The 115,343-nt window shown below is 49.6% G+C and carries 91 protein-coding genes, 1 tRNA gene and 1 pseudogene (1 of these 93 running past the window's edge); 54 read left to right on the plus strand and 39 right to left on the minus strand.

Translation table 11 applies throughout. From position 1 onward, the window contains the following. The coding region (locus DZC79_RS15570; protein WP_118952536.1) for a lmo0937 family membrane protein at window positions 1–170 on the plus strand (170 nt) is incomplete at its 5' end. A gap of 9 nt (window positions 171–179) precedes the next feature. Here the strand turns inward: DZC79_RS15570 and DZC79_RS15575 are convergent. After that, window positions 180–743 (minus strand): hypothetical protein, encoded by a 564-nt coding sequence (locus tag DZC79_RS15575; protein ID WP_118952537.1) that lies wholly within the window; start codon window positions 741–743, stop codon window positions 180–182. A gap of 500 nt (window positions 744–1,243) precedes the next feature. Here DZC79_RS15575 and DZC79_RS15580 point away from each other — a divergent pair, with 500 nt between their 5' ends. The 5 genes from DZC79_RS15580 to DZC79_RS15600 all read left to right on the plus strand — a co-directional run bounded on the left by DZC79_RS15580 (window position 1,244) and on the right by DZC79_RS15600 (window position 9,319). Beyond that, window positions 1,244–1,927 carry a hypothetical protein gene (locus tag DZC79_RS15580; RefSeq protein WP_118952538.1) on the plus strand — a complete coding sequence of 228 codons (684 nt, stop codon included), beginning with the start codon at window positions 1,244–1,246 and terminating at the stop codon, window positions 1,925–1,927. A 55-nt stretch (window positions 1,928–1,982) separates the two neighbouring features. Then, on the plus strand, window positions 1,983–3,170 hold the full coding sequence (locus DZC79_RS15585) for a T9SS type A sorting domain-containing protein (protein ID WP_118952539.1): 1,188 nt from the start codon (window positions 1,983–1,985) through the stop codon (window positions 3,168–3,170). Between the two features lie 899 nt (window positions 3,171–4,069). Continuing rightward, the gene (locus DZC79_RS15590; RefSeq protein WP_157977186.1) at window positions 4,070–6,235 is read left to right on the plus strand and encodes an immunoglobulin domain-containing protein; all 2,166 of its coding nucleotides are present in this window, start codon (window positions 4,070–4,072) and stop codon (window positions 6,233–6,235) included. Window positions 6,236–6,273: 38 nt separating this feature from the next. After that, entirely contained in the window at window positions 6,274–7,314 is a 1,041-nt protein-coding gene (locus DZC79_RS15595; RefSeq protein WP_118952541.1) for a T9SS type A sorting domain-containing protein, read from the plus strand. A 367-nt stretch (window positions 7,315–7,681) separates the two neighbouring features. Continuing rightward, on the plus strand, window positions 7,682–9,319 hold the full coding sequence (locus DZC79_RS15600; RefSeq protein WP_157977187.1) for a T9SS type B sorting domain-containing protein: 1,638 nt from the start codon (window positions 7,682–7,684) through the stop codon (window positions 9,317–9,319). 849 nt (window positions 9,320–10,168) lie between these two features. Here the strand turns inward: DZC79_RS15600 and DZC79_RS15605 are convergent. The 6 genes from DZC79_RS15605 to DZC79_RS15630 form a co-directional block, all read right to left on the minus strand. Next, window positions 10,169–12,139, minus strand: coding sequence for a M4 family metallopeptidase (locus DZC79_RS15605; protein ID WP_198666911.1), 1,971 nt, complete (start codon window positions 12,137–12,139; stop codon window positions 10,169–10,171). A 762-nt stretch (window positions 12,140–12,901) separates the two neighbouring features. Continuing rightward, window positions 12,902–15,445, minus strand: a complete 2,544-nt coding sequence (locus DZC79_RS15610) for a phosphocholine-specific phospholipase C (RefSeq protein WP_118952544.1) — start codon at window positions 15,443–15,445, stop codon at window positions 12,902–12,904. 44 nt (window positions 15,446–15,489) lie between these two features. After that, window positions 15,490–16,995: an FG-GAP-like repeat-containing protein gene (locus tag DZC79_RS15615; protein ID WP_118952545.1), complete on the minus strand. Its 1,506-nt coding sequence runs from the start codon at window positions 16,993–16,995 to the stop codon at window positions 15,490–15,492. 638 nt (window positions 16,996–17,633) lie between these two features. After that, the gene (locus DZC79_RS15620) at window positions 17,634–18,539 is read right to left on the minus strand and encodes a T9SS type A sorting domain-containing protein (RefSeq protein WP_118952546.1); all 906 of its coding nucleotides are present in this window, start codon (window positions 18,537–18,539) and stop codon (window positions 17,634–17,636) included. 243 nt (window positions 18,540–18,782) lie between these two features. After that, on the minus strand, window positions 18,783–19,310 hold the full coding sequence (locus DZC79_RS15625) for a helix-turn-helix transcriptional regulator (RefSeq protein WP_157977188.1): 528 nt from the start codon (window positions 19,308–19,310) through the stop codon (window positions 18,783–18,785). 333 nt (window positions 19,311–19,643) lie between these two features. Beyond that, window positions 19,644–20,084, minus strand: coding sequence for a hypothetical protein (locus DZC79_RS15630; RefSeq protein ID WP_118952548.1), 441 nt, complete (start codon window positions 20,082–20,084; stop codon window positions 19,644–19,646). Window positions 20,085–20,640: 556 nt separating this feature from the next. Here DZC79_RS15630 and DZC79_RS15635 point away from each other — a divergent pair. Genes DZC79_RS15635 through DZC79_RS15645 form a run of 3 tightly spaced genes read left to right on the plus strand, consistent with a single transcriptional unit; the run spans window position 20,641 to window position 24,930 of the window. Beyond that, window positions 20,641–21,228, plus strand: coding sequence for an RNA polymerase sigma factor (locus tag DZC79_RS15635; RefSeq protein ID WP_157977189.1), 588 nt, complete (start codon window positions 20,641–20,643; stop codon window positions 21,226–21,228). A gap of 34 nt (window positions 21,229–21,262) precedes the next feature. Continuing rightward, window positions 21,263–22,267 (plus strand): FecR family protein, encoded by a 1,005-nt coding sequence (locus DZC79_RS15640; RefSeq protein ID WP_118952550.1) that lies wholly within the window; start codon window positions 21,263–21,265, stop codon window positions 22,265–22,267. A 17-nt stretch (window positions 22,268–22,284) separates the two neighbouring features. Continuing rightward, window positions 22,285–24,930, plus strand: a complete 2,646-nt coding sequence (locus tag DZC79_RS15645) for a TonB-dependent receptor (RefSeq protein WP_118952551.1) — start codon at window positions 22,285–22,287, stop codon at window positions 24,928–24,930. 257 nt (window positions 24,931–25,187) lie between these two features. Here the strand turns inward: DZC79_RS15645 and DZC79_RS15650 are convergent, their stop codons facing one another. The 4 genes from DZC79_RS15650 to DZC79_RS15660 form a co-directional block, all read right to left on the minus strand. After that, entirely contained in the window at window positions 25,188–25,505 is a 318-nt protein-coding gene (locus DZC79_RS15650) for a hypothetical protein (RefSeq protein WP_157977190.1), read from the minus strand. A gap of 186 nt (window positions 25,506–25,691) precedes the next feature. Beyond that, window positions 25,692–25,913, minus strand: coding sequence for a hypothetical protein (locus DZC79_RS21315; protein ID WP_157977191.1), 222 nt, complete (start codon window positions 25,911–25,913; stop codon window positions 25,692–25,694). A gap of 17 nt (window positions 25,914–25,930) precedes the next feature. Further along, the gene (locus DZC79_RS15655; RefSeq protein ID WP_118952553.1) at window positions 25,931–27,388 is read right to left on the minus strand and encodes a RagB/SusD family nutrient uptake outer membrane protein; all 1,458 of its coding nucleotides are present in this window, start codon (window positions 27,386–27,388) and stop codon (window positions 25,931–25,933) included. Between the two features lie 17 nt (window positions 27,389–27,405). Beyond that, complete coding sequence (locus DZC79_RS15660) at window positions 27,406–30,435, minus strand: SusC/RagA family TonB-linked outer membrane protein (RefSeq protein ID WP_118952554.1); 3,030 nt, start codon at window positions 30,433–30,435, stop codon at window positions 27,406–27,408. Between the two features lie 1,673 nt (window positions 30,436–32,108). Between DZC79_RS15660 and DZC79_RS15670 the strand changes: the two genes are divergently transcribed. Continuing rightward, window positions 32,109–32,624, plus strand: coding sequence for a GNAT family N-acetyltransferase (locus DZC79_RS15670; RefSeq protein ID WP_118952556.1), 516 nt, complete (start codon window positions 32,109–32,111; stop codon window positions 32,622–32,624). A gap of 378 nt (window positions 32,625–33,002) precedes the next feature. Here the strand turns inward: DZC79_RS15670 and DZC79_RS21895 are convergent, their stop codons facing one another. Continuing rightward, entirely contained in the window at window positions 33,003–33,539 is a 537-nt protein-coding gene (locus DZC79_RS21895) for an anthrone oxygenase family protein (protein WP_118952557.1), read from the minus strand. 390 nt (window positions 33,540–33,929) lie between these two features. Beyond that, a complete protein-coding gene (locus DZC79_RS21320) occupies window positions 33,930–34,091 on the minus strand; it encodes a hypothetical protein (protein ID WP_157977192.1) in 162 nt (53 codons plus the stop codon). A gap of 134 nt (window positions 34,092–34,225) precedes the next feature. Between DZC79_RS21320 and DZC79_RS15680 the strand changes: the two genes are divergently transcribed. Next, window positions 34,226–35,434: a retropepsin-like aspartic protease gene (locus DZC79_RS15680; protein ID WP_157977193.1), complete on the plus strand. Its 1,209-nt coding sequence runs from the start codon at window positions 34,226–34,228 to the stop codon at window positions 35,432–35,434. Between the two features lie 207 nt (window positions 35,435–35,641). Here the strand turns inward: DZC79_RS15680 and DZC79_RS15685 are convergent, their stop codons facing one another. Both DZC79_RS15685 and DZC79_RS15690 read right to left on the minus strand, forming a co-directional pair. Further along, window positions 35,642–36,463 (minus strand): DUF4249 domain-containing protein, encoded by an 822-nt coding sequence (locus DZC79_RS15685; RefSeq protein WP_118952559.1) that lies wholly within the window; start codon window positions 36,461–36,463, stop codon window positions 35,642–35,644. A gap of 11 nt (window positions 36,464–36,474) precedes the next feature. Further along, entirely contained in the window at window positions 36,475–38,814 is a 2,340-nt protein-coding gene (locus DZC79_RS15690; RefSeq protein WP_232831849.1) for a TonB-dependent receptor, read from the minus strand. Between the two features lie 274 nt (window positions 38,815–39,088). Between DZC79_RS15690 and DZC79_RS15695 the strand changes: the two genes are divergently transcribed. The 3 genes from DZC79_RS15695 (at window position 39,089) to DZC79_RS15705 (ending at window position 41,831) form a co-directional block, all read left to right on the plus strand. Next, a complete protein-coding gene (locus DZC79_RS15695; protein WP_232831850.1) occupies window positions 39,089–40,096 on the plus strand; it encodes a sensor histidine kinase in 1,008 nt (335 codons plus the stop codon). Then, complete coding sequence (locus tag DZC79_RS15700; RefSeq protein WP_118952562.1) at window positions 40,093–40,815, plus strand: LytR/AlgR family response regulator transcription factor; 723 nt, start codon at window positions 40,093–40,095, stop codon at window positions 40,813–40,815. The genes DZC79_RS15695 and DZC79_RS15700 overlap by 4 nt, the downstream gene beginning before the upstream one ends. A 302-nt stretch (window positions 40,816–41,117) precedes the next feature. After that, a complete protein-coding gene (locus DZC79_RS15705; protein WP_198666912.1) occupies window positions 41,118–41,831 on the plus strand; it encodes a hypothetical protein in 714 nt (237 codons plus the stop codon). 94 nt (window positions 41,832–41,925) lie between these two features. Here the strand turns inward: DZC79_RS15705 and DZC79_RS15710 are convergent, their stop codons facing one another. Beyond that, a complete protein-coding gene (locus DZC79_RS15710) occupies window positions 41,926–42,567 on the minus strand; it encodes a GNAT family N-acetyltransferase (protein WP_118952665.1) in 642 nt (213 codons plus the stop codon). A 175-nt stretch (window positions 42,568–42,742) separates the two neighbouring features. Here DZC79_RS15710 and DZC79_RS15715 point away from each other — a divergent pair, with 175 nt between their 5' ends. The 3 genes from DZC79_RS15715 (at window position 42,743) to DZC79_RS15725 (ending at window position 48,327) form a co-directional block, all read left to right on the plus strand. After that, window positions 42,743–43,210 (plus strand): MarR family winged helix-turn-helix transcriptional regulator, encoded by a 468-nt coding sequence (locus tag DZC79_RS15715; protein WP_118952563.1) that lies wholly within the window; start codon window positions 42,743–42,745, stop codon window positions 43,208–43,210. Continuing rightward, a complete protein-coding gene (gene rph / locus DZC79_RS15720; RefSeq protein ID WP_198666913.1) occupies window positions 43,207–45,822 on the plus strand; it encodes a rifamycin-inactivating phosphotransferase in 2,616 nt (871 codons plus the stop codon). Before DZC79_RS15715 ends, rph begins: the two co-directional genes overlap by 4 nt. Before the next feature lie 249 nt (window positions 45,823–46,071). Then, entirely contained in the window at window positions 46,072–48,327 is a 2,256-nt protein-coding gene (locus DZC79_RS15725) for an ATP-binding cassette domain-containing protein (protein WP_118952564.1), read from the plus strand. Window positions 48,328–48,409: 82 nt separating this feature from the next. Here DZC79_RS15725 and DZC79_RS15730 read toward each other — a convergent pair whose 3' ends face one another. The 3 genes from DZC79_RS15730 to DZC79_RS15740 form a co-directional block, all read right to left on the minus strand. Continuing rightward, window positions 48,410–48,955: a dihydrofolate reductase family protein gene (locus DZC79_RS15730; RefSeq protein WP_198666914.1), complete on the minus strand. Its 546-nt coding sequence runs from the start codon at window positions 48,953–48,955 to the stop codon at window positions 48,410–48,412. Window positions 48,956–49,124: 169 nt separating this feature from the next. After that, complete coding sequence (locus DZC79_RS15735) at window positions 49,125–50,735, minus strand: hypothetical protein (RefSeq protein WP_157977194.1); 1,611 nt, start codon at window positions 50,733–50,735, stop codon at window positions 49,125–49,127. Window positions 50,736–50,911: 176 nt separating this feature from the next. Then, on the minus strand, window positions 50,912–51,922 hold the full coding sequence (locus tag DZC79_RS15740) for a zinc-binding alcohol dehydrogenase family protein (protein WP_118952567.1): 1,011 nt from the start codon (window positions 51,920–51,922) through the stop codon (window positions 50,912–50,914). A 134-nt stretch (window positions 51,923–52,056) separates the two neighbouring features. On the opposite strand from DZC79_RS15740, the gene DZC79_RS15745 reads away from it, so the two are divergent. Further along, window positions 52,057–52,893 carry an AraC family transcriptional regulator gene (locus DZC79_RS15745; RefSeq protein ID WP_118952568.1) on the plus strand — a complete coding sequence of 279 codons (837 nt, stop codon included), beginning with the start codon at window positions 52,057–52,059 and terminating at the stop codon, window positions 52,891–52,893. 209 nt (window positions 52,894–53,102) lie between these two features. Here DZC79_RS15745 and DZC79_RS21675 read toward each other — a convergent pair whose 3' ends face one another. From DZC79_RS21675 to DZC79_RS15770, 5 genes and pseudogenes are all read right to left on the minus strand, one after another. Further along, window positions 53,103–53,300 (minus strand): hypothetical protein, encoded by a 198-nt coding sequence (locus DZC79_RS21675; protein WP_232831851.1) that lies wholly within the window; start codon window positions 53,298–53,300, stop codon window positions 53,103–53,105. 62 nt (window positions 53,301–53,362) lie between these two features. After that, window positions 53,363–53,518 (minus strand): annotated as a pseudogene (locus tag DZC79_RS21900) (two-component regulator propeller domain-containing protein); the annotation flags it as partial. A 250-nt stretch (window positions 53,519–53,768) separates the two neighbouring features. Beyond that, window positions 53,769–56,363, minus strand: a complete 2,595-nt coding sequence (locus DZC79_RS15760; RefSeq protein WP_118952571.1) for a PKD domain-containing protein — start codon at window positions 56,361–56,363, stop codon at window positions 53,769–53,771. 18 nt (window positions 56,364–56,381) lie between these two features. Continuing rightward, on the minus strand, window positions 56,382–56,957 hold the full coding sequence (locus DZC79_RS15765; protein ID WP_118952572.1) for a YceI family protein: 576 nt from the start codon (window positions 56,955–56,957) through the stop codon (window positions 56,382–56,384). Window positions 56,958–57,003: 46 nt separating this feature from the next. Further along, entirely contained in the window at window positions 57,004–59,169 is a 2,166-nt protein-coding gene (locus DZC79_RS15770) for a gliding motility-associated C-terminal domain-containing protein (RefSeq protein ID WP_157977196.1), read from the minus strand. A gap of 257 nt (window positions 59,170–59,426) precedes the next feature. Between DZC79_RS15770 and DZC79_RS15775 the strand changes: the two genes are divergently transcribed. Together DZC79_RS15775 and DZC79_RS15780 are read left to right on the plus strand one after the other, a co-directional pair. Then, window positions 59,427–61,430, plus strand: a complete 2,004-nt coding sequence (locus DZC79_RS15775) for a tetratricopeptide repeat-containing sensor histidine kinase (RefSeq protein WP_198666915.1) — start codon at window positions 59,427–59,429, stop codon at window positions 61,428–61,430. A gap of 27 nt (window positions 61,431–61,457) precedes the next feature. Next, window positions 61,458–62,099 (plus strand): response regulator, encoded by a 642-nt coding sequence (locus DZC79_RS15780; RefSeq protein ID WP_118952575.1) that lies wholly within the window; start codon window positions 61,458–61,460, stop codon window positions 62,097–62,099. A 32-nt stretch (window positions 62,100–62,131) separates the two neighbouring features. Here DZC79_RS15780 and DZC79_RS15785 read toward each other — a convergent pair whose 3' ends face one another. Continuing rightward, window positions 62,132–62,794, minus strand: coding sequence for a response regulator transcription factor (locus DZC79_RS15785; RefSeq protein ID WP_198666916.1), 663 nt, complete (start codon window positions 62,792–62,794; stop codon window positions 62,132–62,134). Between the two features lie 482 nt (window positions 62,795–63,276). Here DZC79_RS15785 and DZC79_RS15790 point away from each other — a divergent pair, with 482 nt between their 5' ends. Then, window positions 63,277–63,930 (plus strand): response regulator transcription factor, encoded by a 654-nt coding sequence (locus tag DZC79_RS15790; RefSeq protein ID WP_118952576.1) that lies wholly within the window; start codon window positions 63,277–63,279, stop codon window positions 63,928–63,930. Window positions 63,931–63,974: 44 nt separating this feature from the next. Beyond that, complete coding sequence (locus DZC79_RS15795) at window positions 63,975–64,181, plus strand: hypothetical protein (protein ID WP_157977197.1); 207 nt, start codon at window positions 63,975–63,977, stop codon at window positions 64,179–64,181. A gap of 344 nt (window positions 64,182–64,525) precedes the next feature. Here DZC79_RS15795 and DZC79_RS15800 read toward each other — a convergent pair whose 3' ends face one another. Both DZC79_RS15800 and purB read right to left on the minus strand, forming a co-directional pair. Beyond that, complete coding sequence (locus tag DZC79_RS15800) at window positions 64,526–65,413, minus strand: hypothetical protein (protein ID WP_118952578.1); 888 nt, start codon at window positions 65,411–65,413, stop codon at window positions 64,526–64,528. A 102-nt stretch (window positions 65,414–65,515) separates the two neighbouring features. Then, the gene (gene purB / locus DZC79_RS15805; RefSeq protein ID WP_118952579.1) at window positions 65,516–66,865 is read right to left on the minus strand and encodes an adenylosuccinate lyase; all 1,350 of its coding nucleotides are present in this window, start codon (window positions 66,863–66,865) and stop codon (window positions 65,516–65,518) included. 333 nt (window positions 66,866–67,198) lie between these two features. Between purB and DZC79_RS15815 the strand changes: the two genes are divergently transcribed. Further along, the gene (locus DZC79_RS15815) at window positions 67,199–69,730 is read left to right on the plus strand and encodes a DUF5686 and carboxypeptidase regulatory-like domain-containing protein (protein WP_118952581.1); all 2,532 of its coding nucleotides are present in this window, start codon (window positions 67,199–67,201) and stop codon (window positions 69,728–69,730) included. A 74-nt stretch (window positions 69,731–69,804) separates the two neighbouring features. Here the strand turns inward: DZC79_RS15815 and DZC79_RS15820 are convergent, their stop codons facing one another. Beyond that, window positions 69,805–70,074, minus strand: a complete 270-nt coding sequence (locus tag DZC79_RS15820) for a hypothetical protein (protein ID WP_118952582.1) — start codon at window positions 70,072–70,074, stop codon at window positions 69,805–69,807. A 226-nt stretch (window positions 70,075–70,300) separates the two neighbouring features. On the opposite strand from DZC79_RS15820, the gene DZC79_RS15825 reads away from it, so the two are divergent. The 3 genes from DZC79_RS15825 (at window position 70,301) to DZC79_RS15835 (ending at window position 72,707) form a co-directional block, all read left to right on the plus strand. Next, entirely contained in the window at window positions 70,301–70,483 is a 183-nt protein-coding gene (locus DZC79_RS15825; protein WP_118952583.1) for a hypothetical protein, read from the plus strand. An 11-nt stretch (window positions 70,484–70,494) separates the two neighbouring features. Next, the gene (locus DZC79_RS15830) at window positions 70,495–71,247 is read left to right on the plus strand and encodes an SDR family NAD(P)-dependent oxidoreductase (protein ID WP_118952584.1); all 753 of its coding nucleotides are present in this window, start codon (window positions 70,495–70,497) and stop codon (window positions 71,245–71,247) included. A gap of 107 nt (window positions 71,248–71,354) precedes the next feature. Beyond that, window positions 71,355–72,707, plus strand: coding sequence for an acyl-CoA dehydrogenase family protein (locus DZC79_RS15835; protein WP_118952585.1), 1,353 nt, complete (start codon window positions 71,355–71,357; stop codon window positions 72,705–72,707). 9 nt (window positions 72,708–72,716) lie between these two features. On the opposite strand, the gene DZC79_RS15840 is transcribed toward DZC79_RS15835, so the two are convergent. The 7 genes from DZC79_RS15840 to DZC79_RS15870 form a co-directional block, all read right to left on the minus strand. Continuing rightward, the gene (locus tag DZC79_RS15840; RefSeq protein ID WP_118952586.1) at window positions 72,717–73,301 is read right to left on the minus strand and encodes a chemotaxis protein CheB; all 585 of its coding nucleotides are present in this window, start codon (window positions 73,299–73,301) and stop codon (window positions 72,717–72,719) included. After that, a complete protein-coding gene (locus DZC79_RS15845; protein ID WP_118952587.1) occupies window positions 73,283–74,101 on the minus strand; it encodes a CheR family methyltransferase in 819 nt (272 codons plus the stop codon). The genes DZC79_RS15840 and DZC79_RS15845 overlap by 19 nt, the downstream gene beginning before the upstream one ends. Then, a complete protein-coding gene (locus DZC79_RS15850; RefSeq protein ID WP_118952588.1) occupies window positions 74,098–74,484 on the minus strand; it encodes a response regulator in 387 nt (128 codons plus the stop codon). Before DZC79_RS15850 ends, DZC79_RS15845 begins: the two co-directional genes overlap by 4 nt. A 3-nt stretch (window positions 74,485–74,487) precedes the next feature. Then, the gene (locus DZC79_RS15855) at window positions 74,488–78,060 is read right to left on the minus strand and encodes a response regulator (protein ID WP_118952668.1); all 3,573 of its coding nucleotides are present in this window, start codon (window positions 78,058–78,060) and stop codon (window positions 74,488–74,490) included. 26 nt (window positions 78,061–78,086) lie between these two features. Then, on the minus strand, window positions 78,087–79,202 hold the full coding sequence (locus DZC79_RS15860; RefSeq protein WP_118952589.1) for an ATP-binding response regulator: 1,116 nt from the start codon (window positions 79,200–79,202) through the stop codon (window positions 78,087–78,089). Window positions 79,203–79,317: 115 nt separating this feature from the next. Further along, window positions 79,318–79,581, minus strand: coding sequence for a hypothetical protein (locus DZC79_RS15865; protein ID WP_157977198.1), 264 nt, complete (start codon window positions 79,579–79,581; stop codon window positions 79,318–79,320). A 176-nt stretch (window positions 79,582–79,757) separates the two neighbouring features. Then, window positions 79,758–79,979, minus strand: a complete 222-nt coding sequence (locus tag DZC79_RS15870; protein WP_118952591.1) for a hypothetical protein — start codon at window positions 79,977–79,979, stop codon at window positions 79,758–79,760. Window positions 79,980–80,276: 297 nt separating this feature from the next. On the opposite strand from DZC79_RS15870, the gene DZC79_RS15875 reads away from it, so the two are divergent. The 18 genes from DZC79_RS15875 (at window position 80,277) to DZC79_RS15960 (ending at window position 101,405) form a co-directional block, all read left to right on the plus strand. After that, on the plus strand, window positions 80,277–81,032 hold the full coding sequence (locus DZC79_RS15875) for a tyrosine-protein phosphatase (protein ID WP_118952592.1): 756 nt from the start codon (window positions 80,277–80,279) through the stop codon (window positions 81,030–81,032). 470 nt (window positions 81,033–81,502) lie between these two features. Then, window positions 81,503–82,912, plus strand: coding sequence for an undecaprenyl-phosphate glucose phosphotransferase (locus DZC79_RS15880; RefSeq protein ID WP_118952593.1), 1,410 nt, complete (start codon window positions 81,503–81,505; stop codon window positions 82,910–82,912). A gap of 26 nt (window positions 82,913–82,938) precedes the next feature. After that, the gene (locus DZC79_RS15885) at window positions 82,939–83,730 is read left to right on the plus strand and encodes a hypothetical protein (RefSeq protein WP_118952594.1); all 792 of its coding nucleotides are present in this window, start codon (window positions 82,939–82,941) and stop codon (window positions 83,728–83,730) included. 37 nt (window positions 83,731–83,767) lie between these two features. Next, window positions 83,768–85,363: a hypothetical protein gene (locus DZC79_RS15890; RefSeq protein ID WP_118952595.1), complete on the plus strand. Its 1,596-nt coding sequence runs from the start codon at window positions 83,768–83,770 to the stop codon at window positions 85,361–85,363. 112 nt (window positions 85,364–85,475) lie between these two features. Continuing rightward, entirely contained in the window at window positions 85,476–86,351 is an 876-nt protein-coding gene (locus tag DZC79_RS15895) for a polysaccharide biosynthesis/export family protein (RefSeq protein WP_118952596.1), read from the plus strand. 32 nt (window positions 86,352–86,383) lie between these two features. After that, on the plus strand, window positions 86,384–88,798 hold the full coding sequence (locus DZC79_RS15900) for a GumC family protein (protein WP_118952597.1): 2,415 nt from the start codon (window positions 86,384–86,386) through the stop codon (window positions 88,796–88,798). Window positions 88,799–88,877: 79 nt separating this feature from the next. Further along, window positions 88,878–90,242, plus strand: a complete 1,365-nt coding sequence (locus DZC79_RS15905; RefSeq protein ID WP_118952598.1) for a lipopolysaccharide biosynthesis protein — start codon at window positions 88,878–88,880, stop codon at window positions 90,240–90,242. A 6-nt stretch (window positions 90,243–90,248) separates the two neighbouring features. Further along, window positions 90,249–90,848: an acyltransferase gene (locus tag DZC79_RS15910; RefSeq protein WP_118952599.1), complete on the plus strand. Its 600-nt coding sequence runs from the start codon at window positions 90,249–90,251 to the stop codon at window positions 90,846–90,848. Then, window positions 90,848–92,212: a hypothetical protein gene (locus tag DZC79_RS15915; RefSeq protein WP_157977199.1), complete on the plus strand. Its 1,365-nt coding sequence runs from the start codon at window positions 90,848–90,850 to the stop codon at window positions 92,210–92,212. Before DZC79_RS15910 ends, DZC79_RS15915 begins: the two co-directional genes overlap by 1 nt. After that, a complete protein-coding gene (locus DZC79_RS15920; protein WP_118952601.1) occupies window positions 92,202–92,966 on the plus strand; it encodes a glycosyltransferase family 2 protein in 765 nt (254 codons plus the stop codon). Before DZC79_RS15915 ends, DZC79_RS15920 begins: the two co-directional genes overlap by 11 nt. 4 nt (window positions 92,967–92,970) lie before the next feature. After that, window positions 92,971–94,008: a glycosyltransferase gene (locus DZC79_RS15925; RefSeq protein WP_118952602.1), complete on the plus strand. Its 1,038-nt coding sequence runs from the start codon at window positions 92,971–92,973 to the stop codon at window positions 94,006–94,008. Further along, the gene (locus DZC79_RS15930; RefSeq protein WP_118952603.1) at window positions 94,005–95,084 is read left to right on the plus strand and encodes a glycosyltransferase family 4 protein; all 1,080 of its coding nucleotides are present in this window, start codon (window positions 94,005–94,007) and stop codon (window positions 95,082–95,084) included. Before DZC79_RS15925 ends, DZC79_RS15930 begins: the two co-directional genes overlap by 4 nt. Before the next feature lie 39 nt (window positions 95,085–95,123). Then, complete coding sequence (locus tag DZC79_RS15935) at window positions 95,124–96,296, plus strand: glycoside hydrolase family protein (protein ID WP_118952604.1); 1,173 nt, start codon at window positions 95,124–95,126, stop codon at window positions 96,294–96,296. A gap of 54 nt (window positions 96,297–96,350) precedes the next feature. Then, entirely contained in the window at window positions 96,351–97,511 is a 1,161-nt protein-coding gene (gene wecB / locus DZC79_RS15940; RefSeq protein WP_118952605.1) for a non-hydrolyzing UDP-N-acetylglucosamine 2-epimerase, read from the plus strand. Beyond that, on the plus strand, window positions 97,495–98,712 hold the full coding sequence (gene wecC / locus DZC79_RS15945; protein ID WP_118952606.1) for a UDP-N-acetyl-D-mannosamine dehydrogenase: 1,218 nt from the start codon (window positions 97,495–97,497) through the stop codon (window positions 98,710–98,712). Before wecB ends, wecC begins: the two co-directional genes overlap by 17 nt. Then, window positions 98,709–99,482, plus strand: a complete 774-nt coding sequence (locus DZC79_RS15950) for a WecB/TagA/CpsF family glycosyltransferase (protein WP_118952607.1) — start codon at window positions 98,709–98,711, stop codon at window positions 99,480–99,482. The genes wecC and DZC79_RS15950 overlap by 4 nt, the downstream gene beginning before the upstream one ends. A gap of 18 nt (window positions 99,483–99,500) precedes the next feature. Then, window positions 99,501–100,982, plus strand: a complete 1,482-nt coding sequence (locus tag DZC79_RS15955; RefSeq protein ID WP_118952608.1) for a capsule assembly Wzi family protein — start codon at window positions 99,501–99,503, stop codon at window positions 100,980–100,982. A 171-nt stretch (window positions 100,983–101,153) separates the two neighbouring features. Further along, window positions 101,154–101,405, plus strand: coding sequence for a hypothetical protein (locus DZC79_RS15960; protein ID WP_118952609.1), 252 nt, complete (start codon window positions 101,154–101,156; stop codon window positions 101,403–101,405). 158 nt (window positions 101,406–101,563) lie between these two features. On the opposite strand, the gene DZC79_RS15965 is transcribed toward DZC79_RS15960, so the two are convergent. After that, the gene (locus DZC79_RS15965) at window positions 101,564–103,522 is read right to left on the minus strand and encodes a zinc-dependent metalloprotease (protein WP_198666917.1); all 1,959 of its coding nucleotides are present in this window, start codon (window positions 103,520–103,522) and stop codon (window positions 101,564–101,566) included. A 476-nt stretch (window positions 103,523–103,998) separates the two neighbouring features. After that, on the minus strand, window positions 103,999–106,356 hold the full coding sequence (gene pbpC, locus DZC79_RS15970) for a penicillin-binding protein 1C (RefSeq protein ID WP_118952611.1): 2,358 nt from the start codon (window positions 106,354–106,356) through the stop codon (window positions 103,999–104,001). A 263-nt stretch (window positions 106,357–106,619) separates the two neighbouring features. Between pbpC and DZC79_RS15975 the strand changes: the two genes are divergently transcribed. Both DZC79_RS15975 and DZC79_RS15980 read left to right on the plus strand, forming a co-directional pair. Further along, a complete protein-coding gene (locus DZC79_RS15975) occupies window positions 106,620–107,693 on the plus strand; it encodes an Omp28-related outer membrane protein (protein ID WP_118952612.1) in 1,074 nt (357 codons plus the stop codon). A 299-nt stretch (window positions 107,694–107,992) separates the two neighbouring features. Then, window positions 107,993–108,994, plus strand: coding sequence for a T9SS type A sorting domain-containing protein (locus tag DZC79_RS15980; RefSeq protein WP_118952613.1), 1,002 nt, complete (start codon window positions 107,993–107,995; stop codon window positions 108,992–108,994). Between the two features lie 81 nt (window positions 108,995–109,075). Here the strand turns inward: DZC79_RS15980 and DZC79_RS15985 are convergent, their stop codons facing one another. Beyond that, entirely contained in the window at window positions 109,076–109,948 is an 873-nt protein-coding gene (locus DZC79_RS15985; RefSeq protein WP_118952614.1) for a nucleoside phosphorylase, read from the minus strand. 178 nt (window positions 109,949–110,126) lie between these two features. Here DZC79_RS15985 and DZC79_RS15990 point away from each other — a divergent pair. From DZC79_RS15990 to DZC79_RS16000, 3 genes are all read left to right on the plus strand, one after another. Beyond that, window positions 110,127–110,197: transfer RNA gene (locus DZC79_RS15990), tRNA-Cys, on the plus strand. Window positions 110,198–110,345: 148 nt separating this feature from the next. Next, on the plus strand, window positions 110,346–110,813 hold the full coding sequence (gene smpB, locus DZC79_RS15995) for an SsrA-binding protein SmpB (RefSeq protein ID WP_118952615.1): 468 nt from the start codon (window positions 110,346–110,348) through the stop codon (window positions 110,811–110,813). A 320-nt stretch (window positions 110,814–111,133) separates the two neighbouring features. Further along, entirely contained in the window at window positions 111,134–111,586 is a 453-nt protein-coding gene (locus tag DZC79_RS16000; protein ID WP_118952616.1) for a hypothetical protein, read from the plus strand. A gap of 319 nt (window positions 111,587–111,905) precedes the next feature. On the opposite strand, the gene DZC79_RS16005 is transcribed toward DZC79_RS16000, so the two are convergent. Beyond that, window positions 111,906–112,370 (minus strand): hypothetical protein, encoded by a 465-nt coding sequence (locus tag DZC79_RS16005; protein ID WP_118952617.1) that lies wholly within the window; start codon window positions 112,368–112,370, stop codon window positions 111,906–111,908. Between the two features lie 193 nt (window positions 112,371–112,563). Between DZC79_RS16005 and DZC79_RS16010 the strand changes: the two genes are divergently transcribed. The 5 genes from DZC79_RS16010 to DZC79_RS16030 all read left to right on the plus strand — a co-directional run. Next, window positions 112,564–113,127, plus strand: coding sequence for a hypothetical protein (locus DZC79_RS16010; RefSeq protein WP_118952618.1), 564 nt, complete (start codon window positions 112,564–112,566; stop codon window positions 113,125–113,127). Window positions 113,128–113,271: 144 nt separating this feature from the next. Next, window positions 113,272–113,688 carry a hypothetical protein gene (locus DZC79_RS16015; protein WP_118952619.1) on the plus strand — a complete coding sequence of 139 codons (417 nt, stop codon included), beginning with the start codon at window positions 113,272–113,274 and terminating at the stop codon, window positions 113,686–113,688. Window positions 113,689–113,728: 40 nt separating this feature from the next. Further along, window positions 113,729–114,136 (plus strand): hypothetical protein, encoded by a 408-nt coding sequence (locus tag DZC79_RS16020; RefSeq protein ID WP_157977200.1) that lies wholly within the window; start codon window positions 113,729–113,731, stop codon window positions 114,134–114,136. Between the two features lie 26 nt (window positions 114,137–114,162). After that, window positions 114,163–114,603, plus strand: a complete 441-nt coding sequence (locus tag DZC79_RS16025) for a hypothetical protein (RefSeq protein ID WP_118952621.1) — start codon at window positions 114,163–114,165, stop codon at window positions 114,601–114,603. Window positions 114,604–114,660: 57 nt separating this feature from the next. Next, window positions 114,661–115,343, plus strand: the 5' portion of a protein-coding gene (locus DZC79_RS16030; RefSeq protein ID WP_157977201.1) for a hypothetical protein. It continues 403 nt past the right edge of the window; only the first 683 of its 1,086 coding nucleotides appear in the window; it begins with the start codon at window positions 114,661–114,663; its stop codon lies off the right edge, out of view.

Genomic DNA, 115,343 nt, shown 5'->3' on the forward strand with positions numbered 1-115,343 from the left:
TGAACAATCTACTTTATACTCTTGCTGTAGCACTTATTATTGTCTGGGGCATTATTTTTTTCGGATACCATGCCGGAAGTATCATACATATACTTCTTTTAATAGCCGCTATAATTGTTTTGCTGAGTATTATCAGGGAGGGCAGAAAGCCCCCTGCGCAAAAAGCATGACAGCTATGTCTAGAGACCCATGAAGTTTTCTGTTTTTAAAAAATCGTTGATAGCCAGTAAGTTGTCAGCGAAAAAGTTCGACAATTCCCCGCCCGCCTCCACTCGACCGGGAACATTCAGATCAAAATGAATGTTCCCGGTTTTATTTTTTGCCTTAACCATCGCCAGGTCTGCAATGTAGCTAAAGACTTCATTTACTTTTGGGGTTCGACACTCCTCTGTTTTTCGGTTGTAATAGATTCCGTCAGGAAATAGTAAAAATTGCAGCTCGTGTTTGCCCTTATAATCACTCAAATCCCATACTGTAGCAAGTTTCGAGGATAGCTCTATGGCGTTTTGTATGCATTGATCCAGGTTCGACACCCGTTTGCCTGCTTTTGCGATTGCAGCCTCTAATTCCCGCTGTTCCGCCTTGAATTTTCCTGCGTATTTATCGAACATATCCCCTGTGATCTCCTCCATTACAAATCTTTCTTCAAGGCGCTCCAGCTTCTTACTGACTTCACTCAGCTCTTTGTCCAGGTTACAGCGTTGCTGTTCTCCTAATTCGGTAAGTTGGTTATACTGAATCACCGTTTTGATTTTCGGAATTCAAACGCAAAAAATTGTATCACGATTATTCTAAAAAAATGCGATTTATGGCCTGTGCAAAGTCAAAAAAGTATTCAAAGAATTTCCCGGCCTCTTTACTGAAACACCATTTGGGCACTAATCCGTTTTAATACACAGGGTTTTGTTTTAATATGCTATTGCTAGTTTATCATTATAGATTTACAAAATTTCAAAAAGGCTATCTCTTTAAGATAGCCTTTTGTATGTAATCTTGATCTTTAATCAAGGTGCAAATTACACGGTTATGCGTCAGGTTTCTCGGTTATGAACTGGGATCGTCATACTTATGAAATTCGATTTAATCATGACTTTAGAGTTCCGAACTTTAGGTAGAAAATTTGTCCTGTGGTTAGCCAAGTGTAGCTATCTTTTTGCTGAGCCAAACAACAATACACGAAGTGAGTCATCACAGCGTAGCAAAATTCAATTTCAACTTTTACAATCACTCAAATTCATTTTCAATGAGAAAAATCAGTTTAGTTTTAATCGTGTCGCTCCTGGGTTCCATTGTCAGAGCGCAAAATGTTTGGACAGGAACGACAACTCCGACAACTACAAACGGTAAAGTTGGTATTGGAACGACTAGTCCAAGTTCTAAGCTTTCAATCGCCTCTACACTTACTCTCTCCGGAACCGATATTACAGGTCAGGCACTTAAAATTGAGAATAAAAGTGGTATAGGTGGAAGTGAAGCGAACATATTTGAAATCTTTAATCAAGATATTGTTTTTCCCGGACCTGCACCTCAAAGACTAATATTTTGGACAACAAATAAAGGGAACGTCGGGATTCTAAATTCACTAAGGATCGGAACTGCAGCAGCTAACGGAGATTATGCAAATTATAAACTCAGCGTCGACGGAGATATTATTGCAAAACGATGTGTGATCCAAGTTACAAACTGGGCAGATTATGTATTCGACGATAATTATCATCTACGTCCCTTAAAGGAAGTAGAGGAATTCATAAATGCCAATAAACACTTGCCCGATGTGCCGAATGAAAATGAAGTAAAAAACAAAGGTGTTGAGATTGGTGAAATGAATCGTATATTAATGCAGAAGGTTGAAGAATTGACGTTGTACATTATTAATCAAAATAAGAAAATTGAAACGCTTGAAAGCCGGATAAACAACGATTATTAAACAGCATCGATGTTGTGTTCTGAACAAACATCATAACATTTAAATTTATTTAAGTATGTTTAATAAAATATTTTTTTTCATAGGTACATTTGTATTTCCAATTGTATCTTTTGGTCAAGGTTCCGGCATTTACAATGGCGAGTTCACGGAATTTTACACGCCCAATACCATTAGTAACGACGATGGCTGTACCACATTCTATAATGTTCCCAATTGGAGTTCAGCCTATGGTGCGCCAACACATAGTGGTGGTATGATGCACATGCAAGCTGGCATGTATTCAAGCACCTACGACCAATTTGATAAGAGCAGCAACATTTTTGGCGGATACAATTGGCAAGTTGGAAAGACTTATTATGTCCAGTTTCGCTTTCAATTTGGTGATTTTATAGACCCTTCTGCGGTATCAGGGTTTAGAGCGTATGCAACCAGTGGAATTGAACAAAAACTAGCTATGACCAACCCCGGATCAGGATGCTTAGGAGGCAATTATATGCCCAATCCGTCGGAACTCATAGCCGAATATGCACAAACTGGAAATATATTGTTAGATTCATTCTATGCGCACGGCTACTTTATATATGAGGTAAAATATACCTGCATGACATCAGATCTAAATCAAATATTTATTTATCCATTTACAAATAAATACAGCTACCCAAGTTTTCATCTTGATTATGTCAGAATACGTCAATGTGGTAGTGGTTCGTTAACGCTCACGAATCGTACACTATCGGGGAAATATTTAAGAGAGAATATTATTGCAGGAGTAAACACGCCTACGAGCTTAACCAATCCTACGCAAATGGTTGGACAGTACATCATTCTGAATCCCGGGTTCAGTTCCAGTCCAACCAATGCAAATGGAACTTTTACTGCAACAGCTGTAACTTCTTGCGATATGCCTATTGAACCCAAAGTGCTCTCCAAACCGACTTCAATCAGAGAAACACAAACTGTTACAATTGATAATCTGACTGACGATGTTGGGATCAATATATATCCTAATCCGGCGAGAGATTATTTGAATATAGAATTCTTCGGCCACTATCAAGAAGAAATCTCTTTTACTATTGTGGATGTAGCTGGACGAATAGTTATGGTATTACGGAAAAAGTATGGTGGGGAAATTTCGAATATTAAGGAACAAATAAAAATTTCCGCACTACAGCCAGGAACCTATATCTTGAATATCAAATCTAAAGCTTTTAGCAAGAGAGGTAGGTTTTCCGTACTTAAATAATATTGGTAAAAATCTTATTTCTTAGTACACATCAATTCTTAGAAAGTTTAATTATGAATTTTGCCTTGTATTGAAATTTACGTATCTTTAAACACATAAATAAGTTCTTTAAAACGATCCAAACGAGTTTAAAAAATATGGTTACCCAATCGGTTACCATTTTTGAAAACCTTTGAAATTTCGCTAAAAATGCGGATTTCAGTAGATAAAAATGATCCCAGCGGAATCACTGGAAAAAGCACCAATTTGGTGCTTTTTTGCATTAAATGACACTTTTGCAAGCCTCTTGGGTTAAAATTGCATTGCAAAGCATGCTAAAATATATCCAATTACTAGCGGTTTAGCATGGCCACACAACGGACATTTTACAGGCCGCCAGACACATCATGGGATATGGGTTGATATCCATTTAGACTAAATTTGACACTACATAATCGCCCCCTGTTTTTCTTGACAATGTTTTTGCCTTACGCTATTTAACATTTTATTAGAAAATGCGTATAGTTAGAGATTAGCGTTTTTATGTCTTTGTTTTAGAAGCCGATGCATCGGGCTACAAAGATGGTACTAACACGAATCAAAATGGACGCTGTTTAATCGTAAAAGATAATGCCCATAGTGAAGCAATCGCATTTTTATATTCTGATCCCCGAGGCCATAAGGGCCATTAAGTTTTGCAGGTATGATCGAACTTGCTGTATCAGGGACTACCGCTTACTATCTTTTGCGCTAAGATTCTGATTACCCTAAAAACATAAAAATTCAAATGAAAAGGAACGCTACTCACGGTGGAGCATGTCGAATCATAATGCATGTGAAAAAATAGAATTATTCTTTAAACAGGTTTGAATTAAAATTATTATAATTTTTATCCATTTTATAACAAAAAACACAACACAATGTACAGTCTGTTTTTACGAAAGAGAGGTTTTAAATTCCTCGATGGCTTGTTGCCAGGAATAAAATTGAGCGTTTTTGCGCTCTGCCTGTTGCTGCACTTTACCGCTGGTGCACAGCTGACGCGGCATTATGCCAACCAGGTAACACAACAGAGCGCTTCGAATGCTGCCAATGCGGCGGATGGCGATCTGTCCACCCAGGCCACCTTATACACGAACCCGGGATATGTTTTCAGTATCGGGAGCCGTGCTGATTATGTCGAAGTCAAGTTCCCTTCGATGGTTCCCGCCCATACCCCGACCTATGTTGCGCTATCGGGCGTTGACGGGAACAGGATATTGGATTATATTCTGGGTGGCTCCTTAGGTGGAGTGCTCAAGGGTATTGTCGGCGCTCTTTTTACCGGAAATCCGAACCTTGACATAGTAGCAAAGAATGGCAATAATGACGTTCAGTCTATATCGATCAGACCGGGGGGTTCTACGGGCAGCTACGGCATCGAAATAGGACCCGACGGTTTTTTTTACCTGAAAATAATACCCAATGGCAATTTCGACAGGATCTTTATCAAGTTATGGACGGACTTTACCGCGATTGGAATTTTCTCTGGTCTTAATGGTAATCCGTCAATAGGCGTACGCGATGTATTTTACAATACCGGGGTGCCCTTCGACTGTGGGGAAGAATTCCTGACGACGAGCTATGATGCAACCGGTCTCAATGCCAACATCCTGAACCTTGGAGGGAAGCCCGTAACAGATCCTCAATTTGCCATAGACGACGACCCAAACAGCTATTCCAAAATAGGCTACAACAGCATCCTGAACGCTCAAATTGCTACGACCATCAGCCAGAGCATCAATTTCAACAGGCTTTCCAACCCGGGGGAAGAAGCCGTAATGGTATTTAACCAAACCGCTTCGATACTCTCCGCGGCCATTTTGCAGAATATCACAGTGAAAGCTTATAATGGCGATACGAAGGTGTACGAGAGCAATTTGAATTTACTCCTCAATGGCGATCTCCTTGGTATTATCTCCAATATATTCGGGACGACAAGGCCTAATCGCATTTCCATCCCTGTAGGCGCACGGTTCGATCGTATAGAGTTGTCCTATTATCAACTTATCGGTGCAGGAGGCGTATTGACGAATCCTCAATTAAATCTGTATGGTATTTACAGGGTGCCGGTTAAGCCTGTATTGGCGCATAATTCCGTGCTGGAGGCCTGTGGGGGAACAAATGTTATATTAGGTGTCAACGCTCCGGTATCCGACGTTACCTATACCTGGTTCAATTCCGGTCTGCAGCCGGTTTATACCGGTTCATCCTACAGCGTTGTGGCACCTGCAACCGGCCGATCCGATACTTTCTTTGTAGCCTCCAGCCGTTGTGCGGGCAAGTATTCAGAATATGTCCCTGTAGTCGTAAAGGGTAACGATGCCCTCTGTAGCCCTTCGGCCATAAACGGTACTGTAGATCTTTCGGCTTACTATTCCGATTCCGCGATCCACGCCGTACTGCTGAATGATAGCGGTAAAGTGGTGGCTGCCGCTACAGTAGATAGCACCACCGGAAACTATAAATTTGGAAATACAGGCAAAGGAAGCTATAGAATCGTTCTGGTCGCGGGCTCTGTACCGCCGGCAGTAGGAAGCCCTGTTTCCGGCAGTAATATTGGGACAGATTATGGATTGAACCCGGGTTCAAGAACAGTAAACGTATCGGGGAACGGCGATCCGATTACCACCGATGGTTTTGTCATCACGTTTATCGGGCCGGACCTGGTAACCGGCCTGAGCACGGACCGAAGCTCAGTATCGGCAGGTAAGAACGCCAATATAACCTATGCCGTATCCAATAAAGGAAAGTCGGGCACTACAGGATTGATATACGTGGTCATTTCCGTTCCCACCGCAGGCACTTTGACTTTAGGTTCCTTGCCTGGCGGGGTAAGCCGGTTATCTTCTAATCAGGGTCGTATTGTGTTGCAGGTTACCGCCCCCATAGGGCCTAACGATATCCTCCGCATACCTGCTGTTTATACCGCCCCAAGTTCGGTTGGCCTGGAAAACCTTACGGCTATCATTCCCGAAGGATATGGAGGAGGAGAACGGAACAGCGCCAACAACAGATCGTCCATTCAATTGCTGCTGAATCAATAATCGAACACCATTTTTAATCAACCATTAAATCAGAAGTTATGAAAAAAGTTTTAGGGTTCATACTGGGGCTATCCTTCGTGCTGTCTATGCAGACCTACGCCCAAATAGGGATATCAAGCGTGACCGTTCCTACGAATGTATTGGCAACGGGAGATACCGTTACCGTATCCCTGGTGATCCAGAATGACAATTTTAGCAGCGCGTATCTTCCCGCGGATTATCCCGCACGGGTCAGCGTCGGTCTTCCGACAACCAGCCAGATCTTAAGATTGGCCGGGCCTGAGCTCTATGGTCAGAATGCGACTTCCTTTTCTACTGTAACGTCTACCGATGCCTTCAACTTTCAGTTCAGTATAACAGATTCCATTCCGGCCGGGGATATACTACGGGTCTCTTTTAAACTGCTTGCTATAGCGCCGACTTCAGGAACGGCACCAGAGGTTATCGTTCAATTGCAATATCCTGACGCAACACCTCCCGGTACAGACTTTAATCGTCAAGCAGCCCGGATTCCATTCACAATTACGGGAAATATCCTCCCCGTTTCATTGCTGGACTTCAATGCCAGGAAAGAGGGAAATAAAGCCGTGGCGCTGAGCTGGAAAACAGTTTCGGAAACGAACAACAGCGGGTTCGCTGTCGAAAGGAGCAGCGATAGCCGTAGCTGGAATGAGATCGGGTTCGTTGCCAGCCAATCGAAAAGCGGTAACAGCGATGGCGCGTTAAGCTACAGCTTCTCCGACCAGGCGCCACTGATGGGACAGAACCTGTATCGCCTGAAGCAGGTTGACCTGGATGGTCAATATGTCTATAGCTCCGTGCAGGCAGTCAGCTTTGACAGCGAGCGCACTTTTAGCGTCTATCCGAACCCGGCAAGGGATATGATCACTGTCGCGGGGCTGACGGGTAACGAGATGATCTATATCTACGACATCGCCGGCAGGCCGGTAGTACAGCAAAAGGCAAACGCAGCGATGGAAAGGCTCCTGATTGACCGCTTGCCTGAAGGCGTTTACAATGTCCATATTTCAGGTCCTGATGGTGTTCGTTTCACACAAAAATTCATCAAAGCGAAATAATACCAGGAAGCAGGTGGAGTCCCAATTGAGCCGTTGGTGTTTTATTTAGGCTCTTCAATGACAAACGATCCTCTCCGGGCTGTTTCAGGCTCCGCGGGAGGATCTGCTTTTTGTAAAAAGCTGCTGTTACAAGTGCAAGTGTTCTGAAAATAGTTTGCGATTGAGGAACTACAGCAACAAGATCCTGATGGACACTGTTTAACATTAATGGGCATGCCTATAGTTAAATATCAGTGTTTTGCCGTCTTGTAAGAGATATCAGGCCACATCGAATTTGCCCGGGTATACCGGATGCGGAATAGCCGAAACAGCACTACCAAAACCGGCCGAGGAACTACATTCTTTTACACTTTTTATCATGCCCATTATGCAATTAGTTAGATTAAGTTTCCTGTTGTTTTTATTGTTGCTTGCGGTTACCTTGCCGGCGCAGCTACCACAAAAAGGCAAAGTTTATCTAGATCACAACCCTCCATTTGGCAGCAGTTCGAAAATTTTTGAATACGACCCTGCGCAACCCATTTCGGCGACCAATCCCAGGCTCAATAGCATTGCGCTGCCCGAAGGTCACGCCGGATTGGCTGTGTCTTCTGTATTGGGCTCTCCCGATACGACTTTGACTTTCTATACATCGGTATATTCAGCTGAAGTTGGTCGCCAGGTATACGTTTATTACGATCCCGCAACCGCTTCCTGGGTCAATACAGGCCATAAATCCCATGCAATTAGTTTCGGGGCTGGCGGCGGCTTTATTTATGGCCTTGACATTGGTGACGGCGGCGATGTATATAAGTATGATGGAACCGGTGACGCAACGCGCATATTAAAAGATACCAATGTTTATTCCAATCTACAACCCTATGACCTGGCAGCCGATTGCGACGGTAATGTTTATCGTTTCAAATTTTCCAATTCAAATTCTTATGCCCAATACGGTCCCCCGGTGCTGTACAAATATGATAAGGATGGGAATTTAATCCAGACCTGGACGATGCCTCTGAACAGCACCTATTTCGGAGGAGGCGGCTTTGTCCTGGTCGGATCAGAATTTTACTTTGACAATTTATACCGTGTTCCACTGACTGAGGTGGATTCTTTAAGCATCGTATCGGGGCTGATCACACCCTCCAATGTAACTATTGCAAGAAATACCCCGAAGCTCCCCCAATATGGTCCTGGCGAAATAATAGGCGATATGGCTAGCTATAGCGGGGAAGTAAAATTACCTGCTGTAAGTATTGCAGCTTCACAAATCAGGCTATGCGTAGGCGCTCTGGCCCATTTAACGGCTTCGGTATCCAACGCCGGTGAGGTGCTATATGAATGGTATGTTAATGGCCAAGTCATTGCTGGCGCCGGTGATTCCACGCTAAGCTTTACCCCTTCGGATGGCGACGTGGTTACCTGTAAAATAGCCACCTGGAGACTTTGTGGCGGCAACTTGGTAACAGAAAGTAATCCTATTCAATTTGAAGTGGTGCCGCCTCCCCAAGCTAAAATTGAGCTGCAAACGCCCGGGCCTCAGCTGTGCTATAAGGATACCGTCCTGTTAAGTGTTGAAGATGTTCCGGGAAATACTTATTCATGGGGCCCGGAAAAATACCTTTACACCTCAAAAACAGCTCCTGCAGCGGCATTCGCAGCCTTTAAAGGAGAGATAAATGTAAGGGTTTATGACTCCATGGGATGCACCGCTGCTGATGCGGTCGCTATTTCGCCCCGGCATTGCTGCTTAGTGTTTATCCCAACCGCTTTCAGCCCAAACGGGGACGGGCTTAATGATATCTTTAATGTTCATATCGAGCCGGGACAGCATTTGAATATTTTTGAAGTATACAACAGGTTCGGGCAAAGATTATTTTCTACTTCCGACCCTGCCAAAGGTTGGGACGGAAAGTTCAATGGTCAACCGGTAGATATGGGAAGCTATTTCTATTACGGCTCCTTCTTATGTAGTGATGGCAACAGCCTCGTTAGAAAAGGGGATATTACTGTGGTAAGATAAGGTAGGATACTGCATTTGCTGATAAGTCCGGTGCATACCGTAAACGCATCGAGGATACTGTTTTGATGTCTCAATATACTTTTAGCATAGGTTCCTAAGCATTCTATAACTAATCCGCAAACTTCAGACTTCATATCTCAGGCGGGTAGTGGTTGTCTTCAATTATCTTCCGATATAGACAGAAAAGGTGTGTATTCGAATGTTGTTCGATTAACCAATAAGGGAACAACCAGCATAATCGTTTCATCCAATCCCGTCGCAACAAATCTGAAAATTTCAATGCCACTCCTTCAAAGTGAGTCTAACTTGGCTACTTATCGACATGGTTGGCGTGTGATGTATAAGATGATCATAACGAAATGGATAGGGAAATAGATATCACCTCCTCATGCAACGGAGTTTATTTGCTCAAATTCAGTAATGGCTTCATCGCTGAGATGGCTAAAATGTCGAGAGATAAGGTGGTGGTGACGTTAATTGCGCACAGCCAATTTTTAAGTAGAAAGCGCCCATAATATACTTAACGTGGTGCATGATACAAATATCACCGCCTGGGGTTACCCTCAGGCGGTGATAAACAGTAAGTGCTAACCACCACGCAATCGCCGGCAGACTGGAGGGCTAAACATGCTACTATTATTTACTACTCTAAAAGACTGTGAACTTTGGCCGTTACTTTTAATTGGATTGTAAAAATTCTCCCACACTTGGTTCTTACCATCCATTATACATTGACATTTGATATATTGGTAAACTCTTTGATCTTGCATTGCCATTATATACTGGCCATTTCTTCAATGCAGTTAATGATAGTATAGAGAAAGACTTTCTTAAGGAATGCAACCAAGTCTAATTCTTAATCAGCTTCTCGCTAAACATCTGTCCGGAAGTAATAAGCCGAAGCATATACCAGCCATGACTCAGGGCTGCGGTGCTCAGGTCAAGCGTATAGTCGCCTTTACCGGAGGGCAGCCGGGGGGAGGCCTTATACACCACACGTCCCGAAGCATCTATAAGACGGATGTCCGCGACATCTGGCAGTCCGATATTGTAGCGTATCGTTATACGGCTTTGGAAAGGATTATTAAGTACTTTGAAGCCTTCCTCCACACTTTGTAAATTGGCTACCGAAGTAGGGGTAATGTCACAGCTGGTATCATTCCCGCCTACACCTACTGCATACCAGGCACGCACTACATTTTTAAATTCAGCGCTGCAGTTGCCGTATAATGTTTTTGCTGCACTGATGCTGGCTGTACGGCAGTTGCCATAGTTAGCATTGCTGCTCAGCGACAGCTCAGTCAGATAAGCAATCTTCGCTGCTTTTTCCATACCAATTCCTGTCAGGGTATATTGCTTAAAATTATCGTTGGTACCGCTTCCTCCCTCCGTCAGCAGGTAGAACCAATGGCTCAATACGCCACTGTTGTAATGTACGCCGCATTGATCATTGGTATAAAGATCTGGTACAGGGCAATCGCTCGTTGATGCGGGGATCCAGAACTCCTTAAGATAGGTATCCGGCCGACGATATTCTTTCGGGTTTTGCATACTTCGCATTGGCCGGGTGGCGAGCTCTTCACCAATCAGCCAGCGGTTTTTCGGCCTATTGTCCTGCTCGTGTGGATCGGCCCAAGCTTCCACCACGGCCCCCCAAATATCGCTGAATCCTTCATTCAGTGCACCCGACTCGCGTTCGTAAACAAGATTGGCCGTATTCTGGCAAATACCGTGCCCGATTTCATGAGCGCATACATCCAGCGCAACAAGCGGTTTTTTCCCACCTTGGTTTTCGCCTGTCCCATCGCCGTAAACCATATACGATCCTGTCCAGGCCGCATTGTTCCATGGTTCATTAGGATCCTGCCGGAAGTGGACTAAGTTGATCAACGGTGAATCCAGGTCGTTATAGCTGCTTCTGTTGTGTTGTGTCTTCCAGTAATCGTAGATCTTGCCTGAGGCCCAATGTACATCCACCTGGGGACCGGCCCAGGCAGAATTCGAAGTGCTGGTAAAGAGGGTATTACTGTCGTTGGCGTTGTAAGTGAAAATACCGCCGCCCCGTGAATCATCGACCAGGATGAAGGAGTTTGCTACCGCTTTAGTTTCTAGCGGTACTTGTCCGCTGTAGAGACTGGTACCTGTGCCCAGCACATGGTGCATCATTGTAGTACGGAACAGGGTATTGCCGTTAACCGCGTCGATGTAAATCACCTGCATGTTTAAAGGCTCTATGGTCTGAACGATAAACTTATATGCGAGATAAAGCCTTCCGTTATTGAGATCCGAAACCCGATCTTCGATCCATACTTTTGTCCCTTCCGGCTTCTTGCTTGTTAGAGGCTTTACTACGGACAGATCGGACGCATTTTGTTCCCAGGCATATTTTTTTGCACCGATTACGCGCAAAGCATAGTTCAGCGCCTGGGCTTCCGACAACGCCGGCTGTATATCAGTATTAACCTGACTAGTATTATAAAAATCGCCTGTAGCCGAGGCGATCAGTCCCTGTCTGGCCGTTACTGTATAACCTCCGTGTTCCACCTTAATCCCTTGCAGCCATTGTTCGTACCGCTGAACAGTAATGCCGCTGTAGGGCGAAGTCGATTTTACCAGGCGAAGCTCATCCTTTCCTGGTATCAGGCTTAATTGTGTTGCGAGGAATGTCGATGCGTCTTCGATCGGTACCTTTGCGCCTTCCCCGATAAAGATTCCCGCAGGGTTGTTGTCCCTTCTGTTCCATTCTGTAATGGTTCCTTTGCTTTTGCCTTCTTCTTGTCCGTGGCTATCGGAAGGGCAGGCAAATAAACATGCACCCATAAGGGTTATAAACAGCCTGTTCAATTGAAACCATGTCAACAAACCAGCAATACGCTGGCGGCTTCCCTTTTGTGAAAACAGATAATACATTTGGTTGGATTTTTTGTTATAAAAAATGTTTCAAAAACAGATACACAACTTCAGATTTAATTTCAATTGAAATATCAGACCATGAGCAGAATTCAATAGCAGATCGACTTTGACTTCCCGTAACATCCGTAATCAAAGAATTCATTGCCCGTAATGTATCACAAGACGCAAAAACATTATTGTTTAACCATAGGCATACCAACTTTAATGTTAAATACTCCGGCTTGCTAAATGAAACAATAGATTTTTCAAACGTATAGTCGATCATAAAGGGGAGCGATTTCACGGACGCAATTGTCCGTAAAAGTTATCTATCGACGGGACAATCCTGTCCGGCACGCAGTAACGATTCTGCTGAAGAAAGGTTATTTATTGGCACTCCCATTCCCATAGAATGTATCAAGGGGGTGTATCTCTGTTACAGAGCTACATAAAAATACCCGGGCAGTGACCGGGTATTTTGGAATATTTATCGCCAACCTTGTATTTCCTATTCCTGGTTTTCGATGTGTTAGGTGGTATAAATGATTTTCGGATTTCCGGCGGAAAATCAAAACAACTGGTAAGACAGTCCCCTATCGTTGCCAGGACCCAATGGCATGGCAGTATGCCTCCATTTATTCAGGTAATTTTTCAATTTTCTGCTTCCTCCCGATTGGCAGCCTTGCCTCGTCACATTAAAGGCGGTTTTGTCGAGCCATCCCAACGACCCATATATGGGTCTGTGTAACCAGGCAACCCTGTTTCTACATGGCCGGTATAGCGTCTGTAATATTTTTCGTTCCCTGGAATCCTGACCGTGAAATCATACCAATTCAACGATTTCTCAAGATTAATGAGTTGTGTGATAGCCTGAATGCCTCTGCCACCATTGGCCGGAAGAGGTACGGTTATGTCAGGTTGCCCGTAAGCATTATCTATAATAATGAGCTGAACGTTGGGGATTTTATCGTTAATATTAACGAGTATTTCAACGTTACCGGTTAAAGCCCGGGCGTCCTGTAAGGCGTATTGGTATAAACAGAAAATATCAATGTCCGGATCATTATTGTCTCCGGAGAATTCCCTGGAAAAACCATTGGGGCCATATACAGTAATGTGATATTCGTTACCCGACATTAAATTCATAGGGAGGGATTCTTTAAGCTTGTCGCCAGCTTTAACTACATAGGATCTTGGTCTGTTAATATCGGGAATCTTATACCCATTGGGGTCGTTGGTCAAATCAAGGTCGCCAAAGCCCCAATAAAGGTTGAAAGCAGCACCCCAGCAGGTATAACCATATATTTCATTCCCCGCTTCAAAACTTATATCCACACTATTTAAGCTTTTATTGAATTTTGCTTCGCAGAATAATTGGTATAATAACCCATTGCCTGGCCGTATTCCCTCTTCCTGTTTTGGCAATAATTGACTATTCCGAACATCCTTCTTAACTGCCGCAACCTGATCCGGGCTCAGTAAATTAGTGCCTGGAGCCGCGTTGTGCTTTGCGCTCTTTATTTGTGTAAAAAAATCCAGCTTGGCAACAAGTGGAGGAAGTGTTATCTTTTCATTACTATAAGGCCTGAAGGCGGAAGTCAGATCCCCACAAACAGTTCGTCTGAATTGACTAATATTGTCACATGTAATCTTGTTATTCCCGGTTTTTTTCTGTAGAAATTTCTCCAGGAACATCAGGGTGGAAGTGTGATCAAACACTTGTGAATTCACCCAGCCGCCACGACTCCATGGCGACACTACGAGCATAGGCACCCGGTATCCAAGACCTATAGGGCTGTCATAGTCATCCGCAAGCTCATCAGAAAGATCTATTCCGGACGAACATTTTCCCATCAGATCAGCAGGAGCTACAAAGGGCGGCATATGATCAAAAAAACCATCATTTTCATCGAAGTTTATTATAAAGATTGTCTTTTTCCAGACTTCGGGTTTTGAGGTTAAAATATCTAAAACTTCAGAAACGTACCAGGGACCATATTGAGGGGAAACCGGATGATCCGAAAAAACTTCAGGTGCACACAACCAGGATACTGTTGGCAATTCTCCATTAGTAACATCCTGCCTGAATTGATAAAGAATATCACCGGCAGGAACCTTCATGCTTGTTCCATCACTAAGTGTAACCTCCGTAAGCGTATTGTACAATGGATCTTTGATATTTGTTGTAAATGCCCTGTTATGAATGTCCTTGTTATACTGTGGCAAAGCCTCCCATATTGCGTTGGCTTCAGCTCCGATAATTGCCCTGTTTTCTGCATTAAGCAAAGGATAGTATTGTTTAAACGATTCCAATACGTTGTCACCAAAATTTGATAACCATTTTACCTTAAGGTCATCTGTTTCGGTATAGACCTTCGAGGCAATATCTCCCATCTGCTTTAAGGGAGCCATAAGTATTTCGAAGAAATTTTGTATATCCGCTTTATAAGATTCCAATGATTCTCCCGATTTAATCCGCTTATCGATATTAGGAATTTGATCTAAAACGTCGTCTATTCGAAGAAGATTTACAAAAGTCTGGTTCTGATAGACTTTCCATGAGATCCCGTTATTCTGTAATACTTCCGGGAATGTCTGCCATTCGCTGGCCCCCGGTATCAAAAACGGGGTATTATCCATGTGATCCCTTATATCCGGGAATAAACCATTGCTGCCTGTAAGTTGGCCTGTCCAGAACATCGATCTGTTAGGGCTTGTACCAGTTAATGACGAACAGAAATAATGATCGCATACCGTAAAGGCATCAGCAAGCGCATGGTAAAATGGATGATCTTTACGGGTGAAGTATTGCATCGTATTCGGCGTCTTCACATCTATCCACTTATCCATATACCCTAAATTCCTTGCATTTATCTGATCCTGCACCGAATGTGGACATCCTCCACCCCATGTAACATTCGTGTTTTTGATATCGCATCTTACCGGTGCATATGTCTTTCCCGTAGCATCACTCTGCAACCAGATCGGGTTGCCATTTTCTTGTCGCAAGAAACGGGGATCATTGAACCCCCTCACGCCCTGAAGCGTTCCCAATAAATGATCAAACGACCGGTTCTCCTGCATTAAAAAAACGATATGTTCGGCATCCATAAAGGTGGTGCCAGGGTCGGGGTTTATGGCAAATGCTCTTTGAACAGCGCCGGGGAGACTGCTTATTGCCAGGCCTCCGGATAAGGCTGTCAATTTCTTAATAAAATCGCGTCTGGATTCCATTTAGTTTAATTTTTTGCTATGAACGTTCAATTTAATTTCGATGATTATTCTACAACCAGTCCTGAGGTTTTAAAATTGTACCCTGGCGAGCTTAAGCGGACCCAATAAAAACCTGCCGTGAGCTTACTGATATCCATCGTTATTAAATTAGTGACGCTATGACGTTCACATACGATCTCTTTTCCAAGCGCATCAATAATGCTCACCAATATATCTGCGGATATTTTTACTGAGGAAGAAAATGCAATCTGTACTTTCGACCTTGCCGGATTAGGATATATAACTACCTTTCCCGTTTTGTGCTCGTCCTGTTTGGATATTGAAACAGTATCAACTAACGACAGGCTTTCTTTCTGCAGAAGGTGCTTTAAAACAAGAAAATTGTCGCTGTAAGAATTGGATACTAATAAATCCAGTCGCTTGCTTTTACCAATCTCCTTCATGTAAACGTGTTGCGGAGCGCTACCGACGGGTATTTCCCTTACCTTTTCAAATGATACATTATGTAGGGTAGAATGGTTTTTCAGAATAACGGTATGATTATCCTGCTCACTATTTATGGCTATCTCCGGCATGCCGTCGTTGTCCAGGTCGCCTGAAGCCAATGAGTTCGGTCTTTTAACTGATATGGCCACCTTAGCATCTTCAAAGTGAGCCTGACTGTTTGGCGATGAGGCATTCATGTAAATTGAAAGCGAGTTGGCAAACAAATTTACTACAGCAATATCCGGCATTTTGTCGCCATCCAAATCATCTACAATACAATCTACAGGCCCGCTTCCTGTGTTTAATTGGTCAACCTGCGTAAAAGAAATCCGTCCCTGAGATGTAGTAGCATTCTGCAAAACAAACAGGATATTTTTATCATAGCCGGAAACAATCAAATCCGGTTTTTTATCCCCATTAATATCTTTTACAATAAAATAATTAGGACGTATTCCCAGATCATGGGTAGATTTTGAAAAATTTACCCTGCCCTTATCGATGGCGTTAATCAAAAATGTTAAAGATTTTTTCTCAAAATCAACTACAATAAGATCAGTCTTCTTATCACCGTCGAGATCATCCGCGGCGACATAATAGGCCAATCCGCTTGTTTCGATGCTATACTCTTTTTCAAATTTTATCGATCCCGGAGCCGACCTGTTCAGAAATATGCCAAGAATACTATTGTAGCCCTTTCTATTTGATAAAGTAATAATGTCATTCTTTGAATCACCATCAATATCGCCAATACAAAAAGAAAGCATCCTGCTTTCCAGTGAAATACTATCTTTCATTCTCCAGGATTGTTCTTCGTTTCCCGGAATTCCCTCCCATATGTAAATCTTCTTTTGCTTAGGGCTGGAAACAATTATTTCATCCTTTGAATCATTGTCCAGATCAGCCGTAAGGAGTTTTCCCGGCGAGCTATTGGGCCATCTGTAAGTAGTAGCGTTAAAAGAAAAGCGATTGGCTTGTCCATGCAAAGCGTGTGGCGTGTTTAAAAGAAAAGTAACAAATGCACCCGCAAGTATATCGCGTCTAAAGAAACGTACATTTTTATTCATAGATTTTTATTTTTAACAGGGCGTGGCGTTTCATTGCAGAGGCGTTTTTACGCCTCCGGCAAAGGCATCTTACTGTTTTCAGTTCATCAGGAGTTCAGTACACAAGAGACGCAATTAGTGATGGTATTATACCAGCAGAGAAGAAGGAGTTTACACTAACTTAATATTGCTCGGGTACGGAATACTTCGATTCTTTTTTCTCTTTTGAAAAGCAACCGTACTTACACCGGTATTTATGCTCATCTTTTGCCCGCACCTCTTGAATACTACCAGGCTTAGCAGGAAAACCTGTCTACCGATTAATGATCTAATAGATTATATGCTTGATCTGCACATCGATTGATTTTTTTCTGGAGCTTGCGCCTGGAAATTTCTAAAGTATGCAAAGCCTATTACACGGCCAGTCTGTTATCCGGATATTCCAAAAATGACGCCCATTGGCATAAATAGATTCATTAGCTACTTGCGTAAATCAGTGGATTGTTTTTTGAAAAGCACAGGAACTGCAGTGTTCCATTCGGGCAGGACGAACAGGCAATAAAAAAGTAGCAAGCCTGGGGCTTGCTACTTTTAATCTAATTTATACTTGTGTCCGGAACTGCCTGCTCATAACAGCGATTACCATGAACATCGAAGCTTTATTTTGCCACGGTAAATTTGCCCGTTGCCCTTTGGTGACCGGCATTGAGCTCAATGAGGTACATGCCTGCTCTTAAAGAAGAGACATCGACAGAGACTTTGTGCACACCGCTTGGCATTGCGCCCAATTCTTTAAGCGCTACGGTTCGGCCGGAAATATCGGTTATCCGTACGACAGCTTTATTACTGGCTTTGTCGGAGGAGAAATCAAGATTGATATTGCCGGTTGCCGGATTCGGATATACGGTCATGGCCGCATGGTTACCGTTCAGTTCCAGGATACCCGTTGGGTTGTTGGTTACACTGCATTTATCAGTAGCACCGGAGCCGAATTTTACATTATCTACCTTTGCGAAATTATTCCCCGACAATGCAGCAATTATACTTGCAAACATTTGATTCGGCGTAGTTCCGGTAGCTCCAAACGCAGCTTCAATAGCTTGCGCATCCACACCGGGGTCGTTGTAATACCGGGTTTCTCCGTCAGAGGTAGTCAGGGCAAAAAAGCCAACATAAGGACATACTTTCGCATCCTTTGGTATCGCTACTTTGGGATTTGATGGATTATTCCAGAATTGCTCGCCTGGCGCCAGGGCGAGGTTAAATGACAGCGAAGCCCCGGCAGCCAGAGTAGCTCCTATTTTCTCACTCACATAATACTGTGTAGGCAGTTCCACGCCGAACATTCTGACATCATAGAAAAGCATAATGGTGTCACCATCAGCCGCGCTTAGCGCCGTAGTGCTGTTATTGGTGATCTTAAATGAAAATCTGATTGAATCCAGTGTGTTGGGAAAGGATTGGCCGCTGGTCGGCGAGAGAATCGTTACGCCTAAGTCTACCTGGGCATAGCTGCTGGTTACCAAAGCGCCTGAGAGAACGAGTGTTGTTAAAATCCGTTTCATTGTTTAATTGTTTTTTTGTTTAAAAAATATATACGGTCAATATGGCTTTAGTACAAACGCCCGGGTTAGACAACGCAGGCGAAATCTTCGAAAGAAGACTATGAAAACAAGTTGATCTGTTCTGTAGGTACTGTATTAGCAAAGAAACAAGAGAACAGAAAAAAATGAGGAAAATTCAGAAGACAAAAAGGGGGACAATCTTATATCCTTAAAATCAAAAATTAGCCTGCAGATCCTTACAATTTACCGGACGATCAGAATTATTTCTTCATCTGTCCTGCCGGTTTTATGTTGTAGCCGGAGCCTGGTTTTACGTACTGATGCCGGAGATATACCCAGTATCTTTGCCTTTTCTGTGTTGGTGAACCCAATTTTGGTCAATGCCAATAACCGGATCTCTGCCTCTGTAAGTTTGGGGTATTGAAGGCGTAAGCGAGCAAAGAAACCTGGACAGATTTTGCCGAACTTCCTTTGAAAATCAAGCCAGTCCTTTTTCGTTAAAATTGCAAGGCTGTCAGCATCGAACAGTGATTCCTGCACCATATTCCTGCTCCCGCCCTTTAATGGCAACAGACTAATCCGGCTCTTTATGACAAGCCCTTGCTGCCTGATCTCCTCCGGGTTGAAATGAATATATTCCGTGATAACCGGGACCCTTTTCGAAAAATTAAACAGGATCAATTGCGGGCTTCTTACCGACCGTTTCATTTTACCCAGGGCTAACATTATCGACCGGGCCCATTTACTGTTGTACTTATTCCCTGCTTTCATACTGTATTTTTGATGTGTAATGTTCACCATGGAAGCCGTAGATAAGGATTGGGCTGAAATTCCAATCGGCATAGATAACCGCACTACGTTACGCCACGGGAGTAATCTATAGTTGTGGCTCACAATGAACTTCAATGTACACAAATAGTAATAGTTGGTTTGTGTTGCGATACACCTGCAGTTGCACTGATGCTCCGATTAAGTTTTGTGGAAATCCTTTCGTGTGGCAAATAATTTGCCCGCCGGCAACGCACATCTGGTAACAACGGTGCGAGCATCAAATTTGCTTTGTATCAGAAACAAAACAGAAGGTAGGTTTCCTGTCGCATACGCTCAGGTTGGCTTTAGCCCCATTCTTTGGGCCATCGTTTCGTCAAAAGCAGGTTGCCTGATAATATTTGCGACGATATGCGGTAGCTTGCTATGCAGGCTACCTTCGGGGCAAAATACCGGTGGACGGGGAATATCTATAAAACCCAATCTTTGCGGTGCAGATACTTTCATTGCCTTTTTAAGCTCCCTGATATGCTTCAGCTCTTTTTTCAGCAACCGCTCTGTCCGCATAAGCCAATCAAAGGCCAGGTATTGCCGGTAGATATACTCGACATCGGCCTGGGGAATACCAAGCTCCCCTTCAAAAACGGCTAATCCTTTAGCAAGCATGCTTAGCATGGCAATCAGATCTTCATCGGTGTAATGTCGAAGATCAAGATTCGATTCTGGTGTGTCAATAGCCATATTCTTCGCTCTTTTCATTGCAATAGTGCTGCTCATACATTTGCTGTTATAACGATAAATAGCATTGTTGGAAGTTTTACTATAAAAGCGTTACAAAGGATAATACAACCGTCTACTGTGGATTAGAATGTATAAACTAACCCGGCTGACAGATACCTTTACCGGCTTCTTTTTTATAGACGATTTTTTCTCCAAAATATACCATAGAGTTATGCAACTTATCCGCTTTGCCAAACAGATAAGGCGCAAAGTCGGGCAGCTACATTTAGAACAGCGACGACTATTTGCTAATAATTTTAAATTTCTAGATTTGCCAACGAATCCCGGCAACAACATACAATTCATTACACTTCAATTCATGCCAGGTTTCTCATGCTTAGCATCATCCAGGGATGTGCTTCCCAGACATGATCCTGTTTCTTTAATTTTATTATCAGCAGATAATTGTTAATTTTGAATGAAACATTTCTTAATGAATTCCACCGGCAGCGCAATGCGGCTGGAATGTTGACGGCGGGCCGAGCGGCTTAAGCAGTACATAACCCCAACCAGATTTCGTTGGCTCTTAATTATCACGTTTTAATTGAACAACTTGAATACACATTCAGATCTTGAACTTTGGCGCCTGGTAAAGGAAAAAAATCGTGCGGCTTTTGAGATCCTTTACAAAAAGTATTGGGAGTCGTCCTATACAACTGTCTATTGGCTGCTGCTGGATCAGGAAAGCGCAAAAGACATTGTTCAGGAATTATTCGTCGATTTATGGGTAAAAAGAGACCAGATCAACATTTCTGCCACTTTTGAAGGTTATCTGAAAATAGCACTTCGCAACCGGGTCTTTAGCTATATCAAATCTGCTGCCCGGCAAAAGGTACGTACCGAAGGCATGAAGAGAGACGCAGACGCAGTTGCTATCACGGCACAGGAAATATACAATGAAAAGGAGCTGCGAAAGCTATTCCGGGCTGAAGTAGAGAAGCTCCCGCCAAAAATGAAGGAGATTCTTGTCTTAAATATCGAAGACGGGCTGCCTGTACGGGAGATTGCGCAAAAATTAACCCTTTCGGAACAGACGGTAAGAAATCAATTGAGCAATTCGATCAAAAGAGTCAGGGCTGGCCTGGAATGTTATAGGCTGCTCTCGATCATAATGATGATTTATCTGTATTATATATCGTAGACGCTGCCGGCGCTGAACGAAAACGCAGTATTTTATGAAGATATCAAGTAAAGAACAACTGGTTTTGCTCCTGGAAAAACAAGAGTCAGGAACATCGACGCCACAAGAAGATGAAGCGCTCAACCAATGGTTTGAAGAAGCGCCTGTTGTTCGGGGGCTTACTTTTGCTTCGGAAGAGGAAAGGGAGCGGATCGATGCTGAGATACATGCCCGCATTGCAGACCAGATCGGTGAGGAGCCGGACTTTAGTCAGGTCAATTTCCAGAACCCCGGGCAGGAAAAATCAACTGTTCCATTCAGGAAAAAATGGCTGGTGGTAGCCGCAGCGGCAGCTATACTGTTTATTTCCGTTATCGGCCTTCGTTACTTTTTCGATAGCAACAGGAATGAAATGATCCTTGTCACCGTTCCTACAGGTATTTCCCAGCTCCCCGTTACCCTTCCCGACAGCTCGCTGGTATGGCTATATGAAGGCAGCAGCCTGAGGTATCCGAAAATATTCGGAAGCGGCAACCGCGAGATCACCCTGGACGGAATAGCCCGGCTTTCGGTCCACCATGACCGGCGGGTGCCTTTTATCGTTAATACACGCAAGAATATCTCGGTCAAAGTGCTGGGTACGGTGTTTTGGGTCAATGCTCCCGAGCTGGCTTCCGGTATTGAAGTCGGCGTAGCAGAGGGCCTCGTGCAGGTAAACACCGGGAAAACGATGCCAGCGGTATTAAAAGCCGGCGAAAAGATATTATACAGCTATGGCGATACCAGCTATGCAAGGCAGCATTTACTTCCTGAAGAAATCAACCAATGGAACGGTAACGGGATGATCTACCTGAACAGCATATCGTTAAACGAGCTGGCAGTTCTTTTCAAAAATATGTACCATGTTACCCTGAATTTTGACCAGGGCCTGGCGAAAGGCCAGCGGTTCAAAATGAGTATTTCCAGCACTGCATCTGTTGACAGCACCCTGGAAATGTTAAATTCTTTAAGCAGCCTCAGATTTAAACGAAACGGCAAGGAAATTCAGGTGAACAAATAAAGCAACACCCCGATCGCATGACCGTTAAAATGTACTGGCTTTTTTTGCTTCTGGCTGCCGTCGCTATTCCCCGGGATGCGCAAGGCCAGCTGGCAAATACCCGGGTTACCGTGCATATCGGGTCGGGCAGCCTGGACCAATGCCTGGTACAGCTGGAAAAAGCAACGGGGTTCTTTTTTGCTTATGAGGTTACAGGGATCAGGACCGCGAAGCCAGGAGTTAAAGAAAAGAATTTCAGAGACGAGCTGCTGGCGGATGTGCTTTACTATCTTTTAGAAGGCAGCGGCTACACCTTTTCAGAAAAGCAAGGGGGTATCGCAATTGTGCCTGGCCGGCTTCCGGCCAGGCCACGTCAACATTTGTTTACAGGAGTCATTGAAGATAAAGAAACAGGTGCGCTGCTGGAAGGTGTCTCTATCGTTGCGGAGAGCGATCCGTATTCAGGGACCATTACCGATAAAAACGGCTATTTTAAACTGCCGGCACAGACCGATACCCTCCGGGTGCTGTTGCGCTATATGAGCTATAAGCCTGCTAATATCATCCTTTTCGCAGATCGAAGCGTCAAGATAAAAATGGATATTGATCTTGAAGACATGGACTCCGTGCTCGTGGTTGCCCCATCTGATATCAGGCCTTACTCTGCGCTCAGCCCGCTGTCGGTGTACGAGCTGTCCTTCCTGCCCCGGCTGATGGGCAATGCCGACCTGATCAGTATGGTAAAGATTATACCAGGCATACAGGAAGCCAACAACGGATCGGGCAGCGTCCTGGTGCGGGGCGGAGCGCCCGATCAGAACCTTATTATACTGGATGGCATGACCTTGTACGATGCCATGCATCTCTTCGGACTGATGTCGTTCATCAATCCGAATATGGTAAAAAGCATTGACATCTATAAAGAAGCTTTTCCCGCCCGCTACGGAGGCCGTCTCTCTTCCGTATGGGATATTTCCCTTAAAAACGGGAATACCGAAAAGCTGCATGGCAACCTATGCCTGGGCAGCCTGGCCTCCGATATCATGCTTGAAGGGCCGCTTTTCAAACATAAAACAACGTTCGCGCTCTCTGCAAGAAGAACCTATCACGACTATTTTGCCCGGCTTTCCACGCCTGGCCTGACCTTTCATTTCCTGGACCTGAATGTCAAGCTCTGCCATCGCTTTTCGGATAAAAACCAGGTCTATTTCAGCGCTTATGCCTCCGGCGATAAATTCAACCTGGATAACCATGATACCTTGGTCACTGCTCAGGAAGTAAATTACTATTCCGTTGGAGGAAAGACCTATTCTATCTCCACCGAAGCCAGCTCTTCCTTTTTCAATAATAGTGCATTCAGATCGCGGAATCATGCGGCAACAGTGGGCTGGCAGCATTATTCCGACAGGTTTAAGGCCAATGTAGCCTTCCTGTATTCCGGATATAAGATCGATGCCAGTGATCGCAACAGCGGCTTTTTTTACGCCAATCCATCGTGGGATACAAGCTCTAGAAATAATTATTCACAAACGGCGCAGCAGGACTTTGCCGCCAGGAGCCAGGCAAGGTACAGGCTGGATGAGACCCATTGCCTGGAGGGTGGCTTTAGCTATACCCGCTATCATTTCAGCCCTTATCGCTATACCCAGGCCGATTCAGCCATAAGATCAGGAGTTGCTTTTCCCTCGCTCTTATTTCAGGATTTCATCGCAGGTCAGGATGCGAACGAGGTAAGTTTCTTTTTAGAGGACACCAAAGCCTTTTCTTCCCGCCTCAACATCTCGGCCGGCTTATTCACCAGTAAATATTTCCATGAAAAAGCCTCTTATTTTTCGCTTCAGCCCCGGTTCAGCTTTCGTTATCAATTAAAGCCCTCCTGGTTCCTGAGCGGCGCCTATAGCAGGATGCAGCAGCACCTGCATAGAATATATCCACTCACCACCACGTCGTTACCCTATGCCTATTGGATCCCTTCAACCGACTCGATCAAGCCGCAGCAATCCCACCAGCTCAGCCTCAGCCTTTCCGGGAAGTTGTGCAATGATATTTTTGAATTTTCCGCCGGCGCATATTACAAACATGCTCAAAACAAGCTTGAATACCTCGATTCCAGGGTAGATCCTCCTCCCTACGGACCTGCACTCCTGGGTAGTGACTCCTGGGTACGCAAAGTAGCAGCCGGCAGTCTTATGGCTTATGGCATGGAATACTCCGTACGTAAGGCGAAGGGCAATCTTCGCGGGTGGCTGAGCTATGCGCTGTCCTGGAGCTACCTGACAATGCCTGAGGTCAATGAGGGCAAACACTTTGAGTACAATAATAATCGCCGCCACAACCTTAACCTTGTCGGCATCTACCAGCTGGGCAAACACCTGGAGCTATCCGCTACCTTTACCTTTCAAAGCAAGCCCCCCGCCAGGATCTTCATTGAAAAAACTTTCGCCCCGAACACCTATACAACCCAGGGATTAATGGTTTCTAATTTTCAATTAGGGACCTATCACCGGCTGGATATAAGCGCAAGCTGGCGCATGCAATATAAAGGCGATATATACGCGGTATGGAACCTCAGCATTTTCAACGTCTATAACCGGCCCAACCCTTTATATTATGTGAATAATCCGGCTGCTAATACCGCATTATTTCCTATCCTGGTATCGGCATCCTATGCGCTGAATTTCTGATAAAGCCGGAAGTCCTATTCCCCTATAAGCCTTCCGGCGACGACAGGAAAAGACGCCACCGAAAGGTTCTTTAGCGGGCGATTATCACTTTCTGAGACCATCTCTTTCCATTGCCCAAGGTCGTTAACAGGTATATGCCGGGGGCAGATTGTTGCTCTTTACCTTATAATGGTCTACAGTAAGAGATAGGATTCAGAGAGCAGTTGATTTACCGCTTCCGGCTTTGAAGAAGCCTTCAGCATAGCGTTAAGACATCATCACGCCGGGTTGCAGCTGTCAGGAAATACCGGGCAGGATAAATGCCGGATCAACACTTCAAGATTCATTAAGAATTTATGGTCGATGGTATAAATGTCGAGCACACCTTTTGCATTCATGTGGCACGAAAGCTTCTCATGGTGTTCCAAGAGTATTGCTTCCCTGCGGTACATTAGCTCCGGGAGATAAACCGATACCCGCTCATGCATAATCTGAACAGCCCCGAACAGGGTACCGGCCTCCCGGTTGGATAAACCCCGGTCCGGGTATTCCATATAAAAGCTTTCCCATTGATCCACACGGACAATAAGTTCCATGCCATGCTTTAGAAAAAGTGCTTTCACCTGACTGAAAGCAAACAACTGTGCGGCTGTTGCCTTTATTTTTGTCTTTACGCTCATAATCCTGAATTCAACGCGCTGAAACATACTTCTCTCTAACCCGAGCAGCGCAACACCTTTGCCATTACCCCGATGCCATCTGCTACTCCTGCAGGATAGCCTCTAATCTTTGGTGAGCCGGCATTGTCCTTCGGTGTCGGCCCTTTTTGCCGCCGCATCTTGTGCGTTACAGGCGCCTTCAGCCTCGCTTTTCAACTGGCTGCTGTAGTCATAAATATATTTCTGATCATTCACCTCGCAGGTGCAGGTGTAATTTTTTTTGCAGGAGGGCGAGATCAATATGCCTATAGCACACAGGCAGCAAATAACCCATTTGTTTTTCATAACGTATTTTTTTAGGATCAATAACCTGGATTCTGGACTAAATTGGGATTGGCGTTGATGTATTCCAGCGGAATAGGGATCAGCCAGCGATTATCACCGGCGGGCAGGTCCCGTACGAAGTAGGGCGTACCCGTACCATCAGCAAAATCCCCAAACGCATCTCTGGCAACCGGCAGACCTTTTCTTTTCAGGGTAAACCAGCGGTCGCCCTCAAAAGCAAGCTCCAGCCGGCGCTCTTTATCAATCGCATCCTTTAATGCCTGCCCTGTTTCCGTTCCGGCCGAGAAGCCTGCATACCTGTTGCTGCGCAGGGCATCCAGGTCCCCGAGCGCCGATGCCTCGTTCCCTGTTATGGCATAAGCTTCTGCACGATTCAGGAGCACCTCTGCCACTCTCAGGTATTTGACATCTACAAGATTAGCAGCTTCGCCGCCCCCTCTTCCCCTATATTTGGCCACAGCAATATAGTCGGCGCCGCTGTATTTTGTTTTGAGCAGGTAGGCCGCAGTACGGATATCTGTGGTGTCATACAGCAATGCCAGGGAATGCGATACCACCCATTCTGATACGATCTCATTACCGCTCGACTGGCTATATCCATTTCCGATAAGGATCGGCTGACCGCCGAGCCTGTCCTGGGACATTATCTTTATTTTGAAGATCACTCCTGCTTCCGTAGCATCTTTCCAGATGTCTGGAAATACCGTCCGGGAACCCGGGTCGGCACTCACCGCCAGGCATGCCGTAGCGGCGTCAATACATTGCTGCCATGCGCCGCCGTATAAATAAACCCGGGACAACAAGCCATAAACTGCGGCCTTATTCAGGCGGCCTACGCCATTCTTTTCGTTGATCAATTCAGCAGCCTTGATCAGATCTGCTACAATGTTATCATAGGTTCCCTTTACTGTCCCTCTGTCCGGAGCATCTTTCAGGTCGGTTGTCATTACATAGGGAACTCCGGGCGCCCCCGGATCGGCCCGGGGACCACTAACCGGCTTCGCGTAGACACGCAGCAGATCGAAATGAACCATTGCCCTTGCGGCCAGCGCTTCACCCTCGTAATTGGCACGCTCAGGCGCCTGGCCCAGGTTGTCGATATGTTCCAGGATGCCATTAGCGGCCCTTATAATCGAATACGCATCGGCGAACATGCCGGAAGTATTCGATGCGCTATACTGCCAGTTGCCGAAAGTCCTTTGTGAACCGCGGCCGGTCTGCTGGGAAATAAGATTGTCTGCAAGCAGGTCCGGTGTCAGCATCCAGGCAATAGGGTCGTCCTGTGCGCCGAGATACTCACTGCTATGCACCATCTCAAAATAGACGCCGAGGGCCGCCATTTCAAAATCGTTGACGGTGCTGAATGCCTGTTCCACCGGGACTGCATTGGTCGGGTCCTGTACCAGGTCTTTTCTACAGGCAACCATACCTGCAAGCATAAGACACAGCGGAATGATGATCTTTATCTTTCTCATTTTTCTAAATCTTGAGGTTAAAAGGTAACGTTTAAGCCGAAAGTGATCACCTTGGATTGCGGATAACTATAGAGTGCAATAGCCCCCGAACGTAAGAAGCCGCCCTCCTGGGCGCCAGTACCCACTTCCGGGTCCCCTTTAAAGCCAGGAGCGGAATACCAGAGGTTCTGTCCCTGGACATATACGCGCAGCGCCTGCATCTTTACCCTGCTGATCAAGGATACCGGTAGGTTATAGGACAAGGTTACATTTCTTAAACGGATAAAATTGCCTTTCTGTAACCAGCGATCGCTGTTATAAGCAGGTTGATTATAGTCGGCTCGCGGGTTGCTGGCGCCGGTGTTGTCAGGCCTCCAGTAATCCAGCGCAGCCATAGCCATATTACTCGTCGTTACATTCTTTGGCGTATTGGCATTAGCCCACATCTGGTTATAGATATAGTTACCGCCCGCATAAGCGCAATCGATGCCCAGCTGGATACCTTTATAGGATAGATTGGTGTAAAAGCCTCCGAAAAAGCTGGGGTCTGGTGTCTTGTCCAGGTAGAACAGGTCGGCTTCATTATAATTATTGGTCGTAGTACCATCTTTTTTATACCACAACTCATCGCCATTCACAGGGTCTACACCGGCATATTGCTGCAGGTAATACACATCAATAGGTTTGCCAACAACATAGTAGGTATTTGCTGTTCCGGTATTGCGTATGGCTTCCCCGTCTGCCAGCTTAACGATCCTGTTTTTGTTCAGCGTTATGTTTCCGCCTATCGACCAAAGGAAATCTCTTTTACGAAGCACATCTAGATTAAGGCTCAGCTCCATACCCGAGTTGCGCATACTGCCGACATTGTCCATTTGTGCTGTATAGCCGGTAGTCGGGGAGATAGGCCTGTCCAGCAGCAATGCATAAGTATACCTGTTGTAATAATCGATCGTACCGCTTATCCTGTTCTGAAAAAATCCAAAGTCCAGGCCGAAGCTGTAGTTAGTATTTTTCTCCCAGGTCAATCCGGTGTTGCCGATATTGCCCGGGTAAAAAGACGTTTGCCCTCCATAGCCACCGGACTTGTATAAGGCCAGGGCATCGTAGTTTCCGATCTGGTTATTGCCCGAGGTTCCGAGCGAGGCCCAAAGCTTCATCGAAGTAATACTGCTTACACTTTTCAGGAAAGTTTCCTCGGTAAGGTTCCAGGCCAGCCCTCCTGCGATGAAGGTACCATAGCGGTTATCCTTTCCAAAACGGGAAGAGCCATCTCTGCGCACTGAAAAGTTGGCCAGGTACTTGCCAGCATAGCTATACTCCGCCCGTCCAAATAAAGAAAACAAAGTCCAGCTTTCCCTGGCCGTAGTCGTAGCCTCAGGGCTCGAACCATTGTTTTGTGTTGTCAAACCGGTATTATACGGATAACCTTTTGAGCTTAGACTATAGCTCTTGAATTGCTCTTTGGTAAACTCCGTACCGGCCAGCAGCTTTAGGTTATGCATCGCTGCGAAAGTTTTTTTATATTGAACCGTATTCGTCCATACATAGTTAAACCGGTAGTAGCCATCATCCGTTTTGCTACCGGTGGGTGTCCCGTTCAAAACCATATCAAGCATGGACCCGGGACGAGTAATGCTTTCCCCATTCGACGTTACATATTGAAGGCCTAGCTGGCTTCTCAGCGTAATGTCCTTAACCGGCGTCAGCTCCAGGTAGGTAGTGGATGCGCCATACAGAGTATTGCTGAAGGCAGGGTTTGTCCGGAGCGCCTCGACAATATTAAGAGGTTGCTGCGTGCGGTTGTACCCATTTACGCTACTTGTACCGAAATCATAAACGGCTTCGTAAGGGTTATATTGATATATGGCACGGAAAGGATTCTGAACGTTATTGGTTTCTCTCGTGTCTTTGGAGCTGGAGTTTGTTACCCGGATGCTCTGGCCGATCTTCAGCCAATCGTTAGCCCGGTAATCCACATTCAGCATGCCGGCCCTGCGTACAAAGTTCGAAGCAAGGCTGATGCCGTCCTCATTATAGCTTTGCAGGGAAAAATAGTAGTCAAACTTATCTGTAGCGCCGTTAATGGCAATGTCGTGTTGTGACAATCGGCCGGTACGCAGGATCTCTTTCTGCCAATCTGTTTCATAAGGCCTTAGCTGGTTCCAGTACACATTGGGATCAGGGGCCTCTGTGATGCTGCTCAGGCTGTCTTTCGCCAATAGCGGTTTCAGGTACTTATTCGTGTAACCCAGGTCCCTTTCATATTGCAGCTTTTCCGAGAAAGACATCATTTTGAATTTATCGGGCGTCTTGCTTTTAAAGCCATATTGGAAGCCGTAGGTAATTTGTGGTGGGCTGCCCTTGCGTCCTCCCTTCCGGGTGGTAACGACAATGACCCCATTGCTGCCCCTGGATCCGTAGATCGAGTTGGTGGAAGCATCTTTCAGTACGGTAACATCGGCAATATCGTTCGGGCTTAGCGCCGTATAGGCTTCTGAAGTAGAAGGCACCCCATCAATAACGATCAGCGGACCCTGGCCCGCATTAATCGAGCCCACACCCCTGATCCGGATAAAGGCCGGCGCACCGGGGGCGCCATTCTGACCCGTGATCATCACCCCGGGTGCTTTCCCCTGGAGCATATTGGTAAAATTGCCCATGGGTACATCCTTAAAAGCTTTCTCTTTAATTACCGAGCTCCCGCCGATCAGCGTTTTACGTGTTTCCGAACCATAGCCAACAACCACAGCTTCATCCAGGCTGTGTGATGATGAGCTGATCCGGATAGCCAGCGCCTGCGCGCCATCCCTGGCCTCGATCTCCTTATCGCCGAACCCTACGGATTGGATCAGCAGGAAACTATTTTCATTCGGTACGTCGAGGGTAAAATTGCCATCAGCATCGGTAATGGTTCCTGCTGTTGATCCCTTGACATGAATGCTCGCGCCAGGTACCCCTTCTCCTTTATCGTCTAAAACCCGGCCCCTGACCAGCCTGCTTTGCGCCATTACGTGATGCAGCCCCAACGATAAGAGCATAGCACACGTGAGTACGATCTTTTTCATCTCTATAAAAATTTAGTAAAAAAAGAAATAGCCTTGCGACATAGTATTGTGGCCTATTTACAGCATGAGCAAAGCAAACCTACCGGGCATTGAATCGCAATTTTTCAGCTGACTCCGGAGTGCATCGCCTGCTTTAGCAACCGCAAGACAAAAGCGTTCCTTCGTCCATGCTACCGATACCTTATTCCGCAAAAAATGCCTGCTGTGACAGCCGGGTAACCAACGAGCCTTTACCCTAAGACATAAAAACACTATTTCTTAACTATTGCATGAGCATTTTAATTGTAAATGATAGAGATCAACAGCATTGCATAGTATGTCCCTCCTTATCTGCTGACCGAAAAGAAGGCAGCGGTAAAGCTGTTGGGCAGGGATAGCGTAAAGCAACTGTAAGTAAAAATGGGTAAATCGCAGAGCAGGTCCAGGATAGCTCAGCATGGATCACCACAAGATCAATCAAGGAAAATCGAACTAAAAAGTACCGGGAGATATAGGATAAAGCCGGACATTCCCCGGACAAGCCGGTACATGCCATTTAAGGGAAATTGATACGGGTATGACATCTCAGCATGTTCAAGGCCTTACCGTAGCACCGACTTCTGGATTCACACCAGAGATTATCGTTCATTTGCAATATCCCGATAGCGGCACCTCCCGGTGCCGGCTTTAGTCGTCAAAATGCCCGGATCCTATTCACGATTATCCTTCCTGTTTCGCTGCTGGACTTCAATGCCAGGAAGAAGGCAAATAAAGTTGTAGCGCCAATGGTCACCTTTTTCGAGTATATTTGATTAAACTTGCAACGGTTTGAATTGCCCCGACAATTTGAGCAAAATGCTTTAGCTCTTTCAATTCTTTCAAATAAATCCAAATGGAATCGGTTACCTTTTGCGGTTACCTAGTTTTTGGAATGTCATAGAATCCGCTGTGGCAAACGCTTTTAGCATGTTTGTACTTAATTCCAGCGGAATCACAAAAGCGGCTTCAGGCCGCTTTTTTATGCATTGAATGCAAGGCCTTCCTGGTCCATACGATAGACAGGTTTGCATGATTCTATAGCTATCCGTGCTATAGGGCTCCGTAGGAGCCGAATGTTTGTAGCCAATATGAACAATCATAAACTTGCACCGTAGGAGCAAAACCAGGCTGCTAAGAAAAACACGTATCCAGCCGCCGTTCAGGCCGTTGCACGTCCCGACCGGTTTTAGTCGTGCAGGTGCGGTACAAGCTCACCCCTAAGTTGAGGCGTTCAATCCTCTGGATATTGAGTTGATGTACCGGATTTTATCAGGACATTCTTAAATTGCATTCCCTAACTTTTTCCCTTGACCTGGATGATTGAATGGCATTTCCATTTTTCACCAGCGCCTTCATGGTCGGGAACGAGCAACGGCCAGGGACCTGCTCCAGGAATTCCTGATCTTGTCAACCAGCAGGTTCTCTTTTGCTATATTTTCTTTTCAATAAAACTGTCTGCCTGCTGTGAAGGCTTATCACAGTTTTCTTTATCTTCGGGCGGAATTCCACTTCTCTTTAATTTGAGTGTATGAAGGATATTGTATTACAGTAATTTACCGTCAAGGTAATTACATCTTCAATTGATCATTTTATTCGCAGCTTCTGCGTCTCCAGCAGAAGGAGTATCCTTTATTTTTATTTAATTTCTATCCGTAATGCACAAATACAATTATACGATCAGGAGGGAAGAACCTTCTGATATCGAGGCTATCGATCAGGTAACAAAGGCTGCGTTTGCCTCCGCAGCATATAGCAGTGGAACGGAAACGTTCATTATAAAAGCCCTGCGTGCAAATAGTCAGCTGACCGTTTCCCTGGTAGCGGAGGAAGAGGGAGTATTGATAGGGCATATTGCTATATCGCCTGTAACCATTTCTTCAGGAAGCGAAGGCTGGTTTGGACTGGGGCCTGTATCTGTGATCCCTTCCAAACAGGGGGCCGGCGTGGGTTCCGCTCTTATCAGGGCCGCCATTGACGTATTGGGCGAGCTTCGTGCTGACGGCTGTGTGGTGCTGGGCGAGCCTTCCTATTATGGCCGCTTCGGATTCAGGAGCGATGCCCGTTTGCAGTATCTGCATGCTCCTGCCGAGTATTTCCAGGTACAATCATTTACAGGAAAGATACCGGAGGGGACTGTGGCATATGATGATAGTTTCAACGTCACCAGTTGATCTTAACCAGATGTAAGTAGAAGAGGCCGCCTCATTCACAGAGGCGGCCTTTTTTACCACCGTAGAAGAGTTTTAGTTGCAGACAATCCTGAGCTTTTTGCTGCAGCTCCCGATTTCCGGCAAGAAGGATTGCGTTGAATAAATCTTTACTTTACTCATGTTAAAGTATTGCTTTAGCCACGCTCCCACACATTAAGATCGTCCTGCTATGCCGGAAAATATTGTAAATCCCCAGCAGAATCACGAGAGAGATCAGACTCCTGGTTATCAGGCATCTTTCTTTTTTAGCCGGGTAACTCGCAATTGTTCAAACATCTTCCGACGCTTTACAGTACTTAACGTATCCTTACGAAACGCCCACAATGCTATTGTGGATATTTACCTTCGGTGGGCAATGCCCGATAAGCTCCGGGACGGAACAGGAGTTGGCTTCCTATGTCGGGATGGCCGGCTGTCGCTTTTCGGAAAAGTAGCCATCAGTACAGCGGCAAAGCTCCCTATTGCCGTAATGGTTCTGCAGGTATGAAAGAAATCCCACCTTTCTAAAATGGCGTTCCAGTTTGCCGGAGGCATCGTCAATATCCACGATTTTATCTGTGTATTAATGGGCACATTTCCCAATCGGGTAATTAAAAAAGTAGCTATTGTTAGTAATATGGCGACACCTGCAAAAATGCAGGCGCTCCTTTGCCGTTTTACTGTCCAGGTAAACCAGATGGATGAGATAATGGCTATAGCCATTAACGACTGTACGATAACACCATTATGTCTCATCAACGCCACCCGAAAGCTGAGATGGATCTCTCTCGGAACTTCCCTGAAAGTCGGTAATACATTGAACTTTGCGTAGAAGAATGTTCCTGCAAGCAATCCTGTTGCAAATAATACCGTAGCATTAGGTATACTTTTCATCATAAAGCAAGTTAGGGATACAACTTACAAACTTATTTAAGGAGCTTGCTTTGCTTGCAGGCTTAGTTATGTTGAAGGATAAAGCTGGTATCGGATAAATAATGTACACCAACAGAACATGTCTATTTCATTAGCGTTGCCTGTCGGGTTATCCGGGAAATTGTCAAAAGTCATGGTCCCCAAATTTACGAAAGGCTTGAGCAAATTGGCAAATTAGATATGCATTTACCAGTCTTGATATACCGCCGCTGATCTCGCCGCCAGGTTCGCATTTAATATCCCGGATCCAACGGCAGATAAAAAATCAACGCTATGAATCGGAGGCCCTTCAGGCGCCACATGGCGGATACAAGCTACTTAATGTGGCCTTCTTCACCGGATACCCCTTTCGGATTATCCATCTTTCTCGTGGTTTTCATTGATTTTATCCGGATCAGTCTTTTGAAACAGCAACTTTTGTCCTTCAGGTCCAACCATGCCCGGTAAAAAGTAGTCTTTCTTCTCCGATAGCTCCAGCTTATCTAAAACCAGGTTCGTACTTGCTGATGCTTCCAAGGCAGCCGTGTTGGATAGACATTAAAGAACATCTGTAGGAATGTCCCAATGCCGGCAGGTGTTGCTACTTTTCTCTTGCTGATATTACTTTTTGCCTTAGTCATAACGTGTATATCGTCTTAAAAACGAAAAAAATGAACAAACTCCTTTACTTTCTTTATCTACCTTTTCTTTCCCTGGCGACGTTTGCGCAGAGCCCTGTTACTTTAAACCAGGGCGACATTGAGCAAAAGCACTATCTGCAGAAGATCCCCTACCAGAAGACCAAAGAAAAATTAATCGTTGGCGTTACGATAAACGGAAAAGCATACCGTTTCCTTTTGGATACAGGCGCGCCCTTTGCTGTCTCCAATAAATTATATAAAGAGCTGGACCTGCACCCCCTTAGTATGGGTGAAGTTACAGACCAGTCCGGGACAAAGGACAGCATGATCACTATCTCCCTTCCCAAATTGGAAATGGGCAACCTTAGCTTTGTCAATACAAGGGGAATAGTATTGTCGGAAGCCGCAGCCAAAGCTTTTGATTGCTTTGGTATCGATGGGGTCATAGGCAGCAATATGCTTAGAAATTCTATTGTACAGTTTGATGATAAAAACAGCCAGATGATCATCACCGACAATCCCAGGAACCTTGATCTGAAAAGGACACCTTACCAGGACATGAAATTATCGCCGTTACAAAGCAATCCCTACATTGTGGTAATCTTAAAAAAAGGAAAAGAAAAAACAGGCGGAGAAATATTATTTGATTGTGGTGCCGATGGCTTTTTCCAGATGGCAATGGGAACTTATAGCTGGCTTCAGGGGCGGCCGGAGGTGACAGATAAAATTGCCGCAGGAAAGGGAAGCTTCGACTGGGGAATAAACGGATTTGCAGAAGATCAGCAACAGTTTGCATTGAGCATTCCGGAGTTCGTTGTCAACGATTTCAGGTTTAATAATGTATTTGTGCTGACAACTAATGCCGGTGAATCCCGCATTGGCGCCGGATTGCTTGAATATGGGAAAACGACACTGGACTACCAGCAAAGGCGTTTCTACTTTGAGCCTTATGAAAATATGGATACCGGAAAACTTTCCGAAAGAGAATGGGCCATACAGCCTGCATTGAAAGACGACAAGCTGGTAGTAGGCATTATCTGGGATAAAACGTTAGAGGGCAAGGTCAACCTGGGTGACGAAGTGCTGAAGTTTGGAGACAATGACTATCGCAGCATGAGCTTTTGTAAATTAATGCTTGGGGAAAGCAAAGGAACCGGCATTAATGGAAACAAAACAGTAGTAGAATTAAAAGATGTAAAAACAGGGATGATTAAAACAGTAGAAATTAGCCGGCTGTAAGCTTGACCTGCTTTCGGCGTTTGCTCCTTTAGCAGGTACAACAATGTCAAGCTTGCGGCCCCTTCGCGATACAACGCGGGTATTTCTTATCGTTACCGCTCCTCCGGCAGCGATAAGAAATACCGTTTCAATATCGACGGATAGGTCCCTCAGCAGCATGGTGTCCACCATAGGTCCGGCTTCGTTACTGAATCACCGGCTTTCACCTTATTGTATCGTGTAATCTCTCACCACTACTTCCGATACCCGGAAATAGCCATAAGCGAAATTTTCGAAATGGGTCTGATTGATGATGTTCCCTCTCACCGAACCCGGCGTTGTCTGGAAGGGGCCGGCTTCGGCCCCTGATGCTGCCAGCAATTTCCTGAAATAGTCATAATATCTCCTGGAGATGCCATACAGCCTGATGTTTATCGGATCTCCGGCCTTCAGATCTTTGTCGGAAAAATATTCCTGCATCAGGTTGCCCTGGCTTTTCTCGTCATCTACAGCTTTATAATCCGGGAACACAGATACCGGCGACAGGATGCGGTGCAGGTAGTAATTCTCCTCATTGCCGTTATCCTGGTAATAGTAGGTGATCTCTACCTCATCACCTCCGAATCCGCCGGTATTATCCTGTGCAATATCCGCCTCAATATCCGGCACACCGATACAGGTTTCGGTTGCGGTATACACCTCACCGTTCAATGCTACTTTTAAGGTATACGTTTCCCCGATAACCGGCTGGAAATCGGAGCAGAGATATACGCCCGTACCGAGATTTTCGATAAAATTAAAAATGGTATTTGCGGCATTGGTGATCACGATATCCGCACCTGAGACGGTCGGGAATGCCGTACTGTAATACCCGGTTGTGGTCGAGAGCCTGATCTCCTGCTCGTTGCCTGCCGTACCCTTTACCCAATCGATCGATGCATCAATGACCAGCTTCGGCTCTGCTGTTTCCACATTCACCTTCACTACCTTTGTGCAGGACAGCAGCAAAAAGCAGCAGGAAACGGCCAGGTACTTAAGTATATCCTTCATTTTTATTGAAATTAAAATTTGAAATTGTAGGTCACACCCGGAACAATACCGAAGATCGATATCCTCTTTGCTTCGCTTAACCCTGTTTCCCTGTTTTGCTCGAACATGATCGCAGCAGCGTTGCTTCTATTGTAAATATTATAAATACTGAACACCCATTCGCTTTTCCATCTTTTTTTGCTGTCAGGCTTTGGTGTGAAAGTGGCAGACAGATCCAGGTGATGATAAGCCGGAAGCGAATAAGCATTGCGCGCGCCATAGTTCGCGATCGTAATGCCCTGGTATTGATATTTGCCGATAGGGTAGGTTGCCGCTTTCCCTGTTTGATAGGTAAAAAGAGCACCCAAGCTCCATTTCTTCGTCAGCTGGTAGGCGGCGGTAAGCGAAAGGTTATGCGTTTTATCGTAATTGGCACGATACCAATTGCCGTTGTTAATGCCGGGCTCTGCCGCATTTCTTCCCGGTGTGCGCTGCTCCGCTTTGGAAAGGGTATAAGAAAGCCAGCCGGTCAGCTTGCCGGTATTTTTCTTCAGCATCACCTCAAGCCCGTAAGCCCTGGCCTCGCCGTTCAGCAATACCTGTTCTATAGCTTTGCGGGCAATCAGCTCGGCGCCGTCAATGTAATCTGCTTTGTTTTTGGTTTTCTTATAAAAAGCTTCTGTTTCCAGGGAATATTTTCCATTGCTGAAATTTCTGAAATAGCCTAAAGCAAACTGGTCAAGGATCTCGGGCTTCAGATATTGGTCGCTCGGCGCCCAGATATCAAGCGGAGAGACAGAAGCAGTATTGGAAATTAAATGGATATACTGGCTCATCCGGTTATAGCTCGCCTTAATGGACTGGTCATCATTGATGGCATAACTAATGGCCAGGCGAGGCTCTAAATTCCCAAAATCAGTGATCTTTTTGTTTTTATTGTAATGCGTTACACCCGTAGGCCTACCTTCCTCATAAATCTGCAGCTCGGGATTGAAGACCACCGCCTGATCATTGGCATAGTTATTTACATTCTGTTCTCCCAACCGCCGGAAATAGCTGTATCGCAGCCCGTAATTCAACGATATTTTATCCGTAAGCTTTTGATCGGCGCTGATGTACAGTGCATTTTCCCAGGCATATTTTTGCTCAATCTGGTCGGCATTGATGGGCGATGTAGCATCTATAGGTTTTATTGTGCCGGGGTTGAACTGGTAGTAGATGAAATTGATACCATAATTCAAAGACAGCTTATCAGACAGATGATGGCTGAAGTTGTACTTAAAATTATAATTATGGATGTCGGATGCCCAGTCGATGCCGACAAATTTGATCTTCAGGCCATAATTGTACTTACTGTAAATGATCGATGCATTGGAGAAAAAATTCTCGGAGAAAAGATGATTCCAGCGAAGATTAAAGAATGAGTTCGAATAATTGTTGTTGAAAAAATTGCTGAAATCCATTTTATCCTTGCCGAAATATCCCGACAGGTAGATCCTGTTGTTGTCGTTGATCTTATAATTCAGCTTAGCGTTCAGATCATAGAAGGAAATGGAGTTGTCGTTGTTCGCCAGCTTCAGGAACAGGTGTGCATAGGAAGCACGACCAGCAACGACGAACGAACCTTTATCTTTTACAATAGGGCCTTCTGCCAGCAGCCTGCTCGAAATCGCCCCGATGCCACCCGATACGTGGTATTCTTTGTTGTTCCCTTCTTTTTGATAAATATCCAGTACAGAAGAAGTGCGTCCACCAAACTGAGCAGGTATACCGCCTTTATACAATTTCAGGTCTTTGATCACGTCGGCATTAAAAACGGAGAAGAAACCGAACAGGTGCGAAGTATTGTACACAACGGCTTCGTCTAACATGATCAGGTTACCGTCTACCGAACCGCCCCTGACATTAAAGCCCGTTGCGCCTTCCTGTGCAGTAGAAACGCCCGGAAGCTGCAGGATCGCTTTCAGAATATCCACTTCGCCCATAACTGCCGGCATCTTTTTAATAGTGGCGATAGAAAGCTTATGCACACTCATTTCCGGTTTCTGGATGTTGCTCGCCGAGCTATTGTATTTTATCTCTACTTCATCCAACATTTTGCTTTTTTCCAGCATCGAAAAATCTTTCCTGGTGTTTTCTGTCAGGACGATAGATTCCTCGATATTCTCAAATCCTACATAGCTGATAACGATGGTATAGGTTCCTTTGGGCAGTGGGATCGAATAAAAGCCATAGGCATCGGTAACGGTTGACACTTTTGCTTCAGGAATGAAAATGCTTGCCCCGATGACAGTTTCGGTATTTGTTTTAGCGGTAATGATTCCGCTCAAGGTGACGTTTTCCTGCGCATGGGCGCCTAATGAAATCGTCATGAACAGCGCACAAATTATCTTATATCTCATCTTTAAAAATCGATTTATCAATTTCAACCCGGATACAAAACTATTCTCCCTGACAACCATCTTTTTTTAATTATACCAAACGCGGTATCTTTTATAGCAAAATATGCAGGAGCACTACAAGATATAACCTTGTTTTATGCGCCTTTGCAAGACTCCTGCTTTTGTATAAAAAGCGTGCACTTTCGTATAAAACCAGATCGGCTCACAACTTTAAATGGTAAATTTGTTCTATACAATTCCTGAAATGAATAATTTTACCCCTCCGCAGCTGATCAGTGAGAACGCGCTTTTTCGTTTTCTGGTTTCGCCTGATCTAAGGATATTCCGGCATCTTCTGTTCATTGTTTTTATAGCAGCTGTGTTGTACAACAGCACCTCCGTCATTGCCAGCCCGACAGCAATATTTGTATATTTTATTATACTGTTCTATGTGAACATGTATGTGCTGGTGCCAAGGTTTTTGTTCCGGAACAAGAACATAGAATACTGCTTATCCGTGATCGGCATCCTGGTTGTACTGGCTGTTTGCGGTTATTTTTTCAATCCTTTTAACCAGGAACATGGGCTGAATATTCCCCTTTTTTCTTTCCTTACGGTACTGCTGCTGGCAGCTTCTTCTTCCATAAAGCTGTTTCAGAAGGGAATGATGGACAGGCAATTGATCTACGAGCTGGAGCAGTCGAAAACTTACGCGGAGCTGGAACAGCTGAAAAACCAGATCAATCCGCATTTTTTGTTTAATATGCTCAACAATGCCAATGTGCTGACGAAGAAAGACCCTGAAAAAGCCTCGCAGGTTTTGGTGAAGCTGAGCGATCTGCTTCGCTACCAGCTTTATGACAGTGCAAGAGGTAAAGTGTTGCTGACCGCGGACATTCATTTCCTGGAAGATTTTTTAAACCTGGAAAAGGTAAGAAGGGATAGCTTTGATTTCCTGATCTCGAAAGAGGGAAATTTGAGCGGCGTGCAGATCCCGCCTTTGCTGTTCATCTCGTTTGTGGAAAATGCGGTGAAGCACAATAACGATGCAGCAAAGCCGTCTTATGTACACCTGTATTTCGATGTCAGGAACGGTGAGCTTTTCTTTAAATGCGTCAATTCAAAACCTGTTATGAAATCGGAGAGCAATACCGGCGGTTTGGGATTGGCAAACATCAGGCGAAGGCTGGAGCTGCTGTTCCCGGCATCGCATAGCCTGAACATTGAAGACGAAACAGAAACGTACAGCGCAACATTAATCCTGAAATTATGAATTGTATTATCGTAGACGATGAGCCGCTGGCAAGAGAGGCTATAGAGATGTTGGTTGACCAAACCGCCGACCTGGAATTGACGGGCTTATTCAGTAACGCAGCTGTAGCTTCTGATTTTATGGAGCGCAATGCCGTTGACTTGATCTTCCTGGACATACAAATGCCGGGAATAAACGGTATTGAATTTGCACGGACAATTCCCAGGGAGACCTTCGTTATTTTTACCACGGCCTATTCGGAATTTGCTACGGACAGCTACGAAGTAGACGCGATAGACTACCTGATAAAACCGGTAAAGCCGGAACGCTTTCAAAAAGCAGTTGAAAAAGCGCTTACCTATTCCAGATTGCTTGCCGTTGATTATGCCAAGAATAATATTGAACAGATTACAGACGATTTTTTCTTTGTGAAAGCAGACCGGCGGATCTTCAAACTGTATTTCGGCAACATCCTTTTCATCCAGGGTTTAAAAGATTACGTGGTGATGCACCTCGAAAATCAGAAAGTCATTACAGCGATGAACATTAAGACGATTTACGACCAATTACCAAAGGAAATGTTTGTGCGCGTGAGCAAATCTTATATCATTAATGTGAAGCACATCGGCTCTGTTGATAATAACACAGTGTACATTGGCGCCAATGAAATTCCTATCGGGAATATTTACAGGGATTTCTTTTTCAATGAATTTGTAACCAAAAAGATCTTAGGGCGGTAACCCGATCCGAAAGCCATCTTGGGGTGCTACAAACGTTTCCTGTGAAGCCTAATAGTACGAAATACTAAGAACAAGCCCGCTTTCTGTAAAAGATGTTTCACATATTGGGGAAAAAGCGCATCTTCGGACCAGAGGCTTGCCGGTTGTGCTCCGGCGAAGTACAACGTTGCCGTATAGCTTTCAGCCGGTTGTAAAAATGCTTGTACCTGTTCCTGCCAGGAACAGTTTTTGAAACCATTTGGTAAAGCCATTCTTAACTTACCTTCAAACCCACAAGGACGGCGCAACACTTATAAAGTATAATGGCAAAAGAAACCAAACGAAGCCAGCCGCGCAAAACTGCTGCCAAGCGCTGCAGAAAAGCAGTGCGTGCCGGTGATAAAGCTGCGGGTTACAACCGCTACAAATTATTCAACGGTAAGCAGTATACGGGTATGCAGATCGGGCGCAGTCACCATTGGAACTATGACAAAGGCGACTGGAAAGAGACCAAGATCACGCCCGATCTCTGGGAAATATCGTATACGGTTACCAAAAGACGAAAAGGAAAGGCGCCGCCCAACTCCGGTGCGCCGGTGGGAACAGGGTACCAATGGTACATTCTCGCGCATCAACACGTAGAAAAGCTGAATGCCAACGATTATTCGACAGATATGGCCGGGCTTAAATTCAAGCTTGCTCACCGAAGGGCTGATAAAGAGAAGTGGAGTGTAAAGGCGCCTACACAGCGCAAACACCTGGTTCAGTTCCTGAAAGAGATCATTGCGCAGCTGGAAAGCGATCCGATACCACTTGAATTTGAATACGAAAGCGAAGCTTATAAAGGAGAAGCGGTACCGCTTACGGCTACATGTGCCAAAGGCGTATGCTATGAAGCCGAGGTCACATTGAACGATGAATACCTGGGTATCATACGGCGTGCAAAAAGCGGCTGGAAAATGGACCGTGCCGATGAAGACCTGGCCGAACTGATCGGAGAACTGATTATGGCGTATTTCGGGGAAGACGAAGCTTAGCTTCCTGCAAGGCAATATAAGGCTCCCTAAGCGTGCGCTGAGGGGCGGGCATAAATCGCCTGGAGCAAGCCGGTTATCTTCCAGCTCATAATTATCAAGCAGGGATAACGACCGACGTGTACAAGCTGCACACTGCCCAGCCCAGGGATAGATACAGCAATTTTCCCTGTTCCGTTGCTACCAGGAAATTCCAGTGAACATTTTTCGATAGGGCAACCTGCTCCAGCATTTTCATCAGGAAAGCAGCGAGCCCTTTTCTCTTATGCTCTTCTTCCGTTGCAATCCTGTCATAAACGGCAATATCGTCCACAATCACCACACGGCCTGTAGCAGCCGGCGCTCCATCTTTAGTCCTGATTTTAATCAGCGTCGTTGCATTATAATGATCGACGGTCGCTTCATAGCCATAGGGTAGGATAGGCCCGGGAATATTCATCGGAGCCGCACAAGACATCATATATCCCTGCGGCTGTATGACCCATCGTCCCGGTAGCAGGCCTTCGATCTCTTCGGGAGCTGCGCAAACTTTCAGGAACACCCAGGGCTCATTGATCGTTTTTAAAAGCCGGATAAAATCGTCATTAAGCGTTGCAAATACATAACGTGCTTTTTGCTGCGCATACCCGACATCGACCTTGTAGCCTGATCTAAATTGTACCGGCGGGGGCAGCTCCCGCGACAATGACCAGGCCCTGAGCCACTTTGCTAAGGTATCTGTAGAAACGCCATTTTCCATTGAACCGACCTTTATCGAACAGGTACAAAGATAGAAAACGGCGGTGGAAACCGGTGCTTCTTTCGTTTGAAGCAAAAATACGATCTGCTCCTCGGGCAGCATCACTCGATCGGGAAAGCGAAAATTGTCGCTGGATTTATTTATCTTTGTGTCTAAGATACTTATTCAATAAGCAATGGAAAAAGACCTCGCTACCCGCATCAGGAAGCTGACTCAGCAATATGCCTACACCTCCATACAGATGCATGAGGCCATCGGCAGGAAGGCTGGCTTTACAGGAACAGATCATAAATACCTGAGCTTCCTGATCCGGGATGGTCAGATGACCGCCGGGGAGCTGTCCCGGCTGACGGGCCTGACCACTGGCGCGGTTACCGGCCTGGTCGACAGATTTGAAAAGAAAAAGCTGGTAAAAAGGCAGCTGTCGGAAGATGACCGGCGTAAAGTGATCATCGTGCCCGATATCCCAAAGATCATGGCGCTGCTGGAGCCGCTGTACAAGAGCTTCCGGAAACAATCGGCAGCACTCGTCGCTTCCTTCTCCGACAAAGAGCTCAAAGTGATCGAAAGCTATTTTGAAAAAGCGATCAGGATCATGAGCGATACTACAGCCAGGGTAAACGATAAACCTTCCCGCAAATGACAAAGAAGACTGCTTATATCATGGATATCAGAGCCACGTACCCGGCCGAAGACCGTCTGCTTGGCGGTAAGGGCGCCAACCTGGCTGCGCTGTCGGCGATAGAAAGCATTGAGGTGCCCGCTGGCTTCTGTATCACCACTGCAGCATTTGAGCAGGTGATCGGGAGCCTGCCGCAGGTTGGTATCTTGCTGGAACAGCTGGCGCAGCTGAAGGCAGAAGACCGCGACGGGATCGGCAGGCTCAGCGCTGCGCTCCGGCAGCAGATCGAAACGGCGCCCGTACCAGGCGATCTTGAAGCAGAGATAGGGTTATGGCTTTCCCGTTCGGGTATGGACGAGGCTTATGCCGTACGCTCCAGCGCAACGGCGGAAGACCTGCCCGACGCCTCTTTTGCCGGGCAGCAGGATACTTATCTCAACATTACGGGGAAAGCTGCGATACTGGCGCACATCAGCAAATGCTGGGCCTCGCTGTTTTCCGAAAGAGCGGTTACCTACCGCATCCGTAATGGCTTTGACCACCGTAAAGTCAGCCTGGCCGTGATCGTGCAGCAGATGGTCCCTTCCCGGGCCGCGGGTGTCCTGTTTACAGCAGATCCGATGACCGGCAACCGGAAAATCTCGGCTATAGATGCAGGCTTTGGCCTGGGCGAAGCCCTGGTCTCCGGCCTGGTGAATGCCGATCACTACCTGCTGCGCGAAGGGAGCATCCTGGAAAAAAAGATTGCGGTAAAACGGCTGGCTATTTATGCTGCCGAAGGAGGAGGGACAGAACAAGTACCGCTGACGCCGGAGGAGCAGCTGAAACCGGTGCTCAGCGATGCGCAGCTCCTGGTGCTGGAAAGTATCGGGCGGAAGATCGAAGCGCATTTCAGTAAGCCGCAGGATATAGAGTGGTGCCTGTACAACGGTGTTTTCTACATCGTGCAGAGCCGGCCCATCACCACTTTATACCCGGTGCCTGACGCCGGCGAGGGCAATCATATTTATATTTCTGTCGGCCATCAGCAGATGATGACCGACGCCATGAAGCCGCTGGGCTTGTCGCTGTGGCAGCTGACCGCCTCTGCGCCGATGTTCCCGGCCGGAGGACGATTGTTCGTTGATGTCGGCCCGGCGCTGTCTTCACCAGCCGGCCGCAGGACGCTGATCGACACCCTGGGGCAATCCGACCCCTTGATCCGGAGCGCGCTGACGACCATTACGGCAAGAGCAGATTTTGTGCCTTTGACCGAAGACCCGGCTTCCGGCCCGGACCCGCGCCGGAAGGTCATTACGACGGAGGGCTTCCGTACAAAAATAGAAAATGATCCCGCCATTGTCGCCGGCCTGATCCGGGACAGCCAGGCGGCGATCGAAGCCGCACAGCGCAATATCCTTGCGCAATCGGGCCCGGAGCTGTTTGATTTTATCCGGGAAGATATCCGGCAGTTGAAGCAATCTTTGAAGGCATCGCAGAGCATGGCGGTCATCCTTGCCGTTATGGATGCATTCTCCTGGCTTAACGAAAAAATGATGGCGTGGCTGGGCGAAAAGAATGTCGCAGACCTCCTTTCCCAATCTGTGCATGGGAACATCACTTCCGAAATGGGCCTGGCGCTGATGGATATCGCCGATGTGATCCGCCCTTACCCGGAGGTGGTTGCGTTCCTGCAGCAGACGACGAACGATAATTTTATGGATGCGCTTCCCGGGCTGGCGGGTGGGGCGGAAGCCCGCGCTGCGCTTGAAGCCTACCTGGAGCAATACGGGATGCGTTGTGCCGGCGAGATCGATATCACCAGGAAGCGCTGGAGTGAAAAGCCGCGATTGCTGCTGCCCGCTCTTCTCAACAACATCCGGAACTTTGCTCCCGGCGCGGGCAGGCAGCGATGGGAGCAGGGACGCCGGGACGCATTGCGCAAAGAGCAGGAGCTGCTGCGCCGCCTGGCCCTGCTGCCGGATGCGAAGGACAAAATAGCAGAAACAAAGCGGATGATCGACCTGGTCCGGAATTTTGCGGGTTACCGTGAATATCCGAAATATCGTATTATCAGCCATTACTTCATCTGGAAGCTGGCTTTGCTCCGCGAGGCCGCAAGGCTGGTGGAGGCAGGGCTTATCGCAGAGGAAGAAGATATTTTTTATCTGTCTTTTGATGAGCTGGAGGAAGCCGTAAGGACGAAGGTCTTCGACCCTGCAGTGATACGCAGGCGCAGGGAAGAGCACATACGGAATGAAAAGCTGACGCCGCCGCGCGTGATCACCTCCGAAGGTGAGATCATTACCGGCGCTTACCTGCAGGATGCACTACCGGCCGGCGCGCTGCCCGGCCTTGCCGTCTCCTCCGGTGTGATCGAGGGCAGGGCGCGTGTCATTTTCAGCATGGAAGACGCAGTGCTGGAAGAAGGCGATATATTGGTGACACCCTTTACCGATCCGAGCTGGACGCCATTGTTCGTTTCGATCAAAGGCCTGGTCACTGAAGTGGGCGGGCGGATGACCCATGGCGCTGTGATTGCAAGGGAATACGGACTGCCCGCTGTCGTGGGCGTGGAGCAGGCGACCCGCCTGATCCGCGACGGGCAGCGTATCCGGGTGAACGGGACAGAGGGTTATGTCGTCATCCTCTAGGGCTGTATACACGTCGCCAGGCACTGGAAAATGATATGCTGAGCGAAGCGGAAGCGCTTTTTGGAGTGCTTTTTTCAAGCTGGTCTTTTAAGGTAACTCGTCATTAGCTGAGCTTCCCTTGGGCAATGTTGCCGTTGCGGGTTGCTTGCGCTTCATTGCCAGGTTTTATTCTGGGATAAATGAGAATTAAGGCGCTGAATGATGAAATTGTCTTAAATTGCATGCCCCAAAATTTTCCCGATCCCGGCTATGACTCCTGAATATATAGAAATCCGCGGTGCGCGGGAAAACAATCTGAAGAACGTTGACCTTCGTTTGCCCAAGCGAAAGATCAACATTTTTACCGGGGTATCCGGATCGGGCAAATCTTCCATCGTCTTCGATACGATCGCCACGGAAGCGCAGCGCCAGCTGTATGAGAACTTCAGCATGTTCATCCGCAACCTGCTGCCCAAGTTCCCGCAGCCCGATGCCGACGCTATCGAAAGGCTCAGCATGGCCGTCGTGGTGGATCAGAAACGGCTTGGTGGCGGTTCGCATTCGACCATGGGTACGATCACCGACATTTCGCCGGTGCTGCGCCTCCTGTTCTCACGCGTCGGCAAGCCCTGGGTCGGCTATGCCAACGCTTTTTCCTTCAACGACCCTCAGGGTATGTGCCCTGGGTGTAATGGCCGCGGCCGTAAGCTGGGCTTCGATGCTTCCAGGTTCGTAGACCTTTCCAGATCGCTGAAAGAAGGAGCAGTACAGGCGCCGGGGCTGGCCTCCTGGGAAAAGGATATGTATGCCCACAGCGGCTTCTTTGATGTGGATAAGAAGCTGGCCGATTTTACCGAAGCTGAAATGCACCTGCTGCTGTACAGCGAGCCGAGGAAGTTCAAGCTGAAGCTGGGTGAGGGAACCATGAATGCCACCTATATGGGGCTGATCGAAAAGTTTGAGCGGGCCTATATCCGGCGCGATATCAAAACGCTTTCCGAACGCACGCAGAAGATGATCATGCCCTTCCTGCAGGAAGGGCCCTGCCCGGCCTGCAAAGGCGCAAGGCTCAATGAAGCCGCCTTGTCCTGCAGGATCGATGGGCGCAATATCGCGGAATTGTCGGCGATGGAAGCCGGTGAGCTGATCACTTTCCTGGAGCAGATCGACGATGTGGTGGCGGCGCCTATGGTACAGACATTGACAGAGCGCCTGCGGCACCTGGTGGATATGGGCCTCGAATACCTGAGCCTGAACCGGGAAACAGATACGCTTTCGGGTGGTGAGTCGCAGCGGGTAAAAATGGTGAAGCACCTGGGCAGCAGCCTTATCGATGTGCTGTACATTTTCGATGAGCCCAGCGTGGGCCTGCACCCCAGGGATGTGTACCGGCTGAACGGCCTGCTGCAGAAGCTGCGTGACAAAGGCAATACCGTGATCGTTGTGGAGCATGATCCCGATGTGATCCGTATTGCCGACCATGTAGTCGATGTAGGTCCGCATGCCGGAACGAAAGGCGGGCAGATCATGTACGAAGGCGACCTGGAAGGTCTGCTGAAGGCCGATACGCTTACGGGAAGGTACCTGAAGCAGCACCTGCCGCTGAAGACCGCCTGCAGGCCTTCGCAGGGGCAGCTACCGGTAAGGGGAGCGCAGGTAAACAACCTGAGAAAGGTAGATGTCGACATCCCGCAAGGCGTACTGACCGTGGTAACAGGTGTTGCCGGATCCGGCAAGAGCTCCCTGATCCACCATGCTTTCCTGAAAGCCTATCCGCAGGCGGTGGTAATCGACCAATCGGCTGTCGGTACTTCTACACGATCCAATCCTGCTACCTACACCGGCACGATGGACCTGATCCGCAAAGCCTTTGCTGCCGCCAATAAGGTGGATGCCTCGTTGTTCTCCTTTAATTCCAAAGGCGCCTGTGAAAACTGCCAGGGCTCCGGTGTGATCTATACCGACCTGGCCTTCCTGGATGGTGTGAAGATGCCTTGTGAAGTATGTGAAGGCAGGCGCTATAAAGAAGAGGTGCTGGCTTACCGGCTCGACGGCCGGTCGATATCCGATGTGCTGGCCATGACTGTGCAGGAAGCGCGCGCCTTCTTCACGGCAAAGGATATCTGTAAAAAGCTGGACACGATGATCGAAGTCGGGCTGGAATACCTTACGCTGGGTCAACCGCTGAGCACCCTGTCGGGCGGGGAATGCCAGCGTATCAAGCTGGCCAGCGAGCTGCACAAAAAGGGGAACATATATGTGATGGACGAGCCCACCACTGGCCTGCATCCTTCGGACGTGGGCCGGCTGATCGAGCTGATCGACGGGCTGGTAGATAAGAACAACACGGTGGTCGTGATCGAGCATAACCTGGATGTGATCAAGCGTGCCGACTGGATCGTCGACATGGGACCGGAAGGCGGGCATAAAGGCGGACAGGTGATCTTTGAGGGTACGCCCGAAGCCCTTATCGCTTTCCCGGGCTCACATACCGGCATACACCTGAAAGCCGCTGTGGCCGGCTGAACCAGGGGATAACAGGTAGCTGTAACAAGAAAGGCAAAGCTTCGAACCCGGTTTGAAGCTTTGCCTTCCATAAGGATTATGTTTATCGCTTCGGCTCGTAAATCAGCTGTACCACACCCGAACGGAATACATTGGTTTTGACAAGGCTTAGGTTTATCCTTTCCTTCAGGTTTTCAAACAGGGGCTTACCGCTGCCTAAAGCTACGGGATGTACCGATATGCGATACACATCGATAAGGCCCAGGTCAATAAAGGTTTTGATGAGGCCGGCCCCGCCGTATAGCCAGATGTCTTTTCCAGCCTGTTGTTTCAGCGTTGCTACTTTGGCGGGAATGTCCGTGCTGATAAAGGTAGCCTTTTCATCCTGCCGGTCCTGGCTGGAGAAGACAAATTTCTGCTTCGCATGTATGGCCTGCCAAAGCTTTTGCTCTGCTGTTCCGGCGCCGGCTTCCGGCTGGTAATTGCCCCAGGCATCGTAGCTTACCCTGCCGTAAAATATCGTATCGATACCGGATACAAAGCCTTCAAAGTCCATATCGTCGTCCATAATGCACCAATCAATCTCTCCGTCGGGGCCTTCAATAAAACCATCGAGGGTTACCGCTAAATCTAAAATTACCTTTCTCATAAGCACAGTTATTATCCAGCAAAAATAAGTGGTGGGGACCTATAAGATCAAAAATAGCTGTACGGATGTCAACGGTAACCGCTTAGCTTAATATAATCTGAAGCTGGACAAAGCGGATAACCTGGATGAGGTGATCCGGAAGATGGCCTGAACGCCGGGGCTTCAGGAATCATTCATCCATGAATTCGTCCTGGGTCTTCAGGTTCATCCATCCCTTTTTCCCGCCGGGCAAGGTAAAGCGCAAAAAACCATATTGAACTTCCATTGCAGTGTACACGGCTTCATGCTGTACCGGGTAAAGCCCCGCCAGGCCTTTGCTGCAAATCTTTAAGTACTCGCCATGCTTCAGCGGAACAATGCTGTCAAAGGCCAGGGGCAGCAATTCTTTCAATCTTAAAGTATCACCGGTAAAGACAGTGTCGCGCGGTAATTTCTGGAGCGCCTTTTCCGGTAACGTCCACCTGGGGTACGGTATATCAAATAGCCCGAAACGTCCTTTGCTGCTGACCGTCACGCTTAGCTGGCGTACCGGAACACCATATTGCTCATTTACCCAAAGCGGGGTTGCCTCATCGATGGTCAGGCCTTTAGCTGCTGCTACCGGGTTGTTTTGCCTGATGATATGGCGGGTGCGATCAGACTCCCGTTCGCTATACAGCGTATAGTTACCATTATGGTCATGGTCCAGCCGGTAATATTCATGACGGGATCCGTAGTAAGGAATCCTCCTGTCAGGGAGATATTTTTGGCCGGGTCCAACGATGCCCAGCATGTCGACCGGTACCACCTGGTTGCCGGTCAGCACAAAGGCCAGCTGTCCCTCGACTGTATACGACCGAGCGTCGGGGATCAGCAGCTGCAGGAAATAGTTATATATCTCTATCATCTTCCCTTTCCGGGCAAAAATAAGAGCATATCCCAGCTTGATCTCATCGTAGACACCAGGCAGCAGCGGCAGGTTGAAGTCTCCTACCAGGCGAAAACGATCGTCGCCGGTATCGAGGGCGTAGCAGGAACCCTGGATGGAACGATCGGTCTTTTTGAACACTTCGCGTGTTTTCCGGATATCTTGCTGCCAGGACTTATCGGCGGGAGTGTGCCTGGCATGATTATCGGATAGGAAGTCGTGGACAAATAACCTGTCACCGTCCCTGCAGGGAATGAAATAGCCTTCGTCACGGGCAAAAACAGCAAGGTATTTGTCCTTGTCCAGTCGTAGCAGGCAAAAGCCTTTGGTATAATACTTGTTGTCGGTATCCCATTCTTTTATATTGCCGTTCTCGTCTTTGTCTGCTATCGATTTAGTGGTTTCTTTGATCAGTAGCACAAAAGGATTACAAGGCTGCAGGCTGGTGAAGATCGTATCTTCGTTGCGGAGTGCTTTACTTGCGCCGAACTGGTTGCCGGAGAGATAAGCATAAAAGGCTTCACTGTTGCAGGAACGGATATGCTTTACGGGCAACAATACTGTATTGCTATCTGCCACTTCGGTTTCATTCCTGGCGATGCTGTCTACCCGGACGGAGGGAACATATTGCGGCGAGGTGCCGAAGCTGACGATAACTTCTTTGTACTGCTTTCCTTTCTTTTGATAGAACCTTAAGCTGCCTTTCCCCTTCTGAATAGCGACAACATCTACCTTGCCCAGTTCCAGCAGCTGCTGTGCCGCAGCTTTTTCAACAGAAAACAATGCGGCAAGCAGCAGCAATATGGCACCACCACACCGGAAGGATGATATCAAAAAGGAAGGGTACATGGCCGGGTTAAGCAAGTTCTGCAAAAAGGAGCCTGCTGTTTTTAAGCAAAATAAGCGCTTCCGGCCACATCTGCAAAATGATTGCTTCGCCAAGCTCAGCAACCGCGTTCTACAGTCCTTGAGCATGTCAAAAAGACAAAACGAACCGGGTTGTTGCTTCGAAGTTACTTCGACTGCACAGCAACTGTATGTTGCCCTGGTTAGAACCGGATCACCAGCTTGCCGATCATGCTGCCGCTTTCCAGCTGGTGGTGCGCGGTTTTCAGGTTTGCGGCGCTCAGGCCATCAAGCGTTTCCGTCAGCGTCGTGCGCAGTACGCCTTCATCCAATAATCCGGCAACACGGTTGAGGATATGATGCTGCGCTATCATGTCCCCGGTCTGGAAGGTAGAGCGGGTAAACATCAGCTCCCAGGAAAAGCCGGCGCTCTTACCTTTGATCTTGTTGAGGGCAACAGGCTGGGCAGATCCGGTGATCGATGCAATATGCCCCTGCGGCTTGATGAGCTCGGCCATGGCATCCCAATAGGTGTTGGTGTCGACAAAATCGAGAATAAAGTCGACATGTGTAAAGCCTGCCTGGTGCACGTTCCGGACAAGGTCTCTGTGATCCACGATATGATCGGCGCCCATCTTGCGGCACCATTCGGCGCTGGATGGCCGGCTTGCTGTCGCGATCACGGTAAGGCCGGCTACTTTCCCGGCGATCTGGATCGCTATGGAACCGACACCACCGGCGCCACCAATAATGAGCACCGTTTTTCCTTTGTCCTTTTCATTGATCCGGATACGGTCGAACAGGATTTCCCAGGCGGTCAATGCGGTAAGGGGTATTGCCGCAGCAGCTTCCGGGTTCAGGGATGCCGGCTTATGTCCGGCAATGCGCTCATCGACCAGCTGGTACTCCGCATTGCTGCCCGGTCGGTTGATGTCGCCGGCATAGTAAACGGGATCGCCGGGCTGGAACAGGCTGACCTCTTTACCCACAGCTTCTACAATACCCACGGCGTCCCAGCCGATGATCTTCGGTACTTCCTGTACTTTACCCTTAAGGCTGTTTTGCCGGACTTTGAAATCGACAGGATTGACGGATACCGCCGATATTTTTACCAGCAGGTCCCTGGCGCCTGGCTCCGGCTTTTCCGTTTCAAATTCGATAAAGCTGTCCGGCTCATGTATGGGCAGCGAGGTTTTAAATCCTATAGCTTTCATGTTATGCGCTGTTTTGAATGTGTAGCATTATACTGTTGTTCTGCCAACTTCATTTTATTCTTGGATAGCAAAATTATACCTGTCTATGTGTTTTAACCGGTATAATTTTTCCATAATCCAGTATATCTTTGCTCATGGCTTACGATAATCTTTACTTGCCTTACAACATCCATTTTGAAACCCTGGATGAATTTCCGCCAGGGAAGAGCCAAAGGCATTTCTTTGAGCTGGTGTATATCCTGTCGGGTGCCGGTGAGCATTGCATCAACCAGCATTCCTTTTCCTATGGCGAGAACCATATGTTCCTGATCACACCGCAGGACTGCAGCAGGTTCACCATTGCAAAAACAACCCGTTTCTTTTTCCTCCGTTTCAGCAATATCTACCTGGAACAAAACGGCCTGCTCCCGGAAAATATCCGGCGGCTGGAATTCATTCTTCAGCATGCCAACCATAAGCCAGGCTGCATACTGAAGAACCAAAGCGATAAAGCGCTGGTACGGCCTATGGTAGAAGCATTGATCCGCGAAGCGGTTAACCGGGATCTTTACGACCGGGAAATCACGCAGCAGCTGGTCAATACCCTTATCGTCGTCGTGGCGCGGAATATAGCCAAATACCTGCCGGAAAAGGTAGACGGAGCGTCGGAAGAGAAGATTATCGATATCCTGAATTATATCCAGGCAAACATTTACGATCCGGAACGTCTTCGCGCCGCGGTCATCGCGCAGCACTCCGGCATATCGGAGCACTACCTGGGCCGCTATTTCAAAAAGCACTGCGGAGAGACCATGCAGGGATACATCAACAGCTACAAAGCGACCCTGATCGAACATCGCCTGAAACATAGCGACAGGCGGATCAACGAGATCGTTACCGAGCTGGGCTTTACCGATGAAAGCCACCTGAATAAATTTTTTAAAGCGCACCGGGGTATCAGCCCAAGGCAATACCGGGCAAGGCTGCTATAGCCGGGCAGTGTATCGATAGTTTTCCCGGCGTCGATATCGTAGATATAGCTTCCTGCAGCTGTATTAATAAGGACATGGGGTGGGGCAAGCGTGGAAAAGGAAATGGTATTGGGCAGCGCATTGACCGGTTTGGACAGCAGGCCTCCTTTGTAGACCACAAAGCTTCTTCCGCGCCAGTCCTGCACGATGGCGATCCTGGCATGCAGCCCCTAGGAAAAAGGCGAAGTGTATTCCCGGTTTTCAAACGACCGGACCTGGTATTTTTGCAAGCCGGGTTTCAGTAACTCGATCGGTATCCGCCCGATGCTGCCAGGGAGGGCATCAAAGAAACCTTTGCCGATATAGGGTAGTGTGTATTCCACCCTCTGGTTGTCGACGCCGATATACACGACATCGGAGGCTGGCAAAGAGCAGATTGCCTTCGAGATCTGTTTTTAAAGGTAGCCCCATCGAACCGGCTTACACCTGTTTCCGTTGCGATCCACAGGAAGCCGTCCCTATCCTGCACGATATAGTAAACATTCTCCTGCCAGGCCTTCCCGGGCAGTAAACCGGAAGGAGCTGTGCTTCCGGGCCTGTGTAACGCCGGAAGGACAGCAAAGGATAAAGAATAAAGAAGCGCCAATAATTTTTTCTGCGTATAGTATGCTGGTAGTCTGGGATAATGCTTTCGGCCAGTGTTCTTCTTCTGGCCGGCAATAATGATTGTTGCCGGTCAGTCTCTTACAAATCTAATTCAGAAAAGAGAGAATACAGGAAGGGCGGTGGAGGAGAAGGTATGCCGGAAAGCAGCTTACCCTACCGGGAAGACAGGCTAAGCTGCTTTCCGGGGCCGTGGAGAAGCAGCTTGCAGCGTGCAGCCTATGGGACGGACACTAACGGATCAGGGTAACATTGCCCTCATAATGTTCGGGCCGTTCGCCATCGATCACGACATCAATACGATAGATGTATACACCCATGGGCTGGTCCTTGCTGTTGAAGCGTCCATCCCAGCCTCTTCCGTCGGTGCGATCGGTTTCAAAGATCAGCTGCCCCCAGCGATTGAATAGCTGCATGCGGAACCCGGTCAGCCGCCGCGATAGCAGCTGGCGGGGAAAGAAATAATCGTTGACCCCGTCGCCATCGGGCGTGAAAGCATTGGGGATATCGATATAGCAATCTTTGTGCACGTCGGCCCATTCGGTGGTGCTGCATCCTGCCGGCAGGGTGCGCAAGGTAAGGCCATAGCGCCCGGGGTGGACGATCTTCAACTGAGCCGTCGTATCGCCGTTGCTCCATGTCCGGGTGAAGGCAGCTGCGGGATCAGAAGACAGGTTCTGAAGCCATATGGGCCTTCCATTCAGGCAAAGCGCCGTATCCGGACCCAGGTACACTTTGGGGAAAGTGTCGACCTGTATCGTGTCGTTGGTAGTTACCTCGGGACAGGCACGGTACTGTACTGTAAGGCTGACAGGAAAAGTACCACCGGTCTCGTAGGCATGGCTGAAAGAAGGGCCGGGATCAGCAATCGCGTCTGTCGCATCGCCGAAATGCCAGTGCAGGGAAGTCGCACCAGTAAGGTGGTATGGTGTGAACAGAATAGATTCCCCGGTGCAGATGCGCTGCCGGTCGGAGAGGAAACTGCCGCTGAGCAAAGAGTCTACCGTGATCATGCGGCTGATGGTATCGCTGCATAGAGGCCCGGTTGCGATCAGTGTAGCCGTAAACTGACCGGGATCGGGATAGGCATGCGTGGGGGAGGTGAGCGTCGTCTGATCGCCGTTACCGAAGTCCCATTGAAAGGTAGTGAAATGCGGGCTGGAGACATTATAAAACAATTGTGCTTCCCCGGCGCAAACGATCGTGTCAACGTCGAAGCCTGCCTGGTAGCTGACTTCGGGCAGGATGACCTGTAGAAGGGTGTCGCAGCCCGGAGTACGGATATCGAGGGTATACCAGCCCGGCAATACCTGCTGCAGCGTATCCGTTTCCGAAACAATGCTGTCCTGCGCATTACGCCAGGTATAGTGGTAGCTTACCGTATCGCTTGCATCGGTATAGGCATAGGCCGATGCATTGGCTGTGTGGGCACAGCCTTCGTTGATCCGTACCACCGGGAGCCGCCCGTTGGGGAAGCTGACCAGGAAGCTGTCGGTGTGAAAGGTGCAGGGCGGGCTGAAATAGCTTACCCAATGATAGCCCTCAGCGCTCACCATCTGCGAAGGCCCGGTAGCGCCGCTGCTCCAGGTATAATCCCAGCCCGTGGTATCATTTGTTGCAGCCAGGGCCAGGCTTTCGGCAAAACATCCGCCTTTGGCTGCTTTGGCAGTGGTTACCGTATCGCGGATGACTTCGGCAACAATATTCGGCAGCCCGAATCCTACGGTACCGGTAAGGGGCTGGGCGCCGGGGAGGAACTGGCAGGCAGGCATGGGCAGGTTGGGCTGGGCGATCACATGCAGGGCGCTGCCACCTCCTGTGGCATACACTTTATGGTCGGGTCCTCTTTTGAAAGTATAGATGAAAGCATTGAACTGCGCTGCGGAGCTGACCATTGTCAGTGAGTCGCCGGAGCTGAGGTCATACTGGAAACTATAGAACAGTCCCACGATCAGCGGGGCAAAGGTGGCATACAGCTTACTGTTGTCCGGGGAGAAGCAGACGCTGTAAGCCCCGGTGGAAGGGCTGAAGGGACCAGCCAGCGGAATGATGCCTGTAGCTGTCCCGCTCGCCGGATCGAAATGGTACAATCCTATGCCCGACCGGCCTATCGCCAACGTTTTCCGGTCGGTTGATACGTCGATGCAGCCCAAACCGATATAGTAGTTGACCGGTAGCAGTGGCGATACCACCGGTGTGCTGCTGATGCCCGATGCATCCAATTCATAAGCCTGCAGCGTATTGCCCAGCCGCGAGATGGTCAATAGCCACACATTGCAGTGGTCGCCGGCGACCGCGCTCAGGTGTTCAGTAAGGCCGCTGTCGACCAGTATTCCCTTCTGACCGGCTATTACGCCACCGAGCCCGCCGTTGAGCTGCATGTCTACGATGCTGTAATACAGGCGGCCGACGCCGCTGCTGCTGATACCGCTTTCCAGGCAGGTCATGGAAAAAACATAATACCGTTTTGCCTGGTCGGGAACGGGCACAATAAGCGCCCCCTGGCTCGTGCTGGATGTATAATCAATAAGCTGGGCGGAGAAAGGCGGCAATACAGGGTCGCTGACCAGAGCATCGCCGTTCAGCATCACATTGCCGGAGCGATCCCATATCCGGTAGCCATTGGTGTAGAACTGCAGCTGCCCCTGGGCATCACATACGGAGGCATTGGCCTCCCCGAAGCCTTCCATTGCCGTGCTGGTTGCCAGTGGCGGAGCTACATTAAAGTCCAGTCCGGAGTGGGTACCGAAAGCCCATACCTGTTCCCGTTGTGCATGGCTGGTTATGCCCATTGCCGCCAGTAACAGGAGTATCACAAATTGTTTCATGCGGTAGATTGAAAAGAATCAAAAAGTATTCAGGGTGCCTTCCACAACAATCTCCACCTCTTTGAAATACATATCGCCGATATAAGGCGGGATACGGATACCGTAAGTGGCCGGCTGCAGCCGCATATGCGCCCGTACCGTAACGGAGCCCTTGCCGGGTGTAAGCGTGCCTTCAGCTACCGCAGGCTGCGCTACGCCATGCAGCAGCAGCTTACCCTCCGTTCGGAAAGCAACAGGAGCGCCGTTTCCTGCTTTCAGGCGGATGCTGCTGCTGAAGCGGGCATTATAGATGATCTCGGGGAAACGGTCGCTTTCCATATAATAGCTGTTGAAACGGTCGCGAACCACCTGGTTAAGGGTGTCGGCGACAAAGTTGTTGCTGAACCGGAAGCTTTGTACTTTAGTTTTCAGCTGTACGAAACCCTGCTTCAGATCGATACGGACCGATACGGCATGGCTTTCGCCCGTTATGGTCTTGGCCGGCGCATTGACGGCGAAAGAAGCATCTGCTGAAGTCGTACGGTATTGCTGCGCCGGCGCCTTATATACAGCAGGAAGCAGGAGCAGTAAGAGTAAAAAATAGCGGAGGATCATGATGTGTTGTTTTTATTGGTTCGTGCTTTTGCCGGGGACAGAACGATCAGCGTAAGAGGGTGAGGTCTCCTTTTTTATAATAGTCCACTTCCTGTGTGCCTCCTTTGAATTGCACCTGGTAGAAATAAACACCGGCATCGGCAGTCGTGCCGTTATAAGTACCGTCCCAACCCTTTGCAGGGTCTGCGCTGCTGAATACTCTTTGCCCGAAGCGGTTATAAATGCTCAGTGTGTATTGACGTATGGGACAGCCTGATTCGATCACGGGGAGGAAGACATCGTTCAGCCCATCACCATTAGGGGAGAAGGCGCTTGGCGCCTGGCAATAGCAGCGGCACATCTGGATACCTATGCTGATGCTGTCGGTAGCGCTGCAGGGAGGCTCGCTCACGCTGACCCAGTAATGCCCTGTATCGGATACCAGCAGGCTGGAGCCGGTACTGCCATCGCTCCACCGGATAAGCGCCGGCGTAGCGGCAGCCGCATGTAAGGTGAGCTGCACCGGGGTGCCCTTGCAAAATGCCGTATCGGGACCCAGGTCCTGGCGCAGGTCGATGAAGCGGATGCTTACCGTATCGGTATCGGAGCAGCCCCCTGCTGTAGCCGTAACCCAATAAGCGCCTGTGCTGTCGGCTTCCAATTGCCTGCCGGTGCTGCCATCGGACCACAGGTAGCCTGCGCCAGGGCTGGTAGCGGGTTTCAGTAGCATAGGCGGCGGTCCGCAAACCACGGTGTCGGACCCCAGGTCAATCGCAACAAAGGCACGCAGCCGCAGCCTGAAGGTGTCCACATAAGAATGACAGCGATCGGCGCTGAAGACCCAATAGGTTCCGGTGTCGGAAGCCGTGAAAGTGGTACCCGTATTGCCGTTCTGCCAGGTATAGCTGGCAAAGCCGGATGGGGCATCCAGGTTTAGAACGGCTCCGGCACAGACCAGGGTATCCAGGGCCCGCCGGTACTGGGTATCGGGCGGTAAGGGATAGATCGCATCGTTGCCGATATTGATATTGCTGCCGATTGAATCCAGCACAATGAAAGGCCCCTGCTGAAAGTTACAGGCCGTCCCCGAAAGATTGGGCGAGGCGATGTAGCGCATATCGTTAAGGATGATCTTATCCTTGTAGGCCCGCATGCCGGCAAGGCCGTCGCCAAGGGGAGGCAGCTCGGTGATCACCCGTTTGCCCGCCATGATGGCCGGCAGGGTTAAATTGCTGACCTCGTATTGTACCAGCTGGATGACGCCCACATTGCTGCCGGCGGCATCCGATTTCATGCCATAAGTATACAGCTTCGTATTGTCGGGCGAAAAGCAGGGGTCGTAGACCATGGTGCTGTCGTTGAGGTAGATGCCCGTAGAAGCCTGGCCGGTAGTGGCATCAAAAGGTGCGACGAGCGTACCGCCCAGGCCTGAGATCAGGCCCATCACAGCGCAGGTAATGCTGAAGCTGCCCACCGCGATCATGGTACGGTCCGGCGAGATCGCCATGCCACCCAGCTCATAGGCGGCTATCGTTCCGGCCATGCCGGGGCCGGTGTTGGAGACCACCGGGTTCGGATCGATACCTTCGCGGGTAATGTGGTAGGCATGCAGTTCCGGTACATAATAAGGGTGAACGATCAGCCATACATCGCAGTTGTTGCCCGGTACTGCCACCATGCTTTCCTGCAGCGGACCAGGGTCGAGCAATATATTCTTACGTCCCGGCACAATATCGCCCAGGCCGCCATTGAGGCTCATGTCTACTACCGAATAATATAAGGCAGGCGGTGTGGTGCCGAAGCTGTAGGCCTGAAGGGTAAAGAGGTAGTACTTGCCGGGGCTGTCGATGATGGGAACGATGGTGGTGCCCTGGTTGGTGCTCCGGCTGCCGGCCAGGTCGCTGCCGTTGGGCATAATATCGTAGTTGCGGTCCCAGCAATTTTCGCCATTGGAGTAGAACAGCAGGTCGCCGGTCGCGGTATCGGACATGGCGCAGGAGCCTTCGGCAGAAGTAAGACCCGTCTGGGTCAGCCGTACCGGCGGGTTGGGGTTGAAATTGATCCCCGTACCGTTGTTGGGATCGTCGATACCCCACCAGGATCCGAATACCCAATGGCTGTTGGCCTTGATGAATTCAGGGCGTTCTGTAAAATTCTGTCCGCATACCCGGAAGGCACAGCAGGAAAGAAAGAAAAGGAAAAAGAAGATGCGGGTTGCATACAGGTTGGTCATAGGCCGGGCATTTAACGAATAAGAGGTTAGTAATGTCGGGCCGGGCATTTCGGTGCAGCTGTCCCCGGCATAGGTGCTAACAGCATCAACAAAGGTATCCGGCAGCCGGGATGACTGTTTACGTAAAAGCCCCGAAATTCAGGTGTACGTAGATCGCTGAATTATCTAGGTAGTACTACGTAATTCAAAAAGTTTTGGAGTATCTTTATCTACCTTCGTTTTTTGCCCGTTTTATGTGCTTTAGGATCAGCAGAATCATGTTGTTGGGGGTATTTACGCTGGTGACGTCCCTGTTGCTGCCCGGACAGTCCGGCGCGCAGCAGTCGCCCGAGATAAAGACCAATATACCGCTCCGCCTTTCGCCGGGTCCCGACCTGTCGGCCGACGCGCAGCGTATCAGGCTTCTGCTGCGCGTAGCCGATTCGTTATGGTCCATCCAGCCCGATACCGCCCGTATCCTTGCTGCCCGGGCCCGCGATCTCAGCACCCGTATCGGCTACAAGCTGGGGATTGCCCACGCGCTGAATACCATAGGCGTTTGTATGCAGGCCAGGGGGCTGCACGATTCAGCGATCGCCTTTTTTGACGAAGGGCTCCGGTATGCGCGGGCCAGCGGTACGCACCGTAACCGTTACCGGCTGTACGATAACCTGGCTACTTCTTACTTTAACCTGGGCAGGTACAGCAAAGCCCTCGAGCATTATTACCTGGCGCTTAATGAAATGGAGCAGAACAGATCAGCCTTCAGATCATCGGATTCTATTGCCCTGTATGTGAATATCGGCAACCTCTGGTGCCGCATGGGCGGTTACGAGCAATCCAAAGCAGTGCTGAACCAGGCCTGGAAAGTTGCGGTCCGCACCCGGGATTCGGCCATGCAGATCGCTATCTGGGCCCGCTTCGGCGAGGCTGAAGCACAGAATGGCGATGCTGCAGCTGCCCGTAATTATTACCTGAAAGCTTTGCAGATGACGATCGACTATGATCAGCCGAAGCGGCAGGCCGAGATACTCAACAGCCTGGCACATTTTTACCTGGACCAGCAGGACCCCGATGGCGCCTACAGCTATATTAAAGATGCTGTTGACCTGGAACGCACTCATCCCGGCAAGTTCCCTTATGACCGCTTGCATACTTTCCACAACCTCGGACATTATTACCTGCAGCAAAAAAGCTACGATAAAGCCGAGCTCATGCTGACCCGTACCCTGGCTGATGCCGCAGCCGGCGGCTACAAGGAAATGCTGCCGCACATCGAACCAGAACTGGCTGCACTCTATGCCGCTACGGGGCGCTATCAGCTGGCTTATGAGCACATGCGTCGCTATGCCGGCATGCAGGATACCATGCGGGGACAGGAGCGGCTGCAATCCCTTGACGTATGGGTCAGGTCCCTGATGGATGAAAAGAATAAGAAGCTGATGAGCCAGCAATTGTTCATCTCCCGCCAGCACAATGCCATACAGAGCCGTAATTTCCTGGTGGCCGCCATTATCGCCGGCGCTCTGTTCGTGACCGGCCTGATGATCGCCTTCCTGCGCAGCTACCGCCATAAGCAGCGCCTGCAGCAGTCGGAGATCGCACACCTGCAGCAGCAGCAGGAGATCAGCCAGCTGAAAGCACAGGTAAGAGGCGAGGAGCAGGAGCGCAACCGGCTGGCGCGTGAGCTGCATGATGGTATCGCCAGCCGGCTGTGGGCCATCAAGCTCAATGTGGACCACCTGAAGCAGCAGCAATTGCTGAGCGACCCGGGCCAACGTGAATTGCAGCTGATCTATAATCATCTCGACGATACCACGACCGAAGTACGTAAAACAGCGCACAACCTGATGCCCGACCTGCTGCTGGAGGAAGGCCTGCCCGCTGTGCTGGCTTCATTTTGCGAACGGCTGAGGAAGCAAACGGAATTGCAGGAGATCGACTTCATGGAATACGGCGCCATACCCCGCCTCGATCCTGAAATAGAAATATCGCTTTACCGGATGATCCAGGAGCTGATCCAGAATGTGCTGAAGCATGCCAAAAGGGCTACCAGCCTGCTGGTACAGCTTAGCTGTAACGATACCCTGCTGAACATAACCGTAGAAGATAACGGCGAAGGCTTTCCTGTAGCAACAGCGTCCGATAAGCCCGGCGAAGGCCTGGGGCTCAGGCATATCCGGAAACGGGTGCTTGCTTTACAGGGTCACATGGACGTACAGAGCACGATCGGGAAGGGTACTACCGTATACCTTGAATTCGACATCCGGAACCTGCTGTAAGCCGCAGGCCGCGCAAAACAGACCTTTATGATCAAAGTAGCCATAACTGATGACCATCCTATTGTCGTCGACGGACTGACCAATGCCTTGTCTTCCGGCGCCGATATCCTGCTTTCCGGAGTTTATAGCAATGCTGCTTCCCTGCTGAAGGGGATACAGCAGCAGCCCGTGGATGTGCTGCTGCTCGACCTGCAGCTGCCGGATAAGAACGGCAGCGAGCTGGTGCCGATATTGCTGCAGCAGTATCCCTCCCTGCATATCCTTATTCTTAGCGGTATTGAAGCTTCGCCTTATATCCGGGATATGATGCAGCGGGGATGTAAGGGCTACCTGGTCAAAAGCAGGACCAACCAGGCCATGTTGCTGGAAGCCATACGGGAAGTGGCCTCCGGCGCGATCTACCTCGATGCCTCGCTGAAGGAAGATTTGCTCAGGGAAATGCTGGTCGCCAGGAGGCGGTCGGAGAAAAGCCGGTTACGGATCACGCTCAGGGAGAAAGAAGTGCTGGGGCTTATCCTGAAGGAATACAATAACCCTGCTATTGCGGAGGCATTGTGCATCAGTCTGCGCACGGTAGAGACACATCGCTACAACCTGATGCAGAAGCTGGAGGCTAAAAACACGGCAAGCCTTATCCGCATTGCTACAGAGCTGGGCCTTCACTACTAACGGACTTTAACCCGAATGCCCTGTCCGGCAGCCTACCGGATGTGCCCCCGCATATACTGGGCTATCGCCTCGGCCTTGTTGTTTACCTGTAAGGTCTTGTACATCTTCTTGATGTGCGAGCGGATGGTTTCTACAGAAAGGAACATCTCGTTGGCGATCGCCTGATAGCTTTTCCCGTCCACCAGCTTCTGCAGTATTTCTTTCTGGCGTTCGCTCAGGATCGTCGCTTTGCTGATACGCCCGCCCATCAGGTGGTTGACGATCTCGCGGGCAATTGATGGCGACATGTAGGAACCGCCCTGGGCCACTACGCGTATGGCGGTAACGATCTCCTCCAGGCTGGCCTTTTTGGATAAGTAAGAGCAGGCCCCTGCGCAGAGCGCCTTCAGGATTACATCTTCTTCTTCATACACCGTCAGGATCACAATGTTCAACTGCGGCATCTTCTGCAGGATAAGCGGGATAGCATCCAGCCCGGAGAGATGCGGAAGACCTATATCGAGCAGGAGCACCCGTACCTGCTCTACAGGCGGCGGCGTATACCAGGGCTGGTTGAGAAACGCAACGGCGGAATCATAGACATCCTCCAGCTTCAGATCCGGCTGGAGGGTGACGAATTTGGCAATAGTATCCCTGATGACTTTGGTGTCTTCAATGATGCTGACTCTTATTGGTATGATGGGTATTGGCTGCACTGAACTCTTTTTGTAAAAATAAACAGCTTTTCCAGGAATAAGCCGTTTCAGGAGTTTAGTTTGCAAATTTCACCCTTTAGGGTTAGCGTAAAATAGGTGTATCTCCGGCCTCCCGCCACCGTTAAAGTGTACAAATTGTTGGCAATTTTCACCCTTTTGGGTTATTGGCATCCATGCAAACTTCCTTCAATTTTGCGCTATTGACAATTGTAAGAATGGTAGGAAACCTTTTATCCCTGGAGAATAATTAACGGACCTGTAAGGCCAATTTCACCCTTTGGGGTTATAGGCGGAGAATCGGACTTGCTGGAAATTTGCCCTATTGGCAACAAAGTTATTGCTCTGCTACTTGCTTAAACCTGTAGCCAGACTAAGGAAAGCACCATTCCAATCCATCGCCGTGCATTTCTATTGGTTGTTGTTGACCACAATTTCCGGATGCCGGTAATAGCATTACCAGGTTTAGTTTTATCAGCTCAATTATGTCAGAAACCGTGTTGTCTTCCGGGCCATGCCCCGAAGTGATGATTGCAGATCATAGCCCTATTGTGCGTTATGGGATCAAATCCCTACTGAAGCAGCATTTCCCCGGAACTAAGGTCAGAGAAGCAGAATCGGGGCGACAGGTTATGGGGCACTACCATGAAAATACGGGCGGCGGCATTCTTGTTATTGATCCCAATCTGCCCGATGCTGACCCACAAACGCTCATTCAGGGCATCCTGCTCCGAAAGCCGGACCTGCCGATCTTGGTGCTGAGCATCAGCAAAGAGGAGCTGTTTGGTCCGCTGTACCTGAAGATAGGCGCAAAGGGGTTTCTGAATAAACGTTGCCCCGAACAGGAAATCGTGCAGGCTGTAGGAATGCTGGTACAGGGGAAGCGTTATATCCGGATGGAAATGCAGGAATTGTATCTGGACTGCAGCCGCTGGTCAAGTCCCTATGAACGGCTAACCCGCAGGGAAAGGGAAGTGCTGAAATACCTGGTACAAGGAGAATCCGTCACCAGCATCAGCCGGCGAACCAATAATTCCACGAATACGGTCTCGACACATAAATCCAATATTTTCAAGAAGCTGCGCCTCGGCAACCTGATCGAGCTCAAATTGCTGGTCGACAGCCATCCGATAGATTAGGACAGCCATCCCGTAGATTAACCTGTTATTTAATTCATGTTTATATGCAAGTTTTTATGGACCAGAACAATCACAAATACTATGATGCCGTAAGGGCTTTAGCGGTAAAAGCTACAGCAAAGTATTTCCAGGTAACGGAAAGTTACGTGCGCATCTGTTTAAAGAACACTCCCCGCTCGGAAAGGAGCAAAAATATCCGCAGGTATTGCGAGGAAAAATACGGCGATCTGCAAAGGGTCCTGGAACAATGACCGGTGGCAAGCTATGTGCACCCCCGGTTTCCGGTAAAATAAAATACAGCAGATTTACTCAAAAAGCTGACCGCCGGTCAGCTTTTTTCGCGTGTGTCCATTTTAATTGCCAGCGCTTCTTTTGCACAGACCGTAACCCGTAAACCGGGATTTTTAGCACAATCGGATAAGGTTTGCGCATGATCCGCACAATCCTCACTTTTTGGCCTTCGCCAGGCGGCAGTTAAGTGTATCGGAGAAAAAAATTTCCAGCATGGTTACGACAAGGCCTCGTGCTGCGGAAGTTTGAGATACTGAAACAGTTCAAGCTTGCTGATAAAATAAGGGTGTCTGCTAGCCACATGCTACTGCACCCTGCTGGTATCGGCTTCATGGCCGGGGCGGCAATAATCTTTTACCAGCGCATAATCCAGCATCTGCTTCAGCAGCTTGGTCCATAGCTCATCGGGGCGCTTGTATTTGGCAGGAACCTCGAGCGGCTCGTCAAACAGGGCATACAGCATAGCGCAGGATTGCCTGGCCTGGTCCTGGTTGAAAAAAGTATTTTTCCAGTAGGGAGCGATCTGGTCGAAGTTGATGGTGGCAATGCCGTTTTGGCCGTAGAGCAGCGGGGAAGGGGAGTAGGGATAACCGTATTGCTCCGGCTGCTGCCGGTCCTGCTCCCGGAACAGGGCATACATATGTTTCAGGTAATTGATGGTACGGAACTGTATCTCCCGGCAGCTTTCCGGTACCGGTGGCCGTATGCGCCAGTGGTTGAGGTTATAGCTGTAAGGATCGAGCGAATCGGGATATTGTACCGGGCTGCGGAGCAGCTTTACTGAACGGGCCAGCGTTGATCCTACCTGGTCAAAGGCAGGACTGTTCCTGCCTGCCGCCTGCTCTACCTGGGAAGGCAGCGTATAGAAAACCACGAGGTGCTGTTCGTCATGAGCCTTAATGCTCATGCTGAATGAAGCGCCATAGTAGGCTTGAGGCCGCTTGCTGCTGAAAAGGATCGTATTGCTGTCAACCGGATCTTTTTTCCAATAGCCATAATCGAAATAGTCGGGAATGAAAAGGGTATAACGATCGTCTTTGCCCAGGTTGAGAAAAGAACGGGGATAGCCGGTGCCGGAAGATTCGCCTTCCTCGCAGAACAGCCACAGGCCTTCAAGAGGTGTTGTTTTTTTGCTGCCGCAGGACAGGAGCAGCAGGCCGAGGAAGGCCAGCAGGCTCAACCGGGTTTTCATAGGATAAAAGGATTGATTAAGGTTCGCAAAAATATAAAAAGGAGATAACATAAAAATGCCGGCGCTGAAGCCGGCATTTACTCGAGGTATCTTTGGTTCTTATTAGTATTCGGGATTAATGCCGGTATAATTCTGCGGTGTAATGGCCAGCAGCTCTTTTTTAACCTTGGCCGTTACATCCAGCGTCTCGATAAAGGCCTGCATGGTCTTTTTCGTAATGGCCTGCTGGCCGCGGGTCAGGTCTTTGAGTGCTTCGTAAGGTTTGGGGAATTGTTCGCGGCGAAGTACGGTCTGGATGGCTTCGGCCACCACTGCCCAGTTGTTCTCAAGGTCCTCGTCCAGCTTAGCCTCATTGAGCACCAGTTTGCCCAGTCCTTTTTCAATAGACCGGAGCGCCAGCAGGGAGTGGCCTACCGGTACACCGATATTGCGCAGTACCGTTGAGTCGGTAAGGTCGCGCTGCAGGCGGCTGACGGGCAGCTTCGCCGAAAGGTGCTCGTATAACGCATTGGCGAGGCCCAGGTTCCCTTCCGCATTTTCAAAGTCGATAGGATTGACCTTATGCGGCATAGCGCTGGAACCCACTTCGCCCTTTTTTGTCTTTTGCTTGAAATAGTCTGCCGACACATAAGTCCATATATCGCGGCAGAGGTCGACGAGGATCGTATTGATCCGCTTGAGCGCGTCAAAATGTGCCGCCAGGTTGTCGTAATGTTCGATCTGTGTGGTGAACTGCATCCTTTGCAGGCCCAGCGTTTCATTGACGAACCGGTTACCGAAGGTAATCCAGTCCTTTTTGCCGAAGGCTACATGATGTGCGTTGAAATTGCCGGTAGCGCCGCCGAATTTGGCTGCGTAGGGCACAAAGGAGAATAGCTCCACCTGGTTTTGCAGGCGTTCTACAAAGACCATAATCTCCTTACCGAGTGTTGTAGGAGAAGCAGCCTGGCCGTGGGTACGGGCCAGCATCGGGATCTTGCTCCAGCTCCTGGCCATCTTGTGCAGGGCAGAGATAATATTGAGCAGCGCGGGCATGTACACTTCTTCCAGCGCTTCTTTCCAGAGCAGCGGTATAGCAGTATTGTTGACGTCCTGTGAAGTAAGGCCGAAGTGTACCCATTCGGCACAGGCCTCGCCACCCATCGCCAGCAGCTGTTCTTTGATGAAGTATTCGACGGCCTTAACGTCGTGGTTGGTTACCCTTTCCGTATCCTTTACCTGTTGCGCCTGCTCTTCCGTCAGGTTTTCATAGAGGGCGCGCAGCCGGGCAGGCTTTACTTTGGCGGGCAGCTTAAAAATACCGGCTTCAGCCAGCGCAAGAAAATACTCGACTTCCACGCGGATGCGGTACCGGATAAGACCGAATTCGGAGAAATAAGGCGCCAGCTCTTCCAGCTGCTTGCGGTAGCGGCCATCCACAGGGCTGATGGCGGAAAGGGGTGTCAAATTCATGGGTGCAAAAGTAAGTAATCCCGTTCAGAAGCCCCGCTGGTATGGGAAAATTCCACCGGGAAAGGCCGGGACGCGCTCTTGGTGCATTTCTTAGACAAAAGACCTGATTTCTTCGACAAAAGAAAAGAAACAGCGTTGGTCGCCCCGCCGGCCGTATTGGTCGAATGGTATTGGAGGAAACCTTTTGCCGGGAGTATGTTTGCATAGGGAAATAAAAAAGGTTTATGCTGTAACCTTTGCCGCGCTGAACCGATTAAGCAACAAATTTTACCGAAATAGAGAATCTGCACTATCTTAACCCGCTGAATAAAAGGCCGAACAAACCTGCATACCATGATTAAGAAACAAATGACCGCTACACTGCTCCTGCTCCTGACCGGCAATATCCTGTTTGCCGCAGTGATCAAAGGGCGCGTTACCGATGAAAACGGCGAAGGGCTGGCTTTCGCTACGGTACTGGAAAAAGGGACCACGAATGGTACATCGGCCAATGGCGATGGCTATTATACCCTGGAGCTCTCCGATGGCGCCCATAATATTACGGCGCAGTACATCGGTTACCAGCCGCAGACCCGGCAGGTCAATACTGCATCGGTCAAGGAAGTCAACTTTAAGCTGAACCCGCAGACCCTTGAGGTAAGAGAAGTAACAGTAAAGGCCAATGGTGAAGACCCCGCCTATCCGATCATGCGTAAGGTGATTGAGAAAAGAAAGTATCACGCCGACCTGATCAGGACCTTTGAAACAGATGTGTACCTGAAAGGCGTATTGCGCATGCGCAGTACACCCAAAAAGCTTTTGGGCATCAAGCTGAGCGAGGAAGACTACAAAGAGATGAATGAAGGCGCCGGCCTCGATTCTGCCGGTAAAGGCGTGCTGTACCTGCTGGAGCAATATACACAGTACACGTATAAAGCACCATCAAAAGAATATAACAGGGTCGTATCGATACGCCAGAGTGGCGATCCGCAGGGTGTGGGCTTTGCCACCATGCCGCCGATTACCAATATTTACGACAACAATGTCCCGATCATGCAAGGGCTGAACAAGCGGGGCTTTATATCTCCCGCCAACAGCAATGCCTTCCTGTATTATAAATATAAGTTCCTGGGCAGCTACTTGGACGGCGACCGCATGATCAATAAGATACAGGTGATCCCCAAACGCAAGTTTGAACCGGTATTCAGCGGCTATGTATATGTCGTGGATGACGAATGGGTATTCCAGAGCGTCGATCTCAGGCTAACTAAAGAGGCGCAGATGGACCTGCTCGATACCCTGAAGCTGGAGCAGACCTATATACCGATAGCCAAAGATCTGTGGATCATCCAGAGCCAGGTGATCTACCCGGTGCTGAGCCTGATGGGCTTTGAGGCAGCGGGTAATTTCGTGACCAGCTACAAGAACCAAAAGGTAAACCAGCCGGTCGACGAGCGACGCTTTGCCGGCAGGGTCATCTCTTCCTATGATACTGCAGCCAACGACCGTTCCATTGCTTATTGGGATACCATAAGGCCCATTCCCCTGGAAGCAGACGAGGTCAGGGATTTCAAAGTGAAGGATAGTCTGTATACTTTCCAGAAAACAAAAGCCGATTCGCTGAATAAGATCCCCCATACCAACCTCGGTGTATCCGCTTTCCTGTATGGCGGCCCTTCCATTCGCCGGGGAAAGGATACCTGGACCATGCAGCCATTGATCAGCGCTATCAGCTATAATACCGTGGAAGGCCTTAATGCCACATTGGACCTCGCCTGGACGCATCGCTTCAATAAGGACAAGACACTGACCACAGAGCTCCTTAACCGCTACGGCTTCAGCAATAAGCATTACAACGCCCTGCTAAAGATGAACTATACTGTAAGTGATCCGAAATGGCGCGGGCGCTCCTGGCGTTTTCGCCTGGAAGGAGGGCAATACATCTACCAGCTCAACAACGACAATCCCATTACGCCCTTCATCAACATGTCCTATACCCTGTTCGGCGGCGACAATTATATGAAGATTTATGAAAGCCGCCTGGGCAAGCTGAGCGTGTACCGCAACTGGGGCAATGGATTCAAAGCCTCGCTGGGCGCTTCCTATGAGCAAAGAATGCCGCTGGAAAATACTGCTGATTATACTTTCGGCGATAGTAAAAAGAAGAACCTCACGCCCAACCAGCCGGCTACTTTACCTTTGTTCGAAGAGCACAAGGCAGCTATTGTAACGGCATCAGTCAGTTACCAGCCTGGCTGGAGCTATATACAATATCCCAAGTATAAATCTCCCGTAGGCAGCAATGCGCCGGTGTTCACCGCCCGTTATACCAAAGGCATTCCTAACCTGTTCGACAGCAAAAGCGACTTCGATAAGTGGAGTGTCGAAATGGAGCACAGCCTCAACCTGCGCCTGCTGGGTACCGTTAATTACCGCCTGGTCGGCGGTGGCTTTTTCAACGACAACTATGTGGGTATCCCCGATATGAAACACCTGTTCGGCAACCAGACTTTCCTGGCTAATCCTTATCTCAACAGCTTCCAGCTGGCGCCCTATTACCGGTTCAGCAATACCGCCGATCTTTACGGGCAGGGACACCTGGAATGGCACCTCAACGGCTGGCTCACCAACAAGATCCCCTTGTTCCGCCGGTTGAACTGGCACCTGGTGGGCGGTTCCAATGTGCTGTATATCGACCAGGATAACTATTATGCAGAGGTCTTTGCCGGCCTGGAAAATATCGGGTTCAAGATGTTCCGCTTCGGTCGTGTAGACCTGGTGGCCGGCTATGAGAGCGGCCGTGGAAAACCTTCCGTTGGTGTCAGGATAGGCCTGGGCGAAGTGCTCTGGCAGATATTGGGTATCAGCAACGGAAGAGGAGAATAAAAAGAGATCATTAAAGGAAACGCGACCGTAATCCACCATGAGGGTTACGGTCGCTTTATATTAAAGACTTATAGTTATAAAGGTTTTTGCTGCTCTGCTTCCCATTCTTCTGCCGAAAAATAGACTGTGTAGTGGCTGTCCATATCCAGCTTGTCGAGGATGTCGGGGGGATTAGCATCACCGGAAAAGTGTATGAAATATTTATAGATCTGCTGCTCACTGTCGGTCACTTCCTGCAGGCCGCTATGGTGCAGCCGGTCCAGCTCTTCTTTCGTAATACCCAACAGGCGTGCCAGGTGCTGCTGCTCCTGTTCGCTCCAATGCCGCAATGCTTGTTCGTTCATAAAAAGATCATTCTTGTTCCTGCTATAAACAGCCTGCTATCGAAATTGTTGCTCTTCAGGAGGCAAGGGGATAGATATCAGATACTGGATGTTAGATACCTGGAAGGACTGGCAGCAGGGAAAATGGTATGGGTGGTATGGTGACAACTTATTTTCAATAGTATCCGGGATCACTGCCATAGGGCTGTCAGTCGGTGGTTTTAGTTTTGCTTCCTAAACCCGGAATATGAGACCATTCTATCGTGTGCTGAGCTATGTCGTCATGATCCTGCAATCGCTGATCATCCTGGTATTGCTGTGCCGGCATTCCCCGGCGCGCCCTGGAAGAGAAGCCGATAAAGTAAAAGCGGCGGGCAATAACATCGCGAAAACAACTTTTCGTTGGGATTCTTGTTGGCACAATAATTAAAACCACATACAATGAGTCTCCTGAAAGATAAAGTAGCTATCGTGACCGGAGCAGGCTCCGGTATCGGCCTGGCCATTGCCCGGCAGTTTGCGGCAGAAGGTGCCAGAGTGATTGTATCCGATGTGCAGGAAGCCCATGGCCTCGAAACTGTAGATACGATCCGCAAGGCTGGCGGCGAAGCTGTTTTTGTCAAGGCCGATGTCGCCGTGGCTGCTGACCAGGAAAGGTTGGTAGCGCAAGCCGTTGAACAGTATGGCGGCCTGCATATCGCCTGCAACAATGCCGGTGTGGGCGGCCCTTCTGCGCCTACAGGCGAGTATCCCATAGCAGGGTGGGACAAGGTGATCGCGATCAACCTCAACGGCGTTTTCTATGGTATGCGCTACCAGATACCCGCTATGCTGAAGAGCGGCGGTGGCGCTATTGTCAATATTGCCTCGATCCTGGGCAGTGTGGGCTTTGCCAACAGCGTCGCCTATGTCGCCGCAAAGCATGGTGTGGTGGGCCTTTCCCAGAATGCCGCGATCGAATATGCCCGGCAGGGTATCCGCGTCAATGCTGTAGGTCCGGGCTTTATCAAGACCCCTTTAGTGGAAGAGCATATGGACCGGGAAGCTCTGAAGTTCCTCGAATCGCAGCATCCCATCGGCCGGCTGGGCGAGGCATCTGAGGTGGCCGAGCTGGTAACCTGGCTCAGCTCTCCGAAAGCTTCTTTTGTCACCGGCTCCTATTACCCTGTCGATGGCGGCTACCTGGCCCGTTAAGCAAAATTGAAGTTGTGCGCCGGCCGTTCTTTCCCGAACGGCCTTAGGGCCATAGGTCGCCAGGGCAACCATAATCCGTTTACACTGTTACCTGTAAAACGATCTTTATGTTCAGCGCGATCAAAAATGCAATCCACCTTCTCCGGAATATGGATTTTGCGGCGCTCGGCCGTATCTCTGAAAAAATAGACCTGCCCAAAGTAATGGAAACCGTAGCGGCTATGGACGATAAACAGCTGGCCGGCCTGATGAAAATGCTGGAGCGGGGCGGGGGAGCCCCAAAAGAGCTGCCACCCGTCGATGGTGATTTCTACGACCTCAGCCACCTGCTGAGCGAAGAGGACAGAGCATTGCAGCTGCAGGTAAGGGCCTTTATGGAAACAGAGATACAGCCCATTATCAACGAATACTGGCTGAAAGCAGAATTTCCTTTTGAAATCATGGAAAAGCTGGCAGCGCTTAATATCTGTGGGCTGACGTATGAAGGTTACGGTTGCCCCAACCGTTCTTTCCTGATGGAAGGTATCGTTGCCATGGAAATGGCGCGGATAGATACTTCCATTTCCACCTTTTTCGGCGTGCAGAGCGGCCTGGCTATGGGCTCGATCTATTTGCTCGGCTCCGAGGAGCAGAAGCAGGAATGGCTGCCCGGTATGCAGCAATTGAAGATCATGGGCGCTTTCGGCCTTACCGAGCCTGAGGTAGGCTCGGGTGCCGCCGGAGGGCTGACGGCCACCGCTAAACGGAACGGGGATACCTGGATATTGAACGGACAAAAGAAATGGATCGGTAACGCCACTTTTGCCGATGTGGTGGTGATATGGGCCCGGGACCTCGACGATAATGAAGTGAAAGGCTTCCTGCTGCGCAAGGATACGCCGGGCTTCAGCGTGGAGAAGATGGAAGATAAAATGGCGCTCCGCGTGGTGCAGAACGGCCGCATTACCTTAACAGACTGTGCCGTAGCGGAAGCCGACCGGCTGCAGCTGGCTAGCTCTTTTAAAGATACGGCCAAAGTGCTGCGCATGACCCGCGCCGGTGTGGCCTGGCAGGCGGTGGGCTGCGCCCGTGGCGCCTACGAGCATGCCTTGCGCTATACCCGCGAGCGCAGGCAGTTTGGCCGCCCTATTGCCGCGTTCCAGCTGATCCAGAACCACCTGGTCGAGATGCTGTCCAACCTTACCGCGATGCAAACGATGTGCTACCGCTTGTCCCAGCTGCAGGACGGGGATGTGCTGAAAGACGAGCATGCCTCGCTGGCCAAGGTCTTTTGCTCCCTGCGTACCCGCGATATTGTGAGCAAGGCCAGGGAAGTGATGGGCGGTAATGGTATCCTGCTTGAATATAATGTGGCGCGCTTTGTTGCCGATGCGGAAGCCATCTACTCTTATGAGGGGACCAAAGAGATCAATTCGCTGATCGTAGGCAGGGCCATTACCGGACATAGCGCCTTTGTATAGCCGTAGCGTTTAATGTGCTAGGAAGTGATTGATGGCCGAAGCGATGGCATAATCGGGCAGCAGGAGATCGGGCTGCAGCCTGGCCAGCGCGGCCAGCGGCATAGCGGACATTTCGGCATTACGCGGATCCTGGATAATGATCCGGCCGCCATGATAACGGATATATTCCAGCCCGGAGGCCCCGTCGCTATTGGCGCCGGACAATAGTACCGCCAGTAATCCAGGGCCGAAAGCTTCCGCTGCCGATTGAAAAGTAACATCTATGCTGGGCCGCGACCACAGCACTTTTTCCGAGGCATCCAGGGACAGGGAGCGATCGTTTTCGATCAGCAGGTGATAGCCGGCCGGCGCCAGGTACACAGTGCCGCATCTCAGGTCTTCCTTATCCTCCGCTTCTTTGACCGGGAGCGGACAGCGTTCCTTGAGCAACTGCTCCAGCGTGGAAACATCATTTTTGCGGTGCAGCACGATCACAACAGGAAAAGCCAGGCGGGCATCCAGCGCCGCCAGCATCGGCAGCAGCACTTTGAGGCTGCCGGCCGAACCGCCGATCACGGCGCATTGGCTTATCCTGCTCAGATCATTTTCCGCCATATCTTCTGTTCCGATACCGGTCTGAATTTTGCATTGGCCGGCGACAGGCGCAGCGATTCTTTGCTGCCCAGCGCCAGGAAGCCCAGCCGTTCGAGGCTGGTGTCAAATAGGTCAAAGACGCGCGCCTGGAGGTCCTTGTCAAAATAAATGAGCACATTGCGGCAGACGATCAGTTGGAATTCATTGAACGAGCTCTCGGCCGCAAGGTTATGGGTGGAGAATACCATATGCTTTTTGAAGGAAACATCAAACAGCACCTTATTGTTGCCTGCGGTATAGTAGGAAGAAAAGTCGTGCCGCCCTCCTGAAAGGATATAGTTTTCCGAGTATTGCTTCATATGCTGCATCGGGAAAACACCGCTGGCGGCCTGCTGCACGACGTGGGCATTGATATCGGTAGCATACAGGATCGACTTGTGCAGCAGGTTGGCTTCCCGCAGCAGGATGGCCATGCTGTACACTTCTTCACCGGTGGAACAGCCGGCATGCCATATCCTGATGAAGGGGTAGGTGGCCAGCTGGGGCAGCACTTCGTTTCTGAGCGCCAGGTAAAAGGCCGGGTCCCGGAACATTTCCGTTACATTGACCGTGATCTGCTCGATGAAGCGATCGAAATAGCCGGCATCGTTCTTCAGCCGGAAGCGGAATTCGGCGAAGCTCGGAAACCGGTCCAGGACAAAGAGCCGGTTGATGCGCCGCTTGAGCGAGGCCTTGGCGTAGTCGTTGAAATCGTAGCCGTATATATCCTGGATATCGTACAGCAGCAGCGCCATCTCTTCATCTGTAACGGATAAGGTCATCGGGCGGCAGATAAATATCGGTTTAAGATCCCGGTCAGCAGGTCCATGTCTATAGGCTTGGCAATATAATCGGAGGCGCCGGCCCTGAGGCACTTTTCCCGGTCGCCGTGCATGGCCTGGGCGGTCACAGCGATCACAGGGAAATCCTTCAGGCTATCCTTGCCCCGGATCAGCTGCAGGGCCTGGTAACCGTCCATATCGGGCATCATCATATCCAGCAGCATAATACCGACATTATCCTTATTGCCGATCATCTCGATCCCTGTTTGCGCATCCCCCGCGGTAAGCACTTCATAGCCGCGCGAACGCAGCACCAGGCTCAGCGCAAAAATGTTGCGTGTGTCGTCGTCTACGATCAGAATGCTTTTCCTGTTCTCTGTCATGCCTTATACATTACCTTGTTTGTCGTAAAGCCATACCCGCAGCAGCGAGATCAGCTGGTCGATGTCTACCGGCTTGGAAATATAATCGGAAGCGCCGGCGGCGATACATTTTTCCCGGTCGCCAAGCATAGCCTTTGCCGTAACGGCAATTACCGGTATATGTTTGAATACGGGATGCTGGCGTATTTTGGTAGTACTCTCGTAACCGTCCATCTGCGGCATCATCATATCCATCAGCACGATGTCTGTTTCGGGGTGTTGTTCCAGCTGCACCAGGGCCTCGGCGCCATCGGTAGCGGTGATCACTTTTACCTGGTGCTTTTCGAGCGCTTTTGTCAGCGAGAAAATATTCCGCACATCATCGTCGGCGATCAGCACGGTTTTTCCTTGCAGGATCTGCGACATGGAATCGGCGTTGTATCCCGGCTTGCGTTCGTCCTGCTTCTTTTCTTCAACAAGGTGCAGGAACAGGGCCACTTCATCGAGAATACGCTTATAGGAATGAGCGGTCTTTACCACGATCGAATCGGCATACTGCCGGATGCGGCTTTCTTCGGCCGGCGACAGGTTCTTCCCCGTAAAGATAATGATGGGCACATCTTCCATGCCTTCGGTTGTCCTTACGGTTTCCAGCGTATCGTAAGCCGTACGGCCGGGGATGCCCATATCGAGGATCACGCAGTCGACCTGCTGGTCCTGCAGAATCTGTATGCTGCCGGAAACGCTGTGCTGTATGCTGGAGCTCACATGATACGTCTCCAGGAAAAGCGAAAGAGCCTGGGCATGCTTGGTATTTTCTTCCACGATCAGCACCTTTTGCGGACTGCGGTGCAGCGCTTCCTCCAGCTTGCTGAACATCTGCTTCATCTGCTCCAGCGCCACGGGCTTATTGATGAAATCCACCGCGCCATGCAGGCGGCTTTCCCGCCTGGCTTCCAGCGAAGACATGATGTGTACGGGAATATGGCGCGTCGCCGGATCGGATTTCAAACCGTCCATAACCTCCCATCCGTCCATGACCGGCAGCTGGATGTCGAGCAATATCGCCTGGGGCCTGTATTCCCGCGCCATGTGCAAGCCCTGGTCGCCCCTTACAGCAACCAGTCCCTTGTAGTGCTGCTTGCGGGTAAATTGCAGCAAGGCTCCGGCAAAGGCGGTATCGTCTTCTACAATCAGGATCACCTTGTCGCCGGGCTGCAGGCTATTGCGGTCGTCGGCGATCTCGTCGGGGATCACCGCGGCCAGGTGTCTCGGCTTTTTGTCTGTTCTTTCCGGCATGCTGCTTTCGGTAAGCAATGGCGGCAGCATCGATTCGTTGCGGATGCTCTTTGCGGGACGCGCCATGGGCAGCACCAGGGTGAAGGTGCTTCCTTTGCCCGTTTGGCTGGATACAGTTACATCGCCGCCCATCAGCCGCGCCAGCTGGCGGCTGATCGACAGCCCCAGTCCTGTGCCGCCGTATTTACGTTTGGTAGAGCCGTCGGCCTGTGTGAAGGCTTCAAATACGACGTCCAGCTTATCGTCCGGTATGCCCACGCCGGTATCTTCCACAATGAACTGCATCATAGCGGGATCCTTAGGTGAAGGGCCCATGCGGAGCAGCACATAGCCGGAGGCGGTGAACTTAAGCGCATTGGACAACAGGTTCTTGATGATCTGCTCGAGCTTCATACGATCGGTCTCGATCACGGCCTGCTCATCCAGGTCGTTCTCTATCCTGAACTCAATATGCTTTTCCCTGGCGACGGGCTGGAAAAGGCCGTTGAGCCCGGCTGTCAGCTCCGAGAGCGGCAGCGGCGCATAGTCCACATCCATTTTGCCTGCTTCGATCTTGGAAAGGTCCAGCAGCTCGTCGATAAGGTCGAGCAGGCCGCTACCCGAGTTGAAGATCACCCTGGCCGATTCCTTCTGGTCCTCGCTCAGGTTCTCCTCGTTATTTTCCGAAAGATAGCGGGACAGCAGCAGGATGGAATTCAGAGGCGTGCGCAGCTCATGGCTCATATTGGCCATGAACTCCGATTTGTAGCGGGTGCTTTGCTCCAGCTCTTCCGCCTTCTTCTGGATCTCCGAGTTCCGTTCGCTGATGATACGGTTGCGTTGTTCCAGCTCGAAGTTGCTCTGCTGCAGCTCTTCCTGCTGCACCTTCAGCTCTTCCTCCGAGGTCTGCAGCTTTTGTGTATGGGCTTCCAGCTCGGCGTTCATATTTTCCAGCTCGCCATGTTGGGCCTGCAGCTCTTCCGATTGGGCCTGGGTCTCTTCCAGCAGCTCCTGCAGCTTCTTATGATTGATAGCGCCGGTAATGGCAATCCCTGCATTCTGCGATACGGCTTTGATAAAGGCCAGGTCACGTTCGGTGTACAGCCTGATGGCGGCCAGCTCCAGCACGCCTATGGCCTGTCCTTCATTGAAGATGGGAAAGGCGATTACCGAGCGGGGCCTGATATTGCCCGTAGCATGGCTTACCGTTACATAATCAGGGTCTACATCTTCCAGGATGATCTCGCTTTCATTCAATAAAGCCTGTCCCACCACACCTTGTCCCACAGGGATCCTGCGGCGGGTGCTTTCCAGCAGGGAATAGCCGCTGGCCAGCACCAGGGCATCGTCTTCCCGCAGGTACAGCGCACCCACATGGCTGCCGGTATAGGCGGTTACATATTCGATGATCTGGTAGCAGAGCACAGGCAAGTCCTTTTCCCCTACCATTTTTTCATTGAGCTTCGCCATGCCGCTTTGCAGCCATTCATTATCGGATAGGCGGGTAAAGGAAAAGGACAGCGACTCGGCCATGCGGTTCAGGGCCAGTGCCAGGCTGCCCAGGGTATCTTTCTGCTTGTCGTCGATGCGTGTAGCATAATCTCCTTCTGCTATTTTCCCGGCAAGACCTTGTATCACATCGATGCGCCGGCTCATTTCGAGATCCTTCTCTTCAAGAGCATGCTGTAGGAGGCTTCGTTCGCGGATGTCCTTCAGTATCCGCATATAGAAGATCACCGACACCAGGATAGCCAGCAGCGCCGCTATGATGATCACCACCGGGGTATAGACCGCAAAACGTTGCTGGGTATCGATGCGGGCAGATAAGAGCCGGTTTTCTTCTGCTATCATACGGTTGACCTGTGACCTTACGCTGTCCATGTAGATCTTGCCCGTCTTCATATCGCCATAGTCGATCGGCTGACTGTTCTTTTTCCGGTCGATCAGCAATTGCAGCCGGCTACCACGCCTGACCAGGGTTTCGCGCAGGATATTGCCATTAGTCTGCTGCTGCGGACTGTCGCCTGTGAGGCCGATGACTTTATCCAGGTTGCTCAGGGCCTTCTGGTAGGCGCCTTTGTAGGGTTCCAGGAAATCTTCGTCGCCGGTAAGCAGGAAGCCTCTCTGGCCTGTCTCTGCATCTTTAAGCTGGGAAATCACGCTTTCCAGCATGAACCTGACCTCGTTGGTATGCTTGACCTGCCGCGCGCTTTCCAGCAGCTTCTGAATGCACAGGTAAGATAGCACCGAACTGATGATCAGTAAGAGAATAGAGAGTCCGAAACCGATGCGCAGATTATTGTTGGTAGTAGTGTTCATGTTGTTCATTGGTTGGCAGCGAAGGGTTAGTGCTGTTGCTTCAGGGGCAGGGTAAAGTAAAAGGTGGCGCCCTGGCCCGGCTCACTGTCGACGCCATAAGTACCGGCATGGCTGCGGATAATCTCGGCACAGATATAGAGGCCCATACCGAGCCCCTGGTATTTGTTGGAAGACTGCGCTACCCGGTAGAATTTCCCGAAAAGATTGGCCTGGTCGGCTTTACTGATACCGATGCCGGTATCTCTGACACTTACCTTCAGCTGCTCGCGCTCACAGGCTACCGTTATATAAACCTTGTTGCTGCCGGGCGCATATTTGATTGCATTGGACAAATAATTCAGCAGCACTTGTTCGATCCTCATTTCATCAGCATAGAGCATCACATCGGCATAGCCGCTTCTCACGATCTGCCATTCGGGATTGGATCGCTGGAAAATATCGATCACATTGTCGAGAAAAGGCTCAAACTTGAAATGGCTGCAGCTGATCTCCAGTTTCCCGGAAGCCATCTTGGAAATGTCGAGCAGGTCGCCGATGAGCTGATTCAGCTTGTTGAGCTGGCTGGACGAGCGGTCGAGAAACCGCAGCGCATTGTCCTTCTGATTGTCCTGGACCGATAGCTCGGCCAGCTGCATATAACCTTTTACCGAAGTCAGCGGCGTTTTGAGCTCATGGCTGGCAATGCTGATAAATTCATCTTTCTTGGCTTCTGCCAGCTTGCGTTGCTCGATTTCTTCCAGCAATTTATGCTGCATGCGGGACAGCTCGGTAGCTTGCTGGTGCAGCTTGATGAAGGTTCTTATCTTAAGTACCAGGATATCGGGATCGAAGGGCTTGACGAGGTAATCGTGCCCGCCCGAGGCGTAGCCTTTGGTGATGAATTGCTTGCTGATATTGACTGCAGAAAGAAAGATAATGGGCAGATCGCTGGTTCTGCTGAAGCCGGATATGGCCTCGGCTACTTCAAAGCCGTCCATGTCGGGCATCTGCACATCAAGAATCACCAGCTCATACTGTTGCTTCAGGATCTTTTTCAAAGCCTCTTCACCCGACAGGGCCGTATCAACCGTGAACTTATGCACCTCAAGCGTTTTTTTTAGGGCAGTAAGGTTCTCGGTTTTATCATCAACAATTAATATCATGTCTGGGCGCGCGTGGAAAATCGGTTGCGTAAAAATACCGCTAATTTACGTGCAATTAAAAAGTCAGCAGCTATTAAAGCAGGCCATAACAGAGGCTTAAAGGCAATGATGCGCGTTACCGGATATGGTGCAGTAGCAGCTCTTTGAAGACAAGAATAGAATGTGAGGAAACCGCTTCCGCTTTGGGGCCATGACTCAACTCTTCCGTGATACGTAAGGTCTCTTTAAGGAACTGCTGCTGTTCGTTGTTGTCGCTGAAGCATTGCAGGTAGCGGCCCAACAGTTCCGGCAGCTCCGGTAGTCTTTCGTGGGGAAGGCTATACCATTGTTGCGCAAGGTTGACAGCCTGGATCTCTATTTCCGATTTTAATGGGCTCATGAACGGATTTTTGGTTTTTATGGGAAGGAATATTACATATTCCGGCCGAAATTGTTCGGGATGGGTATAAAAAAAGCAGCTCCTCGACAGGAGCTGCATTTGAACCAATCTCCATAACCAAATTGGAGAACCATCTTTATGCAGGCGCATGCAATAACATGCGATTAATTATCAGATCAGGGATGCAGGGTAATAGCTGTGATTTTTCCCAGGAAAGTGCTGGCTACCGGGCGCAGGTTGCGGCGGTTGCAGGCGCGCCATAGGGCATTGATCTCCTGCTGACGCGTAAGAATATCCAGGAAAGAAAAATAAATGCGTTTCTCGGAACCCAGCCGGTTGGATCTGTAGCGGCCGAGGTAATTGGAAATGAGCTCGGATAGGGAAAAAGTACCAGTCATTGTTTCTCGTTTTTTAGCTGAAGGTGAAACGCACGCTTGGCTAGCATTACAGGCATTTGGTACAGCAAAAATAGAGCGGGATTTTTATAAACCTCATACACAAAACGTGTACTTTAGCAGTTTTATTTCTATTTTATCGACCCTGTTGATTTCTTCTTTTTGGTAGTGGAAAGCTACGAAAATCAAGCTGGGCCGGATTTTAGGAGATATACTAATATTTACCGCGTAGTTTTGTGAAAAAGGATAAGCGGAAAGGGATATCAGTTTCACGTTTAAAATAAAAGAAGCGCCCCCACCATGTTCGGACTATTTAAAAAGAAAGCCCAGGCAACAGTCCCGCCTGTCGGGGGCGATTGGTCTTTCCTGGGCACCGATATGCATTCTCATTTCATTCCCGGCATCGATGACGGCGCCCAAACAATGGAAGACAGCCTCGAACTGCTGCGGCAGATGAGTGCAGGCGGTTTCTCTAAAGTCGTGACCACACCGCATATCAGCGCCGACTATTTCCCCCGTAACACGCGCGATAATATCCTGGAAGGCCTGGAAATGCTGGACGCAGCAGCCCGGCAGGAGCATATTCCCCTGGTGATCGAGGCTGCGGCCGAATATATGATCGACGAGCGGTTCCTGGCGCAATTAAGACGTAGGGAGCCGCTGCTGTACTTCGGCGATCGTTATGTTCTTGTTGAAATGGGCTTTGTGCAGGCTTCTCCGTTATTGCAGCCGGCCCTGTTTGAGCTGCAGGCTATGGGCTACCGCCCGGTGCTGGCGCATCCTGAACGGTACAACTACTATCATGCGCAGCCGTTGGAGCCGCTGATCCAGCTGAAGGAGAGTGGCTGCTACCTGCAATTGAATACTATCGCCCTAAGCGGCTATTATGGTGAAAATGTTAACATTATTGCCAATAAATTGTTAAATGAAGGCCTTTACAGCTTCCTGGGCTCAGATATTCACCATCGCCGGCACCAAAAAGCACTTAACACAATTTTAAGAAGTGAGTATCTACCGAGGTTAATGCAAGCACCGTTATTAAATAATACAATTTGAATATTGTATGCATCTTTCGATGTTTAATTTAATTTCAGATAATTCATAACTACCTACCTGATAACGGTACATTAGGGGTTACGAAAATGTTGTTTTTGTGTTAAAAACGGAATAAATGTATGACAGTCGCAAATATCATGTACTTTTGTTAAGAACCTGGTGATTTGTTAAATCATCATCCTGAATCAGTCTACATAACCAATTGCTCAACCTAACCAATTGAGCGCCAAAAGAACCGTCATGAATACTTTAACCACCCCCGCCGGCCCGGCCGTATGCTTATTGGATAACCGAAGGCCTTATTTTTCCCTTTCTTCTTTTATTGTAGTGTAAGAACTGGCATAAAAACCGTTTTACCACCCTTTTTCTGTTTGTTCCGGTCAACGGAGCCAATTAAAGTATTTGTATTGTGATATATACAAATACAAGAATGAGTGTAGTATTTCACAGGTTATCTAGAGCTAATATTTATGCCCAGAACGCTACGCCTCCTAAAGTGGTTCAACTTCATTCTTGATGTCGTCGCCCTCAACGCATCATTGTGGATTTCTTATGGCGTTTTTTCTGCAAGGAAAAGCATACAGCTTTTCCAGGTATTGCCTTACCTGCTGATCATCAATTTCGGCTGGCTCTTTGTGCAGTCCTTCTTTAAGATATACGATAATTACCAGCACCGCAATTCGGTATCGATCTTCAGCCGGACGATCAAATCCTTTATTCTTTTCAGCTTCTGTCTGTCGCTTGTTTTTATGCTGAGCCTTCAGAACAGCTTCCTGCGGGGGATTCATTCGGCGCATCTTTACTTTTACCTGGGCGCCTGGGCATTGTTTGCCTACCTGCTGCTGCTGAACCGTATCGTGCTGCTGAGCATCCGTAAAAATATCAGGCAGAGCCTGCGTTACAGCAAGAAGAACATCGTGATCGTGGGGCAGAATTCTTCTTCCCGTACCTTATCTCATCTCTTCTCTGCCGATACCGTTTCGGACTACAACATCATGGGCATCTTTCATGATCAATATGAGAAGCGGGAAGATAATGCCCTGTACCGCGGCAGCACCACCGATTGCATCCCTTTTATCCGCAACAACAGGGTAGATGAGATCTTCTGCACGTTGCCCGGCATCAGCAAAGAGAATGTCAATATCCTGATGCATGAAGCCGACCGCAACCTTACCCGGTTCCGGCTGGTGCCCGACTACCAGGAGTATTTTCCCGGCAGTATCAGCATCGAGCTAATCGATAACATACCGGTAATGACCGGGAGAAAGGAACCGCTGGAAGACATACGCAATGCGGCTTTCAAGCGATGCTTCGATATCGCCTTCTCCCTGTTCGTGATCGTCTTTGTGCTCAGCTGGCTTATCCCGGTGCTGGGTTTGCTGATCAAACTGGAATCGCGGGGGCCGGTCTTTTTCAGGCAGCGTCGCTCGGGTCGCAGCAACCAGCCTTTCTACTGCCTTAAGTTCCGGAGTATGACTGTGAACAAGGAGGCCGATGCACGGCAGGCTACCAGGGGCGATGCACGAATTACCCGGCTGGGCGCTTTTATGCGCAAGACAAGTCTTGATGAGCTGCCGCAGTTTTTTAATGTGCTGATCGGCAATATGTCGGTGGTGGGGCCGCGACCGCACATGCTGAAGCATACCGAAGAATACGCCATGCTGATCGACAAGTTCATGGTGCGGCATTTCCTGAAGCCCGGTATTACAGGCTGGGCGCAGGTTACCGGTCTGCGCGGCGAAACCCGGACTACCGAGGATATGGCAAAAAGGGTAGAGGCCGACGTGCACTACCTGGAGCACTGGTCGATGCTACTTGATCTGAAGATCATCTTCCTTACCGTATGGAATATTTTCAAAGGCGATGAAAAAGCAATATAAAATCCTATAATCACCCCCTTTAACCAATGCAGTACGATAACACAACCATTATGATGCACAGTAAGCAAAGGCAGTCGGACAAAGGCCGTAAAGCCTTGTTCCTGGCCGGTTTGCTCGCGCTTTCTTTCGGAAGCCGGCAGGCAAGCGCACAGGAAAGCAATGCCGCAGAAACCCCGGACAGCAGCACCGCAGCCGTAGCGGCGCCCGTTACCATTACCCATACGCCGGCCATCGGTATCACGCTGGGTAGCTCGGGACTTGGCATCCAGGGTATCTACCCGCTGAACAATCAATTCAGCCTACGGGCCGGTCTAAGCTGGATTCCTACATTCAGCTATACCCGTGAAGACCAGGTAGGTACCACAAGGCTGGAGCAGAAATTCAAGACCGGCTTTGTGAATATTCACCTGCTGGGCGACTATTACCTGCCGGTATGGCAAAAGCTCGGCTTCCGGGTTTCCGCCGGTCTGGCCTGGTTTGTACATGCGCAAAGCAAAGTGCGTTCGATCCCTGTAGGCGACTATTACTACGGCGATATCCAGATCAATGATGATCGTATGGGCGATATTAAAACGACGGTTAAACGTAGCGGCATCGCTCCTTATATAGGTGCCGGCTTCCTCAACCTGTTCTCTTCAGAGAAGCTGCAGCTTTCGCTTGACCTGGGTACTTATTACCTGCTGCCCGAGGCGAATGTAAAAATGGAAACGACCGGCTACCTTACGGGGAACGAGCGTAACCAGGAGCAGCTTAAAGAAAATCTTAAAGGTTACCGCTGGCTGCCGGTGGCGCAGGTGGGTCTCTATTATAAATTGTAATTCCGGTTAACCTATCATCCATATTAATTACACTACGATGAAGAAAATATTTATTGCACTACTGGCTGTGGGCAGCATGCTGTTCACGCAATGTACCAAACCGACTGAAGGCTTCACGATCAGCATCAACCCTGACGTGTTTGATAATGTGGTTGCTGTAAAGTTCTATGATGCGGCTAAACCCGGCGTTGCGCCCGCCAATATCAGGCTGACCATCTCCGGCGACAAGGCGCAATCTGTTTATGAGATCAGCGGGCACAAGATATTCAATGTGGTGGACGGGATCATATCGCTCGGTCTGCTGCCTGCCGCGGCTCCGGCTGAAGGCCAGCCGGCTGTATTCGTGATCAATGCCGAAGCCGACGGCTACCTGCCGGTGCGGGTGCCCGTGACCATCCTTGCCGGCCAGGCTTCCAAGCTGGTTACTATCAGCATGGTCAACCTGAACAACCCGCCTCCCGGTGTAACCGTGGTACAGAAAAGCACGACGCTGGCGGGTAGCGCAGTACCTGCAACTGAAGTGATCGCTACGCCAACAACGAACAGTCCTGTAGCGACCAGCGTGTCGCTGCCAGCCAATACACGCTTCAATGATGCCGGCGGTAACGCGATTACCGGGAACACGCTCAAAACAGTGATCGCTCATTTCAACACCCTGGAAGCTGCTTCGCTGAATGCTTTCCCCGGCAGCGGTTTTCACTCCGATGATATTACTGACGAGGCAGGCAATAAGGTAAGCGGTATCTTCCGCACTGCTGGTTTCTGCAATATTGATATGAAGCTTGACGATAAAGAGGTAAAGACCTTCAGCCAGCCGGTGAATGTAACCATCGGCGTGCGCAATGACCAGATCAACCCCCGCACCGGCGCTGCCTTTGCGGCCGGCGATGTGATCCCCGTATGGAGCTACCAGATCGAGACCGGTAAATGGGTTTTCGAGAAGAATGGAACGATTACCAACAATGCGGGCAAGCTGGAAGTAGACTTTACCACTACCCACCTGACTTATTACAACCTGGCCTTCCTGGATAACGTATGTAGCGAAGCCAGGGCCACTTTCGTGACCGGCCTGCCTGCGGAAGAAAGCTTCCTTGTCGATATCTTCCCTGCCGGCGAAAGCACCATACCGGCTATTTCCGGCTACATCATGCAGGTAGCCAACAACGGCGTGGCTTCTTTTGAGAACGTGCCCCAGGGCAATGTGACCATGAAGATCTACCGCAATACCGCTGCCAACAGCCAGACCAACTGGAAGGTAAGGGAAGCGCAGCCCCTGGCCGTATACACCGGCCCGCTGTGCGGTACCCAGCCGACCATCACGCTGAATATTCCTGCGCTGACCACAATCCTGTTCGACATCGAAGGACGTTGTCCCGGCAACTCGGCCAATCCTTACGTACGGCCTTCGGTGGATGTATGGTATCGGATGAACAATACCGGCGAGTACCAGCTGTTGGGTCATGTAGACCAAGGTAAGTTCCAGACCACCAACCTGAACTATCATTCTGCCTATGACTTTAAAGTGATATGGGGTGGCAGCAGGGTGTACCTGAGGACCAAATATATCGACAGCACCGCTTATACCCGTACGATCACTGTGCCGGAGAATGAGCAGCAGCACTTCTGTAACTAGAAATAAAACTAATGTGGGTTCAGGCCTGTCAGGGCAAAATCTGAAGAGCATACCATAACGGGGGTATTATTCAGGGGGCCTGTTCCCGCATTACCTAAACAAGGACTAAAGCGTGAAGAACCCGATCCAGTTTATTCAAAAGCTAAAACGAAGAGTAACAGCAAAGCACAACGTTCCGCATCCAATACCGCTTTTCAGCATTGTCGCGTTCTGCCTCTTGTTCAGTTCCTGTGCCAGCTACAGGAACATTCCTTATTTTAAAAACCTTCCCGACAGCGGCACGGTGTACCGTAATGGCGTACAGATACCGGTAACGGCTTATGAGGATATTAAGATCTTACCCAACGATATCCTGAACATCACCATACAAACGGTGGATCCCGATATGAACAACATTATGGGGAGCGCCGACATCAGCACTGCCAATCCTGCTATTAATCCTGCATTGAGCCGCCTGGATAAGGGACGCGATGCGGCACCCGGCTACCTGGTCAGCAGCGACGGCACTATAGAGCTGCCGATAGCCGGCGAGATCAAGGTGGGTGGCCTCAGCACGGCCGAAGCCAGGGAAGCGATCCGGCAGCGGGCCCTGAAGTACTACAAAGAACCCATTGTCAACGTACGTATCGTCAACTTCAAGGTAACCGTGCTGGGCGAGGTAACCGCGCCAGGATCTTACCTGATCAATGGCGAGAAAGCGACCATACTCGATGCGCTGGGACAGGCGGGCGATATGAGCATCTTCGGTAAGCGTACCAATGTGATCCTGGCCCGCCAGGAGAATGGGAAGCAGAAAATGGTACGGTTCGATATGAACTCGACCGACATCTTTCAATCACCCTACTTTTATTTGCGTCAGGGCGACGTCTTGTATGTACAGCCCGGCAAAGGCAAAGCAGCTGCTAATGATGCCGCGATGTTGAGAACTTATACCATCATCACTTCGGCGTTGTCGTTGCTGGTGATTGTGCTCACACGAACGAAATAAAATTTAATCAAAGGGAGTATATCTGAGAATACATGCAACAGAACACGATACCCAATTCCGAATGGGATACTGTGACAGAGGAAAAAGGAGTGGATATCAGGAAGATCATGAGCAAAGCGCTGAGCCTTTGGCCCTGGATGCTGATCTGTGCGCTCGTAACCGGAACCGCAGCGTTCGTTTATCTTTATTTTTCTATTGCCGATTATAAGATCAATGCTAAGATACTGATCAAGGATGATGACAAGAAGAGCGGCGGCAGCATGGGCGATCTTTCTATGCTGAAAAGCGTGGGATTGCTGAGCGGGGCCAGCAACGTGGACAATGAGCTCGAGATCATCAAGAGCTTTACGCTCATGAGCAAGGTGGTTGACGATCTGCAGCTGAATGTACTCTACCAGACCAATAAGGCTTTGAAGACGGTTGAGGTCTACGGTAAGCAGCTTCCTTTTTCCTTCCGTTTCCTCAATTTCAACCCGGCCGTGCTCCGGAAAGGCAACCAGCTCTATGCCGTCGAGTTCAACGGGGACAATGCCTTGTCGGTCAAAGACCAGGAGCAACAACAGAGCTATAAAGCAGGTTGGGGCGACACACTTTACCTGCCTGCCGGCACCGCGGTGGTGACACGCAATCCCGGCTTCAGGGGCAAACGCAACAACAAGTATGCGGTAATGGTGGCCGATCCCACAAGGGTGGCCTCTGGCTTCATGAAATCCCTGGAGGCATCGATCCCCAACAAACAGGTAAGCACCATCGCCCTTAGCCTTCCTTACTCCGTACCCGAGAAAGGCGAAGCGATCATCAACACCCTGATCCGCGAGTACATGCAGGCCAATGTCGACGACAACAACCGCATTGCCGACAGCACTATGACCTTCATCGACGCGCGGCTGGTGGTTGTAGGCGATCAGCTGACCGACATCGAAAAGCAGATACAGAGCTTCAAGCAGCAGAATGAGCTGGCCGATCTGAGCGAGCAGGCCAAGGTGCTCATCTCCAATACCGGCGACTACACCAAACAGGTGGCCGAACAGGAAGTGCAGCTGAATGTCATCGAATCGCTGGAGAAATACATACAGGAGAACAGCAGCAATACACGGGTAGTGCCGGCCTCTCTGGCTGTGCAGGACCCGACGCTGGCGGCGCTGATGACCCAGTACAATGCCCTGCTGATGCAGCGTTCGCGCCTGATGTTGTCTTCCACTGAAAACAACCCGATGGTACAGAACATCGATGGTCAGCTGCAGGACCTGCGCGCCGATATGCTCCAGGGTATCTCTTCGGTGAAGCGTAGTGCGCAGGTAGCCCTTCGCTCCCTGCGCAGCAATGCAGGGCAGCTGGAAAGCCAGATACGCCAGGTGCCGGCCAAGGAGCGGGTTTTCCTCGACTACAGCCGGCAGCAATCCATACGCCAGGAGCTCTATCTCTTCCTGCTGCAAAAGCGCGAGGAGACAGCGATCTCGCGCTCTTCGACTATTGCCAACTCCCGTATCATCGATGCGGCCAAAGCAGACGAGTTCCCTTTCCGGCCCAAGAAGAAGCTGGTGATGGCACTGGCCCTGCTTGCGGGCGCTTTCCTGCCCTTTGCCTATGCTTACGCCAGGGAGCTGCTGAACACCAGGCTGTCGGGGAAAGGCGATATCGAATCGAATACAACGATACCGATCATCGGCGAGATCGGGCACAACGAGGACAATACCTTTATGCTGGTCACCCATAAATCCCGTTCGGTGATCTCGGAGCAGTTCCGTGCGCTGCGGACCAACCTGCAATTCCTGCTTACCCATAAGGACGATAAAGTGATCATGATTACCTCGAGCATGAGCGGCGAGGGCAAGTCTTTTATCTCATCCAATCTTGCTGCCGTGCTGGCTATGGCCGACAAGAAAGTGGTGCTGCTCGAGCTCGATCTGCGTAAACCCAAGATCACCGCATCGCTGGGATTGGGCAGCCGCAAGGGTTTCAGCCAGTATGCCATCGGGCTGGCCACCATCGAGGAGATCGTACAGCCTTCCGGTGTGCACGAAAACCTCTACCTGGTCTCTTCCGGGCCGATACCGCCCAACCCCACCGAGTTGCTGCTGCATGAGCGCACCGGGCGGCTATTTGAGCAGCTTAAGGCTGACTTCGATTATGTGATCATCGATACGACACCCAATCTCGTTACCGATGCACAGCTGCTGAGCAGCTATGCACATGCTACCCTGTATATCGTGCGGGTGGATATAACCCGTAAGGAGCAGCTCAGGCTTCCCAACGCCCTTTACCGTGAAAACAAGATGCCGCACCTCAGCCTGGTGGTCAACGACATCAGGCAGAAGAAATATGGCGGCGGCTACTATGGTTATGGCTATGGCTATGGTTACGGCTATGGCTACGGCGCTTACGCCGAAGATGAAAAGACCAGAAAGAGAAGCTGGGTAAGGGATCTGCTGGGCAGCAAATCCTGATCTTTTACCAGCGCACAGATAAAAGCGATACTCGGGTTTAACCAGGAAATAAAGGACCGGACCTGGCTATTGAAGCAACATGATACAAGCGATAAAATATAAGTTATCGGGGCTGCTGAAGCGGGAAGATCAGCGATCGGATAAGATTCTGAAGAATGTTATCCTGTCTTTCGGCGTCAAAGCCGGCAGCATCCTGGTAGGGTTGCTGCTGGTACCGCTGACGATCAATTACATCAACCCGGTTCAGTATGGGATATGGCTGACCATCAGCTCGGTCGTGAGCTGGATGAGCTTTTTCGATATCGGTATGGGCAATGGCCTGCGCAATAAACTGGCGGCGGCTATCGCGCTGGGCGAGTACGATAAGGCGAAGAAATATGTGAGCACGACTTACCTGCTGCTATCTTTTATCGCCGCAGGTGTATTCCTCTTATTCCTTATTCTTAGCCCTTTGTTCGATTGGAACAGTATTCTGAATATTCCTGTTACCATAAACGAAAACATACGGCTGATCATTACAATTGTGATCGGAGCGTTCTGTATGCAATTTGTAGTGCAGCTGATCAATGTCGTATTAACAGCATTGCACGAACCTGCCCTTGCAGGACTTATTTCTTTTATCGGGCAGCTGGCTTTATTGATCGGCATTCTCATTCTAAAGCAATTGGTACCCGGCAGTCTTCATGTGTTGGTGTGGCTGCTCACACTTATCCCTTTGTCTGTGCTCCTCATTGCGAGTCTGTACTTGTACCGGACCACTTTAAAGGGAGTGGCTCCGGAGATCAAAAAGATCGATATCCGGCAGGCAGGCGGTATATTGAACACCGGCAGTATATTCTTCCTGATCCAGATCGGTACGCTGGTACTGTTCCAAACAGATAACATTGTTATTGCTAAAGTGCTCGGGCCGGAATCGGTTACCCGTTTCAATGTTTCCTACAAACTGTTCTCGGTCGTTATTATGGTTTTCACTATTGTGATCACCCCCTTCTGGAGTTCGGTTACCGACGCTTATACCAAGCAGGATTTTGATTGGCTGAAGCGTTGCCTGGTAAAGATCAACCGGTTTTGGCTTGCCTCCTCGTTCGTTATCGTGCCTTTTTTGGTTCTGTTTTCAGGCCCTGTCTACGTTCTATGGCTTGGGAAAGCAGTGGCCGTTTCACCGGTACTTTCTGTTTGCATGGGCCTTTATGTAATTGGCTATACCTGGGTAATGGCCAATTGTTATTTTCTCAACGGTTTTGGAAAGCTGAGAATTCAGTTGATTCTGTACGCCATTGTTTGTGTGCTGAATCTGCCGCTTGCGGTTTATATGGGAAAAACCTGGGGACTTCCGGGAATTGTGCTTGCAAACGTTATCCTTCTTTTGGTTATGGGAGCAACGTTAACGATACAGTCAAATAAAATTGTCCGTGGAAAGGCCACAGGCCTTTGGAATAAATAGCAATATATGAGCTCCTTTTTAGGGAAGGTTATTAAACCTGCTTCAAACATTGGCAAAGGGTGGTTATATGCGCTTAATTATATAACCATCAAATACAAAAAGGTCAGCTACGCTTCCTTTCCAAGGATCAGTGGACGGCTGCTTATTTCCAATAAGGGACACCTTGCAATCGGCAGCAGCGTAACTTTTACCAGTGACCCCGCAGCCAATATGGTCGGGCTCTTCAAGCCCTGCAGCCTTGCGGTATTGGCCGGAGCAACGCTGGAAATAGGTGATCATAGCGGCTTTTCAGGTGTCTCAATCTATTGCAGCAAAAAAATAAGCATTGGCAGCCATGTGAATTGTGGTGGCAATGTGTGTATCTGGGACAATGATTTTCACCCGCTACATTACCTGGATCGAAGAGCTGATGATCGCTCTAAAATCGGCGCAGCTCCCATTATGATAGGCGATGATGTATTTATCGGCGCTAACTCGATTATTCTGAAAGGTGTTACTATAGGCGCCAGGGCTATTGTCGGCGCAGGTAGTGTGGTCACTAAAAATATTCCGCCCGATGAAATATGGGCGGGCAACCCTGCTAAAATGATCAGAAAAGCAAGCTAATGCTCGGTTTATTACTGCTCATATTGTCCATTTACTGTTTTCAGAAGGGTAAGTTTTATCCTTCCCTGATGCTGTTTTTCCTGTTTGTGACCAACGGCTTCCAGGTTATACCGGTAAACTGGCTGATGTTCGGACTTCCCCTGGATAAGGGAAGCGATTTGGGTATATTGTATACTGCCGTGTTATTTGTGATGAACCGGCGGCGCATGAAGTTGATCACACAACGCTTCCCGGTATTTAAGCTTTCCGGTTACCTGATACTTTTTGTTCTCGCCGATGTAGCTTACAGTCTGTTTATACTTGACTATTCCCTTGCCAATGTTTTACAAGTCTTCCGGCCTTACCTTATTTTTCTTATTGTTCCTGTTTTTTTTGGTGTCCCCCAGGATGATTTAAAAAAGGCATTGAACAGTGTGGCCTTCATCACCGTTTTTCAGAGTGTGTTATTCTTGTTGCAGATCGCTTCGGGGATTACGATCCTGTTGTCTGCATCGGGAGATGCCAATGTCCACACGGGACTTGTAGAAGGAACCTCGTACATGCGTTTCTACAATGCTCCCATGTTCCTGAATGCAGCGTTATTCTACTTTCTCTTTGTATACCGGTTTAAGAATACCACGCTGAAATACCTTGTATGGGGGATTTTGTTTCTGACTGTGATCGGACCGATGCATCGTTCGCTGATGCTGACGATCATTGCTGTTATTTCCGTTTATCTGCTCCTGAAGAAGAGCTCGGGCAAAGGAGCATTGTATCTGTCAGCTATAGGCCTCGGTATTTATGCATTGTCCTTTATCGATGTGGTAGGCAATCGATTGAATGATGCCTTTACCGATATGTACGCTACATTCAACAGCAATCTTTCGGTGCAATACATCGATATCAACGATAACAACCTTACTTTCAGGGTAGGCCACTTTATTGAACGTTTTCAATATGTGATCCAATCTTTTGACCGTTGGCTCTTTGGCATTGGCATGATCAGCGATAACGCTGCTTATGCGGCAAGGTTGCCTTTTCAATTCGGGCTGGTGTCCGAAACAACAGGTAGAGTAGCGCAGATTGATACAGGTGACATTACCTGGTCGCCATTGATGCTAAACCTCGGCATTTTCGGGGCCGCCTTTTATTTCTTTTTGTTTGTTAGATACATGATTTTCTTTTACCGGAAAACCAGTGCCAGCGCTTATGCTGTTGTCGGTTTTTTGCTTATTCTGGCATCCTTTCTTACCTCAATGGCCGGTACCGAGCTAATGAGTACAGGCTTTCGTACTATGGTTTTGCTACTGATGGTAATAGCAGCAAAGGACTATTGGAGCCGGATGAGGAATTCGCAAATTCAAAAAAAATACTATGCAGCCTGATATAAAAGTATCGATCATTACGCCCTCCTATAACCAGGGGCAGTTTATTGAGGAAACCATACAGTCGGTGCTCATGCAGACCTACCGCAATATTGAATACATCCTGGTGGATGGCGGTTCTACCGACGATACGATGGCCGTGGTGGAACGCTACCGCGACCGTATCGATATCGTGATCCATGAGAAAGACAAGGGCCAGAGCGATGCCATCAACAAAGGCTTTCGCCTGGCGACCGGTACATTGGCCGGTTGGATCAACTCTGATGACCTGCTGAAGCCTTTCTGCGTGGAAGAGATCGTTAGCCTTTATCGTCAAAACCCGGAAGATGCCATTTTTTATGGTGCATTACTGGACATTATCGACGGCGACGGCGTTAAAAAGGAAACACGGCGGTTGGAGATCGGCAGCAGGGAAGCGTTGCTGAATAAGAATTATAACGTAGTGCAGCCCGGCTCTTTCTATAACCTTGAAATAATGAAATCAATCGGCTTTGTCGATGAGACCATTCATTACTGTATGGACCTCGACCTGTGGCTGCGTTTGCTGCAGCACGGCGGCATTAAATTTTGCCAGGAAAGGCCGCTGGCTGCGTTCCGGATATGGGAAGAGAGCAAGACGAGCACCGGGAAGCGAAAATTCCTGAAAGACATCGACCGCATACTTGCCAGGCATCATGCCTCGCTTTGGTCGGCCAACAGAATGCGGATCAAATGGTATGATCTGAAAGCTATTGTAAAAGGTATGGTTAATTGAATTCATGAATATCGCACACCTCATATTCTCTTTAAATACTGGCGGCACGGAAACCATGCTCGTCGATATCCTTAACCGGCAGTCGGAAAGCCATTCGGTAGCCTTGTTCATTATCAATGACCAGGTCAACGAAGGGCTGCTGCAGCAGATCAGCGGGAAGGTAAAGGTAGTGCGGCTGAACAGGAAAGAAGGCGCCAGGAACCCGATGCCGCTGCTGCGGCTCAACCGGGCGTTATGGCGTTTTGATCCTGAAGTGATCCATTGCCACAATCATAAAGCGGTCAATATGCTGCGGCTTTCGCTCAGGAAGAAGGCTCTGCTGACCCTGCACACCACCAATGTGCCGGTGACCAACTTGAAAAAATATGCGAAGCTGTTTGCCATCTCCAGGGCTGTTCAAACGGATGTTCATAACCGTTCCGGGCTTTCAACGCAGGTTATTTATAACGGTGTGGACTTTGATGCCGTAGTGGAGAAAAAGGGCCCCGCCGATCCTGCCGTATTCCGCATTGTTCAGGTGGGCCGCCTGGATCATGAAGTGAAAGGGCAGCATATTCTGCTCGAAGCATTGAAAATATTGAAAGAACAGGGACATAATCATATACGGCTGGATTTTATTGGCGAGGGCGTATCAACCCTGCACCTGGTACAGCTGAGAGCGGCTCTGGGGCTGGATGACGTTGTACGTTTCCTGGGCGCACGTGACCGGAAATATATTTATCAGCATTTGCAGGATTATAATTTATTAGTGCAACCTTCTTTTGTTGAGGGATTCGGTCTGACTATTGTTGAAGCGATCGCCGCGGGATTGCATGTACTCGTGTCCGACCTCGACGGGCCCATGGAAATTATTAGGGCTGCGCAGCGGGGTGACTATTTCAAGACTGGAGATTCGCGTTCGCTGGCCGGAAGTATTAATGCCATTCTTGAAAGAAAGGTGGAGACAACGATACCGCCCGCCGCCAAGTTGTATGTCCGTCAAAACTTTGATATAGCGCATACAGTAAACCATTATCTGAATGCTTACAAAACTTTAAAATGAGCGCAAGCCAGAATCATATATTGATCACAGTGCCCAATTTAAGCCAGCCAGGTGGTGTAGCGTCCTTGTACAATATCCTCGGCTTAGATGGCAAGGATGGGGTGTCGTATTTCGATGTACACAACGGAGCCAAACGCTCGGGCATTATGCGTTACCTGCAGCTTGCAAACTGTTTCCGGGATTTCTACAGGCAGACAGGCAAGGCAACGGTGGTGCACATCAACCCTTCTTTGGATAAAAAAAGTTTTATCAGGGATGGTATTTTCACTGGTTTAGCAGCACGTTGCAAGCGAAAGAAAGTATTGGTTTACTGGCACGGATGGAAGGAGCCCTTTGAGAAAGAGTTGCAGAGTAGTAGGTGGATGCGTTCTTTTTTTATGCATACTTTCGGAAAAGCTGACCGGCATGTTGTATTGGGCCGCATTTTCGAACAGAAGCTTTCCGCGCTCGGAATCGATAAGAAGAAAATCAAGATAGGGCGCAATGCTGCCGACGACTCAGGCGTAGCTGTATCCTACAGGAAGCAGTTTATAAGTACTCCCTTTCGGGTACTCTATTTATCGCGCATAGAAAAAGATAAAGGGATTTACATCGCCATTGAAGCCGTGAAAATGCTTCGCGAAAAATGTGATGTCCACCTACTTATTGCCGGATCAGGTTCGGAAGAACAATCGGCAAGGGCCCTTGTAGCAGAGCAGTCGCTGGATTATATCCACTTCGCCGGATATGTGACCGGTGCAGATAAGCATAAACTGCTTGAAACTGCCGACCTGCTTCTTTTGCCGTCGCTGAGCGAAGGGTTGCCCATCAGTATTCTTGAGGGTATGCTTTATGGATTGCCCATTGTTTCCAGCCCTGTTGGTGGTATTCCTGATTGGATAAAAGATGGCGAGAACGGTGTGTTGGTGAACGACTGGAATGCCAGTGAATATTCTGTTGCTATTGGAAGTCTATTGAATGATTTGCAGATCTGTAGTCAAATGTCGGAACGTAACAGACAAAAGGCATTGGAAAGCTTTACCCCGCATGCCGTAAGGGAATGGCTTTTTCAAAATTACCGGGAATTAAACTCTTAATGATCAACACTCCCTCATTCCAATCGAAACGACAAACGCATGAGCCAGCAGTACGATACGATACAAGCTTCCTTCGAGCAGCTGAAAGCATATTGCGAGCAGGAAGATTTTAAAGGCTGGGATCCCTACGACGGCTTAAACAGCAAGCTGTTCCGTGCTTTGCCCTGGGTATCGCGCCGGAAATGGCCGCGCCTGGCCTGGATCCAGCTGTTCAAGCGTTCGCCGGTCAACCTCCGGCGCATTACAGGAGTGGCCAAAGATTATAACCCCAAAGGGCTGGGCCTTTTCCTGTCCGGCTATTGCAACCTTTATCAGAAACAGCCACAGGAGCAATATATAACTACGATTAAGTACCTGGCGGATAAGCTGCTGACCCTGCAATCGCAGGGATGGTCGGGCGCCTGCTGGGGCTACAATTTTGACTGGCAGGCCCGGGCTTTCTTTCAACCGAAGTATACGCCTACGGTGGTCGCCACCACCTTTATTGCTTATAGCCTGATGGATGCTTACGAGGTCACGGGCGAGCAGCGTTACCTCGATGCGGCGATCAGCGCGCAGCACTTTGTACTGAAAGACCTTAACCGTACTTACGACGACGAGGGTAATTTTGCTTTCTCCTATTCGCCTGAAGATCGCACCCAGGTGTTCAATGCATCGCTGCTGGGTAGCCGGCTGCTGTCACGTATTTACCATTACACGGGTAATGCCGCTCTCCTGGATGCGGCACGACGCTCTATACTTTTTTGCTGCCGGCACCAGCACGCCGATGGCTCCTGGTCTTATGGCACCCTGCCTTTTCACCAATGGATCGATAATTTCCATACCGGCTACAACCTGGAATGTATCAGGGAGTACCGCAAGTACTCGGGCGATACAAGCTTCGACAGCCATGTGGATAAAGGGCTGGCCTATTACCTGGAAACCTTTTTTACCGCAGAAGGCATTGCGAAATACTATAGCAATAAGACTTATCCTATCGATATCCACAACACGGCGCAGCTGGTTGTTACCTTATCGCGGCTGGATGTGCTGGAGCAGCACCGGCATATGGTCGATACCAGCCTGCTCTGGTCTATCGTACACATGCAGGACAAAAAAGGATACTTCTATTTCCAGATGAAGAACCGCTACAGCAGCCGTATTCCCTATGTACGCTGGGCACAGGGCTGGATGTTTTACGGGATGACAGAATATTTAAAAAATAAGACCTGATGACCTGATATAAAGCAAGTAAAGAACCATTTCATAACCAATCTTCAAGAACCAATGTTATCCCCCCACGCTAACCCGCGCAGGAAGGTGCTGCTGGTGTTCGGCACCCGTCCGGAAGCCATCAAGATGGCCCCTTTATACCTGGAGCTGAGCAAACATTCCGGCGAGATCGATGTGGCGGTATGCCTTACCGCCCAGCACCGGGAAATGCTCGACCAGGTCATCCGGTTTTTCGGCATACCGGCGCATTACGATCTTAACCTGATGAAGCCGGGACAAAACCTGTACAGCCTCACCGCTGCCATCGTAGAAGGTATGAAGCCGGTGCTGGAAGATTTCAGGCCCGATTATGTGTTTGTCCACGGCGACACCACGACTTCAATGGCTGCAGCCCTGGCTGCTTTTTACAGCGGCGCTAAAGTAGGCCATGTGGAAGCAGGCCTGCGTACCGGCAATAAATGGTCGCCCTTCCCTGAGGAGATGAACCGTAGCCTTACCGGCCGTATCGCCGATATCCACTTCGCGCCTACGCAGCAATCCCGCGAAAACCTGCTCCGGGAAGACATTCCGGAACGGCATATCCTGGTGACCGGCAATACGGTGATCGATGCGCTGCAGCATGGTCTTAGCCTTATCGAACGGGCCGAGCCGGAGTCGGTGCAGGTGCTCAGCCGGCAGCTACCGCTGCACCGCGATATCATCCTGGTGACCGGCCACAGGCGCGAAAACTTCGGCGAAGGATTCCTGAACATCTGCCGGGCTTTAAAGCGTATTGCGGAACAGGCCGATGCGGAAATCATCTACCCGGTACACCTCAATCCAAATGTACAGGGGCCGGTATACGAATTACTTTCGGGTATCCCGAATGTGCACCTGATCGAGCCGCAACCCTATGAATCTTTTATCTGGCTTATGAACCGCGCCCGGCTGATCATTACCGACAGCGGCGGGGTACAGGAAGAAGCGCCTTCGCTGGGTAAGCCGGTGCTGGTAATGCGCGATACCACGGAGCGACCGGAAGCGGTCAGCGCCGGTACGGTCATCCTGGTGGGCACCGATGAAGAACGGATCGTCAGCGAAACGCTGAACCTGCTTTACGATACAGAACGTTACGACCGTATGGCCAGGCTGCACAATCCTTATGGCGACGGACAGGCTACAAAAAGAATCGCTCAATTTTTACTAACGAACCATAAACATGAATACGTCTCCTAAATTTGAACATATTTGCGTGGTAGGCCTCGGCTATATCGGTCTGCCCACGGCTGCATTGCTGGCCAATCGCGGTTTCCAGGTACACGGCATGGACATTGTACCCCGGGTGGTCGACACCATTAATTCCGGTGCGATCCACATTGTGGAACCCGAGCTGGATACCTTTGTTGCAGCTGCGGTGAACAGCGGGAAGCTGAAAGCCGCTACAGAGGCCGCGCCTGCCGATGTCTTCATCCTGGCAGTGCCCACTCCTTTTCATGAAGGCTATCAACCCAACATTGACTACGTGATCCAGGCGACACGTTCCATTGCACCTTTCGTCAGAGAAGGTAACCTGGTTATTCTGGAATCTACCTCACCGGTAGGTACGACGGAGAAAGTGGCGGAAGTGCTGGCGGAAGAAGGCATCGACATCGCTAAGGTTTTCGTTGCACATTGTCCCGAGCGCGTGCTGCCCGGCCACGTGATGCAGGAGCTGATCGCCAACGACCGTGTCGTAGGCGGTGTTAATGCCAGATCGACGGAAGCTGCCGTAGCCTTCTACCGGAAGTTTGTAAGCGGTGAAGTGCTGGCCACCGATGCCAAGACGGCAGAGTTGTGCAAGCTGGTCGAGAATTCCTATCGTGATGTCAATATTGCGTTTGCCAATGAGCTCTCTATGATCTGCGAGACCGCCGGGATCAATGTATGGGACCTGATCACGCTGGCCAACCGCCATCCCCGTGTCAATATCCTGAAACCCGGACCTGGCGTGGGCGGACACTGTATTGCTGTTGATCCCTGGTTCATTGTAGCAGCCTATCCGGGACAGGCCCGCATTATCAGAGCGGCAAGGGAGATCAACGATTACAAGACCGAGTGGGTCATTGAACGGATCAAAAATGAAGCCTTGTCCTTCGAGCTGGCCATCAAGCGCAAGCCCGTGATTGCCTGCCTGGGCCTGGCTTTTAAGCCCAATATCGACGACCTGAGAGAAAGCCCTGCGCTGGAAATCTACAAGGCGCTGAAGCAAACGGACTTTAAGATCCTGCCGATAGAACCCAATATTTCCAGCCTGGAAGGCGATGAGCTGTACTCCAAAGAATACGCGATAGAGCATGCCGATATCCTCTGCTTCCTGGTAGCGCATAAGGAGTTCAATAACCTGCTGAATGGCAAAAACCTTTCTTTAAAAACGGTACTCAACTTCACCGGCGTATGACGGCACTTAAAGGGGATATCGCTACCATAGCGCTTATGGATTGCCCCATCCACAGCCTTACCATGGCCGAAACAGTAGGCCATATCGACCGGGCGATCGCAGAAAAGCGGCCGCTGCACCATGTTGTGGTCAACGTAGCCAAGCTGGTCAATATGCAACGTAATCCCGAGCTGAAAGCCTCTGTGGTGGCCAGCGACATTATCAATGCCGACGGTCAGGGTGTAGTATGGGCTGCCCGCCTGCTGGGGCGGCCTTTGCCGGAGCGTGTGGCGGGTATTGACCTCATGAGCAACCTCGTCGCGCTGGCGCATGAAAAGGGTTACCGCATCTTTTTTTTCGGCGCAAAAGAAGAGGTGGTCCGCAAGGTGGTGGATAAATATACCGGACAGTATTCTCCGGATATTATCGCGGGTTATCGCAACGGTTATTATACCGTAGCGGAAGAGCCTGCCATTGCGCAAAGCATCGCTGCCAGCAAAGCCGATATTCTTTTCGTTGCCATCACCTCGCCCAAGAAGGAGATCTTCCTGAACCAGTATAAGGACATCATTCAAACGCCTTTCATTATGGGTGTGGGCGGCTCATTCGATGTGGTATCGGGAATCACGAAGCGGGCGCCGCTGTGGATGCAGCGCGCCGGTTTGGAATGGTTCTTCCGGGTGCTGCAGGAGCCGGGCCGTATGTGGAAGCGCTACCTGGTTACCAACACGCTTTTCCTGGGCTACCTGGTCAAAGAATGTTTCCGGAAAAGAAAAACTGCTGTGGTATAAATCAATCAAGCCAACACGATGAGGAACAAAGGAGGGGTGCTGCTGTTACTGCTCGGCTTAGCCGCCGGGATCGCAAAGGGACAGGAGCCGGTCGATACGGCCGGCCGGTTACATTACGGGCTTGCGGCCATGGCCATCGGTACCACCAACGGACAGGTCCCTTTCTGGATGAGAAGCAATCAATACGGCAGCATCCCCCTGGATGGTGCTTCTGCTGCGCTCTCCGGTTATGTGTACCGCGATTACAGGAATAAGGAACGGGACTGGAAGCCTGATTGGGGCGGAGCCGTGGACGCCCGCGCCAATTTCGGCAACCGGGTGCAATTTATCCTCATGGAGGCTTATCTTAAAGCGAGGCTCAATATCTTTGAAATAAAAGCCGGCCGCTCCCGCGACCGGATGGGGCTTGTGGACAGCAACCTGTCGAGCGGCGCCTTTTCCTCTTCCGGTAATGCGCTGGGTATTCCAAAGCTGGAATTCAGTATTCCTGAGTATTGGACGGTACCTTTTACTGCAGGTGTGCTGTCGGTAAAAGGCAATTTCGCTATAGGCTATATCGGCACTATCGGTACGGAGACCAATCAGTATATGCCCGGCGTCGGCGCCCGCACCTGGTACCATCAGAAGTCCCTTTATGGCCGTATCGGGAAGGAGCAGTGGAAAGTCCGGCTTTTCGGCGGCTTCAACCACCAGGTGTTCTGGGGGGATGAGAACAAATATTTCCGGGAGTGGGATCTTGCGCCTTTGCCTACTGCTTTAAGGGCGCTGACCGGCACCACCTATCATGGCTCTAAGGTGGGCAATCACCTGGGCTCCATCGACCAGGGCATCGAGATTGATCTGGAGCAGGTCCGTATCAATGCTTATCACCAGTTCTTTTACGATGTGGGCGGACTGTATCATCTCAACAATGTAAAGGACGGGCTGTGGGGACTCAGCTTCAGTAACAATGGGAAGCTGGGCACGCAGGTAGCCGGCTGGCAGAAGGTGCTGGTCGAATTTCTCTATACCAAGAGCCAGGGTGGGGAGCCCAGCGCCAAGGTCACACCATCCGGAGACGAAAACTATTACAATGGCATGTATACTGAAGGCTGGACCTATCAAAAGGAAAACCTGGGCTCCCCGCTGCTGACCAACCGGCAATATATGCGAAAGGAACTGCCGCATGGCAGTGTTAATGACTATATCGTAAACAACCGGGTGATCGCTTTCCATGCCGGGATCATGGGTTATTTATGGAATTGGTCGGTTACCGCTAAAGCAACCTATTCGCTCAATTATGGCACCTGGGGCTCCAGCCCTTACGGGCATTCCGGCGCCGACATCCGCAACCCCGGCCCGCCGCCCTATTTTACGGAGGTAAAGCAATTCAGCGCCTATCTTGAAGCGTCGCGATCATTGAAAAATGGTTTCAGCATCGGCTTTGCACTGGCCGGCGATAAAGGCGGGCTGCTGTATAACAGTATCGGCGGTATGATCCGACTGAGCAAAGGGTGGTGATAGGGTGAATTTTGTGCATAATTAATTAATGTCTATATTTTTATTAATTGATTGTCAGTTTGTAAGGTATGATGTAATCGTATAAAATATTATATAGCTGTAAAATGGTGATTCCTGGCATAGTTTTAGCGGCAGCAATTATGTGTTGTTAGACCTATAAAATGAACCACTATGAATTTTAAGATCGCTCTGTCAGCCAGGAACTTTTACTCCGATCATTTCGCCGACATCCGCCTGAATCCCGAACAGTTTGCTGCAGAGATGAAAGCAGCAGCAGGCACCTATCTTTTTCTTGAAGACCGCATCTGCTTCCTGAATGAAGTGCTCCGGCTGGGTCGCCAGGATCTCGATAGCCGCTGCCCACCCATCTATCATACCGAAGAGCAGAACCGGACCTTGCTGGAATCGATAAGCTTGTTTTAACGCACGTATACCGGGCACAAGACATTTCCCGCTATGGTGTATCAAAACACCGCAGTAGTTTGTATAGTAAAGGGCTGTCCCAAAAAATTTTTGGGGACAGCCCTTTTTCATAGCAGACTTGATTACCTGTCCGGCCTGCTATGGGACTACAGAAAGCCTTAAGGCTGCTGCACCATTACTTTTTGCTGGAAGCGGGTGCCACCGGTTTCCAGCTGGAGCAGGTACATACCGGTGGGCATCTGCTGCAGGGAAATATCGAAGTTGTTCTTGCCTTCCGCGCTGTTTACCGTATAGCCGGCGATCTTTCTGCCGGCCAGGTCGGTAAAAGTAATCTGTGCCGTACCGGCGCTGGCACCGCTCCAGCGTACATGCAGCAGGTCGCGGGCGGGGTTGGGATATACGCTGAAGCCGGCATCAGCCGCAAGGCTGCTTACATTGCTCAGACCGCCCTGCTGTGGCGGCATACCGGCATTGAAGCAGAAGGTCTTCACTTCCTGGCTGGCGAATTGACCGCCGCTGGCCAGCACGGTATTCGTTGCATTGTCCTTTAGCGAATAAGAGCCGTTGCCGTAGGAGCAGCAGATCCCATCGCCATAGGCGTCCAGCATGGTCAGCGTATAGCAGCCATTGGGCAGGCAAAGGGGTACGGTAATGGTGGAACCATCGGGGGAGCTGCCATAGGTGCCGCCGGAAGCCACTATCGTTGAGGCGCTGTTTTTGATGTTCCAGCTGGTCTCTTCAGGATAGTTGTCCAGCACTATGGTCAGGGTTGCGCTGTTGGCGGTGCAGCCGCCGGTCCCGCCACAGGCGGTCAGGCAGGTGGCCGCGCTCACCCGGTTACGGATCAGATTGCCGGGCTGTGTGCCGAAGCCGTTGTTGAAATTGATGCCGGTTGAGGTCAGGTGGCAATAGCTCATGATGGTGCCGCCATTGGTGGGCGCCGGGCCGGGAGCACAGCCGCCCTCGGTTGTATAGCAGTTGTCCAGCGCGCCGCCTACCCAGCTGCAGCTTTGGGTATGCGGTGACCCCAGGTTGTGGCCCATCTCGTGGGTCATGACCTCTACTGACCAGGAATAGGTGGGCACGGTGCTGTAGCTGCTGTAGATATTGCTGTAAGCATAGCGGTATGAGTTATTGCACAGCACATCCACCCAGGCTACGCCGCCGATGTTCTGACCGCCAAGGGCCGCCAGGTGGGCAATGTCGCCGTTAAAGGTGGTACGTGTGGTACGGAATGTATTGAGAGCAGTGTTAGAGTTGGTGGTGGAGTAGGGATCCTGGCTGGTCCATACCATCACCTGTGAGATTGCAGTAGTGATCGACTCGTTGGCGTACAGTACCGCCAGGTTGTTGAATACTGCAGTAATGAAATTGGTCGCGCCGGTTACGCCGCCTTTGTTCGTATTCATCGCATAGTCGCATTCGAGGAATACCTTTACACATTTATCAGCAGTACCCCTGGCCGCCGTGTTCATGTATTCCCGCATTTTCTCCGTATAGCCCAGGGGCTCGATAGCCTGGCAGGGCGGCAGGGCGGGAGCGCGCAGCTTATTGTCGGAATACAGGATATAAGCGTTGTCGTTGCCTTCGGCCTGCAGTTTTCCCAGCACCAGGTTACCTTTATCCGGTGTTGCAGCAATACCGATAATCTCGTTCTCAAATATGCTGATGGCCACCGTGGTTTGCGGCATGCCTTTGATCACGCCGCGGTAATATACGCCTGGAGTATAGGCTACTGCTTTGTTGATGTCTTCGCTGGTGCTGACAAAAAAACTTTTATCCAGCGGGCTTTGCTGTACCAGCTCCAGCTCCAGCGGTGCATCCGAGGCTACCGGTATGCTCAGGGTCAGCGCATCAGGATGCTCGCGGAAGAGGCGCAGGGTTTGTTCGGGCGCCAGCTGCAGGTAAGTGGCATCGCTCACTACCTGGTCGCTGGCCCTTTTGGCCTGACCCTGTTCTTCCCGGAAGGGGGAATAAGTCCGGGTGAAAAGACCTTGTGCTTGTGCACGCGTTACTTGCTGGTCGATAGGACGGGTGCCGGTTTGTGCCAGGGTTACTCCGGCGCATAAGCACAGGCCGATACCCAGGAGCAGGATGGATACACGTTGTTTTTTCATAAAACAAGTTTTGGTGTGAATAATGTTGGTGTGAATAATGATGGTGTTACAAGCGCCGGCTACCTCCAACCGCATCGTGCGCCCTTACCTGCAAAAGGTGGGTATGCGGGGGCTGTTACAGGCAATACCTGTAAGTTTAAACGAATAAAGATCTGGATGGAGTAAGCAGTTTCCGGTAAAAGCGAACAATTGGTTTTAAGATAACCGGCGTTTAACAAATATATCCTATTTTCAGGCAAAATGTTACAGGTAAAAGCCTGAAAGGCTTACCAGGCTTATGTTTCGGCTTGTCGATCCGGCCTAAAGCTTTAGGCGCTAAGTGTTTGTGTCTTCACCATTGCATCGCCAATGTATGGTTTTAACGGAGTATAATCTTTTTATAAGGAAAAGATTAAGATAATTAATGCGAAATGAAATTTTACACTTCTAAAGTGAGAAATATACCTCGCCTGACTGCGGATAGCGTTCCTGAAGGCTCAGATAAATTTTACCCTGATCTGCAGGTTGCTGTTCCTGCCCTTATCGTCGGTACAGGAAACTTTGATCTCGTTGCCGGCAGGAATAAAGAACAGCTTTTCTTCTTTGGCGCAGTGCCCCAGGTAACGGTCGTTGATATACCAATATACCTTTTGCACATCGCTCCCGGCGGCGCAGCTGAGCTGAAGCTGCTGCTTGCCCTTGTCTGTGATAAGATAGGTGGCGCCTTCGGTGAGTGAGTTGATCACAGGGGCCTTTCCTTCAAAGTAGCGGCTGCAGGCGGGATTATGCTCTGGTATCCGGTCATAGGTAATGTGCCGGGAATCGTAGTAGGCAGCCAGCTCGGGATCGATATCAGGGAAGCTTTTGATCTTATAGCCCACTGCCGGGAGGCAGCTGGTGCAATAAGAAAAGCGCTCGTCGGCCGACAGGTAAGCCTCTTTCAAATGCCGGCAGGGCGCATTGTCCGAAATGCCGGGCAGATAGCAGTCGGTAAGCGTGGCGGTGCAATACTCGCCCGGAACTTTGCCGGTCTCAGCGCACACCAGCCGGAAGGCCAGTTGAGGAGGGGCAGCCTGCCAATCTTCCCGTCCGTTGCGGTCGATGGCGCCGAACAGCTGGAAGAGCAGGGGCGTGGCCGTGCCGGCCCCATTGAGCTCCGGCGCGCCCTGGCCCGAAAAATTACCGATCCATACGGCTATCGTATATCGCCTGTTGTAACCGATGCTCCAGGCATCGCGTCGGCCATACGAAGTACCGGTTTTCCAGGCCACGCGCGGTATGTTAGCAGCATTGGCAAAGTTGTTGGGCAGGTCCGGGCGGCGCAGCTCCGACAGGATCTGCGTGAGCATATAATTGGCGCCGGGGCTCAGCAGCCTCAGGCTGTCTTTGTCAGAAAGATTTTGTTCTTTGCCCATACGCCATTGCAAGGGGCGGTAAAGTCCTCCATGGGCAAAGCAGCAGTACAGGGAAGCCATCTCGTCGAGCCGCACGCCGCAGCCGCCCAGGATCATGGACAGGCCCAGCTTTTTGCGGCTGCGCCACACCGATTGAAAGCCTGCGGCATGCAGCTCATTCACAAAAACAGGTGTGCCGAGCTGGTTCAGCAGTTTCACGGCCGGTATATTCAGCGATTGCCTCAAAGCTTCCTCTACCGTCACCTTACCCCGGAAATCCAGGTCGTAGTTTTCCGGCGCATAGCCTTTCATATCTATAGGCACATCGTTAATGACCGTTTTGGGTGTGGCAAAACCCTTATCGAAAGCCAGCCCGTACAGCAAGGGTTTCAGCGCGCTGCCCGGAGAACGCAGCGCCTGTACGCCGTCGACCTGGCCATGATGCTCCTTGTCAAAAAAATCGGAAGAGCCGATATAGCCTTTTACCTGCCGGTTGCGGTTGTCGATGATGATCACTGCTGCATTGTGGATCTGGTGCAGCTTTAATGCCGAAACATATTGGGCGGTCAGCTCTTCGGCTTTGCGCTGTAGCCCCGCGTCGATCGTAGACGTGATATCCAGCACACCCGGGTAAGCCCGCCGCAACCGCAGCGCCAGCTGTGGCGCAGTACGGGGCGCGTTGTGCCGGTAAGCGTCCAGCGGCTCGGCCAGGGCATCGCGAATAATGTCGGGCGCAAACAACCCGGCTTCGCCGAAACGCTTCAGCCATTTGTTCCGCACGGTTACGATACGATCATTGTCTTTGCCTACCACCAGCGAGTTAGGCCGGTTGGGAATCACGCTCAGCGCGGTCAGCTCGGCCAGGGACAATTGATCCGGTGTTTTGCCGAAGTACAGCAGCGATGCAGCCTTCACCCCCTGTATGTTGGAGCCGTAAGGCACCAGGTTCAGGTACAGCTGCAGGATCTGGTTTTTGGAGTAATGCCCTTCCAGCTGCAAGGCCCGGAACATCTCAACCATTTTGTTGGTATAGGTCCGTTTACCGGGCGACAGCAGGCGGGCCACCTGCATGGTGATCGTAGAGGCGCCCGAAGTCCGCTTCAGGTGGAAGAGGTTGTTCCAGGCCGCTCTCACAACTGCCAGGGGATTGATGCCGGCATGGCGGTAAAAATATTTATCCTCCTTGAATACGATGGCCTGCCGCAACTCGGGCGTGATCTCCTCCAGGGTAGTAAACATGCGCCATTGCTGGTCGCGGGTAAGAAACATATACAAAGGTGTGCCGTCGGCTGCGCGCACCAGGGGAGCATACTCGGGATTGGGCCTTAGCGGGAAAAGCACGTCCAGTAAGGCAAACAGGGAACATAGTCCCAGCACGACATGAAAGCTCCGTTTCAGGAATTTTTTTCGGATGCCGTGATGAAGCGGCGGCGATAGTTGTTGCCGGAAGCGGTTAAGCATAGGATCAGGTCAGGTCCCTGGCAGGGCGGGATTAAAGGTACGGGATTTCGGAAGGAAGCGGAAGGCTGCTGGTTTTAATAGAGGTTTTACGAGGAGTGCGCAGGTGGCGTACCCCGCATTTTTATGTAGCAAATTCAATTGTAGGTACCTGTGTATGGTTAATTAGTGTTAATCGTTGTTAATTCTAATTTATTGTTTAAAATAACATTTTAAATTTAGGATTATTTATTTCACCAATTTGTTTAATTCCTCAATGCAATCTTATGAAAAAAACATTACTCGGCCTTCTGGCTTGTAGCCTTGCAGGCGGCCTTTGGGCCCAGACGCCCCAACAGAAAACACGCGCCGTAATCCTGGATTTCAGCGAAACCTGGTGCCCGCCCTGCGGTGCTTATGGTGTAGCTGTGGGCGACCAGCTGAATACTGAGCTGGCCAGCAGCGATAAAGGATACCTGATCGGTGTGAAGAATTCAAGCACACCCAGCACGATCAACGCTTTGGGCGGCAGCGCGCTGGCCTCGAATTTTGCCATACAGGGCGTGCCTACCTTTATCATCAATAAAGCTTCTGTACACGATGGGGTTACCGGCAACAACAGCGGCGATGTGCAGCGGATGATGGGTAAAGTGACCACAGCCACCGGTACGGCAGCAGTAGCGAGCGCTGCCGCCAATATTGCCATTAGCGGTAATACGATTACCGTCAATGCAAAAGCTAAATTCTGGTCGGCAGCTACCGGGCAATATTACATGTCCGTTTTCCTGACCGAGAATGATATTGAAGCCGATCAGAACAGTGCGCCCAGCAACCCCACCAAGCATCCGCATGTGCTGCGGGGTGCAATGGCTACTTCAGGCACTGCACTGGCCGGTACGCCCTGGGGAGAGCAGATCGGAACCGCCAGCATTGCTGCAAATGCCGAATTTACCAAGACTTTTAAAGTGGATATCAACAGTGGTTGGAATAAAGCCAAGCTGGAAGCTTATGTTATCCTTTTCAAAATGGAAGGCGGCAAGTACGAGATCATCAATGCCGAAAAAGCCAAGAGCGCTACCACAGGTATCAACGAGCTGGCCAATGTAGCACAGGTTGGTATCTATCCCAATCCCGCCTCCCAGACCGCGGTTTTGTCCATTACCGCCAGCGCACAGCAAACGGTCAATATTCACATTACCGATATGCTGGGCCGCAATGTTTATACCCGTGAAAACAATAACCTCGGCAAAGGGGAAAATCGCTTTACCCTGCCTTTAAGCCCATTGGGTGCAGGCTTTTACAATGTAGTGATCAGCGGCGAGAATGGTCGTATCGTGCAACGTCTTTCCGTGGAAAAATAAGAGCGGCATTTGTCAAGAAATGCTTCGCCGGGGCTCATCCGGAATATCCCTGCCTGCATGGCGGGGATATTTGTTTACAGACGGATGGCTGCGATTGTGCTACAGGCAAAAAAGATATGTCGCTACCGGCCGGAGGGCTTGTCATAACATGGCTACGTATAGGTCATCTTCTTTGGTATAATGAACTGTCAGTAATAAGTAGTATGGTAGATCATAAAATAAAAAATGAAATAATTAATCAGGATAATATTTTTTAAATTTGGCAGGAATAAATATTTACCTAAACACAAAAACATTTTATGGCAGTCAATTTTAAAAAGGCGGGTGCAGCAGCACTCATGCTCGTTTTGCTCGGCGGCAGCGCATCGGCGCAATATATCGGCACTACAGACCTGTCTACAGGCGTTCAGAACGGCACCTCGAACATGATCCCCTATGCATCGCCTGACGATACCTGGCAAGTCGCAGGACCCGGAGCTGTGGGTGGCCCTGACAGGCCAGGCGCTTACTGGCCAGCTTATGTCTGTTCCAATTTAAACGGCTCATGGGCTGTAAGCAACTGTGCACGCTGGATCACCCCTTACCTGGAAGCAGGTGGCATTGAGCCTTCTGCCGGTGCTTACGCCGGTTTGTGTACTTATCGTCGGAGTTTTAGTATGGATTATAGCTGTATGGATTGGGCGCAGGTCAATTTTTCTTATATCGGTGGCGATAATAATGTTACCGGCTTTAAAGTTAATGGACATGCCTATACACTTAATCCATCTTCCGGCAACGACTACAATCCATTAGCTCAAAATATTTCTTTCAGTGTTGATCCAAGCCACTTGCATCCCGGCAGCAACGTCATTACAATCGATGTGTATAACAATGATATTTTTACCGGCTTTTATGCCTGTGGAGGCATTACTATGAGCTTTTGCGCCGGCCTTAAACCGGAAGCGGAACAGGCTACGGCAGTAAGTGGAAGCGACCTGGTACTCTATAATGAAGCGGGTCCGGTTCCTATGGCCTTTAAACAGGATCGCTCTATGGGTAACCAGCCGAGCGTAATCGGGGATAAGCAAGGCATTGAAGTGTATCCCAATCCCAGCAATGGCCGATTCATGATTAAAATGAACAAGGCAATTGAGGGGGAAGCGACGATACTGGATTTCACCGGCAGAAGTGTCTACCGGGTACGCCTGCAGGACGCTGTTACTTCTTACCCGATAGATCTTTCCGCCTTGTCTAAGGGGATCTATATCCTTTCCGTCCGTACGCCCGGGGAAACCTATACACAGAAAATCACCCTGAAATAAAAAGCAGTACATAGGTACAAAAGCGCTCCACAACCGGTGGGGCGCTTTTGTATATACGCTCTTAAAAACGATACAGCTGTTTCAGGCTATGCCGGCAAGGATCTCCAGCGACTTTCGGATCATATGGTCGATAGCCCCGGGTGCATTTTCGGAGAAGGTCCTGGCCTGGCGGTTGGCGACGATCGTATTGATCGAAAGACAATGATGCCCCATCAGCTTGCCCAGCCCGTAAATGGCCGAGGTTTCCATCTCGAAATTGGTGATGCGGTGCATGCCGCTCCTGAAAGTGGATAAGGTATCGACGAGGTTAGGGAAGGCCAGGGGCAGCCGGAGCCGCCGGCCCTGCGGTGCATAGAAGCCGGGGCAGGTAACGGTGATGCCATGGGTATAGCCTTCGCTGAAGTGATTGAGCAGGCGCACCGACCCCTCTGCAACATAGGGTTGTATCGGGTTGCCGCCAAGCAGGGTATGGTTCTGGAAATCGTTCAGCACATAAGCTTCCTCGGCGTTGTTCTCGAACCGGTAGTAGTGCAGCAGGTTGTCGAGCCCTATGCCGAAGGTCGAAGCCACGAGGCTATCGACGGGCAGATCTTCCTGCAGCGAGCCGGAAGTACCCATGCGGATAATAGTAAGGCTGCGTGGGTGCTCCTTGGGCGTGCGTGTCGTAAAATCGATGTTGACCAGTGTATCCAGCTCATTCAGGGTAATGTCGATATTGTCGGGGCCTATGCCGCTGCTGACAACGCTTAGTCTTTTGCTACCGATATAGCCGGTATGGGTAACAAATTCACGATGTGCCTTGCGGTGCTCTATGCGGTCAAAATATTTGGATACCTCGGGTACGCGTCCGGGGTCGCCTACCGTGATCACCGTGTCGGCGATCTCATCGGGATGGACGTCCAGGTGGTAAATGCAGCCCGAAGGCGTAATGATCAGTTCGGAATTACCTATCATCAGCGTTAAAATAATTGAGGTGTACAAGATCGGAAGTCAAAGTAAGCAAATATCGCGCAGAGGATAAAGCGAAGAGATTATCCGTTTGTTATCAATGAAAAATAAGCTTAAAGAATATTTGAGAAACTGTTTGGAAAGTGACGATTCCTTATTACCTTTGCCCACCTTCAAAGCAAAAGGTATCGTGGCCGAGTGGCTAGGCTCAGCTCTGCAAAAGCTGCTACAGCGGTTCGAATCCGCTCGATACCTCGAGGTAATCGTCCCGCTGTTCAATCCGGCGGGATTTTTTTGAGCAAAATTTTTTTACCCTTACACAACCAAGTTGTGTTGCCTGTGTTAGTGAGAGGTTTTGAAACGTTAACAAAGCCTCAAAATACAGCAAGATCCCACAAATCTCATGGCCAAACCCAATAGCACATCCGGCAAAGGCGTCTATCTGAAGAACAAGCCGGCCACCTTCGAATACAGCATCGAAGACAAGCTTACTGCGGGTATCGTGCTTACCGGATCAGAGATCAAATCGGTAAGGATGGGTAAGGTGAGCTTCAACGACAGCTATTGTTTCTTTCACAAGGATGAGCTGTGGATCAGGAGCCTTCACATCGCCGAATACGTCAACGCCGGCTATGCCGGTCATGATCCTACCCGGGAGCGGAAGCTGCTGCTCAACCGGAAAGAGATCCGGAAATGGCAGCAGAAGATCAAAGAAAAGGGCTTTACCATCGTTCCCCTGTCGATGTATATCAATGAGAATGGCTTTGCCAAGCTGGATATAGGCCTTGGAAGAGGCAAGAAGCTCTACGACAAGCGCGAGACCATTAAGAACCGCGAAGCGGAACGCAGCATGAAAAGCGGTGATTGGTAATACAGATAAGATGGTTTAATAAATTATTATCAGATTGGTAGATATTTTATTATCCGCTTGTTTTGTATCCTTTTTTGATATATTAACAATTTGTTGTAATCTTATTATCATTTTCTTGATAAAGGTTCTTTATAAAGAAGTTTATTTTTGGCACAAATTTTGTGTAGCTACATGTCTATATGCAGGCTATGAAAATCAATGGTAAACTTTTGCTGGCAATCTTGTTGACCCTTTGCGCTTTTGGCGTTGCCGGCTTCGCTGCTTTTCGATAAAAACACCAACAAAAAATACGAACAATAACACTTACAAAAACAATAATTATGAAAAAAGCACGTCTGATCTTAGCTGTTTCTTTACTGACGGTAGGTACTTTTGCCGCGGTTACATTCTCATCCTGCTCCAAAGACGATGTTTGCCCTGTCGGCTATACGGGTAAAGACTGTAAAACATTGGTGCGCGACGGTTTTCTGGGCACCTGGAAAGGAACGGATATTTGTACCAGTGGAAGCTACAATGTAACGCTTAGTGTAAACCCCTCCAGCTCCAGCGAAATAAATGCATTGATTAATAATGTCGCTGGTTTTGGTAACAACGTTACAATTACCGGAACGGTAACCGGTGATAACACTTTGCAATTTACCAACCAGGACGTTGGCGGATCGCGTACACTGAGCGGTACCATGACCTTTAGCGGAACCAGCATGTCCTTCAGTTATAAGGTGCAGGGCATTAATGATGCCGACGATTGTAATGGTTCATACAATAAATTGTAAGCGATTTGGAAAGAACGGCTGCTCTTAATAAGGGATAAGTTGTTTGTAAATAATAAAAATCCCCGGCTGCTAAAGGCCGGGGGATTTTTTGTGAAGACCTTGTGCAATATTTTGTATCGGGAAGTAGCTGCGAGGCCCCTTAAATTTTGCTTGTTCTCCTGTCAATTTTTTTGCGGGCAGGTAACACCATATCCGTCGGGGGAGGGGTAATATAATTTCCTTTTGAAATGGCATAGGTAGGTTGTGTAGACATGAATCCAATAGGCACAAAAAAGAACCTGCTTCAGCAGGTTCTTTTTTTTTAAAAAAGTTAATGACATTAATTAGCTCCGGGACGATCAGATACGGACTTGGGTGCTTCTTTGCTTTGTGTTCCGTTTTTATTGTGTGTGGCATCCGTTGCCCCTGGTCTGTATGAAGGGCTTGTTTTGTCAATTACCGACTCTTTTTTGGGATCATCAGTTACGGTCTCCTTCTTGGTGATGGTTGTTTTCTTACCACCGTTGCTTTTCTTCACTACGGTAGTAGTTGTTGTCTTTTTAGTAGCCGCGATCACAGAATCGATCACACGTATAGAATCGGCTTTACGCGCTTCATCAGCTGCTTTGGCATTGATAGTAGAATCGTTCTGCGCTTTAAGGGCAGCCTGGGCCGAATCCATTTTCGCTTTTGCAATAGAATCTGCCTGGGCCGCAGTGTAAGAACCTTCTTGGTTGTTACCGCCGTTACATGCTGCAAAAGCTACAGCTGTTGCAGCAGCTAAAATCAAAAGGCTTTGTTTCATAAACTGTTATTTTTTGTTAGAGGTTGTATAGCAAAAATAATACCAATTATTTAGGGAATAAAACAATGTCCATAAAAGTTTAGAGAAAAACCATTAAAGTATTTCTAAAACGGGAAAATAGCTTATTGGTTTCCGGGGCTACCGTTATGGAATATGCGGCAGTATGCATCATTGCTGTAAAATAAAGACGCTTATGGCTATCATCCGGCTCCCCGAGCCCTGCGCTGTATCCTGGATGGACATGGCTCCGGCCGCCGGCGGCCGTTTCTGCAGCCAATGCAGCCAGGTGGTCATCGACTTTACCCAATGGACGCCGGAGGCTACCCTGGCATACCTCCGACAGCACCAGGGCGCCTGCGGCCGCTTTCGTAAGGACCAGCTGGACCGCACCATTCCCGAACCGGAAGTCTTCATCACCCGGCTGAACGAATCCGTGTTGCCGTTCCGCTCCCGTATAGCGCTGGTGGTGGTCTTTGTGTTCGCGATCATGAGCAGCTCCTGCCATACGGAAGCCGTAGGCGATCGGTCGGCGGTTCCCGAAGAACATACTGCTGTACAGCCAACGACGGGACTGCCCCTGGTGCAGGCCGTTTCCCAGCCCGATACCGTACCAGCGCCGCGCAAAGCAAAATTGAAAAACAAGCCGGCGCCGACTGTAGCAGAACCTGTAATCGCAGTACCCATGGAAAATATGGGCGGCGTTCCTGTGATCGAGGAGGAAAGGCCGGTAGTGCAGTCACCCGATAGCCTGCAATAGCGCTTATACGGATATGTCCTCACAAGGGCACATCTGCAGGGAAACCGGTACGGATTTACATTCTCCTGTTTCGCAATTGTTCAGACAAGTTAAGTTTGTGTCCGCAATCAAAAGCATCACGGTTTATTTTTCATTTAACAGCAAATGATGAAGATCGAAAATCCTCAAAACAGGTCCCTGCAGGAAGTATTGTCCCGGCTGGCGTCCAAGTACCCTGGCGCAGAGATCAAAAAGCCCTTTCTTACGCCACGTACGATCATCGCACCGCGGGAGAATTTCAAATTCCTGGTACGGGACCGTTCGCAGTTCTTCCGGGTCGATTTTACCCCGCCGGCGCTATGGATCGTTGCGGCCATCGTGCTGAGCTCCGTACTCGTTTCCGCCATCCTGAGCCTTATTTACGGCCAGTTCGTATTCGGCTTCGGAGGCGTGCTTTGGATCCTGCTGAGCCTGCTGATCGTAAAAGCGATCTTCAAAAGCAGGAATAAAGCGAAATTCGACGCCTTTTATACCGATCTGCAGCATGCTGTTAACAGCAACGATGAATCCTCGATATTTTGATTGTTCAGCCCCTTACCCACACCTTTAAACAACCCAACCGATGCCCTGCTACGCAATGAACCGGGTACTTTCCGGGATTGATGAGATCGAGGCAGCATTCAGAAGAATTACCGGAGACCGTTACCGTTATGTGACCGCACATGATGGCGACGGCTCCGGTTTGTCGGGTCGTGCCGGGCACAACCGGCTGCTGGTACAGCAAAATGCCTATCATGGCGTAGAGATCTGCTTCCTGGAGAAAAACGGCAGGCAGTTCCTCACCACTGCCTGGGTAAGCCCCAATGTCGTGCTGGGCTCCCTGCTGGGCAAAAACGGGTTACTGGACCGCTTTGTAGGCCGGTCAATCTTCGGTACCCGGAGGCAGCTGGTTATCGATGTGAACAACGTCATCGTCAGCGCTTTTCCTGTCACGGTGCTGGATTCCGGTATGCCGGGCCACAAAAAGTAAGCAGGCCCGCTTTATTAAACCAAGACATGAACAATTTCCAGGTTTCTTTCTGCGATCCCTTTCAATCTGGTATCACCGGGTACGGTGAAAAGAGCCGTATTGAAGTGATCCCCTTATACCACACCATACCCTGGCTGCAGCTGAATGAGGCAATCTATACCCGGCATGATGAGGTCGTGAATGATTTCTGGTTCCTGGAGGTCAGCTACCAGGACCAGGACGGTCTGAAGCATACCCTGAACCTCTCTCCGGAATATGTGACCGGAGCGGGACCGGGGCGCGAAGACCTGCGGTTCACCCTCCGCTATATCCGTCCCAGGATGCGCAAGCGCCTGTTTGGGGGCGAGAAGCTGGATAAACATTATGTGACCGAACGCGAAGACAATAACGAGGAGCAAACCCTGAATTGCCTTATCGCGTTTATGGACCAGGACGTCGTTTTCCTGGAACGCTACCTGGAAGCATGAGGCCCGGAGAAGCCTGCATAACTAATCATAGCCATATCTTCTTAATACGGTATTTTTGTGCCGGAGCATTATCTGTCTCCGGTATCCATGAGCATCCTGCCTTCCGACCACCAGCCACAGGCCGTCACCCGGCTCACCGCGTTATGGGCGCTGAATGAAAGCGGCCTGGGCGGGCTGATGTTTGCCCTTAAGATCCCTTTCACCGGTATTTTTGTCGGCGGCTTTGCCGTAGTGCTGATCGGGCTCATTGCCTGGTACAGCAGGTTCAGCTTTAAAGCCATAATGAAAGCCACGGTGCTGGTGCTGATCGTTAAGGCCACAGTAAGCCCGCATGCACCGCCGCCGGCCTACCTGGCGGTAGCTTTCCAGGGGCTGCTCGGCGCTTTGCTCTACAGTAATATCCGCAGCTTTACGCTGGCCTCTCTGCTGCTGGCGCCGCTGGCGATGCTGGAGTCGGCGCTGCAAAAGCTGATCGTGCTCACACTGATCTACGGAAATTCGCTGTGGACTGCGGTAAACCGCTTGTTTGAAGGCGTTAGCCGTGATTTTTTCCTGCCGGCGCATGTTCCTTTCAGCTATGGTATCATTGGCTTGTACCTGCTGCTTTACCTGGTATGGGGGCTGGTTACCGGTTGGTATGCCGCCGGGCTTCCCGGCCGTATCGGCAGGCATGCCGATGAAGTGCTGCTGTTCTACCGCAGCCGGCCGGCGGAAGAACGCCAGGTGCTGCAGGCTATGCG

Source organism: Taibaiella helva (assembly GCF_003545695.1).
Taxonomy (GTDB): domain Bacteria; phylum Bacteroidota; class Bacteroidia; order Chitinophagales; family Chitinophagaceae; genus Taibaiella; species Taibaiella helva.

What these genes read in the sequence shown, in the direction of transcription:
- DZC79_RS15825 (WP_118952583.1), top strand. Translation starts at nt 70,301, where the DNA reads ATGAGACCATTCTATCGTGTGCTGAGCTATGTCGTCATGATCCTGCAA.
- DZC79_RS15760 (WP_118952571.1), bottom strand. Translation starts at nt 56,363, where the DNA reads ATGAAACAATTTGTGATACTCCTGTTACTGGCGGCAATGGGCATAACC.
- DZC79_RS15800 (WP_118952578.1), bottom strand. Translation starts at nt 65,413, where the DNA reads ATGAAAACCCGGTTGAGCCTGCTGGCCTTCCTCGGCCTGCTGCTCCTG.
- DZC79_RS15705 (WP_198666912.1), top strand. Translation starts at nt 41,118, where the DNA reads ATGGCAAAAGAAACCAAACGAAGCCAGCCGCGCAAAACTGCTGCCAAG.
- DZC79_RS15725 (WP_118952564.1), top strand. Translation starts at nt 46,072, where the DNA reads ATGACTCCTGAATATATAGAAATCCGCGGTGCGCGGGAAAACAATCTG.
- DZC79_RS15955 (WP_118952608.1), top strand. Translation starts at nt 99,501, where the DNA reads ATGAGGAACAAAGGAGGGGTGCTGCTGTTACTGCTCGGCTTAGCCGCC.
- DZC79_RS15600 (WP_157977187.1), top strand. Translation starts at nt 7,682, where the DNA reads ATGCAATTAGTTAGATTAAGTTTCCTGTTGTTTTTATTGTTGCTTGCG.
- DZC79_RS16000 (WP_118952616.1), top strand. Translation starts at nt 111,134, where the DNA reads ATGAAAAAAGCACGTCTGATCTTAGCTGTTTCTTTACTGACGGTAGGT.
- DZC79_RS15780 (WP_118952575.1), top strand. Translation starts at nt 61,458, where the DNA reads ATGATCAAAGTAGCCATAACTGATGACCATCCTATTGTCGTCGACGGA.
- DZC79_RS15615 (WP_118952545.1), bottom strand. Translation starts at nt 16,995, where the DNA reads ATGAATAAAAATGTACGTTTCTTTAGACGCGATATACTTGCGGGTGCA.
- DZC79_RS15765 (WP_118952572.1), bottom strand. Translation starts at nt 56,957, where the DNA reads ATGATCCTCCGCTATTTTTTACTCTTACTGCTCCTGCTTCCTGCTGTA.
- DZC79_RS15880 (WP_118952593.1), top strand. Translation starts at nt 81,503, where the DNA reads ATGCCCAGAACGCTACGCCTCCTAAAGTGGTTCAACTTCATTCTTGAT.
- DZC79_RS15645 (WP_118952551.1), top strand. Translation starts at nt 22,285, where the DNA reads ATGACCGTTAAAATGTACTGGCTTTTTTTGCTTCTGGCTGCCGTCGCT.
- smpB (WP_118952615.1), top strand. Translation starts at nt 110,346, where the DNA reads ATGGCCAAACCCAATAGCACATCCGGCAAAGGCGTCTATCTGAAGAAC.
- DZC79_RS15980 (WP_118952613.1), top strand. Translation starts at nt 107,993, where the DNA reads ATGGCAGTCAATTTTAAAAAGGCGGGTGCAGCAGCACTCATGCTCGTT.
- DZC79_RS15885 (WP_118952594.1), top strand. Translation starts at nt 82,939, where the DNA reads ATGCAGTACGATAACACAACCATTATGATGCACAGTAAGCAAAGGCAG.
- DZC79_RS15925 (WP_118952602.1), top strand. Translation starts at nt 92,971, where the DNA reads ATGAATATCGCACACCTCATATTCTCTTTAAATACTGGCGGCACGGAA.
- DZC79_RS15860 (WP_118952589.1), bottom strand. Translation starts at nt 79,202, where the DNA reads ATGATATTAATTGTTGATGATAAAACCGAGAACCTTACTGCCCTAAAA.
- DZC79_RS16015 (WP_118952619.1), top strand. Translation starts at nt 113,272, where the DNA reads ATGATGAAGATCGAAAATCCTCAAAACAGGTCCCTGCAGGAAGTATTG.
- DZC79_RS15640 (WP_118952550.1), top strand. Translation starts at nt 21,263, where the DNA reads ATGAAGATATCAAGTAAAGAACAACTGGTTTTGCTCCTGGAAAAACAA.
- wecC (WP_118952606.1), top strand. Translation starts at nt 97,495, where the DNA reads ATGAATACGTCTCCTAAATTTGAACATATTTGCGTGGTAGGCCTCGGC.
- DZC79_RS15835 (WP_118952585.1), top strand. Translation starts at nt 71,355, where the DNA reads ATGTTCAGCGCGATCAAAAATGCAATCCACCTTCTCCGGAATATGGAT.
- DZC79_RS15610 (WP_118952544.1), bottom strand. Translation starts at nt 15,445, where the DNA reads ATGGAATCCAGACGCGATTTTATTAAGAAATTGACAGCCTTATCCGGA.
- DZC79_RS15775 (WP_198666915.1), top strand. Translation starts at nt 59,427, where the DNA reads ATGTTGTTGGGGGTATTTACGCTGGTGACGTCCCTGTTGCTGCCCGGA.
- DZC79_RS21895 (WP_118952557.1), bottom strand. Translation starts at nt 33,539, where the DNA reads ATGATGAAAAGTATACCTAATGCTACGGTATTATTTGCAACAGGATTG.
- DZC79_RS15845 (WP_118952587.1), bottom strand. Translation starts at nt 74,101, where the DNA reads ATGACCTTATCCGTTACAGATGAAGAGATGGCGCTGCTGCTGTACGAT.
- DZC79_RS15840 (WP_118952586.1), bottom strand. Translation starts at nt 73,301, where the DNA reads ATGGCGGAAAATGATCTGAGCAGGATAAGCCAATGCGCCGTGATCGGC.
- DZC79_RS15875 (WP_118952592.1), top strand. Translation starts at nt 80,277, where the DNA reads ATGTTCGGACTATTTAAAAAGAAAGCCCAGGCAACAGTCCCGCCTGTC.
- pbpC (WP_118952611.1), bottom strand. Translation starts at nt 106,356, where the DNA reads ATGCTTAACCGCTTCCGGCAACAACTATCGCCGCCGCTTCATCACGGC.
- DZC79_RS15935 (WP_118952604.1), top strand. Translation starts at nt 95,124, where the DNA reads ATGAGCCAGCAGTACGATACGATACAAGCTTCCTTCGAGCAGCTGAAA.
- DZC79_RS15915 (WP_157977199.1), top strand. Translation starts at nt 90,848, where the DNA reads ATGCTCGGTTTATTACTGCTCATATTGTCCATTTACTGTTTTCAGAAG.
- DZC79_RS15950 (WP_118952607.1), top strand. Translation starts at nt 98,709, where the DNA reads ATGACGGCACTTAAAGGGGATATCGCTACCATAGCGCTTATGGATTGC.
- DZC79_RS15730 (WP_198666914.1), bottom strand. Translation starts at nt 48,955, where the DNA reads ATGAGAAAGGTAATTTTAGATTTAGCGGTAACCCTCGATGGTTTTATT.
- DZC79_RS15770 (WP_157977196.1), bottom strand. Translation starts at nt 59,169, where the DNA reads ATGACCAACCTGTATGCAACCCGCATCTTCTTTTTCCTTTTCTTTCTT.
- DZC79_RS15695 (WP_232831850.1), top strand. Translation starts at nt 39,089, where the DNA reads ATGAATAATTTTACCCCTCCGCAGCTGATCAGTGAGAACGCGCTTTTT.
- DZC79_RS15620 (WP_118952546.1), bottom strand. Translation starts at nt 18,539, where the DNA reads ATGAAACGGATTTTAACAACACTCGTTCTCTCAGGCGCTTTGGTAACC.
- DZC79_RS15900 (WP_118952597.1), top strand. Translation starts at nt 86,384, where the DNA reads ATGCAACAGAACACGATACCCAATTCCGAATGGGATACTGTGACAGAG.
- DZC79_RS15690 (WP_232831849.1), bottom strand. Translation starts at nt 38,814, where the DNA reads ATGACGATTTCATTAGGCGCCCATGCGCAGGAAAACGTCACCTTGAGC.
- DZC79_RS15985 (WP_118952614.1), bottom strand. Translation starts at nt 109,948, where the DNA reads ATGATAGGTAATTCCGAACTGATCATTACGCCTTCGGGCTGCATTTAC.
- DZC79_RS15745 (WP_118952568.1), top strand. Translation starts at nt 52,057, where the DNA reads ATGGCTTACGATAATCTTTACTTGCCTTACAACATCCATTTTGAAACC.
- DZC79_RS15590 (WP_157977186.1), top strand. Translation starts at nt 4,070, where the DNA reads ATGTACAGTCTGTTTTTACGAAAGAGAGGTTTTAAATTCCTCGATGGC.
- rph (WP_198666913.1), top strand. Translation starts at nt 43,207, where the DNA reads ATGACAAAGAAGACTGCTTATATCATGGATATCAGAGCCACGTACCCG.
- DZC79_RS15870 (WP_118952591.1), bottom strand. Translation starts at nt 79,979, where the DNA reads ATGACTGGTACTTTTTCCCTATCCGAGCTCATTTCCAATTACCTCGGC.
- DZC79_RS15830 (WP_118952584.1), top strand. Translation starts at nt 70,495, where the DNA reads ATGAGTCTCCTGAAAGATAAAGTAGCTATCGTGACCGGAGCAGGCTCC.
- DZC79_RS16020 (WP_157977200.1), top strand. Translation starts at nt 113,729, where the DNA reads ATGCCCTGCTACGCAATGAACCGGGTACTTTCCGGGATTGATGAGATC.
- DZC79_RS15855 (WP_118952668.1), bottom strand. Translation starts at nt 78,060, where the DNA reads ATGAACACTACTACCAACAATAATCTGCGCATCGGTTTCGGACTCTCT.
- DZC79_RS15795 (WP_157977197.1), top strand. Translation starts at nt 63,975, where the DNA reads ATGCAAGTTTTTATGGACCAGAACAATCACAAATACTATGATGCCGTA.
- DZC79_RS15865 (WP_157977198.1), bottom strand. Translation starts at nt 79,581, where the DNA reads ATGAGCCCATTAAAATCGGAAATAGAGATCCAGGCTGTCAACCTTGCG.
- DZC79_RS15680 (WP_157977193.1), top strand. Translation starts at nt 34,226, where the DNA reads ATGAACAAACTCCTTTACTTTCTTTATCTACCTTTTCTTTCCCTGGCG.
- DZC79_RS15905 (WP_118952598.1), top strand. Translation starts at nt 88,878, where the DNA reads ATGATACAAGCGATAAAATATAAGTTATCGGGGCTGCTGAAGCGGGAA.
- DZC79_RS15975 (WP_118952612.1), top strand. Translation starts at nt 106,620, where the DNA reads ATGAAAAAAACATTACTCGGCCTTCTGGCTTGTAGCCTTGCAGGCGGC.
- DZC79_RS15920 (WP_118952601.1), top strand. Translation starts at nt 92,202, where the DNA reads ATGCAGCCTGATATAAAAGTATCGATCATTACGCCCTCCTATAACCAG.
- purB (WP_118952579.1), bottom strand. Translation starts at nt 66,865, where the DNA reads ATGAATTTGACACCCCTTTCCGCCATCAGCCCTGTGGATGGCCGCTAC.
- DZC79_RS16010 (WP_118952618.1), top strand. Translation starts at nt 112,564, where the DNA reads ATGGCTATCATCCGGCTCCCCGAGCCCTGCGCTGTATCCTGGATGGAC.
- DZC79_RS15685 (WP_118952559.1), bottom strand. Translation starts at nt 36,463, where the DNA reads ATGAAGGATATACTTAAGTACCTGGCCGTTTCCTGCTGCTTTTTGCTG.
- DZC79_RS15960 (WP_118952609.1), top strand. Translation starts at nt 101,154, where the DNA reads ATGAATTTTAAGATCGCTCTGTCAGCCAGGAACTTTTACTCCGATCAT.
- DZC79_RS15710 (WP_118952665.1), bottom strand. Translation starts at nt 42,567, where the DNA reads ATGGAAAATGGCGTTTCTACAGATACCTTAGCAAAGTGGCTCAGGGCC.
- DZC79_RS15700 (WP_118952562.1), top strand. Translation starts at nt 40,093, where the DNA reads ATGAATTGTATTATCGTAGACGATGAGCCGCTGGCAAGAGAGGCTATA.
- DZC79_RS15580 (WP_118952538.1), top strand. Translation starts at nt 1,244, where the DNA reads ATGAGAAAAATCAGTTTAGTTTTAATCGTGTCGCTCCTGGGTTCCATT.
- DZC79_RS15670 (WP_118952556.1), top strand. Translation starts at nt 32,109, where the DNA reads ATGCACAAATACAATTATACGATCAGGAGGGAAGAACCTTCTGATATC.
- DZC79_RS15850 (WP_118952588.1), bottom strand. Translation starts at nt 74,484, where the DNA reads ATGACAGAGAACAGGAAAAGCATTCTGATCGTAGACGACGACACACGC.
- DZC79_RS15815 (WP_118952581.1), top strand. Translation starts at nt 67,199, where the DNA reads ATGATTAAGAAACAAATGACCGCTACACTGCTCCTGCTCCTGACCGGC.
- DZC79_RS15820 (WP_118952582.1), bottom strand. Translation starts at nt 70,074, where the DNA reads ATGAACGAACAAGCATTGCGGCATTGGAGCGAACAGGAGCAGCAGCAC.
- DZC79_RS15740 (WP_118952567.1), bottom strand. Translation starts at nt 51,922, where the DNA reads ATGAAAGCTATAGGATTTAAAACCTCGCTGCCCATACATGAGCCGGAC.
- DZC79_RS15650 (WP_157977190.1), bottom strand. Translation starts at nt 25,505, where the DNA reads ATGGAACTTATTGTCCGTGTGGATCAATGGGAAAGCTTTTATATGGAA.
- DZC79_RS15655 (WP_118952553.1), bottom strand. Translation starts at nt 27,388, where the DNA reads ATGAGAAAGATAAAGATCATCATTCCGCTGTGTCTTATGCTTGCAGGT.
- DZC79_RS16025 (WP_118952621.1), top strand. Translation starts at nt 114,163, where the DNA reads ATGAACAATTTCCAGGTTTCTTTCTGCGATCCCTTTCAATCTGGTATC.
- DZC79_RS16005 (WP_118952617.1), bottom strand. Translation starts at nt 112,370, where the DNA reads ATGAAACAAAGCCTTTTGATTTTAGCTGCTGCAACAGCTGTAGCTTTT.
- DZC79_RS15595 (WP_118952541.1), top strand. Translation starts at nt 6,274, where the DNA reads ATGAAAAAAGTTTTAGGGTTCATACTGGGGCTATCCTTCGTGCTGTCT.
- DZC79_RS15965 (WP_198666917.1), bottom strand. Translation starts at nt 103,522, where the DNA reads ATGAAAAAACAACGTGTATCCATCCTGCTCCTGGGTATCGGCCTGTGC.
- DZC79_RS15910 (WP_118952599.1), top strand. Translation starts at nt 90,249, where the DNA reads ATGAGCTCCTTTTTAGGGAAGGTTATTAAACCTGCTTCAAACATTGGC.
- DZC79_RS15605 (WP_198666911.1), bottom strand. Translation starts at nt 12,139, where the DNA reads ATGGGTGCATGTTTATTTGCCTGCCCTTCCGATAGCCACGGACAAGAA.
- DZC79_RS15660 (WP_118952554.1), bottom strand. Translation starts at nt 30,435, where the DNA reads ATGAAAAAGATCGTACTCACGTGTGCTATGCTCTTATCGTTGGGGCTG.
- DZC79_RS15715 (WP_118952563.1), top strand. Translation starts at nt 42,743, where the DNA reads ATGGAAAAAGACCTCGCTACCCGCATCAGGAAGCTGACTCAGCAATAT.
- DZC79_RS15930 (WP_118952603.1), top strand. Translation starts at nt 94,005, where the DNA reads ATGAGCGCAAGCCAGAATCATATATTGATCACAGTGCCCAATTTAAGC.
- DZC79_RS15630 (WP_118952548.1), bottom strand. Translation starts at nt 20,084, where the DNA reads ATGAGCAGCACTATTGCAATGAAAAGAGCGAAGAATATGGCTATTGAC.
- DZC79_RS15625 (WP_157977188.1), bottom strand. Translation starts at nt 19,310, where the DNA reads ATGAAAGCAGGGAATAAGTACAACAGTAAATGGGCCCGGTCGATAATG.
- DZC79_RS15585 (WP_118952539.1), top strand. Translation starts at nt 1,983, where the DNA reads ATGTTTAATAAAATATTTTTTTTCATAGGTACATTTGTATTTCCAATT.
- DZC79_RS21315 (WP_157977191.1), bottom strand. Translation starts at nt 25,913, where the DNA reads ATGAAAAACAAATGGGTTATTTGCTGCCTGTGTGCTATAGGCATATTG.
- DZC79_RS15890 (WP_118952595.1), top strand. Translation starts at nt 83,768, where the DNA reads ATGAAGAAAATATTTATTGCACTACTGGCTGTGGGCAGCATGCTGTTC.
- wecB (WP_118952605.1), top strand. Translation starts at nt 96,351, where the DNA reads ATGTTATCCCCCCACGCTAACCCGCGCAGGAAGGTGCTGCTGGTGTTC.
- DZC79_RS15790 (WP_118952576.1), top strand. Translation starts at nt 63,277, where the DNA reads ATGTCAGAAACCGTGTTGTCTTCCGGGCCATGCCCCGAAGTGATGATT.